The organism is Bradyrhizobium sp. UFLA05-125, from assembly GCF_059803515.1.
Window position 1 is genome coordinate 1 of the sequence record NZ_JBANBJ010000022.1, and the last position, 115,343, is coordinate 115,343.

Here is a 115,343-nt window from a genome sequence, read left to right on the forward strand (position 1 = left end):
GACGCTGAAGTGCTCAAGGGAACGTTGCGTTTGCGCTCCCCACAGTTTGTGTGCCGGTACTTCGACCTTGCCCAGACTGTCCGATTCTACCCTGATTGCGGTCATGTTAGATCTGTCCGGTTTTGATGTGCGGTTAGTTTCGACGTGGTGAAAGATGCGGGACTAGGCTCAACGCCACGGCGAGGAGTGCGAGGCTGGCAGGCAGCACGACCGCTTTCAGTCCGAGAACTGCCTCGCACACCCCGCCAAGGATGCAGCCGACGAGAAATCCAAGGATTGCCGGCCATGTATGGCTGGCGCGACGGCGCGCGGTTGCAATGCTGACCGCATTTCGCCCGAGAAAGATTTCAGCCACGTCGATCGCATAGAGGGTGACGTTGGTGGTCATGATCGCCGTGCCCGGCGCTTCCCTCAAGGAAAGTCGTACCAGGGCATTCTGAACGGCCATCGCCAAGACACCCAGCATGCCGGCCAGCGTCATGATTGCGGCGTCGTGACCGACATGGGGACCGGCGTCGAGGCAGACAGCGAGAAACGCCAGGAGCAAGACGAATTGCAGCAGGAGCAGGGGCGCCAGCGAAGCGATCCCAATTCGCTCCAAAGCGGCCGCGAGCACCTTGGCAAGAGCAAGACCGACTATGAAGACAGGAACTGCGATCAAATATGACATCGGCGCCTGCTCGCCAGCGACAAGCCTCGCGGCGAGAACCACGAGATTGCCAGTGACATGCGCGGTGAACAGTCCGTTCAGCCCGAGAAAGCCGATAGTGTCCGTGCTCCCGGCGATGATGCTCAGTAAAAAATCGGCAGCGCCCATCGCAAGAGAATCATCAACCGACGGCATTCGCCCGCCCGCATCCCGATCGTGCGGAGGGGCAATCCCCGCACGGACACTTCCCGACCCAACAAGTTTCTGATGTGGCGGCATGCGAGACGACTTGATGTCCGTAAAACATCCGGAAATGTCCAAGGGCACCCCTTCATCAGGGGGCTTCAATTCCCGTTCATGAAGTCGAAGATAGCGACGCGACTGGTCGCAGGCTTTTCATCGCTTGCTGTGGCCTTGTCATCAGTTGATGACGAGATCGAAGCATGAGCGGACGACCTGCAGGTTCGTGCCAGATGTCGAAGAGGATCGCCGACATCCACTGACGAAACATCAAATCGTCTGTTGCCGCCAAGCAATTCAGGCGATCGGGCGACTAGAAAAATGCCGAACGCTAAGAAATGACAATGCCTCATCAAGCTACGCAAAGCCAAGACTGTCGAATCCTGAATTAATGGAATCATCCGGGCCGATTCAATCAGGATGCACATCAAGTTTGTCTTGATCGCTTTCGTTTTTCGGACCGCGCGGTCGAGGACACCAGCAACGGTGAGATCTCGTAGCTACGCCCCCCTTGAAGGAGATGAACATGACCCAGGTATACTTCCACTGCTCCAATACGAGGAAGGTGTTCCTCGATCACCGCGGCGCCGTGGTAAGTGACCTCGCTGAGGCGCGCGATTATGCGACGCGCGTCGTGCAATCCTTCACCAACGAGCGCAGCCTTGAGGATTGGCGTGACTGGGTGCTGCATGTCAGCGACGATGAGGGCGATGAGCGCTTTGTCGTGCCCTTCAGTTTCGTGCTCGGCATGCCACACTGAGCGGCGCCGCCCTCCGAGCGTTCGCCGTGGCCCCGGCAAAGTCCTCTCCCTCCCGAGGATCGACTGCGCCCTGCTCGAGGGCTCGCATGTACGTAGACTTAGAAAGCAAGGTTGAACAATTTCGGTGTACTTCATGACTTATGATCATTTCTTTTCCGCTGCACTTGCCGGCTGCACGCCGAGCGGCGCCACCGCGTGTTTGCCGATCTCGAGCGAATCGCTGGGCGATTTCCGCACGCAATATGGCATTCCCCGGACGGCCGACGCCCGGTAGTGATCTGGTGCTCGAATGATCACCTTGGCATGGGCCAGCACCCGAAGGTGATCAGCGCGATGGTCGAGGCAACCATTGAGATGGGCGCTGGCGCGGGCGGCACCCGCTACATTTCAGGCACCCACCATCCGCTCATCGAATTAGAGCGTGAGGTCGCCGACTTGCACGGCGAGGAAGCGGCGCTGGTCTTCACCTCGGGATACGTGTCCAACGAGACTGGCATCGCGACGATCGCCAAGCTGCTCCCAGCGGGAAGCTGATCCCGGAGCCCACGGAGCCAGACCCGTATATCGAGGAAGCCTATCGGTTGTGGGACCTCAAGCAGCGGGGCAAGTGAGAGCGCGCGGGGGTGCGATCTGCCCCCGCACCTCAGCATATCTTCGCGTTGTCGGCCTCGTCGCAAATGTGGCCGGGCCAGCCCCGGACCGATGGACCGAACCATATTGGAATGCCGTCCCAGATAATCCAGCGGCCATCCGGTTCAACCGGAAGCCTCATGGGCACGCGGATTTTGACGCGTGGCTCGCGCGCCACGGCGGACGTTGTGAGCATGGCGATCGCGATCAATCCAATCGACAAGAGTTTGATTGTAGTCATTGAACTTGCCTTTTGGCCCTTGATGGGGCTGCAACCTTAACCCGTTTCTTCAACCTCGTTGCAGGCGAACCTGTGCCGCCGCTTGGTACTCAGCTTCGGCACGGGTACTTTCCCAACCTTGCAAGACGGCGTCGCCTAAGGAGTCACATACCCGCCATTCCCACTTACGAGGACGAGCAGTCTGTCTGTTGATCGCCCCATATATAGTAGTCTGACTTATTGCGAGGTTCACCATGAGGAAGACGTTATTGGCTCTCGCTGCCGCCGCGACTTTCGCCGTTTTAGCAGCCTCGCCAGCGTATCCGCGCGATGATTACGGACCCGGTGGCAATCCGTATCCGCGCACTTATCCCGGACCACCACGCGGCACTCCGTACTGGTCGGGCTATGTCGATGCCCCGGTTGGCGAGGCGATGCCTCCTTGCCACTGGAATACCCAGCGCTTCTGGGACGGGCAGGGCTGGCGCGAGCGCCGCGTGCGAACCTGCGGCAGCGATCCAGCTTGGACTTCCAGGCCTTAGAAGCTGAAGACGGCTCGCGCAGCGACACGCAAATGCCGCCGCCCTAGCATCGCCAACGTGGTCAGTGCGATGAATAGACGATCGTGCAGCCCCCGCAATGGTAGCAAAGCCGTTTCGCTGATCAATGCGGCGTCGCAGCTCGCCCTGCCGGGTGCGGCAGCCACGGCCATTTCTTCATCGGCCCGTGCCGTGTAAGGCTACTCCCCCGTCCGCCATCTGGCGTCGGGAGGTGAGAAGAGCCAGGCTAGGTGCGGATGCCGGGTCCTTTCACTGCCAACTGCCGGGCGCCCATGCTTGGTCCTTTGGCAAGGGACACTATACAGACACCATTTTCAATTTCAATCGCATTATCAATATGTTACATAGGAGTACATATTCCCACAAGGGGAGAAGTCAGGGCAGGGCTAGGCCACAGAGACCGTAAACTCAGCAGAAAACTGTCGGGGGGAACGTAGGTAGCGCTCCAGCGACTCGAACCCCCGACAGATGACCGCACAGTGGGATATAGCGTTCAAATGCCGCCCTACTGTAGTTGAGGCTAGCCACCCTAGTAGTCCGAGCTCGCCCCACCGGATCGATGAGCCGTGCGAGCTTCGATCGCAATACAAACCAATGGAGATGATCAGGCCTTCCCCACACCTGATCCCAGGCGTTCGTCGCCTGCTCGTTGCAATACCGAACCGCTAAATCATTCTGAACGCAGGAAATTCCCTAGTACCGTCAATGGGTGAACGGAGAAGGAAATTCAGAAGGGTCATTGATTTTGCTCGTGTATTCAGCGGATTTTGATTCCGCCATTCGGAGGTTCGATCCCTCCCGCCCCAGCCACATCGCCCGCCCAGGCTGAAAACACTGACGAAACTGGCTGGCTGGGGAGCTGATGCACAGCTCTGCGACACACCGCTGCTTCACAGGTGTCGCGCCCGCCGGAAAGCATCCTTCCTTGATTGGGATCGCTGTCGGGGTGATCTGCGATCCAACATTCCCGGCTCCCGTTCGGTCAGTTTAGGGGCGTCGGCCACGCCAAAAGATATGGTTGGATCGCCCCCAGCGTTTTCCAACTGATCGGTTCAGACGGCTAAACCGAAAAGCGTCGTTTTTCGCGTTCGCTTGATTGTTGCCCCCTCCTTTTACTTTTTTTTACATTATCGACAAGGCGACAGGGCCGAAGTTCAGTCTGCGTCAGGCGCTCAGGTCAACTCGTTTTCACTCAATCGACGGAGACCATCGTGACTAAACCAAGCATCGTTTTCGCTCATGGCCTCTGGGCTGATATCGAAGTGGCGGAAGCGCGTGTCTGGCTCAAGAAGAGCGGGGTAAGGCATTTTGCGGGAGGTCTGTCCGAGGCAGAGCAGAAGCTGGTGTATGCAACGCAGGCCGCACCCATCGCAGATCTTTTCAACCAGAAGGTCGAGGGCACGTCGTGGAAGTCCAAGCCTAGCTGGTATGTACTGGCCACGCAGGACCAGACGGTTCATCCTGATCTGCAACGTTTTGTGTCCCATCGCATGAAAGCCGCAACCACTGAAGTTGCTACCTCCCACGTCCCGATGCTCTCGAAGCCAGATGTGGTGCTCGATGTCATTCGTAAGGCGGCGAGCGCTGTCTTAGCGTCCTAACGCCAAACTGGCGCCATCAACGGGAGACCGTCGGCGCGTGACCGATGTCGTGAAGCTACTGCCTGTATCCGCCGGCATGTCAGCGCCGTCTTGCGATGATTTCTGATCCGCTGGAAAGTGGGCATGCCTTGCCCCGTACAGATGCAGACTATCGACGACGCTTCGATCGAAGTCGCCAACGAAAAATCTGAAGTCAGCAAGTATAGCGGCTCCTTTGAGTGACGCAGGCGTTTTAAGGCAGGCGAAGTGCGTGCGGCATATTACGGCCGTAGTCGTTTCGCGCGCTCACAACATCCGTTCGTAATCTCACCTTCGCAAGGTGAGCACCTCAAGACTCACGTCGGCGGCGTCACAACTGGCGACGCGCAGATTTCAGGAGAGGTGAACATGCGAAACCTGATCAGGACACTAGCAGTGCTGGCCCTACTCGGCAGTCGCGGGGCCATCGCGCAAACGGTGGGAGTTGCGAGATCATCCGCCGAATACTCTACCGCTGCAACCGCGCCGTTCTCACTGACGCAAGACACCCGATTGATCGGCCGGGCGCCGGTCGGGCACCGCCAACCGCAAGCGCGCGATGTGCCGTCGCAGAGTCACGGTGAGCTCGAGCGCCTCACTGACGAGGACGCAGCCATCGATCGCAAGCTCATCATCTGCCACGGTTGCTGAGGTAATGACGGCAGGCGACGAAACGGTCGCGGGCAGCAACCTGGTTGGATTGGTGGCGGCGGAGAGACGAGAATCCGCTCCAATCCGCCCGCTCGGCTGCGGCGAGAGATTCTTCCATCTCTACTCGCTTGCCTTTCCCGTGCATTTTCGTAGAGCACCTCGGGACGATGCGCTCACCCGCGGCCGTGGCCGGAATGATGCAATGGATCGCAGCCGAGATACCGCCGACCGCAGGCAAGGAGAGCGTGGCCGCGTTGTTTGCTTCCCTGCTACAGAGCTCCGCAGTCATTTCGAATCTCGGTGTTCTGCCGCTTGCGGTTGAATACGGCTCTCTAAAGCTCAAGGCGGTCTGGGGGCCGGCGCTGTTGACCAATCTTCCGTCCGACCGACAAACGATCGGCGTCGGCACGTTTGCCGGCAGGCTCCGTACAGTTCATCAGAGTTACGAGCCGATCTCAGGCCTTCTGGAAGCGATCCGTGAGACTCTTCTCGCTGCCTGTGACTAGCATCGTGGCAATAATCGGCGGCCGCCGGCTTCTCGAATTTCAAAGTCATGCTTTGTCGCTGGCCCTCTTGTCGAGCAAGCGGTTGCGCGCCTTCCCAAAGCTATCCCGCATTGCGGCCGTAACCATTTCGGACGCTCTTGAAGTCGCGGCGTAATTGCGAGACGCCATCCTGTGCCTTGCATGAGCCGCCCCTTCGGGCATCCGAACAGCGGCTGGTTTCACCAACGAGAGTGACAGGTCACATGAAAATCCTCCTTGCTTCGACTCCCGCCACCGGCCATCTCAATCCGCTGCTTGCGATCGGACGTTTCCTGATCGCCGAAGGCCATGAGGTGGCCTTTCTGTCGGGGAGTGCTCTGCGCAGTCCCATCGAACGCATCGGCGCAAGATTTTACGCGTTTCCGGCCGGCGCGGATTTCGACCTGCGCGACTTCGCGACGGTGGCTCCCGAATTGAAAACCATTCCGCCGGGGTTGGATTGGTTCCGCGTCGCCATGGAGCGGGTATTCGTCGACGCCATTCCCGGCCAGCACAAGGGCATACAGCAGGTGCTGCAGGATTTCCCCGCCGAAATCATCATCGGCGACGACATGCTGTTCGGGGTCTTGCCCATGCTGCTCGGACCGCGAGCGAAGCGGCCGCCGATTGCGCTGTGCGGCACATCGTTCCTGCATTGGCGCCGCGAGGATGGCGCGCCGAATTTTGCCGGTTTGCATCCTGCCACCACGCAGGCGCAGCGTGACGACTATGCAGCGGTTTATCGTGAACATGACGAGCACCTCTATCACCCGGTGGGCGATAGGCTGAACAGATTTCTGCAGACCATGGGTGTCGGGCCGTTGTCGATGCCCATGTTCGATTCGGTCGTCGAACTCGCCGATGCTTATCTACAGCTCACCGTTCCGAGCTTCGAGTTTCCGCGCACTTTTCCGGCCTCGGTACGTTTCGTTGGGCGGCCTCCGCTCATTCCGGATCAGGCGCCGCTGCCACCCTGGGCCCACGAGCTCGACGGCTCGCGCAAGGTGGTGCTGGCAACGCAGGGAACACTGGCCAACCACAATTTCGGCCTGCTGATTGCGCCGACGTTGGCCGCGCTCGCCGATGAGCCTGACCTGCTCGTCGTCGCCACTGCAGGCGGCCGCCCCGTCGACGCCATTCCGGGTCCAATTCCGGCCAACGCGCGCCTTGCCCAATATCTGCCGTTCGAATGGATACTACCCAAGGTCGACGCATTCGTTACCAATGGCGGCTACGGCAGCGTCAACCAGGCGATGAGCTTCGGCATTCCGCTGGTCACCGCTGGGCTAACGGAAGACAAGGCAGACGTGAACGCGCGCGTCGCATGGTCCGGTGTAGGGATCGATCTGGCGACCAACGAGCCGACGCCTGACGCATTGCGCCACGCCGTTCGAACCGTGCTCGATAGCCCGACCTATCGGAGGCAGGCGTCGTCGATGGCCGACGAGTTCGATGAGATCGATACGCGCGCCGAGATTCTTCGGATCATTGGCGAGCTCGCGCATGCGCCGAAACAGGCGGCCGCGCGGCGGGCCGCAGCGACCGTGATCACGCGCCGCCGTGTCGGCATCCGTTAGGCTTCCAATATCCGACAGCGGTGACGTTACGGTTGTAACGCAACATCCGCCAGTTGTAGCCGCTTCGCACTATGCCGGTTCTGGGTCATCCGCGGGCGCGCCCGCGGATGACCGCGGCCTTTGGATCTATGAATAGCCGACCACTTGCCCGATGCCTCACGAGGCGTTCCTCTAGGGACGCGCAAGGTATGCAGCCCATGGCAAACTGATCACATTTCATCACATCCCCGAGACTTTACGCGGTTCATCGCAGCAAGATGTTGCCGGAACCCATAGATACCGCCCTCAACTCGGACGGAGGCAATGATGCTTCAGAGTGACGATCTCGACGGCGCCCCTGTTTTGGATTTCGACGCGTGGCGAGCATTGCTTCGATCAAATTGCGGGCGCGACGTCGAGGTCACGACGCCGAATGCCTTTGCCGGCTTGATCCGTCCCTTCAATGCATGCGGGCTTGAGGCAACCTCGGTTAAGATCAGGTGGGGATCGGCGGACCCAAGCTACCCTGATCACCAAGTAGAGCGGAGTTACCGCGATGTTCGCTGCGATGGCGCGGATCATTACCTCTTGATGTTCCAAGTCGCCGGGCAGACGGAAATGAGCCAGATCGATCAGGCGGCACAACTCGCGGTAGGCGATGTTGCGCTCGTCGATGCGGCGCGGCCAGTGACTTATCTCTCCCGCTTCAGCAGCCCGGAGTGGCTGACGCTTAGGCTGCCGCGCAGAGCGCTGCGCTCTCACTTGGGATTCGAGCCGCAAGGGGTGGTTAGCAGGCAGGTAACGCGCACCAGTCGTCTGCTCTTCGACCTCATTCGTGATGCGGATATGGAAGCCGCGTTATCGTCCGCCGATCTCTACATGCAGTTCGCCGTCTACGACCTGGTCGGCGCGCTATTTGCGCCGTCCGATCTGCGACCCTTCTCACGCTCAGCGGACAAGCTGTTCGCGCGCATCACCGGCGCGGTGAAGGATGGTCTTGCGGATCCGGATTTCGGCCCCGCCGAGTTGGCCAGCGAAGTTGGAATTTCGCTGCGCTACCTCCAGAAGCTTTTCACCGAGCGCATGACGACATGCAGCGAATTCATCTATTCGCATCGCCTGGACCATGCTGCTTATCTTCTCCACCGCCGGGCGCTAAAGGGCGCCGATCAACCTTTGAGCGAGGTCGCCTACGCCTGCGGCTTTCGCGATTATGCGCATTTTGCGCGGAGATTCCGCAAGCGGTTTGGCTATTCGCCCGGCGCCCATCCGGGAGAGGGCGCCGTGCGCGCTGGTACCGCAGAAAGTGCGTTCTGGGCACGCGACGTCCATTTTGGGACGTCCTAGATACGACGGCTTGATCGCTGTCCGATTGGGCGGCGGGCATGAGGGCAGGGATTTGCCGGAAGTTCGAATTGCGGGGGTCATAGTCCAATAAGAAAAGGTGAGAGACCAGATTTATGCTTGCCGATGCTGGCCATATCCTTGTTGTTGATGACGATCCTTCGTTGCGGCAATTGGTGATCAGATACCTTGAAGATCACAATATCCCGACGAAGCCGGCCTCAAATCGAACCGAGCTTACTCGCCATCTGAACGGGGCCGAACCGAGTCTGATTATTCTCGACCTGCGGCTAGGCCAGGAGGACGGGCTCGACATGTTGCGGGAGATCCGATCTCATTCGGACGTTCCGGTCATCATCACGACCGGCCATCGCCCCGACGAGATCGACCGCATCGTCGGCCTCGAACTCGGTGCAGACGACTACATCATCAAGCCGTTCAGCCTCAGGGAATTGCTGGCCCGCGTCCGTGCGGTCCTGAGGCGGCAGGAGATGGGACGCCTCGCACGCGCTCACAATCCGGAGCGGGGCGGATACAGGTTCGACGGTTGGCAGCTCGAGCGGCGCGGCCGCAGACTTCTTGATTCCAAGGGAACGCCAGTTGCGCTGAGCAAGGGCGAGTATGCGTTGCTGTTGGCGTTTCTCGAGGCGCCGCAGCGCCCGTTGTCGCGCGAGCAGCTATTGCAGTCCACACGGATGCACGAGGATATCTTTGATCGAAGCATCGATGTCCAGGTGTTGCGGCTACGGCGCAAGCTCGAGGTTGATCCGAGTGCGCCGCGCGTGATTCAGACCGAGCGCGGGATAGGTTATGTCTTCGCATTGCCGGTAGAACCCTTCTGAGCAGAATCGAAATGTGGCAGCGCGGTTACGGTCGTAGCCGAATACTCCGTGCAGCTGATGATCGCGTAACGGGCGGCCATCAGAATCTCCGTATTGGTTGACGGAGATCCAAAGATGAAACACAAGGTCCTTCCATTGGCGCCCACGCTTGATCGTCGGCGACCCTCTTTGCCGGCGGCATCGGGCCATTTGCCAACGCCGAGCATTGGCGCGCGCAACGGGCGCGGCTTCCTGCCCGAAGGGTCGAGGCAAATTCTGGAACTTTCCGAAGCGAGATCGCTTCCGGCGAGGAGGCCCACAATGGGCCGGGCCGACGCGGTCTGGCAGTCGGTGCTTTGGTTTTTTGTCGAAGGGTTTGCGCTCTATGGTGCGTCGGTACATTGGGTTGCAACGACGGCGGTGACGACGATCGCCAACGAGGTTGATGCTCGACAGCGCCAGAAGCATGCTCGGAGCAAACGACGAGAATTTGTTTCGCTGGCCTCGCTCCACGCCCGTGCCGAAATAACGATGGTTGAGCGTGATGGCGCAGCCGATCGAACCGCAATTGAAACCTGGACGCCAGCTACGCGAGACGCCTTCGCATCTTCTGCGCGCGAGGTCGACCGATACAGATTGGTCCATCCTAATTGGTCGGCCGTGATATGGCGCGCCGTCGCTGGCGGGTGGGCAAAGTGGCGTCGCGAGCGGGAGATAAAAGAGGCGGTGGCTACCCTGGCGGAATACGACGACCGGATGCTGCGGGATATGGGAATTCTCCATCGATCCCAGACAGAACAGATAATCCGATATGGCCGGGACGACTGACCCGGTCAGTGGACGGTGGTGGACGCGGCCTATGTGTTGCAAGGGCCGCGCCCGCGCGAACTACTTCAACGTCCCCGCGCGCCCGGCGCGAATGGGCCCAAACGAGAGTGGAGCATGGTTGCGCTGACCAGATATCGCCTGGCTTGTCACGTCAAAGCGCTTCGTCTCACTTGACCATGCGCGGCAAGACGAGAAGTGCCGCCCATCGATCGCGCTGGATCGCGATGACCTGCGTCGTGATCCTGGGCGGCCTGTTGGTTTCGTCGGCGGCGCAACAACCGCTCGTGCCGCCGCCTGAAATGAACAGCATTTTCTCCGAAGAGCCGATCACTCCCGTTCCCAAGCCTCCACGGATCGATCCCTTGAAGGTCAGGCTTGGTGAGCGTCTGTTCGGCGATCCTCGGCTGTCTCGCGATAATTCGCGCAGTTGCTCGTCGTGCCACGATCTTGGTACCAACGGCGCGGGCAGGTCGAGCTACGATGCTGGCCTCGACGGCTCGAGCCTTCCGCTCAACACACCGACCGTGTTCAACGCCGCGCTCAGCTTCCGCTTCGGTTGGGAAGGAAAGATCCGCAACATCGAGTCGGACATCAAAGCCTCGTTGGAAAATCCGCAGGTCATGGGCGCCAATATCTCCGATATCGCAGAAAGGCTGGGCATGGATCCTGGCCTGCGCCGGGAGTTCACGACCGCCTACGGTAGTGGCCCCGATGCCGAGAATGTCGTCGATGCCCTCGCAAGCTTCCAGCGAACCTTGATCACGCCGAATAGCCGGTTCGATCGTTGGCTGACGGGAGACGCCGGGGCTCTGTCGGCCCAGGAGCAGGACGGCTATCACTTGTTCAAATCACTGGGCTGCGTTTCCTGTCACCAGGGCGTGAACATCGGCGGCAATCTCTTTCAGCGACATGGAATTTTCCACCCGCTCGGATCGCCGAAGCCGGAAGTTCTGCGCGTGCCCAGCCTGCGCAACGTCGCGACCACAGCGCCATATTTTCATGACGGCAGCGCCCCAACACTCGATGACGCCGTTCGCAAAATGGGCGTCGCGCAGCTGAACTCGACGCTGACCGACGAGCAAGTCAAGGCGGTCGTTGCCTATCTGGGAACCTTGACCGGAAAATATCGCGGCGCTCAGGTCGGAGCTGCACCATGAGAATGACGCCTCTAGTAGTATTCGTGTCATTCCTGCTTCTGTTGCTGACTTGGCTGTTGCTAGGCGGGCTGAACTTCAACTCGACGCGCCTTGACCAGCAGCTCGAGGCACTCGACCATTTTTCCAGACTCGAGCGCGCCCTAAATCGGGAAGTATTGACGGCACGCGCGGGCTTGTCTCGAAACTACGATGAGCTGGCGCGCCTGACCGACGCTTACGATGACTCTGTACATCAGTTGCGCGATGCAACCAGTTCCGACGCAGAAGAGGAGGCCGCAATCGCCGTTCTGGCCGCTAGCGCGCATCGGCAGCAGGACCTGATCGAACAGTTCAAGAGCAGAAATGCACTGCTGCGAAACTCCTTCCTCTATTTTGGTATGTTCAGCGCCCGTCTCGCCGCCTCGGACCGCACGCCGGTCGTTGCCGCCGCCACCACGCTGTCGGCGGCCATGCTGCGCCTCACGCTGGACACATCGCCGGCCGCGGCACGCGACGTCAAGGATCGATTGGAACAACTGGCGCGCTTGCCAGACCCGGGCGACGACGCCGCATCAATACAGGCGGCGATTGCGCATGGCGGCCTGCTGCATGACCTGCTGCCGGCGACCGATGCTGCGCTGAAGGCGTTAATTGCTGCGGCGACTACCCGCGAGCAGGATGCGGTTCGCGCACTGATCATGAAGCGCCAGCTCGCCGCCCGTGCATCGGCGCGTCGGTACCGTGTACTCCTCTACGGCACGTCCTTGGCGTTACTCGGTGCCCTGATTTATCTCGGACTGCAGTTGCGGGCGCGCGCGATTGCCCTGCGCCGGCGTGCCGCATTTGAGCACGTGATCGCGGGCATATCGATGCGCTTCATCAATGCGCAGCCGCACAGTATCGACGCGGGGATCACACGCGCTCTTGCCGACATGGCGGAGTGCATCGGTTGTGACCGCGCCTATTTTGTGTCGAGCGGTGCCGCGCCGCGGGAGCACGTCTGGTGCAGGCCGGGCATAAGTTCTCCTCCGGACTGGCCGCGACGCGCGATGGCGCTGACGGCCAGGTTTGAGCAGTCCGCCGATGGAATCATCCATGTTCCGCGCGTCGACCGCATGCCGATCGGCGAGAACAAAGAATCCTGTGTGGCCCTGGGCCTGGGTGGATGGGCGTGCGCGACGCGCGTCACCAAGGACGGTGTCGCCGTCGCCCTGGGGTTCGGCGCAATTGATCGAGCCTGTCGTATCACCTCTGCTGGCGAACTCAGCTTGCTCCGGATGGCGCTTGATACGATCGTGTATACGCTGGAGCGGCATTGCATGGAAAACGAACGCTCGCGGCTGGAGACGCGCCTGCAGGAGGCCCGTCGCATGGAGACAGTGGGCACCTTCAGCAGTGGTATCGCCCACAACTTCAACAATATTCTGGGCGGCATTCTCGGCCATGCCGAGATGGCGGACGAACATCTCGACCCAGACGCCAGATCGCGCCGCAATTTGGATGCCATCCGGCGAGGCGCGGAGCGGGCGCGGGATCTGGTCGACCAGATCCTTACATTCGGACGTCGTCGCGAGGGGAGACGGGAACCCGTCTGCGTCAAGACATTGGTCGCGGAAGCGAAGTCGCTACTCGCGCCATCGTTGCCTGCCCACATCGAAATCGCGGTGAGCGAAACGTCCGAGACGGCGGTCGTTTTGGCGGAGCCCGCGCAATTGCAGCAGGTCATCCTGAACATCTGCAACAATGCCGCCCAGGCGATGGACAAGCCTGGCGTCATCGAGATTCAAATCGCCACAAGGGAGATGACCGATGCCGCAATGATTGGCCGGATCGCGATCAATCCGGGTCGCTTCGTCGTGGTCTCGATTTCCGACCCCGGGCGCGGTATGGATGAGGCGACACTGCCGCGGATCTTCGAGCCATTCTTCACGACACGCCTGAACGGCAATGGCTTTGGACTTGCCACTGCCCGCGACATTGTCCTGGAGCACAATGGCACGCTGGAAGTGCAGAGTACCCCAGGGGCCGGAACACGATTCGACATCTGGCTTCCATCCGTCCCGTCCCTTGCACCGATATCTCTTCAGCGTGCGTCCGGCTCGGCTGGTCGCGGCATCGGTGAAGCCGTGCTGGTGCTTGAGACCGACCGCGAGCGCTTGCTGCGGCACGAGGAAATTCTGGCGGCGCTCGGTTACGAAGGAGTCGGCTTCACCGGGCCGCAGGAGGCCGCGCAGGCTTGTGCGGTGCCCGGGCGCTTCGACGCAGCCCTCGTGTGTCACCAGCCCGGCTCGAGTTTCGCCATCGATTTCGCCACGAAATTGCGTCAGCTTGCTCCCAACCTGCCGATCATCCTGGCGACGAGTTCAACGCGGGATCTGGAAGCACCGCTGCTGGCTGCTTCCGGTGTTTCCGAAGTGATTCATGATCCGCTCACCTCTGCGGACCTGGCCGGCGCCTTGTCACGCTGCCTGACAGACTCGGCGCGGGCGCGGCTGCAGTCGTCGACCGTGCGCGATAACGTTCGATCTTTCAGGCAATGACAAAAATGAGGACCAAGATTACAGCTGTAGTCTTATTTCCCGCGCCAGAGACAATGCCGTAGCGGATCTCCTGCAAAATCTTCGCATCAGCCTGCGGAGAATTTTGAATTGCCAACGCATTCCTTATCACGCCGGCCGTCGCTCACGGTGCATCGACGCTCCATCCAGTTCGACCGGGCGCCGACAAGCAAGCGAGTCATCGCCGCGGCGGGCATCGCCATACGCCGTACGGCTATTCATTTGCTCGCCAGACTGGCAATCGCCGCGACGTGCACGAATTCGGCGGCGGCTTTTGATGCCATGCACATCTCCCGTGTGGCCGTTGCGACTGTCGCCGGTACACATTCGTTTGAGCCTGGACGTGTTTCCGTCCCCAGACCGGCCGCACGCCGGACACGGTGGTTCACCAGCGGCCGCCGCCCTTCCACCGGCTCATTCAACAGAAAGGGAGACGCCGGATCATGACGCCGAAGACTGAAGAAGTTGGGAGTCGCCCCCGAACAGGAGGCGCAAGGATGATCTGCGGCCTCGGGCTGATCAGCCGCAACTCACGCGCGCCCGAGAGTGCCGTGCTGCTGGTCGCTTGCGCGGGCATCAGAAGCAAACTGCGTTTCGGCGAGAAAAATAACCACGGAGAAATTGCAATGGAAATGCATTCACGACGATCGCTCTACGAGAGTCACGGCATCACAACTCTGTCGCGGCGCAGGTCGCGATGGGGCACGATCGCGCGCTGCGCCATCACCCGGCTCCGTGCGCTCATGAAAGGGGTCAGGGCGGCTATCGAAGCCGAACTTGCGGCTCATCACGACATCGCAGAAATCGCCCGCATGAGCGATTACATGCTACGCGATATCGGGATTACCCGAAGCGAAATTGAAAGCAGGGTGCGCCGGCCGCGAGCAAATGTTGGAATCGATGACGAGCCGGTCCGCTCGAACGATGCCGGCCAGAACCCATCGGCTTTGCCGACGATCAACTCGCCCGATCTTGTATCGCAAGGTCGGTCGGAACGGGAGTTAGGCGTGCCCACGCATCCAGCGCAAGTGGGATAGGGAAGGCGCGACCATGAAGGCGATCATCGTGGGTGCGGGCATCGGCGGATTGACCACCGCGCTTTTCCTGAACAAGCACGGCATCGACTGCGAGGTGTTCGAGCAGGCGCCGGCGATCCAGGAACTGGGCGTCGGCATCAACCTGATGCCCCAGGCCATCGCATCCTATGATGAGATCGGCATGCTTCCGGCTCTCGAACGGTCGGGCATTGCACCAGACCATCTCTTCTATTGCACGGATCAAGGACTTACCGTGTGGGACGAGCCGCGCGGACGTCGTGCGGGCCTGTCCTATCCGCAGATCTCGATCCATCGCGGCCGGCTTCAGCGCCTGCTGCACGACGCGTTCCGAGCGCGAGCCCCCGGTAGAGTTCATGTCGATCGCACCTTTGTATCCTGCCACGACACAGGGAGACAGATCGAAGCCAGCTTCGTTTCGGGAGCGGGTCAACGGTTCGCGGCAAGTAGCGATGTCTTGATAGGTGCGGACGGCATCCATTCCCGGCTCCGCCGAATCTTGTTCCCCGATGATGGAGAGCCGCGTTGGAGCGGACGGCTGATGTGGCGCGGTACAGCGAACTGGCCAAAATTCGGCGGCGGCAAGCATTTTGTGGTAGCGGGCTCGAATGATGCGCGCCTAGTCGTCTATCCGATAGCCGCCGGTGAGACGGATGATACGTTGTTGACGAACTGGGTGTTCGTTCATCGAGCGGCGAAAGACGGCAGCCCGTTGGATGGGCGTGAGGAATGGCAAGGCAGGGCTGACCGCACGCGCTGCCTGAAAATGCTCGAGAAGTTTATCATTCCCGATCTCGACATCCGTGCCCTCGCCGCGGCCTCGGAGAACATCTGGGAATATGCCATGTGCGACCGCAATCCGTTGCCCCGATGGAGCGTCGGACGCATGACGCTGATGGGTGACGCCGCGCATCCGATGTATCCCTTCGGCGGCAACGGTGCGGCCCAAGCGGTTCTCGATGCGAAATCGCTTGCCCTACAGCTCGCGGAAGCCAATGGCGACGTGGCCGGTGCACTCAATGCCTACGGGCGGGAGCGGCGCGAGAAGGTCTATGCCATCGTCATGAGCAACCGTCAGGGTGGGCCAGAACGTGTGATCGACTTCGTTCTGTCGCGGCTTTCGGAATGCGATGCCAATCTCGAAGACGCTGCGCCCTTTGAGCAGCGCAAGGCGATCGTCCACGAATATTCGCAGATAGCGGGCTATTCGGCTGATCAGTTGCACGGGCCTGCTTGTCGCTGCACGAGCACATAGTCGCAGCTTCAATCAGATTACCTAAACTAACATGGTGAGAAGCAAGCATGACGACGAGATTAAAAGCTCCTGCGGCATCCCTTGAAAATTACGAAGATGGCAAGACGAGGTTCGGTTCGGATTATGGCGCCGCCGCTATCGAAGCAAGGCGATGTCGCGTTGCAGACTTCTTGGCGAGAGCCAATTTCGAAGCGACCTTCATTACCCCAATACGCCACAAGTCACGCGCCCTTGCGAGCGAAAGAGGCGCGGGAAAAGAGCCTGATCCGGTGAAGCTCCTTCGACCGCTCGTGGCGCAGGCGCATGGCATCTTGCGCGAGCGCTTTGAAGCAGGCGGCTCCGTCGAAGACTATCTACGCGACCGGGCGAAACTTGCCGATAGCACAGTTATCGGTCTGCTCCACGTTGCATCGATATCCAATGGGCTGCGTAATCACAGCATGGTCGCTCCTCTTGCGGCAGTTGCGGTGGGCGGTTACGGACGAACGGAGCTGGCACCAGGCTCTGATCTCGACTTGCTGTTTCTTCTTCCTGAAACAAACCGAGCTTGCGCTGACGGCTGCGCGCCGGAGATGAAGGCCTGCATCAGTACAGTCGTCGGCAGCCTTTGGGATCTCGGATTCAAGCTGGATCACGCGGTGCGATCGGCCAGCGAGTGTCTTGAACTTGCACGGAATGATGCCACTGTTCTTTCTGGATTGCTTGACCGGCGCCTTCTGTGGGGCGGTTTCGGTTTGTTCACCGCCCTCGATAGCGCTGTCATGGCCCTCCTGTCCGGGCCTGACGCGGGACATTGGAGAGACACGGTCGGGAGTGCCCTATCGAGCAGGGATCGCTTAGCAATGTGCGAAATGCAAGGTTTTGAGGAGGAGCCCGATCTTAAACGTAGCCCCGGTGGCCTGCGAGACTTGCAACGCGCAATCCTGTTGAATGGGCCTGGATCGCTCCATTCAAAGTCATTCACGCACCCGTCGCTTGTCGATGCGCACCGCTTCTTGTGGTCGGTGCGGTGTCATCTGCATTTACTCGCCGGTCGGGCCGAAGATCGTCTAAGCTTATCTTTTCAACCCAGCATCACGCGCCGGCTCGGATTGAATGCCCCACAGAAATCTGCTGGGCCGCTTCTGATGGACCTCGTTCGTTGTCACAGGAGGAGTGTTCTTGCGGCTATGAGCGGACCAGCCGGCACTGGCGGCGAGGCTGCTTTGATCGCAAATGCGTGATAGGGCGCCGGCGAAAATTGCGGTCCGCCGCGAGGCCAGCCACATTGATCCATTGAGCTGGCGGCTACTGAGTGCCATTCAACAATGGGAACGTCCCCGTGAATCCATCAAGTGGAAACGAAGAGTCAGCATCTCGCCCAGGCGTTTCAGGCGACCGCAGCTTGAATAAATACGGCGATGCCGGGCTGCTGGCCTCATCCGCTACGCGGGGTTGGTCGAATCTCACGGCAGAGCTTCGCAGCCACAGCGGTACGGTTACCTGGAACAACCCGCAGCCTGATGCCGAGATCTGCGTTGATGTCCGCGGCAGTCGGTCCATCGTCACGCGAAGGCTGGACGGGGTCACCGACTCGACCGTCTCCGAACGCGGAACAATCTGGCTCCGGCCGGCGGGCGTGCAGGAAGGCCTGATCGACATGTCCGAGCCGCAGCCGGCGATCCTGCATCTTTACCTTTCGCCCCGTCGATTCTCGTATGATAATCTGGGTCAAGATTTCGACATGACGGCGATCAGGTCGCTCCGCCACGAGGGCGGATTCCATGATCCGCTGCTGGCCGAGATCGGCTATGCCATCATGTCCGAACTGGAGCACGAGACTTCCGCGGGCGCGCTGCTCGCCGAAACCCTTGCACTGAGCTTGATGGCAAGACTCGTCCAGAACCATGTTGACGCGCCGTCGTCCGGCGTCGCCACCCCAGCTGCACGGGAAGGGCTTGAGCCGCGCAGATTGGCGCGAGTGCTTGACTTTATCGAAGCCAATTTGGAGGGTGATCTGACGGTGTCGCGGCTGGCGTCGATTGCCTGCCTGAGCCAGTTCCATTTCGCGCGTGCCTTTAAGGCCGCCGTCGGCCAATCGCCGCATCGGCATGTCAGCGCAAGGCGTCTCGAGCACGCCAAGGAACTGCTCTCCGATGCGGATCGGGCCTTGGCCGATATCTCCCTCGCGCTCCGGTTTTCGTGTCAGGCCAATTTCACCCGTGCATTCCGGCAAGCCACGGGTCGGACACCTGCGCAATATCGGCGCAGCCTGATACCCTGACGTCGACAATCTGCGTCCGGTTCACCGCAAGAAATGACAGCAACTGAGCAGGCGATGCGAAGCCGCATTGCGTCGACAGTGATAATTATTCGTTCGTCGTACACTGATCGCGCGAAGGGAGCGAATATGAAATCCGAACGGAAGGTCGCCGTCATCACCGGCGCGTCGCGAGGCATTGGCGCGGCGTTGGTCCGGGCCTATCGTGATATCGGCTATCACGTCGTTGCGAGCTCTCGTTCGATCGACAAGAGCCACGATCCGTCGATAGCTGCGGTCGATGGCGATATCGCGAGCGCAAGGACCGCCGATCGCATCGTGGGACTTGCCATCGAGCGCTACGGACGGATCGATACGCTCGTCAACAATGCTGGCGTGTTCATTGCAAGACCCTTTACGGAATATTCCGAGGCCGACTTCGCCACGATGGTCGGGGTCAATCTCGCGGGTTTCTTCAATCTGACGCAGCGGGCGGCGGCGAGAATGCTGCTCGCGGGCTCGGGTCACATCGTCAATATAACGGCTACGATCGCCGTGCAGCCGATGGCCTCGCTGGCGGCGGCGCTCGCGGCCCTCACCAAGGGCGGGCTCAACGCGATCACCCGCTCGCTCGCGATCGAATACGCAACCCGGAACGTCCGCGTGAACGCCGTCTCGCCGGGTGCGATCGCAACGCCGATGCACGCGGCGGAGGCGCATGGCTTCCTCGCAAGCCTGCAGCCGATGGGCCGCATGGGCGAGACACAGGAGGTCGTCGATGCCGTGATGTACCTGGAGCGGGCGGCTTTTGTCACCGGCGAGATCATGCATGTCGACGGCGGCGCGTCCGCTGGTCGCTGGTAGGAGGTATGTCATGTGGTCGGACCGACGGATTGTTGAACTGTTTGGGATCGAGCATCCCATCGTGCTGGCGCCGATGGCGGGATTGGGCACGGTCGACCTTGCGGCTGCGGTCTCAAATGCCGGCGGTCTCGGCTCGATCGGTTGCGCTATCATGACGCCGGAGCTCGTTGCGAGGAGCGTCGCGGAGCTCCGACGATCAACACCGAAACCGATCAACCTCAATTTCTTCTGCCACGATCCGGCAAAGGCGGACGCCGCTCGCGAGCGTGCCTGGCATGAGAAGCTCTCCTCCTATTATCGCGAACTGGGTATCGATGCCGCAACGCTGACGCGCTTAGATCTCGCTCCGTTCGGCGACGCCGCGTGCGCCGTGATCGAGGAGGTCAGGCCGGAGGTGGTGAGCTTTCATTTCGGCTTGCCCGAGTCCGGGCTGGTCGATCGGGTCAAGGCATCAGGCTGCAAGGTGATCTCATCGGCGACGACGGTCGACGAAGCATGCTGGCTCGAAAAGCATGGCGCCGATGCGATCATCGCTCAGGGGTACGATGCCGGAGGACATCGAGGCATATTCCTCGATTCCGACCACAAGCGCGCGGTCGCCTCGCAGGCCGGTACATTCGCCCTGGTGCCACAAGTCGCCGACGCCGTCAGCGTGCCCGTGATCGCTGCCGGCGGGATCGGGGATGGGCGAGGGATCGCGGCGGCGTCCGCGCTCGGAGCCGCCGGCGTGCAGATGGGGACTGCCTTTCTGCTTTGTGCCGAATCGGCAACGCCCCCGCTCTATCGCGAGGCCCTGCGAAATGCGCGGGTGAACCGGACTGTCCTGACAAACGTGTTCTCCGGGCGGCCGGCCAGGGTTCTCGTCAATCGCCTCGCCGTCGAGATCGGTCCCTGGTCGGACGCGGCGCCGGACTTTCCGCTGCCCATGGGCGAACTGCCGCCGCTGCGTGCTGCGGCTGAGCAGGGTGGGAGCACCGACTTCACGCCGCTCTGGTCAGGCCAGGCAGCCGCGCTTGCCCGGGAGATGCCCGCCAAAATGTTGATCGACATCCTCGTGCGGGAAGCCGCCAAGTTTGGAGGGATCTGTGGCGGCACGGCGAGCTCACTGATCCGCGGGTGCGGCGACGCGAGCGATAAGGCAGAGGGCAGCTAAGATCGGCGGAATTACGAAGCACCATACGCCAAATTGCATGAAGAGAAGAGCGGCCGCGCCGCAGCCCAAGGCGAACACCAGGACGTTCATGCCCATAGTTTTCAGCCGATCATTGGGTTGGTTTTTCTCATTTCTCCCGAGAGCCAGGTCGGCCAGATCGATCATGATTTGCGTCGTCGTGCCGGTCATCAGCGTCGAGGGCGGGACACCGGCCAGATAGATACGATGAGTGGCATTCTGGATTGCCATAGCAGCGACCAGCACCATACCTGTAACGATGGCCTGCCAGCTATCGCCATCGCGAAATGGACCGAATCGCACCGCAAGGGTGGCTCCCGCGACCAGAAGGGCGATCTCGAGACCGAGCATCGTTTCGAAGACGGCGCGCAGCTGATGCGATAGCAGCGAGCTTAATAGCCTTGTTGCGATCACCACAGTGCAAAACACCGGCAGTGCCAGAAGTTTAGCTATGGCACCGGATGTCCCAAGAACAAGCGATGCGCCGAGGGTGACGAAGTTGCCGGTCACGTGGGCCGTGAAGAGCCCCTGAAGTGCAAGGAAGCCCGCCGTGTCGACGTAGCCAGCCGTGCAGCTCAGGAGCAGTGGCAGCAGAAGCCGGTTTTGCGCGCCAGCCGCCATCACAGCGAATACTTCAGCTCGAGCCCGAGATAATCGCTGTCGTGGCCGCCGGCCTGCCGGATCGTATCTCCGATCTTGTAGTGGACGGCCTCCAAGGCGCCGGTCAGATGGGCGTCAAACCGATAATCCACTCGAAGCTGCGCATACGCGCCCGACCAGGTATTGCCCTTTCCGGCCGTGCCCGCGACCGGGATGTTGGGCTGCACGTAGATCGCATCGGCGGTGGTCTCGCGCCACTGAAAGCCCAGAGCGCCCATGATAGACAGGTTGGTGATCGGCTTGACCGTCAAGGACGGCTTGAGGTGGATCAAGTTCACGTAGCCCGTAAAGCCGGCGAGCGTGAAGTAGTAGCCGTTCGGAAATAGCGGATTGAAGGTGCCCAGCACCTTGTCGCCGTGATGATGATCGCCGGACGCTCCATCAAGTTGCAGCCCGATTCGCGGCTGCCAGGGAACTCCGGCAAAGGTATAGCCTGTACGGGCGCCGGCGCCCCACGCGCTGATATCCTTGCCACCGATGACGCCGGTCTGGCCCATCGCCTCGAGATCCCAATCGACCTGGTTGAGTTTTCCAGCGAACCGAACGTCGAAGACGTTTCGCTTTTCATCGCCGCTGGCGTCGAGATATCGAACGTTATCCTTCTGATAGAACGAGTAGTACCCGGATAGTTCGTTGGTCCCCAGCACCTGTCGCTCGACACGTAGCGTGTGAAAGCGAAAGTGACTATTCGACGTATCATCGAAGGGAGATATGAGGTCGTACTGGACCGGCTGGCTCAGAAAGCCGATGAAGCGCCAGGGACCGCTTTCCCAGTCGCCCCACACGGCGTCGAACGACTGGCGTACATTTGGTCCGTCCCGCGAAGAGACAAAGCGTTGCAGGTCGAAGTCGAAGTCCTGCCGTCCGACCCGCGCCTTGAAGGTCCCTGCCTCGGTTGCATTTACGTACGCGAGGAACCCAAGCCGCAGGTCCAGCGGATCCTGGTCGACCGGAGTGATGATGTTCTTGCCGAAGGCGCGGTCGTCCTCGAGTTGAACGAACAGTTGCCAGTGCTCGTCGAAATGGAAATCGGCGTGAAATTGGAGCCGCTGGATAAGATAGTTATCGGGCCTGGTGCCGCCGACGCCGAAGCTCTGCGCATTGACGCTTTCGAAGCGTTCGCGAAGCGTCGTCCCGAAAGAGACGTAGCTGTGCTGATCGCCCGGCTGGATAGGGATGTACTTGATCGGATCATACCAGTCGGTCCGAAGCGCGGGATTCGCAAGAACCGACCAGTCTTCCTGCCAGCGATTTGTTTTGATGTCCGGGCGCGTGGCCGCATCTTCGGCAAACGCTGCCGAGTAAGACGCAAGCAGGCAAAGAAACCACGCCGCGCTTGGAGCGCGCGCCAGGATGCCAGTGCTGTTCAGTCCAGATCTTCCCATGGGCAGCAACACCGGGCAGAGGCTGCATTCAGCGATCTTTATAGATGAATGTTATTTTGTCAGCGAGTGAATTTCAGCCACGTAGCCGCCGGGGAATTGTACGATCGCGGAATCCCTCTGGTCGGACGCGAACGGCGCGACGAGGATCGCGGCGCCGGATCCTGTCGCCTTGGCCAGCGTATCCTTTAAGTTGGCGACCTCGTATCCGGTGAGTTCGCGGCCGTAAGGGTATGGCAGATGTCCCTCCGTGACAAACACGGTCATCTTGCCGAACACGGATTCGATGCGGATGCGTCTATAGATGTCCTTGGGACGGCCGATCTCAATGCCGGCCGCCTTGGCGTCGTCGGAAACGACCTTCCCGTGGGAGAAGTTGAGGAAGCTGCGCGTGAACCCGTCGGCCCGCTCCGGAGATACATAGACTCTGTTTTCGGGTATGGTCTCGAACGGCGGGTACGACGGTTTCGTCGTGTGCCAGTACAGTTGCATATTCACGCCGCCCGGCCACTGGATCACCGCGTCGCGGCCGATCGGATCTGGAAACGTGGCGACCAGAACGTCGGCGCCCGCAGCCTTGGCAGCCTCAATCGCTTCATCGATGTCGCTGACCAGATATCCGGTCCGCTCCGCGCCGAATGGATAGGGTATCGGCGTCTTGAAGCCGAACAGGGAGACGGTGCCGACCGGTGTCTGCAGGAGCTGCGATGTCGTGCTGCTGGGCGTCGGTGTCACCGTGGCGACGACCTGCTTCGTGCTCTGCCCGCCAAAGGTGGCGAGGAAGCTGGAAACGAATTTCTCGACATCCTCGGACGCCACATAGACGTGGGTCGTGTCGTATTGCGCACCGACGCCGACTTGGGAAGCCGACTGGTGCTCTAAGTCCTCTGCAACGGCTGCAGATGCGCCACCGAGCAGCGACGCGACGAGCAGGAACTTGATCAGATGACGGTCGCCAATCATGGGAAGCCTCGCTTCTGGAGTGCGCTGTGTTCGCGCAGGGAAAGCACGGAGATGAGCACCAGGCCTGCGATCAGGCCGAGATGCTCGAAGAAAGAGTTCAAGGCCATGAAGCGGTCGTGGCCGTCCATGGCCCAGAAATTGTTTGCAGCCAGCATGGCAACTGCAGTCAGGATGCCCAGGCCGCCGGCACCAAGCCAGACGAAGCATCCGAAAATCACTAGCGCAGAGCCGCCGAGTTCCACAACGATCGCCGCGATGGCCCAGAGCCACGCCGGCTCGAGGCCAAAATGTGCCTGCTCCGCGGCTGCGCCGTTGAAATCAACGAGCTTCTGGATCCCGCCTATCAGGAAGGCCGAGACCAGCGCGGTTCTCGAGATCGGCAGCAGCCACGGCCAGGAAAGAATGGCCGCGGTCCAGCACGGAGTGTCGGTCCTCGGCTTCATCTCACACCGCCCAACAGGCGCAGCCGAGAGCACCCCAAAAGTCCTTGAGGTCCGAAACCGGGAGCCTGCTTGACCAGGCACGGGCATGATCATGGCCGTGCATCGCGCAAGCATTGGCGCAGCCGCAAGCCTGCATGGCGAATGCTCTCACCGCCCGAGCCTTGCCGTCCGAGCCGACCCAATTGCCGTACCCGCCGAAGCTGCGCACCGGCGACCAGTCCGGCATCGCCGGCGGCGGGCCGACGTCACCAAGTAATTTGAAGTCTCCAGCGCAGTAGACGATGCGGCCGCCGACGACGGTGAGGTCGCTCGTGATGTCCGCGATGTCGGCTTCGGCACAGGCGAAAAAGTCTCTGTCCGGGACGAGCATATCCGCGAATTGACCCACCTGGATGCGGCCCTTCTTGCCTTCCTCGTTCGAAAACCAGGTCACGTTCTCGGTCCACATCCGAAGCGCGGTCTCACGGTCGAGGCAGTTGCGCTGCGGATAAAGGCGCAGTCCGCCCACCGTCATGCCGGTGACGAGCCAAGCGAGCGAGACCCAGGGATTGTAGGAGGCGACGCGAGTGGCATCGGTGCCGGCAGATATCTTGACGCCCTTGTCCAGGATCTTCTTCACCGGCGGCGTTGCCTCGGCCGCGCCAAATCCATAGCGCTCGACGAAATATTCACCCTGATAAGCCATCCGGTGCTGCACGGCGACACCGCCGCCGAGCGCGGCAATGCGGTCGATGGACTGGTCGGAGATGGTTTCGGCGTGATCGAAGAACCAGTGCAGACCCTCCAAGGGCGTGTCCTGGTTGACCTTCTCGAACACATCGAGCGCGCGCGAGATCGTTTCGTCATAGGTCGCGTGCAGTCGCCAAGGCCACTTGTTCTGGACGAGGATGCGTACGACGTCTTCCAGTTCGCCTTCCATCTCTGGCGGCATGTCGGGGCGCGGAACGCGAAAGTCCTCGAAATCGGCGGCGGAGAACACCAGCATTTCACCAGCGCCATTGTGGCGGAAGTAGTCGGTGCCTTGCTTGTACTTGGAAGTCCTGGTCCAGTTCAGGAAGTCGGCCTTCTCGCTCTTCGGCTTCTGGGTGAAGAGGTTGTAGGCCAGACGGATCGTGAGCTGTCCGTCGTCGGAGAGTTTCTGGATGACGGCATAGTCCTCGGGATAGTTCTGGAAGCCGCCGCCGGCATCGATCGCGCCCGTGACCCCGAGACGATTGAGTTCGCGCATGAAGTGGCGAGTCGAATTGACCTGGTAGTCGAACGGCAGTCTTGGTCCCTTTGCAAGCGTCGCGTAGAGGATACTGGCGTTGGGGCTTGCGAGCAGCAGCCCGGTCGGATCGCCCTTTGCATCGCGCACGATTTCGCCGCCCGGCGGCGCGGGGGTCTCCCTGGTGTAGCCCACGACGCGCAGCGCGGCGGCATTCAGGATAGCGCGGTCATAGAGGTGCAGGATGAAAACGGGCGTATCGGGCGCGACGGCATTGAGCTCGTCGATGGTCGGCAGCCGCTTCTCCGCGAACTGGTGTTCGGTGAATCCGCCAACGACGCGCACCCATTGCGGCGGCGGCGTGATCGCCACCTGCTTCTTCAGCATGGCCATCGCGTCGGCGAGCGACCAGACGCCGTCCCAGCGCAGCTCCATGTTGAAGTTGAGCCCGCCGCGGATGATGTGGAGGTGATTGTCGATCAATCCCGGTAGAACGCTGCGTCCCTTCAAGTCAATGATTCTGGTCGAAGGCCCAGCCAGCTTCAGCACGTCCTTGTCATGGCCGACGGCCGTGAACACACCGTCCTTGATGGCGACCGCGCTGGCGACTGGATTGGTGCGGTCAAGCGTGGTGAAGAGCCCGCGGTGGAAGATGATATCGGGAACGCTCATGATGCCTTCTCCGCCGCGCTGACGCTTGACGTTTCACCGCCGGCCTGCCGCCCGGGCAGCATTCCGAACATATGCGGCGCGCATTTCGCCTGCCGCCAGGCGGTAGATAGCCCCGAGCCCGCCATCACTTGCTTGGCGACGGGGATCGCCTGCTCGCCAATGAGGATGCCGAGCAGGCCTACCAGCGCCACCAGCGGCGGAGCCGGCGAGCGAACGTTGAGGAGGCTGTAGATCACGCCGACGAGGACGCCGGCACCAAGGGACAGGACATAGATTTTCATGACGCTTCCTCTTCAGGGTTACCGCCGACGGTTCTCCGTCGGCGGCAGATGCGACGCGTCAACCTTGCATCAGGCTGCCTGCTTGCCCGACGAACCGACGCGCTTTGCGTTGTCGTAGCTCTCCATGACCGCGCGGTAGTTCGGAGTGGCCACGGTGTAGATATCGGCGATTTCTGCGCCTTCCGGACGTCGCCAGGTGCGGTGGAGCTCGCTGATGGTCGCGTTGGTCGAGGTCGGCACAATGGCGCTCTGGATGAAACGCGCGAGCGTCGTGCGTGAGACGAATTCCGTGGGATCGCCGGAGGCGTCCATCACCGCATAAACGTTGAACCCTGCGGCCTTGGCGTCGAGCGCCGGGAACATGACACAGACGCTGGTCCAGACGCCGGCCATGATGAGGGTCTTCTTGCCGGTCTCTCGGACCGCCTTCACATAGGCCTCGTTGTCCCAGGCATTCACCTCGCCCTGCCTCGGCACGTAGATGGCCTGCGGCGCCAGCTTGGCAATCTCCGGCATGATCGGACCGTTGGGTCCGTCTGGCACGGAAGCCGTGGTAATGATCGGGATATTCAGCAGGGTGGCGATCCGGGTGAGCGCCATCACATTGGCGCGCAGCTCGGCGACGGTAATGTCCTTGACCGTCTGGAAGAGGCCGGTTTGGTGATCGAGTAACAACAAGGCCGTATCGTCGACATTGATCAGGGCCTTGCCACCGCCGCTGGGAAGAATATGAGTCATTTGGTGCTCCTGTGCTCTTCAGATTTGATTGCCGTCGTGCAGTCGGAAATTGTGTGGCTCTGATATGAAGGAAGGGGCTGCTGCGAACAATGATCCGGGAGAGCCAAACGACTGGCTCGGGAACGCCATAGGAAATGTTGAACAAGCGAACGACCTCGTCGGCCTGGATGCGCGGTGTCGCCAACACGCTTTCCGCGCAGGGGCTCGACGTGGTCGCGTTGTTCGCACAAGCCGGACTTCGCATCGAAAATCTGGAGCATGGCGATTTTCGCTGGCCGACCGAGGGGATCAACAGGCTTTGGACGATCGCCGCCGAACTCTCGGGCAATCCGGACGTCGGCCTGTTCACCCCGGACACGCCACGGACCGACCACTACGGGCTCGTCGGCTATGCCATGATGTCGAGTCCAGACCTCGAGACCGGCCTTGCACGGCTGATCCGCTACAACGGTGTTGTCAGCAGTGCCTCCACGATCAGTTTCGAGCCGGCAAAGGGCGGCAAGTGGACGCGCGTGGAGCTTTTTGGCAACGAAACTCCGATTCCCCGTCAACGCTATGACTACATGGCGCTGATCATGCTGACCTTCTGCCGTTGGATGCTCGGTCGCCCCATCAAGCCCCTCTCTGTCGCCTTCATGCATAAGGCGCCGACCTCGCTTGCGGCCTATGACGAGGCCTTCGGTGCGCCACTGCGGTTCAACGCGGCATTCAACGGCTTGCTCATCTCCCGCGAAGATCTGGCCTGCAAGCTTGCGACTGCCGCCCCCGAACTTGCAGACGTACACGACCGCATCGCCTTGGAGGCGTTGCGCAGGCTGGAAAAGGCCGAGATCAGCCGTCGCGCGCGCGAGGCGGTCGTGCGTCATTTGCCGGACGGCGCGCCGTCGCGCTCGACCATCGCCGCGGCGCTCAATATGAGCGATCATACCTTCCAGCGCCGTCTCACCAGCGAAGGCACGTCGTTCAGCAAGCTTGTCGACGAAACGCGGCGCGAGCTTGTGCAGCATCATCTGACCGATACGCGGCTGAGCTCTTCCGAGATCGCTTATTTGGTGGGTTATGCCGACCAGAGCACGTTCTTCCGCGCCACCCATCGTTGGTTCGGCGAGTCGCCGGGCGAATACCGCGCGCGCGTGACGGCGGGCCATGAGCGGGAAATGGGCGGGCCGCTCCACAAGTAGGATCAGCGTAGTTGCGGATTGCTTTGCCACCTTCACTGTCCTTGAACAGAGGTACCTGATCCCTCGGCAAGGTCCCCCGCACCGAGTGATCGAAAAAGATCTTCATGCCCCGGCGTCACTCGGCTTTGGTGCGCGCCTCGGACGCATGCTCGCCGAGCGCCCATTTCGAGAAGCGGACTTGGATCCCGTAGGGCGAGTGGGCGCGCAGGATGTCCATCACGCCCTCATAGGTTTCGGAGCGCGCCCAGTCCTGTTGCAGCTCGAAGACGTATTGCAGAGACGTGATCGGAACCGCGCCCGCCTGGACCGCACGGTCCATGGCGCGGTTATGCGCCTCGACTGAAAGATCTCCGCAGGCATCGGCGGGAATATAGATTTCAAAGCCCTCCTGCATCATGTCGAGCGTCGGAAACATCACGCAAGCTTCGGTCCACAAACCCGCGATGACGAACTTCTTCCGTCCGGTGGACGCGACGGCCTCGCGGAAATTCGGATCAAGCCACGAATTCATCGAGGTACGATCGATGATGTCATGCTTCGGAAACAGTTCGGTCACTTCAGGCATGAAGGGGCCGGAGAACGAGTCTTTGGCGACCGTCGTCAGCACAGTCGGAATCTTGAAAAGCCTGGCCGCTTTGGCGAGAACCTGGATGTTGTTGAAGACGACCAGTCGATCGTGCGACTGCACGCCCTGGTACATCGCAGGCTGATAATCTATCAGGGCGATGGCGCTGTTCTGCGGCGTAAGCATCTCTAGCTTCGACATTGCGGGTCTCCGATGTTTCCTGGACGAGTCGTTGTTTGCGTCGGCGGTTTTGGCGAGCGGGTAGGTACGCTTAACCTCGTAGCTCGTGCGGACCGGCGACTGACGATCCCAGTTCGGCTCAGCTGGAGCTATGCGGAATATTATCGGCTATGGCTTTTCGGGCGGCCGCGCTGGCTGACATACACAGGCGACAACTGATGCTGCTCGACCGGCAGTACAGCTTCAGAATCGACTCTTAGCCAGTGCTGATGCTTCGCGCGCCATTTCGGGCCGGGGCCTCGCATGTAGTGCAGCTCGGGCCGGTAGCAGTCGCGTACGTCCATAACCAGGCTGTGCACGACGCTGGCAAAGTCGGAGACTGTCTCAACCGTCTTGCAGGCAAGACCTGACATTGCGGACCAGCGCGCAGAAGCCGGTGCGATCCCACGGTGACTGACGATGCTCTTCCAGATCATCTTCTTTCTCCGTCCGATTGGATGCGGGCACCCTGATGATCTAGCGGATCGGAGCTGCGACTGCGCCAGAGCGATTGCCGTACCTGTAGAGCGATTGCTGCTAACGCATGCGCCTCGCGCCAATCGCTGCGGGCTTTCGCGGCCCGCGACGCCGTCCATGTCGGCTATTCCTCAGGGAGAAGTGAGATAAAATGTATGCAAAGTAGTCCCGCGATCTTGCCGAACAGAACGCGGCCGACTGCGAGCAGGGGACTAGGCTGCGCCGCCACAAATAGTGACACAAAGCTCAAGACTTTGTTCGAAAGCGTCAGCCCTCTGCTTCAGTGAATGGAAGGGCAACGCACCCTTCTATGAACGCGCGCCTCTTCTAGAGCGTGATGATCAGACAAAGCACCGCCGCTTCGGAACGAGACCATTGAGGCACCGCGGCATCACTTGTGACGGAGTCGATAGCTCTCCCAAAAGAGTGTCAGTGTTGTTGTCCATCCGCGAAGCGTCGCTCGGTGTAGCATCCGCAACTCAGTTCGACAGCAGCAAGCCGCGACCGTTCGCCGCACTCGATTGCAATTCGGTTGCAGAGGGGCGTGTGATGGCGGCTTGCAGCATGATCAGGCAAAGCACCGTCGCTTTGGGAAAGACGTCGAACCCGTTGAGCGCCTAGAACGCATGCCGAACGCTCAACGAAATGCCCCTCAACGGCGAGGACAGATCCATGAGCAGCAAGCCAGTCTTGCGCGATCATTCGCAGAACAATCAGCGAGACACTTCGCAGGCGCAGCAGCACGATTTGCCTATCGGCGAGTGTCCTCACGCCGATGCGGAGATGACGCGCGTGCTCAAGATGGCGCCATTGCGCATGGCTTCAGACCCAACCAGCGGCGTGATCACCTTCTGGAGGCATGATCCCCTGCACGACGTCGTCCGGCCCATGGCCGACCACGTCATCATGACATTCCCTGCCGAGCCAGTGAAGTTCGAGCGCCGTGACGGTAAAGCGTTTGTACATGGAATGACACGTCCCGGGACTGTGACGGTCATTCCGGCCGGTTCATCCTCACGATGGGACATCTACCAGCCTTTGAGTGTCCTTCAGCTCTATCTACCGCAGGCAACGCTCAATCGCGTTGCCCACGAAGCCGGCACAACCGCTCCAGGCGACCTTGTGGAGCGCACTGCGCATCCTGACCCCATTACATCCCGCTTGCTCCTGAGCGCGGCCGACACCCTGGAAGGCTGTGCAGCGCTGGATGCGCTGTTCAGACACCAACTGACGGATCTTCTGGCGACGCGCCTGCTCACGGCGTACGGCGGCTCACCCGCAACGATCCAGCCGGTCATGGGCGGACTGTCGCCCAAGGCGCTGGGGCGTGCCATCGAACGCCTGCGTTCGGACAGCGACGCGGACCTATCGCTTGCCGCGCTGGCTGCGGATGCGGGCCTGTCGCGCTTCCACTTCTGCCGCGCTTTCAAGGAAAGCACCGGATTGTCGCCGCATGCCTGGCTGCGCCAGCACCGGCTCGAGCAGGCCATGAACATGCTGCGTGACACCGATGTGTCGGTCGTCTCGGTCGCAGCGGCGCTCGGTTATTCCTCCCAGACCGCCTTCGCCGCAGCGTTCAGAAAGCTGACCGGTGAAACGCCGAGTGACTGGCGAAGACGCATGCGGTGAACACCTCCTGCGCCGACGCTGGCCTGGCGAATGCCAAATGCGAGGTGCTTACCAAACATGTGAATGTTGAAAGGCACCAGGCGGCTGTGACGGACTGTGTGGTCCGCCCGTAGCGTGGATAAGTTCGGCAACGATGGCATCACCGATATCGAGTGCAGCGTCGAAAGGAATCAGGAGATGAAGACATTTCTCAGCATCGGAGCGGGCCCGGGAATGGGCTTGGCGACCGCCGAACGCTTTGCCAAAGAGGGTTTCCAAGTGGTTTTGGCCGCTCGGAACGTCGCCAAGGCGCAAGAGCTGGCCGAAAGGCTCGTAAAGAAAGGCTACAGGGCCAACGCGCGCAAAGTGGACGCGGGTGATCCGAGGAGCGTCGCGGAACTGGTCGCAGAGGTTGAGAAGCAGCACGGTTCAATCGACGTCTTGCACTACAACGCCGCATCCGCGCGCAAGGCGACCCTCTCTGAACAGCCGCGCGAAAGCTTCCACAGCGATCTTGCCGTGAACATCGGAGGGGCGCTTGTCGCCGCTCAGGCGGTCGCCCCGAAGATGGAGGAGCAGAGGTCCGGCGCGATCCTGTTGACGGGAGGTGGCTTCGCACTCGCTCCCAGCCCGGACTATCTCTCGATCAGCATCGGCAAGGCCGGGATTCGCGCTTTGGCTCATGGACTTTTCGAGCCGTTCCGAGAAAAGGGAATTCACGTCGCGACGGTGACTGTTTGCACCTTTGTTTCCCCCGACTCACAGGAGGCCTCGTCGGTGGCCGAACACTTCTGGCGGCTGTACAGCCAGCCGAAGGACTCCTGGACCGTCGAAGCGAGCTACCCTCCTGCGATCGCATGACCAGGGAATTGGCTACCCGGGTTGCTCCTCGCAGGCGTTAACAGCAATCGCTCTACAGGTACGGCAATCGCTCTGGCGCAGCCCCAGCTCCGATCCGCTAGACCATCACGGTGCCCCATGCACGACGGACGGAGACAACGATGACCTGGAACACTCATGTCGCCCTCCTTGCTATCGCACCGCGGCGGAGGGCCATAGCCACCGCACTCGTGTACGGACTTTCGCTGGCCGTTCGCTTCACCTCAGCAACCGGCGAGCAGGTCGAAATTCCTGCGCAATCCGTGCAAATGACCAATCCGCTGATGTCCATCATGACCGGAGGTGGCGCTCGGCTTCCTTACGCCGACCGGGACCCGAACACTGCCCAGCCGATCTCCTTTCGCCACGGCTGGTCGCTGCCGTTGTCGTCGATGCCGGGCTGCCAGGCCCGTTGAGAACTAGCAATTTCGCTTCACGTCTTCGCGTCGTTGTCGAATGCAAGAAGCTCTCCCGGACGGAGAGCGGCCGTGATGACGCGCGTGAGCCCGGGAGGTTCAAACAGAGGAGTTGATCACGTGCGATTAGTTATCATTGGCGCCGGCTTCGCCGGAATGTACGCTGCACTTTCGTCCGCTCGTCTGCGCGACATCCACGGCGTTTTGCCAGAGGAACTCGAAATCGCCCTGGTTGCTCCGGAGCCGACGCTGGTGGTTCGCCCGCGACTCTACGAGCCGAAGCCCGAGACACTGACGGCGCCGCTGCTTGACGTCCTCAAGGCCATTGACGTCGTCTACGTGCAAGGCAGCGCCGAAACGGTCGACACCAAGTCCCGCATGGTGCAGATCGCTACCGCCAAGGGCACCCGGAAGACACTCTCCTACGACCGCCTCGTCGTGGCCACCGGCAGCCGGCTGTTCCGTCCGAATATCCCCGGCCTTGCCGAGCACGGCTTTTCCGTGGACTCGCTGAATGATGCGGTTGCCCTCGACAAGCATCTGCACAGCCTCCCCGGCCGGCCGGCCGTGAACGGGCGTGACACGGTCGTCGTCACCGGCGGTGGCTTCACCGGCATCGAGACGGCAACCGAAATGCCGAAGCGGCTTCGCGAGATTTTCGGCAAGAATGCCAAGCCCCGCGTCATCATTGTCGAACGGAACACCGTGATCGCACCCGATATGGGCGAAGCCCCGCGCCCCATCATCGAGGATGCGCTGCGCAAGCTCGGCGTGGAGACGAGGCTGGGTGCCTGCGTCGCCTCGCTCGACGAATCCGGCGTCACGCTGGTCAGCGGCGAGCACATCGAAACCGAGACCGTGATCTGGGCGGCGGGCATTCGCGCCGCGCCGTTAACGCAGCAGATTGCTGCCGAACGCGACAAATTTGGCCGGTTGCTGGTCGACCGCGACCTGCGTGTGCCAGGAGTGACTGGCGTGTTCGCAACCGGTGACGCCGCCCGCGCCGCATGTGACGATGTTGGCAACTACGCGCTGATGTCATGCCAGCACGCCACGCGAATGGGCGCCTTTGCCGGCAATAACGCTGCGGCGGAACTGTTGGGTGTTCCGACCAGGCCCTACCATCAGAAGGGTTACGTCACCTGCCTCGACCTCGGCGAAGCCGGCGCGCTGTTCACGCGTGGCTGGGGGCGCGAGGTGGCGATGGTCGGCGACGTCGCCAAGAAGACCAAGCAGGAGATCAACACCGTCTGGATCTACCCGCCGCGCGCCCAGCGTGCCGCCGCTCTGGCCTCGGCAGATCCGGAGCATGTGACTGATGTGACTGGCTTCTTCTGAGCCCTTCGCGCGAACCGGGCCACGGAAGCGCGGCCCGTTCAGATAGGCATCGGCGGTCATAATCGGAGGACGTCATGACGCATCTCAGCACGAAAAGAATGATCGGACTGTGGCTCTGCCTCGGCTCCGTCGCGGTCGTGGCCGGCGGATGGGCCTATGCCAATTCAAGCGAGACTTCGACCGACAACGCCTACATCCGAGGCGACGTTACCTCGCTCGCTCCAAAGGTTTTGGGCTACGTCACCGCCGTGGAAGTGCAGGACAACCAGAGCGTCCGCGCGGGTGACGTTCTGTTCCGGATCGACGATCGGGACTACCGCGCGCGGCTCGCGCAGGCGGTAGCCAATGTCGACGCCGCGGAAGCCCGTCTCACCAATGTGGATGCTGAGATCCAGCTTCAGCATGCCCTTATCCGGCAGGCTGAAGCGCAAAAGCGTTCGAGCGCGGCCGAGATGAATCTGGCCACCAAGGCCTCCGATCGTCGCCGCGAACTCATCCGCACCAATGCCGTCAGCCAGGCCCAGGTCGATGAAAGCGACGCGGCGCTGTCGAAAGCAGAGGCGGCCGTCGCCGCGGCGGTGGCAACAATTGAGGCCCAGAAGCAGCGCATCGCCGTCCTCGCCAGCCAGCGCGAAGCCGCCGTGGCTGCGGTGGCGCAGGCAGAGGCCGCTCGCGATCTTGCGCAAATCGATCTCGACAACACCATCGTGCATGCACCGGTCGACGGCGTCATCGGCAACCGGCAGGTCCGCATCGGCCGCCTTGTCGCTCCGGGCGCCTCGTTGCTCGATATCGTTCCGGTCAGGGATGTGTGGGTCGTGGCGAATTTCAAGGAGACCCAGGTCGAGCATATCCGGCCCGGCCAGCGCGTCCGCATCATCGTCGACGGCTACAGCCACACGACGCTTGACGGCGTGGTGGACAGCTTTGCGCCCGGCAGCGGCTCCGCCTTCAGCATGCTCCCTGCCGACAATGCAACGGGAAACTTCGTTCGCGTCGTTCAGCGCGTGCCAGTGAAGATCCGCTTCACCAACAATCCTTTGCCCGGCCGGCTTGTACCGGGCCTGTCGGCGCGCGTCGACATCGATCGGGAGAGTGGCTCATGAGCGCGGTCATCGCCTTTGCGCCGCGCGCCGAGCGATCTGCGGCAGGAGCCCTGTTCGTCGCAGGCATCGTGCTGGCCACGCTGACGGAGGCGATCGCAGGCACCGTCCTGTCGCTCGGGCGCGGCTACATCATCGGCGACACCCATGTAACGCCCGATGAGTTTGCCTGGCTCGACGTCGGATACACCGCGCTGAAACTGATCGCCTTCATGACCGCTCCCTCGCTGATGAACCGTGTCGATCCGCGCCGCCTGATCATCGGCTCAACGCTGATCATGGGCGCCACTTGCGGCATTACCATCGTCACACCCCGGCTCGACCTGCTGATCGCGCTCCGCATCGTGCAGGGCTTCTCCGGCGGCATCCTGCTGGTCGCAGGCCAGGCGATGATCTTTCACGCCTATCCGCGATCCCACCAACCACTCCTGCAAGCCTTGTTTGCGATGGGATCCGTCGTCGCTCCCGCGACGATCGCTCCTGCCTTGCAAGGATGGTTGATCGATGCCCGGTCCTGGACGTGGATTTTCTTCAGCGTTGTCCCGGTGGCGCTGGCGGCTGCCGGCCTGCTGTTGATCGCTGACAACCCGAAGCCCGTTGCGCAGGTGCGCCGCCCGTTTGACTGGATCGGGCTGACACTGATCTCAGTCGCACTCTTCTGCTTCACTTATGTCCTCAACCAGGGCAGCCGATGGGACTGGTTCGCCGAACCCGGCATCCTCTGGCTGACCGTGATCGGCGCAGCCGCTCTGTTGGCATTTCTTGGCCAGCAAGTGCTGATCAGGGGCCGCGGCTTGCTCGACTTCACCCTGTTCGGTTGCGAAGATTTTTGCTTCGCCTTCGTCGTCAGTCTTGTCGCTGGCGCCGCATTGTTCGGCAGCGCATTCCTGATCCCGTCTTTTGCCGTATCCGTTCTCGCCTTCAGGCCGACCGACGCCGGGCTTCTCTTGCTGCCAAGCGGCGCGTTCTTCGTTGTCACCCTCCTGGCCGCCGCACTTCTGATGCAGGTTCGTCGCGTTCCTCCGATCGCCACGGTTCCCTTCGGCATCCTGATGATCATGGTGGCGATGTGGATGTTGTCCGGCTCGACCAGTGAAAGCGGCGCGCACGACATGATGGCCGCCATCCTGTTGCGGGGCCTCGGCCTTGGCTGCCTATTCCTGTCGATCACCCTGATCGCATTCGGTGACCTCAACGAACGCAACCGCGCGGCCGGCATCGGTCTCTTCAATACGGGGAGATTGCTTGGCGGTCTCGTTGGCGTCGCTGGCCTAGAGACGTTGATCGAGCACAACGTCGCCGCCAATTTGACCGTGCTCGGCGCCAACGTCATATCAGGCGTTCCTGCCGTCGGCGAGCGGCTGACCGCGACGGCGGCGATGCTCGCCACAAGAGGAATGGACGCGATGGCCGGCCGGGCCGCCATCAGTCTCCTGGACCGGACGGTGATCGATCAGTCCACCGTGATCGCCTTTGACACGGCGTTCAATGCGGTCGCTCTGCTCTTTGTATTCGCCGCACCCGTGCTGGTTACGATCAAGATCGGCCTGCACCGGTATATGCACCCTGCGCAGTCACCTCGGGCCGAGGAGCCGCAGATCACCGGCATCGCGATCTCAGTCGACGGCGGCCGGACCGCGCTGCGCCCCGAAGCCAATCAGCCATCCGTCACAAAAACGGAGACGTCTTCTGAAGTTCAGCGGATACGTGGCAGATCTGGCGCGGTGCACCCGGTTGCAAAGGCCGGGGTCATGCGGGCAACCCCGCGTTCCGAAGCCCTTCCAACATAAGCGTCGCGTTTGTTTGGCCACCCCGGGCGATCCAAGCCGATATCGTGAAGTCGGGATCGACCTCAAGCAAATGCGCTGCCGCCTCGCGAGCTTCAGCGTCACGTCCGAGATGGGCTAAAGCGGACGCGAGGCAGCAGTAAGCCCCCGAAAAGGAGGGCAACTGACGAAGGGCTTTTTTCCCCGCGGCGATAGCCTCGTCAAAGCGACGAAGCTCAATCAGGGCCTGCCCCATACCAGCAAGCATCAGGTGCAGCCGCGGGTCTACCGGGCTCATGCGAATGGCCCGTTCAAAGCTGGGAATCGCTTCCTCGGGCAACCCTGCAATTCTATAGACCTGGCCTCTGCAGCTCCATGCCACAAATGAATTTGGGTTGAGCTCGACCGCCCGGTCAGCCATTTCAATTTCACTTTCACGATCGCCGACCATGTAAGCCGATGTCACCGCAGCCACTGCTATCGCATCCGGATCATCATCGTTGATGCTCAATGCCAAGCGAAGAAGCCGAATTGCCTCCTCCCTGTCGAATTGAGGATCGACCGCATAGCCCAAAAGGACGTTTTGCATGTGACCGGCACCTGCGAGGGCAGCGGCCAGGCCGAACCCTGGGTCCAACGCCAAAGCGCGATGAGCCAGCCTTATCGCCTCTGCCAACCCTTCGCGGGTCGTCAGGTAAAACTGCGACATCGCGCGCAGAAAAAAATCGTAGGCGGTGAGGTTCTCCGGTCGCCGCCGGGTGGCCATAGCAATTTCTGTCTGCAGCAATCTTGGTTGAATGGCCGAGACAACCGCGACGGTGACTTCGTCCTGCAGAGCGAAAATATCGGTCAGGTCACGCTCGAACCTGTCCGCCCATAGGTGCGCGCCCGTCACAGCATCAATCAACTGGCCTGTGATACGAACCCTTTCTGCCGCCTTGCGTACCGACCCCTCAAGGGTGTAGCGCACGCCGAGCCTGCGTCCGACCTCCTTTATATCGACGGCTTGGCCCTTGAAGGTGAAGCTCGAATTGCGGGCGATTACGAACAACCATTTGAAACGCGACAGCGCGGTGATGATTTCCTCGACCATCCCATCGGCAAAATACTCCTGCTCGGGATCGCCGCTCATGTTCTCGAACGGCAGCACGGCGATGGAGGGCTTATCTGGTATCGGAGGCGGGGTCTCGGCCTCGACATTCGGCGCACCCACCTCATAGGCCCTGATCGGCTCTTGGATGTTCTTCACCTGCTGAACACCAAGGTCCACAAAGGTCATCGGCAGGACCTTGCGCACCTGTTCATATGTCGCACCGGAGATGCACGCGCCTCCGGGCTTGGCAATGGACTGCATGCGAGCGGCGATGTTCACGCCGTCCCCAAATAAGTCGCCAGCCCGGACCATCACGTCGCCAATATGAACCCCCATGCGGAAGGCGATGCGGCTACCAGGCGAGAGGCTGGCGTTAGCCTCGGCTAAGGCGACCTGCGCATCCACGGCACACTGGACGGCGTCCACCGCACTGCGAAACTCGGCGAGCACACTGTCACCCGCCGTGTTGGCTATGCGGCCCCTGTGCTCCCCAATGAGCCTATCGAGGATCGCGCGGCGCTCAGTGAGACCCTTGAGCGTCCCGACCTCATCGACACCCATGAGCCGGCTGTAGCCCTCCACGTCTGCCGCGAAGACAGCCACAAGCCTCCTGGTGACGTCCGAAAGGTCTGACATACGGGGCCCCAATGCCACCTGTAGAGGCCAGTCTGTGGTGGCGAACGCACGTCCGTCAAGCGGCCGTAGTCATCCAAGCGTGCGACATATGCTTGCCCTCGGTGGGTGCGGCGCGCCTCACAGACAGTCGTTTCGGTCACAATCGGACGGCATATCCGCTTGCCCGCTTGGCGGAGGTGCATGCGATAGCAGCAATCGCTCTATAGTGACGGCAATCGCTCTGGCGCAGTCGCAGGTCAAGTTCGATAGACCATCACAGTGACAGACCAGCAATGAGCGTGTCACCGGTCTCTGAACACCTCACCAGCATTGACCACGCTTCCCACGCGGGAAGCGCGGCCCGCGATCAAGCGCGAAGGTCGAACGCAGGAGTTTTCAAGATGAATGAGATGATCCGCAACACTCAGGAGGAGACAAACATGAGCCTGGACTACACCTCGAACTCCGTTAGACCGAGGCCCGACGAGTTGGTTCCGTCGCGGTATGCGCTGCAGATCGGCGACATCGACGTGCTGGTGGTCAGCGATGGCGTATTAACGTTGCCAGGCGCGATGTTGGCGCACAACGCCGACCCGGCCACCCGGGCGGCTTGGCTAAAGGACAATTTCCTCCCGCCGGACGCGTTCGATTGGGCGCTGAACGTGGTCGTGGTGCGCAGCGGCGGCCGGACCATCCTCGTCGACGCCGGGATGGGGGTGGAGTTCCCATTGCCGAAGGCCGGACAGTTGGTCCACCGATTGGAGGCCGCCGGCATCGATCTTTCGTCCGTGACCGACGTGGTGCTGACCCACATGCATATGGACCATGTCGGCGGGCTGCTCGTCGAAGGCGTGAAGGAGAGGCTGCGTCCGGACCTGCGGATCCACGTGGCGGCCGCCGAGGTCAAGTTCTGGGAGGCGCCCGATTTCTCCCGCGTCTCCATGCCGGAAGGTTTCCCGGATGCGCTTCGGCAATCGGCCAAGCGGTTCTTGAAGGAGTACCGCAGTAAGTTTCGGACGTTCGAGGACGAGTGCGAGGTGGCGCCGGGGGTCAAAGTCTGTCGCACCGGCGGCCACACCCCCGGGCACAGCGTGGTCCGCGTGGCGTCCGGCGGCGACCGGCTGACATTCGCCGGCGACCTCGTGTTCACGGTCGGGTTCGAACACCCCGACTGGCACAACGGCTTCGAACACGACCCCGAGGAGGCGGCCCGCGCCCGAGTCCGTCTTTTGCGGGAGCTGGCTGCGAACCGCGAACTGCTGGTGGCCACTCATATGCCGTTCCCGTCCGTCGGCCATGTGGCGGTCGCCGGTGACGCCTTTCGTTGGGTCCCGGCCATCTGGGACTACTGACCGCTCGCTGGGTCAGGGCAGCAACACAGAAATCAAGCGTCTCGTGACAACGGAGAATCAAACATGAAGATCGTCGTGATCGGCGGCACTGGCCTGATCGGCTCGAAGACCGTCGCCATTCTGCGCCGGGGCGGCCACGAGGTTGTGGCCGCCTCGCCTCAAAGCGGTGTCAACACCATCACCGGCGAGGGGCTCAAGCAGGCCATGGCGGGCACACAGGTGGTGATCGACCTCGCCAATTCGCCTTCATTCGAAGACAAGGCGGTGCTGGAGTTCTTCGAGACCTCGGGCCGCAACCTGCTCGCGGCGGAGGTCGCAGCGAATGTCCGGCACCATGTTGCACTATCGATCGTCGCCACCGACCGGACAGACAATGGCTATTTCCGCGCCAAGGTCGCCCAGGAGAAACTGATCAAGTCATCCGGCGTCCCATACACGATCGTCCGCGCGACCCAGTTCCTGGAATTTCTCCGCGGCATCGCCGATTCAAGTTCGGATGGAAACAAAGTCAGGCTCCCGCCGATCTTGTTCCAGCCGATCGCGGCGGATGACGTTGCTGCCAATGTTGCCGACGTGGCACTCGCGCCGCCGCGAAGCGGCATCGTGGAGATCGCCGGCCCGGAGCGCGCACCGTTCAACAAAATCATTGCCCGCTACCTGAAGGCGGTTGGCGACCCGCGCGAGGTCGTGAGCGATCCCGAGGCCCGATACTGGGGCGGCCGGGTCGACGAGCACTCGCTGGTGCCATTGGGCGAGGCACGCCTCGGCCGCATCGGTTTGGACGAATGGATCCGCCGCTCACAGGCAGCGGCCTGATCCCGCATCGCAAGTAGGCCCGCTCTGTTACGAGCGGGCCTCGAACAACGAAAGAAAGAGGCGACTATGACAAACAAACTCGCTGCGTTGGCTCTGCTGTGCTTCATGACCGGCACGGCGGTGGCTGAGGAGCCTAAGGTCACGCCACTCATGTCCAAGGATCTTCCGGAAAGCCCCGGCAGGGAAGCACTGATGATCACGGTCGAGCATGCGCCCGGCGGATCGAGCGCCATTCACCGGCACAATGCCCATGCGTTTGTCTACGTGCTGGAGGGCTCCGTCGTGATGCAAGTGAAGGGCGGACAACCGGTGACATTGACACCAGGACAGAGCTTCTACGAAGGTCCAAACGACGTTCATGTCGTCGACCGGAACGCAAGCGATACAAAGCCAGCGAAATTCCTGGTGGTCTTGATCAAGAACAAGGGCGCGCCGGCGCTCGTGCCCGCACAGTAGTTGTTACAACCAAAGCACATGAAGCCAGCGGCAAATTGATAGATGTTTGCTGCGATGCATGAGCGCGCGGCGGTCGGGAGCCCGCCCAGCTCATTGACCTTCATCACGGCAGGCCGCCGAGCTCCGGCGACTGCCAGAACCATGTGCTCTGCTTCGGAGACTTGTCATGATATTGGGTATGAGCTTGGCGATGTTCACGATGGTCCATGTGATCATCAGCCTGATTGCCATCGTGGCGGGCCTGATCGTGATGTTCGGGATGCTCGGCTCGAAGCGGATGCCGGGTCTCACCGCGATCTTCCTTGCATTCACCATCCTGACGAGCGCTTCGGGGTTTCTGATTCCACCGTTGCTGTTCGAAAAGCTGTTGCCGTCCCATATGATCGGCATTCTCTCGCTGGTTCTGCTGGCGATCGCCTGCTTTGCGCTTTACGGCATGAAGCTCGCCGGCTCCTGGCGCTGGATTTACGCGCTGACCGCGCTGGTCTCGCTTTATCTCAACGTATTCGTGCTGGTGATCCAGTCCTTCCTGAAAGTGCCGGCGCTGCATGCGCTGTCGCCAAGCGTGCCCCCAGCCGAGTTGCCGTTCACCGTCGTCCAGGGCGTCGTGTTGGCATTCTTCGTCGTCGCGATCGTCAGCGTGATCCGACGATACTGGCTGATGTCGGCACACGCTTGACTTAGGGTTGATGCATCCCTCTCCGTCGGAGAGACTCGAAGTGACGCAAGCCCATCAATTCGCAATACTATATCCATTGATCGCCGGTGCAGGCGCGGTCGGATGTACGATTTTCATCCATGCGCTGACTTTGGTCGCGTCGATAAACCTCTTTCGTCACGAGAGGAAGCTCGGACGCACGGGCTCAGGCGCTTTGGTCGACCTCTCGATCGTTGCGCTAGTGATCTCATTTGCGTTTGTAGCACATCTGATCGCGATAGCTTTATGGGCTGCCCTGCTTCTCTTCTGTGGAGAATTTCAGGAGGTTGGAGCCGCGTATTACCACTCGGCGGTCAACTACACGACATTGGGTTATGGGGATCTGCTGCTTACTCCGACATGGCGATTGCTGGGTCCGCTCGAGGCAACGAACGGAGTGCTCATGTTCGGGGTTTCGGCCGCAATGGTGTTTGCTGTCATACAGCGTCTGGTTTTGGCCCGGTTTGAGGACCTCAGGTAGGTGCGGTTGTCCGCGCGCTTTGAGGCTTCATCATCAATTTTCCTCGTTCGGCGCGCTCGGTGATACTTGCGCCATCAACACGGCACGGCTCTATGGCCGTGCCAAATGGCCGAGGCCGAATTGCGATGGATGGCCGATCTGTCCGGCTTACGGCTTGACGTAGGTCCAGCCCTTCTCCTGCAACTCCATCACGCGCACCACGCCTGACTTCACGACCTCGGCCTGCCGAACGATCGGTATGTTCTTGTTTTCGACCTTCTGCATTTTCTCCTGGGTGTTGCCGCAGGCCTTGAACGAAACCTCGGGGGTGCTCAGGGCCATCTCCTCGATGCGCGCCTTTACCGGCGAGGTGTCTTCACGCAACATGTTCAGGCCGGGCCCAAACGTGACCACCTCGATCTTCACTTTCTCGCCAGAGTCCTTGTAATACTGAGCCACGTTCGTTGCGTTGTTGAGCGCGAGATTCATCGCGGCGGCGTCGTTGGTATTCACCTGCAGGATCAGGTGATGTTCTTTCTTCGTTGCGGAGGGATCGTCCATACGCGCAAGCGCGGATCGCGTCCGCGTCGACGTCGTTCGCTTGGCTATGTGGTGCCTCGCGTGGCTCGCCTTATGCACGACGGGTTGCCCGTCTGTCGGCGTCCAGTAGTTTCCGCCCTGCTCGGCGGCCGCAAACGACGCGGACACCAGAATGGCGATCGCTCCCATCGCGACCGCTTTTGCAACGTGATGAAACTCGATCATTTTGCGTCTCCATCGAACAAAATCAATCTGCATACCATCAACGGTTCGGTGTCGCGATGGCGAGCGGCCATTTGCACGCCGCGGCCATCTTCGCGCGCACCGCGTCTATCCCGGCGAGGGAGAACGTTCCGTCATGGGCGGTCCCGCCCCGAGGGGAGAGGAGAACAATGAGGTCGCCGCCATCCGGAAGCGACTGCAGCAGGCGAACAACGTCCCCGGCGAAGGCAACGCCAGGACCGAATGCCGGCACGGCGGCAGCCACCTGCACCGCCGGGCGATCGTTCACGCGATAGGAAATTGTATCATCACCGCCCTCGCGGGAGATGCCGGAGCCCGCGAGCGCCAGCTCCGTCCGGCCGGCGCGACAGCGTATCGATAACTGCATCGCCAATTCGTCGGTCGCGCTGCGTGACGATGTGGTAGCGGTTGCGATCGGTGAGTAATCTACGGGTGAGGTGGTCTGGCTGACGATCCAGTCGTCTTCGCGTGTCTGGCGTTGCTGTGGTTGGGCGGTTCGCGTCAATTTATCCAGACATCCCAGACGATCCGCGTGTTCCTTCTGAAGGCAGGAACGGAGCTGCGCGGTCTGATCCTGGGCTAACGCAACACCGCCTGTAGCCCCGAGTGCGATAAGCAGAATCGCGGCGCGTTTCATTGTGATGCACGTGTTGTGCGGAGTTGACGATCCAGCCACGCCTGCGCAGCAGGGACGCGCGTGAGACCCGGAACCGTCGCAGCGAGGTTGATGGATTTCCACTTTGGATCAAAACCCGGACCCTGCAATCTGTCGATCCGGGAGAATAAATGGTCGATGAAGCGCGCGACGCGCTCGGAACGGTTCGAGTTGGCCGGCCAGTTGAAGGCGACCAGAGCGGTCGGCACGGCGATCGTCGAAACCCGTTCGCCCTGCTTGATCAAATTAGGATAGTCGGTGCTATCGAGGGTGGCGGGAAGATAGTAATCCTCGAACTTGCTCTCGTATGGGACGGGCAGGAACTTGAAGCCTGGCTCCCAACGGCCCTTCACGAAAGCATCCACCGGCTTCGATGTAATGAAGACGACGGCTGACATCTCGCCTTTGCGCATCTGCTCGAGCGCGATCTGGTGTGGAATGAACGTCTTTTCCACGTCGATGTTGAGGCGGCTGAAGATCAGCGGCCCCGAATAGGCCGCTGCGGTGCCCTGCGTATTGAAATTGACCTTCTTGCCGGCGAGATCGTTCAAGCTCCGAATCTCCGGTCGAACGAGGATCTGCAGCTCGGACGGAAACAGATTCAGGACATAGGCAATTCGTCGCTGGATGTCCGGAACCTGGCTCTTGTATTCCTCGAGCGCGTCGGAATTGATGATCGCCGCATCGATGCCGCGCAAATAGAGCAGGGAATTCACGTTTTCCGTGGCCCCGCGGGTGACGACCGGAAGAACGTGCAGGTTATCCCCATCATCGACCACACGGGCGATCTCTGCCGCCAGACGGATCGGCGCGCCCTCGAGCAGACCTCCGGCCAGGCCTACCGTCCAGGCGTTCATGGAGATCACCTCAGGCTTTGCCTGCGGAGGCTCGGGCCGTGACAGGCGAACCTTGTGAGGCTTGTTTTGCGGCTGCGCATCAGCCCCAGGCTGAATGGCCAGGAGGAACGGTGTGAGTGCCGCGAGCAAGAGCAGCAGCCGACGCAATCCTAAAAACCTTTTCATCAACCAGCTCCTCTAAAAATGCTTGTATCAGTATCGGCACTTTCAATGCTCAATCGCGCATGGTCGGCTTGGAGAAGCGCCGAACAAGACGGTGCTACCGACGCAACGCCTCGAGTCGCGCCTTGGCTTCCTTGATGCCTCCAGCTTCGGCCTGCGCATAAAGACTTTGCGCTTTAGTGGGATCGCCTTTCGTTCCATATGTTCCGAAATTTGGAAGGACCAGCGGATCGTAGGTTTCCGCGAGCGCGAAGCTTGCTTGCGCACTGCCCATCTCAGCGGCGCGCTCGAGCACGATCCGTGCCGCGCCGATGTTTCCCTGTCCGAGCAATGCGCTCGCGCGCGCGACCAGTTTCGCCGCTTGCACCGTTGCGTTAGGATTGACCTGGGCATCGCCCTGGCTGCGCGCCGCTATGGCCTTATCTTGGACTGGCTTGTCTCTGACCGGTTTGTCTTGGACCGACTTATCTTGGACCGACTTGTCTTGGACGGGGCGGCTCTGGATTGGCCGTGCCGGCTCTGACGGCGGCTCCTCGCGCACGGCCTTGGCGGCGGCAGCCAGCGGCGGAGACGCAGCCGAGGAAATTTTCGACACAAGTGCGTCGTTGCCTTGACGCGCCGACGCGAGTTCCTTTTCCAGTCCCGTGGCGCGCTCGTGCTCACGCTGCAACAGGCTGCGTAGCTCGGCCGAGTCTCGCTCTCCGGCCTGCTTCATCCGTGCGACTTCCTCGCTCGCTTTGGATGCGCGCTTGGTCTCCGCGTCGAGATCGCGGTTTGCCTTCGCGAGATCCCGGGCCAGCTGCTCAGTTCGCTCGCGCTCTCGTTGCTGCGATTGCCCCAAGTCGGCGGTCTTGCTCGCCTCCGCTTGTTTGAGCTGCGTCGCTTCCTCGCTGGCTTTGGCCGCTTGAGCCTCGTACGCGTAGATCTTGCTGCGTGCCATCGAGAGATCCTGCGCCAACGCATCGGCTCTCTCGTGCTCCTTCTGAACCGATTGTCTCTTCTCCTCGGCGCCAGCTTTTGCGGCCTGCGTCAGCCTGCCGACTTCGTCGCCCGCCTTTGCCGCTAGCGCCGTCTGCGCATCGATATCTCGTCGCGCGACCGCAAGCGCCTGCTCGAGCTGACCGGCCCGATCCCGCTCCTTTTGCAGGGATTTCTGCAACTCTACGGAGTGATCCTCCGCGGCCCGCTTCAGCTGGGTGACCTCGGCGCCCGCCTTTGCCGCAAGCGCTGTTTGCGCGTCGACGTCGCGTGTCGCCACCGCCAGCGCCTGCTCGAGTTGACCGACCCGATCCCGCTCTTGCTTCAGGGATTTCTGCAACTCCGCGGCGTTGCCTTCGGCGGCTTGCTTCAGTTTGGCGGTCTCATCGCTCGCCTTTGTCGCGCGTGCCGTCTGAGTCTCGACATCGCGTCGCGCGGCCGCAAGCGCCTGTTCAAGCTGGCCGGTCCGGTCCCGCTCCTGTTGCAGGGATTTCTGCATCTCCGTGGAGCCACCCTTCGCCGCCTGCTTCAGTTCGGTGACCTCATCGCTCGCCTTTGTCGCGCGTGCCGTCTGAGTCTCGACATCGCGTCGCGCGGCAGCAAGCGCCTGTTCAAGCTGGCCGGTCCGGTCCCGCTCCTGTTGCAGGGATTTCTGCATTTCCGTGGAGCCACCCTTCGCCGCCTGCTTCAGTTCAGTGACCTCATTGCTCGCCTTTGCCGCGAGCGCCGTCTGAGTCTCGACATCGCGTCGCGCGGCAGCAAGCGCCTGCTCCAGCTGGCCGGTCCGGTCCCGCTCCTGTTGCAGGGATTTCTGCATGTCCGTGGAGCCACCCTTCGCCGCCTGCTTCAGTTCGGTGACCTCATCGCTCGCCTTTGTCGCGAGCGCCGTCTGAGTCTCGACATCGCGTCGCGCGGCGGCAAGCGCCTGCTCCAGCTGGCCGGTCCGGTCCCGCTCCTGTTGCAGGGATTTCTGCAACTCCATGGAGCCACCCTTCGCCGCCTGCTTCAGCTCGGTGACGTCATCGCTCGCCTTAGTCGCGAGCGCCGTCTGAGTCTCGACATCGCGTCGCGCGGCCGCGAGCGCCTGCTCCAGCTGGTTGGTCCGGTCCCGCTCCTGTTGCAGGGATTTCTGCAACTCAATGGAGCCGCCCGTCGCCGCCTGCTTCAGCTCGGTGACCTCGTTGCTCGCCTTTGCTGCGAGCGCTGTCTGAGTCTCGAGATCGCGTTGCGCGGCCGCAAGCGCCTGCTCCAGCTGTTCGGCGCGGTCGTGCTCCTGTTCGAAGTGCTGCAGCAGCTCGATATCGCGTCGCGCGAGGGTGAGGTCACGGAGCAGCGACTCCGGTCCGCGAAGTTCCAATTCGGGAGGCTGCTCGAGTCCTCCTTTATCGATCGTCGTTGCTTGCGCGACCTGCATGGATTTGTCAGTGTCGTCGCGGTGCAGCGGCGACGCCACAAACTCAATACGACCCGCCATTCTGCGAAAATCGAGATTGTCGGAAGCCGTTCCGTATCTTGCGTCCGCCTGGTGCCGCGCTCGATCGGGGGACGCATGCGTGTCCAACGTGCCCCCAATCAAGAGCACAGCGGCCGTCATCCACGGGAGCGTGGATCGTCCCAGCGTAGGCAGGTAACCCTGCGGCCCATTTGCAATGATCCGTCGCATGGTAATGTGCTTGTTACAGATGTGTCATTATGCGCACGGCCTGTGAGCGAATCCTATAACTCGCATGGAGGACCTGCTTACCCCTTTCTGGTTAGAGTGGTGGACAATCAACGGAGACGTGAGGCGCTCAAGGTTTGCGACGAGTGGTTTCGTGATTTGAGCTCGGGGTCTTCGCAGGCCTCGCGCCGAGATCCGCCATCGAATGGCTCCTTGCGATCGACGTCGCCGAGCTTTGCCGGGAAGGCTTGTGGCCGTTCGCTTCCTTTCTCCCGTGCAGCTATTAGTCGATACGCTGCTTGCGGCGGGGCAAACTGACGAAAAAGAGGTAATGCGCCCGCTTTGGTGTGACGGTGCCCTCATATGTTATCGTATGCTGAATTTGCTCCGATCCGTTGGATTGGCCCGGCTCGGCGGGAGCGGGCGAGGAGCACCAGAATTGTTCACTGCGAGCAAGGCCGAAATGCCACCAAAACGCCTCCTCAGGACTGCCGCTTGGGCTTCCTTGTTTTTTATTGCCTACGCCACCCTGTCTCCTCTTCGAGATAGGCCAACTTTGCTGATCTCCGCGAATGTTGAACATGTCGCGGCGTTCATGGTTTTCGGCGCGCTCTTCTGCCTGGCTTATCCACGACGCATCCCTGCCGTCCTGATCTTTGTACTCGCCACCGCTGTCTCGCTTGAAGTTCTGCAGTTGCTTACGCCGGATCGCCACGCGCGAGTCCTTGATGGAGTCCAAAAGATTGCAGGTGGCGTCTTAGGCGTCTTTGCCGGTCGCGCTATTCTGTATCTCGAGCGAGCCCGTTCTTGGCCCGATCCGTAACGCGTGTCCTTATTGCGTCATTTGGCGTGTACTATTCGCCTTTGTGCGATTGAGCAGCGGCGCGTTCGATGTCAATTTTGAGCAATTGAGAACGGCGGGACTTTCTACGCCCCTGGCCTTAGATGGGCAGGAGCACGAATTCCGAATACAGCCTGTCGAGGTCGCCGGCCGGGAGCAGCGGGGAACGGTAGCAGGTTTGCATCGGGAGCAGCAGGCCCCGTGGGCGGACCGGAAAGAGCCGCGCCTCGGCAACGAGCGCCGCGGTCCGTTGCCGGCGCAGGATCGCCAGCTTGACACGTTCGAGATGCCGCGCCAGCAGCTCGGGGGCACTGCAATACAGAATGTCTGAATACGGGATCCGCGCTGGCAGAGCCCGTCGCCGTCGCTTCGAAGCGAGACGGCGCTTCACCACCAAATAGGCATGGTCGGGCCCGTCGCTGACGGTGAGCTGGAGGCAATCATATCGCGCATGATCGTCAAAGATCTGTCGTTGCTCGCGGGTCAGCCGCTCGCGGACCGCGGCCTGATCGAAGCTGATGACCGGCCGGGTCGACCCGAACAGCGTCTCGGGCTGTAGTAATGGCGGCATGACGATCCTGTGCGCGCCCAACGGCATGAAATCTTGCGCCGCGAGGACAGCCCAGGAGGTCGGCGAGGGGGTGAAGGCCGTGTAGGTGATGCTCTCGTCCTCTAGCACCGCAGCCAGCAGTGCCATGCCCCAGCCGCGGTACTTCGGGTGCACGGACCAGGAGGAGACGTTGCAGACCAGGGCTGCCTCGCCGTTTACCTGTCGCGGGGCGGCTATGGTGGCGATGAAGCCGACGATTGCGTTTCCGTCGAGGAGCACGAAACCGGGCCCATGATCGGACCAGTTGTGGTCGAACAGCTGACGCCAGGTGGCTGCCTTGAGTCCCGACTCGCAAAAGGTTTCCTCGAGGAAGCGGCAGACCGGATCGCGGTCCGCCGGATCCATGGCACGGAGATGCGGGCCCGGCTGACCAGCCTGCTGCGCAGACATGGCCTCCACGCCCATGGACAGAGCCGTGGCCAGGCCTTCGATCGATGGCGCCGACAGCAAGACCGAGAGGGGCAGGGGGTGTCCAGCATAGTCCTCGATCTCGAGCAGAAGGTTCACCAGTGCGAGTGAATCGGCGCCGAAGCCAATGAGACTATCGGACCAGCCGATGTGCGAGACGCCAAGCACGCGCTCGCAAATCGCCTGCAACTCGCGCCGTAGTCGGTCGCCGGCCGGGATTGCCGCACGGCCCAGTGCCGACCTCGGCGGTGCCTTGATGGCTGCGTGAGGCGACCGGAGAACCGGATGCTTGGCGATGACATCGAGGCACTCCGGGTTCTGTAGTGCACTACGGTTTTGTGCAGGCCGGCCATTTACCGCATCGCGCGCCGCAGCCTCGGACCGCTTGCCATTGAAGGTGACGGGCACCGCCGCGACCTGTGCGATGCGCGCCGGCACGAACGCCGGGCTGCCGCAGCGTGCCAGCTCCGAGCGGATGTGCTTCGCCAGCGCGTCGTCGAGAATCAGGCCTCCGCGTAGCACGACAAGGAGAACCATGCGCGAGCCGCCGGGCTCCTCCTTAGCCTGCTGCTCGACCGCCATCGCCTCGAGGATTTCCTCGATGTCACCGAGGATGCGGTAGATCTCCGCGGTGCCGATGCGGATGCCGCGCACATTGAGCACCCCGTCGGAGCGGCCATGCAGCCGCCAACCGCAATGCGGCGTAGTCTCGATCAGGTCGCCGTGCGTCCAGAAGCCGGGGTTCTGGGCAAAATAGGCGGCATGGAAGCGAGTGCCGTCGGCATCGCCATGAAAGCCAAGGGGTCGTGAGGGAAAAGGGTTGGCACAGACCAGCTCACCAATCGGCGCCCTGGGATCGTCAGATGGCGGCAGTGAGCGGACATCGAGGCCGAGGCTGCGGCACTGTGCTTCGCCGCGTTGGACGGGCAAGTTCGGATTCCCAAGTACAAAGCAGCCGATGATGTCGGTGCCGCCCGAGATCGACTGCAGCGGCATCGCCGCCTTCACCTGGTCACGGACCCAGTCGTACTGGCGGGCATACAGGATGGATCCGGTGGAGAGCACCGCTCGCAGGGCGGAAAAGTCGTACACACGGCCCGGGGCGAAGCCAGCGTTCTCGCAAAAATGCAGATAGGCAGGATTGGTGCCGAACACGGTCACGGATTCCTCGGCAACGATCCGCCAGAAGGTGTCCGGCCCTTCGAGCGGCCCATCGTAGAGCACGAGCTCCACGCCGGAGGCGAGTGCCGAGAGCTGCCAGTTCCACATCATCCAGCCGCAGGAGGTCTGGAAGAACAGCTTGTCGCCCCGCCCGAGATCGCAATGCAGCCGGTGCTCCTTCACATGCTCCAGCAGGGTGCCGCCGGCGCCGTGCTGGATGCACTTCGGCGCGCCCGTGGTGCCGGAGGAGAACATCGTGAACAGCGGCTGGTTGAACGGATGACGCAGCCATTCGAAGCTGTCCTCGCTGCCAGCGGCGTCGCGGAGCAGGTCGTCAAGCCGGTGCAGAGGCACAGTCTGCTCGCCGGCGGGAAGTGAGCCGCTATCCAGCGCGATGATTGCGGCGAGGCTCTGCAGGCCGGCTGCAGCACCAGCAACGCGCTCTGCGACGGGGACGCCCTGATCCCAAAGTTCCGCCCGGAGGCAGCCGAACAGCACCACGGGCTCGAGAGGGGCGAACCGCGCGAGGATGGCGGGCACGCCCATGTCGGGTGCGCAGCTGGCGAAGGTCGCGCCAATGGCAGCGGTAGCCAGGGCGGCAATGACTGCTTCGGCGTTGTTGCGTGCGATCGCCGCAACATGGTCACCTGCACGCACACCCAGTCGCTGTAGCGACGTGGCCAGGCGGGCGACGGCGACGCGCAGTTCGCCCCGGGTGAACCGGTCGCGGCTGCCGCCAGCGTGATAGGCCATAAGGGCCGGCTGATCGGGACTGCCGGCGAGGAGGCACTCGGCATAGTTGAGGCGGAGATCCGGGAAGAAGCGGGCGGTCTCGCAGGCATCGCCGACACAGACCGGGTCGAGCGTACCGTCGCGAGGCAGATCGGACCACTCCAGGAAGAGGCGCCAGAAGCTTCGGAACTCTGCCACCGAGAATCGGTCCATCGCAGCATGATCGGGCAGGGATCGCCCGGTCCGGACCTCACACCATCGCCTGAAGGCGGTCAGTTGCGAATGCGCGACAGTCTGGTCATCCGGCCAGAACACCACGTCCTCCGACAGCGACTTGGTCGGCATCCGCAGAGCGGTCAAGACGATTCTCCTTTGCCGTCAAGAGATCTTGTCTGTCGTCAAGAGATCCTGACTCTTCAGACTGCGGCAGTGGTGCCCGGGAATGTCCTCGCTGACAGTATGCGCGGAGCACTCGGTCTTGTTGTATCGGGAGGAATCTCTTATCGCGAGCGGGCGATGTGAAGACGCTATTCCTGACTACTCACGGTAGCAACGGAGCGCCTGGTGGCCTGGCACCATGCGAGTTCAGAACTCCGGACCATCGGCTGGGTGGTTCTGCTTCTCCCGCATTTTCTCCAGACTCGATGCGATTCCTGCAGAAAACGAACGAACGGAAGCCCTCGGGCGGCTAGAGCTTGCTAATCAACTAGGCCTTGGTCTGGTTGTTATCGCAATTGCCTGATGGCGAGCGCCAGTCGATCGCACGTGCATAGACTACGCTTCGCGTCGACTGGACCCGATCGTGCTCGTGCTCGAGGCGTAGCCATTCGATATCACCCCTTGCATGGGCCAGTTCGCTGGAGACTCTCCCCAACGGTGTTGCTGTTCTGGGGGCGCGGCTGCGGCGCTCCTGCGCCGCTGGTCGTCGCTTGGGCAACCTGCATCGAGTTGTCGCTGCCACGCAAGCCAAACGGCAACGTCTCGAACTGGTCAGACCCGAGATTGCGCGCAGTCGTCCATTTCGCGGCGCGTCAACCTTTCACACTATGAACACGAACTGCAAGTGGCGCTTCCATTTGCGCGGACAAGGGATCGTGGGCCCGTTGAGTGGATCGCAGTCGATCCGCACGACAAATTGTCGGCGGAGCTCACCGCGAGATGAACGCGCAAATGCTAAATCGGCCCTAATGTATTGGTGCGCGCGAGCCCCGCCGCCGCTTGGGTCGCTGTCGCGGATCACCAAATTTGAGCTCAGCGACCAGACGCCAGAGCTGAACCTCGTGACCGTCCGCCAACCGCCCGGCCCGCTCGGTTGCGGACGCATCATCAGGGCAGTGAAGGTTGACCACGCCCCCCAGTTGGCCATGTTCGTCCAAAACGAATGCACGATAGTGTGGCATCGCAAATCCCCACGCGCGACGGCATCTTAGCTGGAGCCTCGCTCCGCGCTGTGGTCATTACGAGCTACCTCTGATGGGCGGTATGCTTGCCGCAGTGGCTCGCCCCGAACCGCTCATGCGGTCAGACTCTTCGGCGCCCGTTCGAATACATCGGGCGCACACACTCCGCGGTGACGGCTAAAATGCTTAGGCCCGCTCTCGAACTTTAGGAAGCTCGCTACCAACATAGCCGTCGGGGTTCTGCAATTGCCAACGCCAATGGTCCGCGCACATGTGCTGCAACGATCGGGTCGACTTCCAGCCCAACGCCTCCATCGCAAAGGTAGGGTCAGCATAGCAGATTGCGACATCACCGGCCCGGCGCTCTTTGATTTCATAGGGGATTGATCGCCCGCTCACTGCTTCGAATGTGCGAACGACATCCAGAACGCTGCTGCCGTTGCCCGTTCCTAGATTGACCGTCAGTACACCGGGCTGGCTAAGATGGCGCAGGGCACTCAAATGCCCGGATGCGAGATCGACCACATGGATGAAGTCGCGGATTCCGGTGCCATCAGGCGTGTCATAGTCATTTCCCCAAATCTGCAGCTTCTCCCGCCGTCCAATCGCTACCTGCGCCACAAATGGCAACAAGTTGCTGGGAACGCCCAGCGGGTCTTCGCCGACGAGGCCGCTTTCGTGCGCACCAACCGGATTAAAGTAGCGCAGATTGCCGATCTGCCAACCGCTATCCGACCTGGAAAGATCCGTCAGCATCTCTTCGATGACGAACTTTGTGCGGCCGTACGGATTGGTCGGGCCGAGAGGATGCGTTTCGTTGAGCGGGAGGTAGCGGGGTATCCCGTAGACGGTAGCGGACGAGCTGAAAACGAGCGTCTTTACATTCACCCTCTTCATGGCCGACACGAGCCGCATCGTGCCCAGAACGTTGTTCTCGTAATACGTCATGGGCCGTACGTTGGAATCGCCGACCGCCTTCAGCCCTGCAAGGTGAACGACCGCAGTCACTCCGCAGGTACGGAGTGTGTCATAGATCACCTCTTCATCACGGATATCCGCATGCCGAAAGACGAGCGAGCGCCCGCAGATGGATTGCACTCGCTCGAGCGAGATCTTGTTGCTATTGGAGAGATTGTCGACGACGACGACGTCGAGCCCTGCATCCAGCAATGCAATACAGACGTGGGATCCGATGTAGCCAGCACCTCCGGTCACCAAGATCATTTCGGACACTTTCCGTATACACCCAACTGACTATGCTATTTGGACTCTACCGTAAGAGATGCTGTCGTAAGATCACGGGGCGGCGATCACGACTACCGGAATTGACGGCACCGCGTGCAGCCGCGGCGGGTCAACGACCATCTAAGTGATACTCGCCAGAGCCCAACTGCAACAGCGCCAAAGTATTACCCCGTGTGGCGCCTCGCGCTCGTGGCGCGGATCAGCGCTGAGAGGACAATTGTCTTACCGAAAGCGATGAGCCGATATAGCTGATCGCGAAGTTGAATTACACAAACCCCAGCAAGCCCAGCAGCCAGAGGACGGACAGCTTGCCAATTTCTGAACGATGCGCCAAGCGACTAGGCAACATCTTAACTGCTCATCACATCGGACCTAACTACGCACGCGATAAATTCGAGCAAGCTCCTAGGCCGGCTTGCAGTTCATTGAAATAGCATGCCCAGCGGTGTCAGCATGCGCCGTGCTGCCCGCCACTACCTGTGCGAGATACCTCGAATTCTCAAGCGCTCTCGCCACAACGGAGATTGCAACACGATATCCCGCTGGGTTGCCAGATTGCAGCCCGCTCGGGTGCTCGCTTTCAATACCGAGAATGGGGCCGAATGCTTCAAAGACTCTTCCTTAGGATCGCCGCTTGAGCTTCCCTGGGTGCTATTGTCTATGCGACCCTGTCTCCTCTTCGAGATAGGCGTGGGGCTCGTGAGCAATATTGGTCGACGAGGTAATCCAGAAGGGTTCGCATCTGGAGCGAATTTTACAGTAGGACGCGTGCGTGTGACCACGCAAGCCCGGACGTGCCACACCGCTGCTGTGGCTTTTGGTGCTAAAGGCGCATGTTGAGCCGGATGTTGTGATTGGGATACGAGAATGGCGGGTCTGTCGGATTTGCCGGTAGTTCATAACGACGCTTCCAATCGCGGATGTGTCGTCGATGAAGCGTCGTGGCATAGCAATTTGAGGTATCGCGTGCACAAGATTTCGTCTGCCAAGTTGGCGGCCGCAGGCGTGATCATTTGCGTACTAATTGCATGTGTGTCCGAGGCCGTTTTCCTGTTTTCAAGCATTTTCATGATGGGGCGCATCCCTATGCACGATGAATTTGCGACCCGGGATTTTTCACAATGGAACGGCTTGGCAAAACAAGTTTGCTGTAATGGTTCAGCAGTAGTTGTTGACGCGCCGAACTGGAAATCCAAGAGCGCCGTGAGATTCGAGATAAACTTCAATGAGCCCCTTGTTAAGGGCAGTCATCGATCCGAATTCCGATTGAAGGCAACAGAATTTCACCGACTTTATGAGTACGGATTCAAGATTTTCGTGCCCCTGCATTGGCAGCCCGATAGCAATCACGTTGTGGTGATGCAGATGCACAACGTTCCAGACAATTGGAAAGGTGAGTGGGGGCTCCCTCCACCGCTGGAATTGGGCTTGGTCAACGATACCTGGGTTCTCCGGACGGCTTCGGGGCGGACTCCAACATGGCTCGATCGAAAGGGCGACATCCGTCATGACGCTCCATGGTCGCAGCCGTTTGAACGCGGAGAATGGAGCACTTGGATTTTTCGCACGAGGTGGTCGCTTGATGGGGATGGGATGATCGAGGTTGAAAAGGACGGTAAGGTAATTTTCCAGCGGCACGGCGCGAACTGCTACGACAATCTATTGGCTCCTTATCTTAAATTTGGTGCCTATGCTCCTGCTTGGCTAAACCTGACCGTCCCCCCGGAATCTAAAACCAGAGAAGTGTTTTTTACGGACGTTTTTGCACGCGAGCTTTGAGGGGCTGACTGAAAAGTTTGGCGATTGATTTCAGCAGGCTGTTCTCTGAGATCACGATTGCCGGGCCGCCGAGGAGTACTCCGAAAGCGTCCGCACCGAGGACGAATTTTACGATAGGTGATTTGCAAAGGGTACGGCGGCCTTCGTCACTGAGGGCCATGTTGTGCCGCAGGTCATGATTGGGAATGGCGATGGCTGGTCTGTCGGATTTACCAGTAGCGATCGTGGGGGCGGGGCCGTTCGGCCTCTCGGTTGCAGCACATTTGCGATCCCGCGGCGTGCCGTTTCGGATTTTTGGTGCGCCCATGCATCGGTGGCGGGCGCAGATGCCGCTGGGTATGTTTCTGAAGTCGGAATGGGACGCCTCCAGCATTTCGGATCCGGCCGGGCGCTACACTCTGCGGCAATTCTGCGCAGAGTCGCGACTGCCCTACGGGAATGCTCCGCTTCCGCTCGGCACGTTCACCAGATACGCAATGGCATTTCAGCGGTATCTGGTTCCCATGGTTGAAGACGTGTTGGTGACAGCGGTCGACAGGAGGCAGGACGGCTTTGATCTGCGGCTTGCGACCGGGGAGGGCGTCCGGGCGAAGAGTGTTGTGATCGCGACGGGCTTGTCACATGCTGAGTACATTCCGCAGGAATTGACGCAACTGCCCGCGCAGTTGCGATCGCACAGCAGCGCGCACCGCGACCTGAGTCCATTCAAAGGCCGTGACGTCGTCGTTGTCGGCGCAGGACAGTCGGCTCTTGAGACCGCCGCTCTGTTGAACGAGACGCAGGCAAGAGTCCGCCTTTTCGTACGTGGGTCGTCGATCAGTTGGAATCAGCCTCCCTTGCCCGATCGGCGAACACTCTGGCAGCGGTTGCGCCGACCAGCGTCACCACTGGGATCCGGGCTCAAAACGTGGTTCTGCGCAAATGCCCCGATGCTGTTCTACCACCTGCCTCAACGTACCCGTCTCACTATCGTGCGGGGTGATAAGACGCACGAAATGTTACTGGGGCCCGCCGGCGCATGGTGGCTTCGGGAGCGGGTGCTGGGTCGCATTCCGATTTTGCTCGGCCAATCTCTGCTAGGAGTGACGACGAGCGGAGGGAAGGCAGTTCTCCACGTCATTGGACCAGATGGAAGGTCACTCGATCTTGCCGCCGACCACATCATTGCTGCGACAGGCTTTCGATTTGCCGCCCGCTCACTACCGTTTCTCAGCGAACCATTGCTGCGCGATCTGCGCTGCGTCGAGCAGGTGCCCATACTGTCTCCCCAGTTCGAGTCCACAATTCCAGGCCTCTATTTCACTGGGATCGCGAGCGCTTATAATTTTGGGTCGGTGATGCGCTTCCTGTGCGGATGCCAATACGCGGCCGAACGTATCAGCTACCATATTGGCAGAAAACAAGTTTCCTCTCGTTCACCCTACGTGGTAACCTCCGAGCGCAATCCGAAAGTCTCATGACGGGGGGCGAACATGACTGCGCCGGTCCCTGTGCTCATTTTGAAAACGGGGTGCTATCCCGTTCACTACGGCGGGCTTGGCATTATTCGAAGCCTAGGGCGGTTGGGGATACCCGTATACACGGTTGCCGAAGATCACTTGGCCCCGGCGGCTATCTCCAGATATCTGACAGGAAGCTTTTTTTGGAACGCGGGTCACCTGCCAAAGCATGAGATGCTTGATAGGTTGGCGAGGATCGGCAAAAAGCTCAACAAGCCCACAATTCTTATTCCCACTGATGATCTGGGTGCGATCCTAGTCGCCGAAGAGTCCGCCACGCTGCGACAGTGGTTCGTATTTCCTGACATATCCACCGGCATGCCGCGGAATCTCGCGAACAAAGAGATGTTGTATGCGCTTTGCCGCCAGATAGGCGTGCCGTGTCCGACTACGCGATGCCCCACGTCGATCTCAGATGTATACCAATTTGCTGAATTCGCGAGCTTCCCGATCGTCGTTAAAGCCGCGGCGGCGTGGCTCGGTCCAGAGGTGCGAGTATCCATTGTTCACACAGTACGGGAGCTTGTCGACATCTGGCATCGCATAGGCAACTCGAATAATCCGAACCTCCTTCTCCAAGAATACATTCCCGGTGGAGAGGACTGGTTCTTCCACGGCTACTGCAATAGCTCATCGGATTGCCTGGCGAGTTTCACAGGAATCAAGCTGCGGTCATATCCTCCACACGCTGGTGTCACGACGCTAGGCAGATCCGTAACCAACAACGTTTTGCTCGGTCAGGCCGAGGAGTTGCTCAAACTGATATCCTATGCGGGCATAATGGATATGGATTACCGCTTGGACGAGCGAGACGGGCAATACAAGCTTCTGGACTTCAATCCACGCATTGGGGCGCAGTTTCGTCTGTTCGTGGACGGCAATGGCCTCGATGTCGTGCGAGCGCTCTACCGTGATCTCACCGGACAGAACGTGCGCCGCTCGAGCCAGGTCGAGGGACGCGTCTTTGTCGTGGAGCCGTACGATCTCTGCGCCAGCGTGAACTATTGTTGGCGAGGCGAACTGTCGGCCGCCTCTTGGTTAGGTACACTGAACGGTCGCAAGGAGTTCGCCTGGTTCAGCTGGGATGATCCGCTGCCCTTCCTGGTTGCTTGGGCTCGCCTTGCCGTCCGGGGTGTTGCCAAAGCAACCCGCACTGGATGGTTCAAGTGCAAGGTCGCCTTCCGATCAGTTGGCGTAGCTCGAGAGCGCAAGCTTGACCGGTTAACTTCAATCCGACGGCACGGGTTGTGGGTTCGCTTCGTCTCGATCGGAGGTGGACTATGGCAGTATCTGGCACGGCCGTGGTGGGACTAGCGAATGCCTGTGATTTAATGCTTCCGGTGCTTCGAGGTACCCGAGTCTATTCTTAATGCCGAGACTCACGCAGCGCGAGCCGCTATTCGGCGGCGATCGGATGCGGCTTCTCCTCGTGCAATCGGCGCGCCTCGTCGCGGCGGAAAAATGCAACAGTTGGTCTCAGTCCGTCTTGCAGCCGGATGGTCGGTTGCCAGCCCAATTCCCTCTTGGCGAGGGAAAGATCCGGTCGACGTTGCCTTGGATCGTCGCGGGGCAGCGGTAAATGGACGAGTTTTGACGAGGAGCCGGTTTCCGCAAGCACCAGTTCTGCAAGTTCTCGAATCGTAAATTCTCTGTCATTTCCAAGATTGACCGGTCCGGTGAACGAAGCTCGACCGTCCATCAGGCGCACTAGACCATCAATCAAGTCATCCACGTAGCAGAACGAGCGAGTTTGGTTGCCCTCACCGTAAAGCGTAATTGGCTCGCCGCTGAGTGCCTGAATAATGAAATTGGAAACGACCCGACCGTCAGCCCGATGCATCCGTGGCCCGTATGTGTTGAAAATGCGAGCGATCTTGATGTCAACACCGCACTGCCGGTGATAATCGAAGAATAGCGTTTCAGCGCAACGCTTTCCCTCATCATAGCAGGACCGAGGGCCAATGGGGTTCACATGGCCCCAATAATCCTCAGTTTGAGGATGAACGGCGGGATCGCCATAGACCTCGCTTGTCGAAGCCTGCAAAATTCGACATTTTAGCCGCTTGGCGAGGCCTAACATATTTATCGCGCCGTGTACCGACGTCTTTGTGGTCTGCACAGGATCGTGCTGGTATTGGATCGGCGATGCGGGGCAAGCCAAATTGTAGATTTCGTCGACCTCGACGTGCAAAGGAAAGGTGATATCGTGACGCAGAAATTCAAAGCGTGGGTTTGAGTGCAAATGTTCGATGTTGTGCTTGGTTCCCGTGAAGAGATTGTCCACGCATACAACCTCGTGACCGTCTGAGAGCAGCCGATCGATTAAATGGGAGCCCAAAAAGCCGGCTCCTCCGGTGACGAGAACGCGTTTGCAGCTGTCATAATTGCGTCGCATTACAATCGCCTTTCGAAATGAATATGCCGATGCTGCACTGTGCCAGCGTTCCAGTTGCCGAGAATTGGATTCCGGAGTCGCGGTAGCCCGCGCTACCTCTTCCCAACGCGTAGCGAACCGTCCCCGGCCACATCGCTCCGGGCTATTCCTGATGGGACGCTCGAATTGGTCAGTTTACGGGGAGGCAGGTCAGGACCGTCCTGGTATCGGAGGGTGATCTCGACGGCGTCGCCCGGCTGCAACTCGGTATCTTCGGTCGCGACAATACGTTCCTGCCCATTCTCGCCCTTCCTGACAATGAGGATCTCCGCTTGATTGACGGCTCCTCTGACAAGTTGTGATCTCACCATCGAAGTGTACTGAAGTTTTTCGCCGACGCTCTGCAGCTTCTCGCGAAGCTGGTTGAGCTTCACGCTGGTGTCTTGCAACTCGCGGAGCAGGTCCAGCCTGCGCTGGTCGTCGAGCTTTTCCAGCTTCCTGGCGAGGTCTTCCTGTTGTTTCTTGACCTGCAGCAGTTGCGCAGAGGTCTGTAGTTTCCGCGTTGACGACAACAGAACCGCGCGACGCGCATCCGTAACGCGAGGGCTCGTTAACGATCCCTTGCCGAACAGATCGGATGTTTTCTGCAGTTCTTCGAGGTCGGTCTGAAATCCCTCCTCCTCCTTCTTCTGCTGCTCTGACAGCACGCGGACCTCCTCGTCTCCCTGTCGCACGCCGCGCTGAAGGAACGCCTTTTCCTGCTGATAGTCACTCTGCTTGGTCTTCAGATATTCCGATTCCGCATGGACGATTTCCGAAATCGCCGATCGCGCTATGGGTACGTCGGTCAAAGTGCCCGTATTGATCTGCGCACCCTCTCCAAGTTCGCTCTTGATGCGCCACAGGCGCGCCTGTTCCTTGGCGAACTCCGTCCAAAGCGATCCATACTCGCTTCTCAAGTCCGCTGACTCAAGATACGGGTTGTTCATTCGGAAATGCATGACGTCGTAGCCGCCTGCCAAGGCGACGAGTTGGCGCGCTGTGATGGATGGACGGTAGGGATACTCACCCGGTTTTGACACGTCCCCGTTGGCGTAGACCGGCCTATATTCCACCACGGTCGCCGTGACCTCATCTGCGCCTATCACGATGACGACCTCACGGCCGTCCGAAGTCCTCTGGCGAAATACCTTGCTGGCCAGTGCGGTCCCGATTTTGGCTCGGAGCTGCGGCAATGACAGGCCGGCTACCGGAAGCGCTCCGACCAGCGGCAACGAAATATTTCCGTCCATTTGTACGGCCGCACGGTTCCGCAATTCCGGTATGCCTGCGACCGCAACCTCAAGTACATCTCCAGCGCTTACGGAATATTCAGCATTTGCCTGAGCGACGGAAATTGTCAGGCCAGCGGCTACCAAGCCCCACTTGATGCAACAATCGAGGTTACTGCCGAAGACATCGATACGGAACGTGCTCACCGGGCGAAATCCTTCAATCTGTTTTGGGGCTGAGCTCCTGCCAACGATCCAGACGGCCGATCCGCAAAGCTCACTTTTGTTATCCGTTCCGCACTGGGTTGTTCAGCCCCTTCCTCGCTGCGAATCCATCCCCCCATTGGGGAGGCGCTCGACCGGATTGCTGCGCGAACTTTATTCCTGCAACGCCGCAGCTCAATGGACCATCGTAGTTACCCATTTATAGGCAATTCCCATCCAGTGACTCGGACGGTACGGATTTAGAGGAGGGGACGGCGCGAGAGGGTGATTGATTGCTATGAATTATGCGTCCTTTACCAATTTGCCGGCTTCCACCGAGCTTCCGGAGCATTCGGTCGATCGCAGCACGGCGGCGCCGCGCGCCGGTAGGCGCCGATTGGCTGCTCTGTTGGTGCTGGCAGCAGCTACCGAATTCACGGTCGTAGCCGTCGCGGCCTACTTGGCAAGCGCTGTCTATCTATCCTCGCCAGACCCCGCCAAATACATTTCGGAAGCCCTTCTCATTTCCACATTGAACTTGCTTGTTTCCATAGGGCTCCGACAATATTCCAGGATTCAGACGCAGCCCCGTCACGTGTTCCTGTGGAACGGCGCCTGCGGGGTCCTGCTCGCATTCTCCTTCTTCCTCTCGACGATGTTCCTTCTGAAAATCGCCGAAGATTACTCGCGCGCGACTGCCACGGCGCAGGCTGTGAGTGTCGTCCTCGCGGTACTCTGCGTAAGAACATTATGGTTCTCGTTGCTCAAGACTGCCGTCGCGGCAGGACTGATCGACGCCAGGCGCATCATTGTCATAGGCGACGCGGGTCACCGTTTGCCCTTTTCCGCTCGAGCGACGGCCTACGGAATCCGGACCATCGGCTCGTTCGAGTCTCCGATGATGAGCGCCCACTCGTCAGTACAAGCCTGCCATGGCGCCGTCCAAGTTCTGCCCGACGCGCGCCAGTTGGTCGCGGATTGCCGTCGACTCCGAGCCGACGACATTGTCATCTTTATTTCGCAGCAAGACGTTTCAACGGGGCTCACGCTTGCGAGCGCGCTATCAGACCTTCCAGTTGATGTTCACGTCCTCCCCGTAGGATGGATCGATTTGATGCCTATGTCGCGGATTACTCAGTTCGGCAACATGGTGACGATGCGGATCTTCCAGTCCCCCCTTACTCCGTTCAGCAGAGCAATCAAACGAGCATTTGACATCGTTGCCGCAATCATTGGGTTTCTTTTGGCGAGCCCGTTCTTCGTTATCGTGCCGCTCGCGATCAAGCTCGATTCGCATGGGCCGGTATTCTTTCGCCAGACGCGGCACGGATACAACAATGAACGCATTCGCGTAGTGAAATTCAGAACGATGGCCGTGATGGAGGAGGGGGACAACTTCAGGTCCGTCACCAGACACGATCCTCGTGTGACCCGCCTAGGGCGCTTCTTGCGCCGCACGAATATCGATGAGCTTCCGCAGTTGTTCAATGTCCTGGTCGGCGACATGTCGATCGTCGGGCCCCGTCCACATCCAACCGCGCAAAACGAGCTATTCGCAGAGCTGATCTCGTCATTTTTCCGTCGCCACAACGTCAAGCCTGGCATTACCGGCTGGGCACAGGTCAACGGGTATCGCGGCGACACCGATACCCTCGAGAAGATGCAGCGTCGTGTCGAGCATGATCTCTACTATATCGACAACTGGTCGCTTCTTTTCGATCTGCGAATCGTCCTCCTCACGCTCTTCTCCAGGAAGGTCTACATGAACGCCTATTAAGAATTTGCAGGAAGACAATGCGCCGCCGATACGGCTGCAATGTGAGGCGATATCATTCGCAAGCGCAGTTGTCGTCATCCGGCTAGGTCCACCCGAGCTGTTGCCTTGGTTTCCCGATATGCTGCACGTTGGAACAGATAGTCGTGTAACAAACCGCCGAAGCGCTCCCGAGCGCGTGCTTTCTCCGGCCGAATTTGTCGCGGCATGTAACGCGTTCGTCCGCCGCCGGATGTCAATTCTGATAACCGTGCCGCTCCTAAGCGTCGCCATTGCACTGCTGTACCTCGCCGTCGCGACCCCCAAGTTCACTGCCGAGGCGGTGCTTCTTGTTGAATCCAAGCGAACTGACCAGCAGACCCCAGATGCGGGACCCCCGGTGCCGCTCATGGACAGCCAGGTCGAAATTCTGAAATCCGAAAAGATTGCGCTTTCGATTATCCACAATCTTCAGCTGACGACGGATCCAGAATTCGTCGGCCACGGTAGCGGCTTAGTCGGAACAGTTATGGAACTACTCTCGCGGATTTTCACATCGGGATCAGATACGGAATTTGCGCTTACGCGACGCGCCCTGGAACGATTTGATCGCAGGCTCACGGTTAAACGTGTCGGTCTCACCTACGCCATCAGCATTCAGTTTGAGTCACCCCGTCCCGAACGGGCGGCCGAGATCGCCAATGCCGTTGCACGGGCATACACGGCTGATCAGATGGAGGCGAATTATGAATCAGCTCGCGTGGCAACCGAATGGCTTCAAGGGCGCGTAGATGCGCTGCACGACAAGGCAGCTAGCGCCCAGAAGGCAGTGACAGACCGAAAGGCGGCGCAACCGTCGACGAACCAAGACCAGCTGGAGCTCCGTGACCTGGAGATTTCCGCGCAAGCCTATCGACGGCTCTACGATACTTTTCTTCAGCGCTACCTAGAGTCGACCGAGCAGCAATCTTTCCCCGTTTCCCAGGGGCGCCTGATGACCGTCGCCTCTCCTCCGGTGAGGCCCAGCTCACCCAAAACGTTCCTCATACTTGCAGCCTCGATCGCCGGTGGGATTTTTGCCGGAATTGGCCTTGGCTTGTTGCGTGATGTGTCTGACCAGACCTTTCGTACGCGCGACAAGGTGGCGGCAGAACTTCAAGCAGACTGCATCGGAGTCATCCCGGCGGCTATCGCGGAGAGCCCGGTGAGGGGCCCGCTACATTCGAAAACGATTCCAGCTCGTGCAAAATCAAGGACGATCGTTTGCGCCGATAGTCTTATGCGGAACATTGCTGACGCACCGCGCTCACACTTCAGTGAGTCGTTCAGGGCCGTGAAGCTCGCGGTCGACATCATGACTCGCGGCGGAAAGCGTCTCCAAGTCATTGGCGTCACATCGGCGCTTCCCAACGAAGGGAAGTCGACGGTTGCTGCGTCTTTGGCGCAACTCATGGCGCAGGGGGGAGGCCGGACCATTCTACTTGATTGCGATCTACGAAATCCGTCGTTGTCATCGACGCTCGCTCCCAGCGCCGCCCTGGGCATCCTCGACGTTACGTCTGGACGGGCGAGGCTGGATGACGCGACGTGGATCGATCCTGCTACAAACCTGCACTTTCTCCCGGCGACTAACAGCTCACAGCTGGCTTATACGAGCGAGGTGCTCGCGTCTGAAGAGATGACAGCGCTATTCAAGACGCTGCGCGAGAGTTACGAATACGTGATAGTCGACCTCTCGCCGGTGGCACCATTTGTGGATGTCCGCACCGCTGTGCATTTGATGGATTCGTTCATTTTCGTTGTCGAATGGGGCCGCACAAACATCGATGTGGTGAAAAAGAGTCTCGACGTTGCCGGTGACGTCTATGGCAACCTGATAGGCGTGACTCTCAACAAGGCTGATATGAATGCACTTAAACGGTACGGGGAAGTCTTTGAGTCCTATCCCGAGCGCTATTCTCAAGAACAAGGTTCGTGTAAATGACCGTGATGCCGCCGCTGCCGGCGAGTACGACGTCAGAGAAACTGACTCGAAGCGCCGAAGCACGCCGCGGGGCAGCAGTTCAGCTCGCGGCGCGGGATTCGCATCCGAGTGAATCCGTGACAGTCGCTGCAAGGCCAATCCATGTGTTTGTGGCCACACCCTTCGGCGAGCGCGGCGAGGGAGGCATTGACCGGCTTGCGGACGCAATTACCTCCGCGATCGCTTTACGTAACGATCTCAATGTCCAGATTACACGTTTGACTACGAGAGGGCGCGGCAGCCTGCTCTTCTCTCCCATCGTACTTTCATGGGCCATGGCACGGTTATGCGTGGCATCATGGCTCGGCAGGGTGAGTGTGCTCCACATCAACGCGGCCTCATATGGGAGCTTGTATCGAAAAGCGCTGCTTGCAGCGGTTGCGCGCCTGCTGGGTATTCCGTACGTGGTTCATCTTCATTCGGGAGCTTTCGACGAGTTTTGGCAATCGGCTGGACCGTGGCTGGACCGGGTCATCGTAGAGTTTCTGCGAAACAGCGCTACTATCATCGTGCTCGGGCGGTATTGGAGCGAACTCATAGGCAGCCGTCTTCCAGGGATGGAAGGCGAAGTCGTGATCCTTCCGAATGCGACCGCGTCCGTCGCAACAGCGGCGGAGCCGGCGAAGGATGGACGGGTACGGATCTCCTTCTTTGGAAAATTGGGAGAGATGAAGGGCACTCCACAGCTGATTGGAGCGCTCGCCTCCTTGCGTAATCGATCCGACTGGACGGCCACGCTAGCGGGGCACGGAGATGTGGCTGGCACGCGTGCCAAGCTGCTGGAGCTGCAGATTGCGGACCGCGTCTCGGTGCCTGGATGGCTTGCTCCTGCAGCGATTGCGGATCTCCTGCGCCGGACGGACATTCTGGTGCAGCCGTCATTCATCGACAATCTGCCAATGGCCATCCTCGAGGCGTTTGCTCAAGGGATTCCAGTCGTGGCAACGCCGGTTGGTGTGGTGCCGGATGTCATTGAGCAGAATGTCAATGGGCTTCTTGTCCAGCCCGGCGACGTGCGGGCACTGGCGGATGCATTGGCTGAATTGATCGCCAATCCGGCGCTACGGCAGCGCCTTGGCGCTTCGGCGCGGTGCGATCACGCAGCTCGGTACGAAATGAATGGCTATCTTTCGCGTCTCGCGGAAATTTGGCGAGGCGCCGCGTAATTGGTCTTCACGCGTTTCCTCGCTCTCGTGGAGACCATTGGGGCAGCGCGTTGATCACGTTCGGGCGGCCTGCCGGTTACTAGGATGCACGTTATGTATCACGTCATCGGACGCCTGGTCGAGCAAGCGCCGGAAGAGCAAATCCATCAGCGAACAGCTGTCGGGTTGCTGTGTTGTCTAATTTTGGTGTTCATCTATCCCTTCATGTTGTTCATTTCCGACGTCGATCCGTCCGTTCCCATGGCATTTCAGACTGAAAACAAGACGATCTACTGGCTCCGGTATGTCGTTCCGTTGGTATGTATCGGCTTTGCTCTGGCATGTGGCAAATCGAACTTCCTTCGCCACCTATCCCCCGCGCTGTTGCTGTACAGCGTACTGTGCCTCTTGTCGGTCACGTGGTCTGAAGATCCTTACCCATCGTTCAAATATGGCTTGCGGTTGTTGTTGTACGTCAATGCAGTTGCCGCACTTTGTGAGGTGTTGAGACTGGAGATAGTGTGCCGCGTGCTCGTGAAGATAATTGCGTTCATTATTCTCTCAAGCGTCGCCATGGCGATCTTAGCTCCCGGCTACGGAACGCATCAGGTTAGCGACGTGACTCAGAGCGTGCATGCCGGACTATGGCGGGGCGTAACAGTTCACAAGAACGAGTTGGGCGCGATAGCCGGTTGTGCAACGATCGCGTTTCTCTTTTTCGGTCATCTCGGCTCGCCACTACTTTTGTTTCGTCTCATCTGCATCGCCGCTTCGCTTGCTTGCCTGATATTCGCCGGCTCGGCCGGAGGACTGGTGTCCGCAATCGTTGTGCTGGCCATATACTTTGCAATCTTTCTCACGTGGCCCTGGCCTGCGGCATTTACCTGGCTGTTTGTGTTTATTGTGGGGGGCGCTTTGGCCATGGTGTTCTTGGCTGCGGATGTCGATATGCTTTCCTTGCTTGGTAGAGACAGCACACTGACCGGTCGTACGTCGATATGGGAAACCGTACTTCCGATGATTGCTGATAGCCCGCTGATTGGACATGGTTACTATACGGGACCAACTGCTGTCGCCGGTCCGCGCTTGATCGAGTTGTTCGGTCCGGCCATCTCAGATCCACACAACGGATATCTGAGTCTATTGCTCGATACCGGAATAGTCGGCCTTTCTTTGTATTTGTATTCGGTTCTGTGGGTTGTTTTTATGGGGACGGCCCAAGCCAAACATGAAGGGCGCGTACGGCGCAACTGCTTCCTGTTTCTCGTGATAACTCCCATTCTGGGGCTAGTGTTGACGTTCTTCGAGGGGCATCCTGTTGGAGACGAGGCCAGCATCGGAACTCTGAACTTCTTCAGCCTGGTCGCAATTTACTCGTACGTGAAGCAGTCTGAGGCCAGACCTGAGGTCGCGCATGAGCGGGAGCCGGGCCGGGATATCGGGGTGCTGATCTAACGGGCTGCGCGGCGCATGCGATCTGCTCTTACCTAGGAGGTCAAGTGATCGAGACCATCGACAAGAAAAGCGCGGATCAAAGCTCTCCGCTCTCGCCGAGAATCGATGCGACGACCATTCGTCGTTATCGGGACACGTATGGGTTGGGTGACGAGATCGGGGAATATGAAGTCAGGCGACACTGGGAGGTGGAATCCGCGCTATCGCGGCGGCTGCTCGCGTCGGACAAAAGCACGCGCTGGTCCGTTTTTCAGGAGTGCTATACAGAACTCTATTCGACGCTTCCATGGTTGAATGAAAGCGAAAACGTGCCAGCGGAGTCGCTGCGCCCATGGCTGAAACTAATCCCGGAGCGGGCTAAAGTATTTGAAGTTGGTAGCGGCAAAGCGCACCTACTAAAATACCTGGTGTCGCAGGGTTATGATTGTGTCGCCACGGAAATTACCCAAGAGAGGGGTGAGAAGCACGCGATAGGCGGGAGCAATTTGAAGTGGCATATCACAGACGGCGTAAATTTAGCCAAGTTCGAGTCCGCTTCGAGCTATGATGTCGCGATTTCGACGTCAGTCGTAGAGCATCTTCATCCGGACGACATGTTGGATCACCTACGCAATGTCCGAGAAATTCTAAAGCCGGGCGGTCGTTATATTTTTGTTACGCCCCACAGGGGAGCGGGGCCGTCAGACGTTTCGAGAGTTTACGGGTTCGACCGCGCTGTATGTATGCATCTGAAGGAGTATAATTTCGTAGAGCTTGGAGAGCTTCTGAGACACGCAGGGTTTCTATCGCCCAAGGCCGTTCTATTCCGTCAACGACCATTCAAGGTCGGACCGCTCGCGAGCGGATTGTTTTTCAAATATTGCTGTGCATGGGATCGAATAACCCGCATATTGAACCTTTCACCCAGGCATGAATTTTTGTTCCGGAGGGCACTGCGGCTGGCATTTGTACCGACCACCATTTGGCTGGTGGCCGAAAAAATGCCGTTACGCAATTGAGGCCATAGAGCGAGCGAGAAATCGACGTCTGTTCGCCGCGTCGAATGTGCGAACAAATCCCAAGCCGATGATCTGGAGGCCGGAAACAATCATCATCGAGTACACCACGCACGACCGTTCCAATGAGGTGCTGGCTGGAGCAACCTCCCTATTGGCCGTGTGCTCGTAAGCTGGTGCGCATTTGCCGCGTGGGTTGAGGATGTGTCAGCACAAGGCGGCGGCTCGACGGTAGGTCGTCCTGTCGGTGTTCAGCATACCCGTAGCGACTGACATGCCCTCCATTGCATTCCGGAGGCGCGTCGGCGGTGCCTGTTCGGAGCTCGAATGCGCAGGTCGAAAACGGCGAGGCTGCGCAGCGCACTCGGGCGCGCACCGCACCCTGCCTAGGAACGATCCTCGAAACTAGATATGTCGCCAGGGCTTACCTGTCCGTTCCGCTGTTCATACAGCCTGCTTCAGAAGCTCGGCGGAGGAGCAGTGGACCGGCCGACAGCGGCCAACGTCATCCTGTTCGTCGTAGGGCTGAGGGTTTTTCTTTCTGCCTCCCCCTGATCGGGTTTCCGCGCGGCCTCATCGTCCGGTCAGCGCTCGATCCACCTCATCCGCGGACGATTTCTTGGCAAGCATGTTTGAGTAGGCGCGCTCACGTTCGTCCAGCGCCCGGCTATACGCCTGAAGCAATTTCGGCGCTTCGTAATTCCATGCAAACCTCTCCTCGATACTCGTCCGACCGAGGGCGCCCATGCGGGCGCACGCCCCCGGATCGTCCAGAAGAGCCAGGAGCTTTTCGGCAAAATCTATCGGATCGTTGGGCTTCGCATAGAGTGAAGCCTCGCCTGCGCTAAAACGTCCTTCGGTAAGCTCGAACTGTACGATTGGTTTACCAAGCGTCATATACTCGAGGACCTTATTCATCGTCGATTTATCGGTCATCGGATTCACAGGGTCGGGGTCGACACACACATCCGCCGTCGACAGGATCTCAAACAACGTATCGTCGGGAGCGCGGTCGGTGAACGTCACGTACTCGCCAAGGCCCATTTTCTCAGCGAGTGCTTTGAAATCCTGCAAGCCGGGTCCGCCTCCGACCAAGCAGAACTGCACGTCCCGACGGCCCAACTCGTGGATCATGTGAGCTGCGGCCTCGAGCAGCAGGTCTATTCCTTCCTGCGCACCCATGACGCCTACATAGCCGACAAGGAATCGCCGCCCACAGCGCCATGACGGATTGGGCGCACATGCCTTGACCCGGGCTGGATCCGGCCCGCTCCGCACGACGAAGACGTCTTCGGGCCGCTTTCTACCGCGTGCAATGGCGATCTTGCGATAGCTGTCATTTGTGGAGATCACCACGTCGGCGGTCTTAAAGGTTAGCCACTCGACCAATTTCAATGCGCGCCAGAAAAGGCCACGTCTGCCGAATTTGGATTCGTACATCTCCGGGCCGATGTCGTGGTGATCGAATATAAACTTCTTCCCAAGTAGCTTGAATGGGAGAGCCACCAGAAATATCAGGTCCGGCGGATCGCAGCCGTGAATAACGTCAAAGCCATGCCTGAAGTGTATGAGCAGCGCGAGCCGCATTTCATGTATCAGCGCGGCCGAGTATTCCAAAAGGAAGCCTAAAGCCCCCTCTGCCTCCACGGGCAGCGAGTGACGATAGATGTGAATGCCGTCCAGGAGTTCGTAGCGCTTGGTGTGCGCCTTCCCCTCAGGACAGATGACCGAGACGAGGGCTCCTGCATCGCGAAGTGTGCGTGCTTCCTGCCACACGCGTCGATCGAACGGTACTGGTAGATTTTCCACGATTATGAGCACCTTGCGGCCGGCCATCAATCCCTGGGCTATCCCGTTGGTGTTCGACTGCGCCGGTGCGAGCTCCACTGCGTTCGAATGGCTGATCTGGTCCATATGCCGGACCTCCTGGGGGGTCAGAGAGAGCTGATGTCTACGACCTTGGCGGTCTTCAGCGTCAGCTGTTTGGAAAGTCCGTAAGTGTCGATTACCAGGTCGAAGCTCCGTTGCTCCACTTCCCCCTTGGATATGAGCAACTCGCCTATGCTCGGCAATTGTGAGTACGTGTATCCCAGGTTCTGACCCATGAGCTGCTCCGGTTTCACCGAGACGTCATAGATCGAAAGCTCGTAACCATTCTGAAGAATGCGACGAGCGAGATCGATTTGTGCGCTTTCGCGCAAATCGTCAGAATTCGGCTTGAACGCCAGGCCGATCATAAGAATGACGGCCTTCGCCGGCAGGCCGTCAACGCAACGGTGAAACAGAAACCGCTTATGTGCTTCGTTGGAGCGCAGTAACGCGTCGATCACGTGGCTATTTGCGCCCACGTCTTCCGACATGTGATGCAGTGCGCGTACATCCTTCGGCAAGCATGAGCCGCCAAACGCGCCACCAGGCCTCAAATATCGCGGCGAAATATTGAGCTTGTGATCTGCAACAAAGATCTCGTGAACCTTGCTGACCTCGACGTCCATGCCCACGCAGATGCGGGCGATCTCATTGGCAAACGCGACCTTCAAAGCGTGAAACGAATTGTCGACGAATTTGGTGAATTCCGCCTCTCCGTAACGGGTCACGAAGGTGGGAGCTGTCATGTTGGTGTACAGTTCCTGCAATCGCCGGCATGGCTGCCCGTCGGCCGTGCCGATGACGATCTTGGGCGGCTCGAAGTAGTCTCTAATTCCTTCTGACTCGCGCAAAAATTCAGGGTTGTAGACAATCTCTACGATTTGATCGATGGGACAGCCGAGCACGGTCTCGAAGACTGGCCTGATTAGTCCACTGATGGATCCTGGTCGCATGGTGCTGCGATAGACCACAGTGAGCTTGTCCTTGCGCCCGCCAAGCTTTACCGCGTTGGCGATTTGCCGGGTGACTTCCGCAACCATGGTCATGTTGTGAGAGCCATCCGGAGCGCTCGGCGTTCCGACACACACCAGGGCCACCTCGGCGTTAGCCAGTGCCGGCTGTGGCTCAGCGACGATCGAGAGGCGGCCCTCGCGTATACCAGCTGACAGTTGGGCATCGACGCCCGGCTCATGGATCGGAGAGCGTCCCAGGGCGAGGATTCTTCTTTTCTCCTCGTTGATCTCGACGCCAATCACGCTGTGGCCTTGCCTGAGTAGGCACGCGGCCACCGTGATACCGACATAGCCCATGCCGAAAATCGCAATATTCAATCGATCCTCCTGCGCTGTCCCTGGCAGGCAGCCGCCCGCGTACGCGGCGCGATACTGTCAGTCACTGCAACCAGTGCTTGATTTCGGATTTGATATTCCTCGGTCGGCTCTCGCAGCCCATTGAACATTTTCATCTTGAAGGCGATCATGCGGCCTGCGCCCATGCTGTTTCTTGGACATATCCAGTCTCCTCCGCCGACGCCGTCTTCGAGAGGTGAACGTGGAAGGTCCGAGTACAATAGTTGCAAAAGTCCCCACGCGGGCCTGCCAATTGGGATTACCCAACTCGGTTCTGCTTATGGTTTCAGCTCATGAATGGTGCGCCGTGGTCGACTCGGGCTGGAAGTCCCAGGACACGGCGCGGGAGATCTATCGAATTGATGCATGTAGGATTACTGGTGGCTCAAAAGCGCTTGGAAAAACTCCTTGTAGCCTTCGACCATGCGATCGGCTGCGAAGTGCGCTTCAACGAACCGCGAGGCTGCAATCCCAAACGCCGTTCGTTTCGCGGGATCGAACAAGGTCTCAAGAGAACACACCAAGTCCTCAGTATCCCCGACCGGAAACAGGAATCCTGTCTCCCCGTGACGTACAATCTCGGTAGCCCCACCAACATTGCTAATGACGACAGGGATGCCGAGCGCCATCATCTCCAAAGGCGCCAGAGGCAAGGTCTCCCCGAGACTGCAAAGGACCCCAACGTCGAAGGCGCTGACATACGGCCGCACATCTTCCTGCAGCCCAGCGAAGACAACGTGCTCCGCCAGTCCGCATGACCTCGTATATTCCTCAACATTGCGCTGCGTGGCACCGGATCCGACAAGAAGCGCCTTCGCTGGAACCCCGCGGCTGCGAAGCATGCGAATGGCGTCAACCAGCTGCTGATGATTCTTTTCCGGACGAAACCTCGCGCACATGCCAATCACGTAGTCGAGCGGTTCGAACCCCATCGCCGCCCGGGTCTGCTCTCTCCATTGTTGCGTCGAGCGAGGCGAAAACCGCGACAGGTCTATGCCGTTGTGAATAACCGTCGCATGATCGGAGCGGTAGCCGCGCTCTTCCCAAAGCCTCCGTTGATTCTGCGAAACGTAAATCAGCGCGTCTGCCCGAGCAAAAAGCGGCTTATATAGCGTGTTTAGAACGTGATCTTTGAGACTGAAAAGATATGACGAGTGGAATATGGAAACGAGTTTGGCCCCTGATGGTGCCAACCGCTGCGAGATAACACCGAACAGTAGCGGCCGCTGGTTCACTGCTACAACGATATCGGGCCGCTGTGCGCGAATTAGCCGCGACACTTTTCTCATGGTGCCGATGTTGTAGAGCTTGTTGCCATCGCAAGTCGCGACGGATACCACGTCCGACGTGAACGGCTTCCCGGGCTCCTCTTTGAGACTTACGATTGTGCAGAGGTGACCTTGCGACGCCAGAGTATTCGCCAAATGGAACGTATGGTTTTCCGCGCCGCCCCCGGGCTGAGCGACGTTCAGCACGAACATAATTCGCATCGGTTGACACGTTCTGGGGCTGCATGGGCGAGCAAGATCGTTCTGAAATCTGAGCGCCTCAACATTGACCGAGGCCGGCACCACCTTCAGGTCTTCCCGCCCAAAGGAACACGACACCTCGGGGGCTGCAGTGGACGGCATTTGATCATCGCGGTCTGCAATTTCCCTAATCAAGACGATCTCCGTGCGGCGTCTGGCCATGCTGCCACGAGACTACGGCCTCGCTGCACCGAGGCGGGCGCCAGCCTCGTGGACGCCATTCAAGTTGGCCTCAAACGACATTCGTGCCTCCAAGTGGCAGCCGACGCCTATGCGAGGTAAGGCAAAACGATTGAGACTTCCGTCGCCCAAATGGCCTTTCCGCGTCGTCACCGCTGTTGAAAAGCCGGCTTGCTCGGCAAGGTGATATTCACGAGGCCCGCATGCGCGGGCGCCACCATAGGGAAAGGCCAGGTGGCGAACAGGCAGTTCGATGAGGGTCTCCAGGTAGTTGCGATTGTCTTCCAGTTCGGCCCGTGCGGAGGAGGGGTCGAGTGTTGCGAGTGCCGCGTGTGACGCGGTGTGGGCGCCAATTGACGCCAGAGGATGGCGTGCAAGGGCTTGCAGCTCCTGCTCGTCCAGAAAGTATGCGTCGTTCAACGCCGATAGCGAAATCCCGTACCTATGGAAGGTGCCTTCGAGCAGTGAAGCGCGGCGGTAGTCCTCGTGAACCCATTGCGTTGCCGTCTTCAATCCGGCTCTCTTACTGAGAAAGTCCGGACAGTCAAACTCAGCATCCATCGGATCAATCGCGACATGGTCCTCTCGGCGAAAGAGTTCCCGCAGCCCGAGCCACCATGTCTTCATTGCGCGAGTCGGGGCGCCCGTTGGGACGTAGACCGTGAATGGTGTCTTGTTCCGCTCCAGGAGCGGAAGCGCCACAGAACGGACGTCTCGATATCCGTCGTCAAACGTTATCACAGCGTATCTCGACGAGTTCGGCTCGTTTCGCGCCAACGCCTGCAAACACTGATCAAGGCTGACGATGTGCCATCCTTGACGCTGGAGCCACTCAAGCGAATGCTGGAAGAGATCTACCGATGTGCCGGTCATCAGTTCACGGCGGAAATCCCGTTGTATTTCATGGAACATCACTATGACCGCCCGTCCGGCGAATAGTCGGCGGAATACCGGCATGAGCCCTGTCCAATGAATCCCGTATAGGATTCCATCTTTTACGAGTTGCCTCATTTCGCCTCCACAAGACCCGCCACGCAGCTGAGCTCGTGTACGCGGCATCGCTCCACGGCCGTAACAGATACTGCCACAATGGACTTGCGATCGATACCAAGCGGACCGCAAGCGGTGTTGACCCTTTCGGGTTACCCATATCGACCCCGGACTTCCCTTGCGATTGGACGGCGCGCCAATCTATCTTCAGGTCGCAATTCTGATGACCGGAGACGTTGTTTCTTTGGTGTGCGCGATCGGCCATGATCTGAGAGAATACGGTGCAAACCGGATTTCGCCTGATTGTCGACCCTGTCGACCGGCGACGCCGGGACGGCGTCGTGCAGGCATCCATGACGGGTCGGAGATTGCAATCGTTAACGCGCGAAAGCCGGTCGCGGAAGGCGCCGGGCGCTCAGTGATCCCTAATCGGCCGTTTGGTGCCAGCAATTGTTTACAGGCGCGCCATCGACGGAATCGTCCTCCCTGCGGGCCGCTCGGCTCTCGCAGCACTTTCTTGCGCTGCCACGTCGGTCCCGAGCCGCGCCGGGAAATTCAGGGATCTCGCGGTTACGGATTCCCGCCGAGCGGCAAAGGATGTTCTGCATGAAGGGAGCGCCCCTCAACGCCGCCGCAATGATCTACGCGAAAGTCGTAAGCTTCGCCGCGGGTATCGTGATCGCCCGGGTGATCGGGGCAACCCAGTACGGCATGATAAACGTTGCTCGCAGCGTGCTGGAAAGCTGCAGCATTGTGAGCCCCCTCGGACTCGATGTCGCTATGCAGCGCCATTTGGGATCGGCACCGGAACATCTTTCCGCACGACTAGGACAGCTGAGATTCTTCCGGCTCGTCACCTTCGGCCTTGCAATTATCCCTCCTTTGCTAGCAGCGACGGGTCTCAGCAGCTATGTCGAACAGTCGATCTACCGCTATCCGGACTTCGCAAATGTCCTTCTCGTAACGCTGATAGCGCTGCCTTTTGGAACGGACATAGCAGTGTTGGGCGGCGCCTATCGGGGTGTGTTGAATCCCGCGCCTTTCATGCTGGCAAACTTCGTGGTGCAGCCCACCATCCGATTGATAATTATGGGACTGCTGTTCATCCTTGGATATCGGCTATGGGCGGTCGTCGTTGCGACGTGCGCCTCATACATCATTTCCTGGGCAGTCCTGGCCTTGCTGGCCCGCAGGGACATGACCGGCGGGGGCTCCAGTGATCGATTGGATTGGACGGAGATCCGATCGGTTCTTGTATATGCCCCGTACCTGGGTGCTTCGCTCGTTTTCGTCGTTTGGATCCGGAGCGCCGACTCTCTCTTTCTTGGTCATTTCGGGAGCGCTAGGGATGTCGGCCAATATGCGGCCATTCTGATGATTGCTCAGCTGATCGGTCTCGTCGGCGAGGCGTTGGGGCAAACTCTGGGGCCTCGTGTTGCGCTCCGTTATCGGAACAATGACCTCACCGCGATGGAATTTCTTCTCGCCGAGAACATTCGTCGGATCACGCTGCTTTCGGCCCCAATATTCGCCGCCATTCTGTTCTGGGGCGATCGCATCGATCTGGTGCTTGGACCCACCTTCGAAGTCGATCCTCGTGTGGTCGCCCTCGTCAGCGCAAGAATCTTCCTGCAGACCATATTCGGATATAGCGGGTTCGCCCTTTCCATGACCGGATGGCATGCTCGGGAAACCTTGCTTCTGGGCTGCGGATTTCTACTTTCGGTGATTTTGTGTGCGGTGCTGGTCCCGCTGTTTGGACAGCTAGGCGCTGCGCTGGCAAGCTTCGCAACCATGTCGACCATAAATCTGGTCCGCTATGCCGTCGTTCTTAGGATCTTCAGAATTCGAATTATCGGAGCATCCGTGGCGGCTACGACCGCGTTGGCGGTCATGACGGCCGGCGCCGTATGGCTTTTGCTGCAACCGGTTGATAACCGGACCTTGGCGTTCACGGTAGCTGAAGCTGCAGTGTTTCTGGTGCTCTTTGCTGGCGCTTCATGGCGTCTGCTGATTACCGATCACGACCGAGACTACATTTTCGAGCTCTTTGGGCCATTTCGCGGATTGGTCAGGATTGGAAGATGAGAGTTGCACTCGTATCATTGCATTACGCTGAATATTCGTCGCGCCTCGCGATGGCCCTGAGCCGACAGCACGACGTCTTGCTCATTCTGGATTCAACCAATGCGCGATACGAGCTTTCAAGCGCTCTGCGCGACGCAATCATTGAAAGTCGGCTCGTTCGCTGGTTTCCCCGTCAGCGGCGGCTCAATGCACCAATTGAACTGGCCAGGCTCGTGTGGACGCTGCGAAGCTTCCGACCGGATGTGATCCATGTTCAGGAGATATATAAATGCATTCCGACCTGGGCGAATGACGTCCTGCGGTATTCGATACCGCTGGTGCTCACGGCTCACGATCCGCTTCCGCACAGCGGGGTTCTCGATCGAAGGGCCGCGGCCGCGGTTCCATGTCGCGCACGATTGCGCGAACATGCGGACCGACTGATCGTTCATGGAGACAGGTTGCGGAACGAGTGGGGCGAAAGAGAGCCTGGCGTTGCCCCGCGTATTGCTTCGGTCCCGCACGGCGTTCTTGGTAGCACCGTTCCAGAGGCGCTCTCGGAGCCGTCGACGTTTCTCTTTTTTGGGCGCATCGAATCCTACAAGGGACTCGAATTTTTTCTCAAGGCAGGAGCGTTGTTGGTCGAGAGAGGATTTTCGCCTCGCTTGATTGTCGCCGGTACCGGCTCGGATCTCGAACGCCATCGAGCGCAAATCGGTAGTATGCCATGGGTTGAGTTGGTGGACCGGCGGATTGATGCAGATGAGATCCCAAATTTGTTTGCGCGATCCAGTGCCGTCGTTCTCCCGTACACTGATGCCACTCAGAGCGGCGTTGCCGCGATGGCTTTCGGATTCGGGCGACCTGTCATCTCGACGAGTGTCGGCGGCCTGCCAGACGTGATTTGCGATGGACACAATGGTCTGTTGGTTCCCCCGAACAATGCGGAGGCGTTGGCAGAGGCGATGTCGCGGCTGATCGTAAGCGACAAGTTGCGTCAGGGCCTGACTTCGGGAGCAAGCGCCTATGGAAGCGCCGAATTGAGCTGGGACCGGATCGCTCGACAGACCTCCGCGGTGTATGAAAGTGCCATCATTGCTCATCGTCAGTCGATTGCTTGCGCAAAGGGTAATGCATTCTCGTGGAGATGATGTTGCAGAGCTTCGGGTTATGCGCCGTCTGCGGTTTCCTCGTGCTACACCTAGGAAGCCCGAATCCGTTGACGCCGCTAGCTGCGACGGCCGCGCACAGAGCAGTAGATATGGTCATTGAGACGAGCGATCATTCAGCCGAGATCGCACGGCTGTTTCCGGCCAACGGCTCTACGACCAGTATCGACAGCAACGTCTACACGGCGCAAAACGCAGACCGGAGCTGGAGCCTAAGTCTCCTTGATGCCGACACACTCCGGTTCGAGGTGCGCTCAGGAGACCATTGGGTTTCCTCAGATTGGGCCGACCCGACCAGCGCTGAGCGCGCTGAAATAGCCGGACAAAAGCTGTATCCGCCTGGTACGCAGATCGACATCGTTTACGACTTCATGGTTGAACCAGGGCCGAGGAATTCTGCGAGCGGCCCCGGGCGTTTTCTGGTTCTCGGCCAAATGCACGAATACAATGTAAACAAGTCTCCACCATTCGCCGTTGAAATGGTGAATGGCGATCACATGGCGATCGACATTGGAACCGGCAAACCGGTGTACCTTTACATTGACCCGGAGCCGTTTCAGCGCGGCCGCTACTATTCAATGAAAGTTCAGGTGAAATTCGACAACAACCGCACTGGAGTTCTCCAGGTCTGGCGGGACGGCGTTCAAATCGTCGACTATCACGGGTCAATCGGAACGGGTGCTGAAACATATTGGAAGCAAGGCATCTATCGCTCGTCGGTTCCGGAAACCATTGCGGTGCGTTTCCGAGGCTTGAAGATCACGGCAGCGGTGATGCCCGTACCTCACTGATGAACGCCGGCGACCGCGTCGGGATGACAGCAAGCGCGCTTCGCCCGCGTGCCTGTGAGATTTCGCGACGGGACCTGGCCATTTGCGGGTGATTACCTGCCGTTCGCACTTCATCCCATTTGCGAACTCTCCGCAGCCTCGGCGCCGCGAGTGCCGTGCTGAAGCTCGTCGTCGACATTGGCCAAAGCGTACGCCGCTCGCCGAGGTAAAATGCGGACGATCCGAAAGATCGAACGGCGTTGTCCTGATCGACAAATCAGGGGTGCATGGGCGATTATGCTAGCGTTTGGACGCTAGATACGTATGTATAAATCACATTTTGAAAGTTTTTTCGCCATTTTTAATTATTAACCAACCGACCTAGCAGTCGGGGGGCAGCGTTCCAACAATCCCACTGCTTTGAAAATGCGCTCGCGGTCTGAAGCTGCGAGCATGCGGTATGTCGCGCGGCTTCTTGCAGCACGGCAGTGGAATTCCTGTTTCAACTTCAAGAAGGACTATGGAATGGCACTTTCCGCACCTAAGGGGCACCCCTCAAGCCTTTGAGGAAAACGTCGTCGGCACGCCGTTCGGCATCCCACTGGCATAGCTACATCACGAACTAAGTGGCGCAGGATGTCTGCGCTCACGAAGCGATGATGGCTGAGTTGAACCATTTGGACCGAACCGGGCCAATGGGATCGTCGATGCTCGTCTGTCAGAGATGACATGAGCACACGACGATTCAGTACATCTACGGAGACTCGATAACAATGACGATCACGTCTTTCACACGGAGCAACGACGGCACAGTCGCGATCAATGGCGCCAACTATACGGTCCAGAACGCGAACCAGAGCTACAGTCTGAGCGAACCTGATTCCAATACACTGCGGTTTCAATTGCAGTCAGGCGATTATTGGAATGGTTCGCAGCGCAGTGAAATTGCCGGGAGCACTGTCTACGCGCCGGGCACCCAGATCAACCTGGCTTACGACTTCATGGTCGAGCCTGGACCTGTGGACGATGCGAATGGTCCCGGGAAGTTCACCGTCATCGGCCAGATGCATGAAAACAGCCTCACTGGTTCGCCGCCGTTCGCGGTTGAGCTGGTGAACGGTGACCACATGGCGATCGATATCGGGACCAACAATCCGGTGTATCTCTACACCGACCCGAATCCCATTGTGCGTGGCCAATACTATTCCATGCAAGTCCAGGTGAAATTCGCGAATGACGGCAGCGGATTTCTCGAAGTCTGGCGCAACGGCGTTCAAATCGTCGATTATCACGGTCCACTTGGGAATAATCTCGGGACTTACTGGAAGGAGGGTATCTACCGCTCGACATCCAGTCAAACGATGGCAGTCGATTATAAAAACTTGCAGATAACCACGGGATCGACGCCGCCCGTCACGTCACCATCGTCGCCCACCACGACACCATCGTCGCCCACCACAACACCATCGTCGCCCACCACGACGCCGGCGGTGACGCAGGTCTCCGCTTCACCGGCCACAGGAGTCGAGCATGCCGGCGATGCGGTCACGTTGACGCTTCGCTTCAATGAAGCCGTGACGGTCTCTGGTACACCCACCCTGTCGCTCAATGATGGTGCGAAGGCCACCTATGTCGGTGGTTCGGGCACCAGCGCGCTCACTTTCAAAACGACTGTCGCGTCGACCGACACCAACACGTCGGCGCTCGCCATCACAGGCGTCAATCTTCCCAGCGGCTCAAGCATCAAGGATGCCTCCGGTGTTGCGGCCAATCTCTCTGGCGCGGTGAAGACGTTCACGGGGCTGCAGATCGATCCGATCCTGCCGGCGGTGACGCAGGCCACGGCCTCCCCGGGAACCGGCACCGAACTGGTCGGAGACACGATCACCCTGACGCTTGCCTTCAATGAGGCCGTGAATGTGACGGGCACGCCTACGCTGTCGCTCAATGACGGCGGCAAGGCCACCTATGTCGGCGGCTCGGGCACGGGCACGCTCACGTTCAAAACCACTGTCGCGTCGACCGACACCAGCACCTCGGCGCTCGCCATCACGGGGGTCAACCTTCCGAGCGGTGCGAGCATCAAGGATTCGTCCGGTGTTGCGGCCAATCTCTCGGGCGCGGTGAAGACGTTTACGGGTCTCCAGATCGACCCGCCGACATCGACGACGCCGAGCGCGCCGTCGACGCCGAGCGCGCCGTCGGCGCCAACGACGCCGACGACACCATCAGTCACACCGGAGGTGACCAAGGCCACGGCCTCGCCTGGAACGGGCACCGAGAACGTGGGAGATACGATCACCCTGACGCTTGCCTTCAATGAGGCCGTGAAGGTGACGGGCACGCCCACGCTGTCGCTCAATGACGGCGGCAAGGCCACCTATGTCGGCGGCTCGGGCACGGGCACGCTCACGTTCAAAACCACTGTCGCGTCGACCGACACCAGTGTGTCCGCGCTCGCCATCACGGGGGTCAACCTTCCGAGCGGTGCGAGCATCAAGGATTCGTCCGGTGTTGCGGCCAATCTCTCGGGCGCGGTGAAGACGTTTACGGGTCTTCAGATCGACCCGCCGACATCGACCACGCCGACGACGCCGACCACGCCGAGCGCCCCAACGACGCCGACCACCCCTTCGACCCCGTCATCGACCAAGCCGGTCCTGACTATCGCGGATGACTCGCTCTGGGTTGCCGGGCGAGGCGGCAAGGTCGACCTCGGCACCAAGGTGGCGACGAGCGACTCCAACGACGCCGTGACCGTGAACATCGCGGGGTTGCCGAGGTACGAGACGATCACCGACAAGCTCGATGGTAAGACGTTCAGGGGGAGCAACATCACCTTGACGGCCGCGCAGGTCGACAGCGGACTGACGCTACACTCGTATTACAGGGGTGGCGGACATCCGGTCGCGACACTGACACTGACGGCAAGCGCGAAGGATCCGACCACCGGCTCCGTGTCGACGTCCTCGCCGAAGACCATCACCGTGACGGATCCTCGGTCGACGTCGTGGCATACGAGCACGTCGTCGTCGCATACGAGCGCGTCGCATACGAGCGCATCGCATACGAGCACGTCGCATACGAGCACGTCCTCGCATACGAGCACCAGCACGGATCCCGTGTCTTCTCCCACCACGACCGTCACGACCGCGCCCGCCACGACCGCGCCCGCCACGACCACGGCCGCTGCGACCACGACCTCGCCGCAGACGATCAACTCAACGGATCTTCAGCATGCGATCGCCGCGAACGCGGGGGGCTTGGCAAGCCGGGCCTTCGCGCTGCTCCAGCAGCACATGGACCCGGCGACCAGCACCCTGGCAACGACCGGGCGGGAGCCGATCCTCGTGGCGGATCATCCGGTCGCGGCCGCCCCGAGCACGGCGTCCCTGGCGAGCCAGAGCTTTGCGCTGCTGAACCAGTATCTGGCCGGTAACACCGGTCGGTTCGATCCCGGACACATCGTCGCCGCTGCTTCGCAAGCCACCGTTTGGGGACATGAATCGTTGCTGACCAGACCGCAACATTAATGCCCGGCCGCACCCAGGCCCAACGCCTGGGTGCGGCACCGTCAAGTTTGTGAATGCATCAGAAGGAACATCATACGCGGTCTGTAGCCGCGAAGGGTTGAGTAAAAAATATGGCGATCCAGAATGGAAATGCCCATGCCGCAGATCTCGGGCTTCGAGCGCTGGCTCTGTTCCTCCGTCTTCATGGCGTGAACGCCGAGCCCGAGCAGCTCCGCGACCGTTGCGGTAGCAACGATATCGGCATCAGCGCGATGCTTCGCTGTGCCCACGAATTCGGAATCAAAGTCCGCTCGCGCACGACGCGTTGGAAGCGACTTGCAAGCACCACGTTACCCGGAATCGCGTCGCTGCGTGATGGCGGATTCCTGCTTCTCGGCAAGGTCGAGGACGAGGCGGCACTTGTGCTGTATCCGACCGCATCGCGTCCGAGGATAATGACGCGCGCCGAGTTCGAAGAGGTGTGGGATGGCCGTTTGATCCTGGCCGGCTCACAGAATCTCGTGCACAGGTTGCTTCATTCCGTCGCGGGCATGAATACCCCGGGGAGTGATCTGGCGCGGCGTGCCGGCGATGCCGTGATGCATGCCGGCACTATGTTGACGCGCGCCAGGGACGTCATGTTGACGCGCGCTAGCGACGTCTTCATGCGCGCCCGCGATGTCATGCTGCGTACCCGCTCACCCGATCGACCCGATATGGCTGTCGAGGAGGCGGTTCTTGAACCTGCGAGCGACGATGAGTCAGGTCTCATTGCGGCGGCGATCCTGCTGCGTTGCCACGGCATTGCGGCCGATCCGGAGCAAATTCGGCATCGCATGGGCACGGCGCGGATCGGTGTGACCGAAATCCTGCGCTGCGCCAAGGAGTTCGGGCTCAAGGCCCGGTCACAGCGGTCGAGCTGGAACAGGCTTGGCGTCACGCCGCTGCCGGGAATTGCCGTGCTGCGCGACGGCAGCTTCCTGATCCTGGGCAAGGTCATCGAGGACAAGCTTCTCGTTCAGCGCCCATTGTCTCCCCGACCCGAGGCCATGACTCAGGCTGAGCTTGAGGCCATCTGGGACGGCGATATCATCCTGATGGCCCGACGGGCGAGCCTGACGGATCTCTCCCGGCGATTCGACATCAGCTGGTTTCTCGGTGCGGTCCACAAGTATCGTCGTCTTCTCGGCGAGGTGCTGATCGCGTCGTTCTTCCTTCAGGTCTTCGCCCTCGTCGCCCCGCTGTTCTTCCAGGTCATCATCGACAAGGTGCTCGTGCATCGAAGCATTAGCACGCTCGACGTCCTGGTCGCGGGCCTCGTCGCATTGACCCTGTTCGAGACCGTTCTCGGCACGTTGCGCGTCCATCTGTTCGCGCACACGACGAACCGCATCGACGTCGAGCTTGGCGCCCGGTTGTTTCGTCACCTGATGGCGTTGCCGATCGCATATTTCCAGACCCGCCGTGTCGGCGATTCCGTTGCACGCGTTCGCGAGCTCGAGAACATCCGCCAGTTCCTGACGAGCTCGGCGCTCACGCTCGTCGTCGATCTCTTGTTCACGGTCGTCTTTCTTGCGGTGATGTTCTACTATTCGACGCCGTTGACCCTGCTCGTTCTGGCATCGTTCCCGTTCTACATCGGTATTTCCGCCGGCGCGGCGCCGCTGTTTCGCCGGCGCCTCGATGAGAAGTTCAATCGGGGCTCGGAGAACCAGGCCTTCCTGGTCGAGAGCGTCACGGGCGTCGAGACGCTGAAGTCGATGGCGGTCGAGCCGCAGATGCAGCGCCGCTGGGAGGAGCAACTCGCCGGCTATGTGGGTGCGAGCTTCCGCGTGCTCAGCCTGAACAATACCGCGAGCCAAGCGGTCCAGATGATCAACAAGCTGGTCACCGCCGCAACGCTCTACTTCGGCGCCAGGCTCGTGATCGGCGGCGACCTGACCGTCGGCGAGCTGGTCGCGTTCAACATGCTGGCGGCTCGGGTGAGCATGCCGGTGCTCCGGCTCGCGCAGATGTGGCAGGACTTCCATCAGGCCCGTCTGTCGGTCGATCGTCTTGGCGACATTCTCAACACCATTCCCGAGCCAAGCTTCAGCTCGACCCGGGCTGCGCTGCCGCCAATCCGTGGCAAGGTCACATTCGAGCATGCAACCTTCCGCTATCGTACCGATGGCCCGGAAGTGCTGCACGACGTGTCCTTCGGCGTCGAACCCGGCCAGGTCGTCGGTATCGTGGGTTCGTCGGGCTCCGGCAAGAGCACCATCGCCAAGCTGATCCAGCGTCTCTACGTGCCGGAGAGCGGACGCGTGCTGGTCGACGGCGTCGACCTCGCGATGGTCGACCTGACCTGGCTTCGACGCCAGATCGGCGTGGTCTTGCAGGAGAACGTGCTCTTCAATCGCTCGATTCGCGAGAATATTGCGCTCGCCGACCCGACGATGCCAATGGAACGCGTCATCGAGGCCGCGTCGCTCGCCGGCGCTCACGACTTCATCCTGGAGCTGCCCGAGGGCTATGACACCATCGTGGGCGAACGCGGCAGCAGCTTATCCGGTGGCCAGCGCCAGCGTGTCGCGATCGCTCGCGCACTCATTACCAATCCGCGCATTCTTATCTTCGACGAGGCTACCAGCGCGCTCGATTACGAGAGCGAGCGCGCCATCCAGCAAAACATGAAGCGGATTGCCGCGGGCCGGACTGTGTTCGTCATCGCTCATCGGCTTTCGACCGTGCGCAATGCGAACCGGATCATCACTCTCGAGCATGGCCGCATCGTCGAGGACGGTAGCCATGATGAGCTGATCCGTTCGAACGGGCGCTACGCAAACCTCCACTATCTGCAGGCCGGTATCCATGACGTCCGCTAGCCGAAATATCGTTACGTTTCCGAGAGCCGAAGTTCGGCGGCGCGAGCACGAGATTGCATTCCTGCCCGCGGCGCTCGAGATCACCGAAACGCCGCCGTCGCCGATCGGTCGCGCGATCGGGGCGAGCATCATCGCGCTCTTTTGCGTCGCGCTGATGTGGGCATCATTCGGCAGCGTCGATATCGTCGCTACCGCGACGGGCAAGATCGTGCCCGGTGGACGTACCAAGCTGATCCAGCCGTTCGAGACGGGCGTTGTCCGCGCCATCCACGTACGTGACGGACAGAGCGTCAAGGCGGGCGACGTTCTGATCGAGCTCGACCCAACGATGACGGAAGCCGATCAGGAGCGCCAGAGAAGCGATCTCCTCGCGGCCGAACTCGACGTCGCGCGGCTGCGCGCAGCGCTGACCGATGATCCGCTGGCCGCCTTCCGGTCACCGCAGGGCGCAAGTGAGGCGGAGATCGAGATGCATCGCCAGTTTCTGATCAGCCAGCGCGCCGAGCAGAGCGCCAAGCTTGCCGAGATCGAGCGCCAGCAAGGTCAGAAGGAAGCGGAACGGGCGACCACGTCGGCGAGCGTGGCGAAGCTCCAGGCGACCATACCGGTGCTGCAGGAGCGGGTCGACATTCGCAAGGGGCTCGTCGACAAGGCCTTGGCCTCGAAGGTCGTCTATCTCTCCGAGTATCAGGAGCTGGTCGGCCTTCAGCAGGATCTCGTCCTCCAGCAGAGCCGGCTCCATGAAGCCGACGCAGCCATCGCCTTGCTGAAGGAAACGAAAGAAAGGACCGCCGCGGAGTATCGGCGTTCCACCTATGACGCGCTTGCGAAAGCCGAGCAGAAGGCGGCGAGCGCTGCGCAGGAGATGGTCAAGGCGGAGCGGCGCACGAAACTCCAGCATTTGACTGCGCCGGTCGACGGCGTCGTGCAGCAGCTCGCCGTTCACACGGTGGGCGGCGTGGTAACGCCGGCGCAGGCGCTCGCCATCGTGGTTCCAAGCGAGAGTCAGCTCGAGATCGAGGCCATGCTCTCCAACCGAGACATCGGGTTCGTTCATCCGGGACAGAAGGCGGAGATCAAAGTCGATACGTTCAACTTCACGCGTTACGGCCTCCTTCATGGAGACGTGTTGAGCGTGTCGACGGACGCCATAACGCACGACAGGCCACAAGGCGGATCGAACGACCGGGCATCGGGCGCGGCGCAAAGCAGCAGCGAGCCGAGAGGTCAGGAGCTGGAATATGCGGCGCGCATTTCACTCGACCGCACGCACATGCAGGTCGAGGACAAACTCGTCAAGCTCGGCCCTGGCATGGCGGTAACGGTCGAGATCAAGACCGGCTCGCGCAGGATCATCAGCTATCTTCTCTCGCCGCTGGCGAGGTACAGACAGGAATCGCTGCGGGAGCGATGAAGAACCCACAGCGACCCGCGCGCGAGGATAGTGCCCGCGCGCGGGTCCCTGCGCCTACTTGTGGAGCCGTGCCGCCGCGCGAGCTCCTCGGTCCTCACCCTTGCGGAGTAGACCGTCGATGGGAGGTACCGCGACGTGAGTGGACTGCGGGGCCAATGGAGCAGGCTCGTTGATCTGCTCCATCTCGGAGATCTTCGCGATCCCTCTGCCCGGATCGGCTGTGAGCGTGCGACCGCTTGCCGCTCGCACCAGCGACCCATGGTTCATTCCCCAAATCGCCGCCTGTGTCCGGTTCTGAACCCGGATCTTGCGCAGGATCGCCTTGACGTGGACCTTCACGGTAGCTTCGGCGATATCGATCTTTCGGGCGATGCATTTGTTGGAATCGCCCTCGATAAGGCAGGATAGAATTGCCTTTTCGCGTGGCGAGAGCTGCGGCGAGATCGTGTCCTCCGACGTGACGAGGATCGCGTGCTCGTTCTCGTTGAGCGGCGCCGTTTCGCGCTCGTGACTTCCGTCAAGAGCAAACGTCAGAAATGCCGGCGGGAAGACGGTCTCGCCCATCGTGACGAGCTCGACGGACTTGATGAATGCGTCGCACGAAATGACGTTAACGAAGTAGCCGTTGGCGCCTGCACGAAATGCAGAAGCGAGTTCGGCCGGCCGATAGTTGTCCGAGACGATCGCAATGCGTGCGTCCGGATACCGATCTTTCACATATCCGATTTGTTCTCTCGCGAGATCGAAATCATCGCCGGTATGGACGATGAGGAACATCAATTGCTCTGTTTGAAGTGAGCCTGGCAATTCCGCGGGATTCGACGCCGAAGCCGCGATACGAAAATTTGCTGCGTGAAGTATTTTACCAATACCTTCTCTAATCAGAACGTTCTTTCCAATAAGGACCGTTCCGTAAGATTGCCGCCTCCTCATTTTACCCTCCAGCCTACGCAATGACACAACAGCGACGGACGGTTGAATTCAATGTTGTCTTTCGACGGACGAACGAATCGTTGTTGTTAAGTTGGTCGTTCTCCCTTGGCTTGTAGTCCTCAAAAATATCGAGTTACTTCGATCGTGATCCTCCTCCTTTGCCTTTTGCTGAACGTTGTCGGCGATCGCCCCGGATTGCTTAATCTTTTATGAATGTTAGAGGCGAATTTCCAAACGCCCTATATATCGTTGGTTATAGGAACGGTCCGGCATATATCCGTACGATTACGACGCCCGAAAACCGCGTTTAGCACAGTCTCTGCGTGAATTAGGTCGGGATGTTGATTCAACGTTGAAGAACTTGTCGGAGTTTTTGTTCGTCGTTGCTACGTCTGCGCGAACACATTCTGCAAGCGAGTTAACTACGCATCGCCTATCGAACGTTGAGGAAATATCGAAGCTGTACGCCGTCGAAGATTTCGCCGTTGTCCGGGCTCGTCGCATCAGAGGCCGGCACGTCTCTGTCTGATGACCGGGTTCTTACGGGCGTTGGCCTCGCCAAATTGCTGTGCGAGAGTCGGGAAGCGAGCAGACCAGCGCACCTGTTAACCCTTAAGTATTGCTTGTGTTATTGTTAATTTCAGATGATTCTATCGCTAGTAGTGAAATAGTGATGGCGCGCAGATTTTATCTTTTTGGGGGCGACACGCTGAGGAGCGCCCAATGCGACGTACCAGTGTAGTCATTGCAGACCGGCATCCGGTTGTTTTGAAGGGCCTGAGCAGCGTGCTCGGTGCCGTAGCCGATTTCAATATTGTCGCATCTTGTAGCGACGCTGCGAGCTGCATCGAGGCGATCCGGAACCTGGCGCCTGATATCGCGATTGTCGACGCCGCAATGCCTGAGCTCGGCGCGCTGAGAATTCTTTCGACCATCAACTCAGAAAATCGTTCGACCCATTTGGTATTTTTCGCCGCGAGTGAAGATTGCGAACTGGTACTCGCGGCGACGCCGATGACCTGCAGCATCGTCCTGAAGGACACGGAGCCGGAGGCGCTGGTGCAGTCCTTGCGGCACGTCGCCAACAATCACAACCTGCTGCCGGCCACCCCATCCGAGTCGATCGTTTCGCACGAGCAGAGCACGAATTCGGAGAGTGCGCTGACGGCGCTGACGGACCGCGAGCGTCAGATCATGCGTTTGGTCTCCGAAGGATTGTCGAACAAGGAAATCGGGCGACGATTGAACATAGCCGATGGCACCATCAAGGTGCACCTGCACAACATCTTTCAGAAGCTTGAAATCAGCAATCGGACCGTGCTCGCGGCCCTCGCCATCTCGCAACATGATCGCGCGACCGGCCCGCGGGAGAAGGCCCGCATTCCCGATTGAGTGGAGCAGGTGGGGTAGCGCCGGGAAAATCCTCGCGCGCCACCATTCCCGGTCGACGCTCGCAGGGCGATGGGCAGGCGGCCTCTGATGGATACGCCGCCCAGGCTAACACGATCATGGTGGGGCTGCTCTAACCATCTGTGCGACCGGGCTCGACTGGCGCGGAACGAGACGCCAGATGTCGCCGCGCGCCGGAAATGATGGGTACGGGCGCCGCTTGATCGGGGAGGTCAATGTCCCGGCAGCTTGGTGGAGTAGTCCGTCGGGGCAGGCGGCTGATCCAAAATCGCAGCAAAAGTATCAGCAGGGAAGTGTATTTATTGGTTATCTGCAGCTCTGGGTCCATCGCGGTTTGTCCGTTGTCAGGTAAAACTCAGTCGCGGGCGATAGCGAACGGCTCCAGATGCGATCGCAGAGATGTGCCGACTGGACGTGGGCACATCTGGAGCGGCGGCCCTGGCCCTCCCTGCTGCCCCCTATGGTCAGGGCCGTTTCTCCATGGACGGCCCGCCATCGGGACCAAACTCTGTCGTCGAGCCGAAAGCGCGTGGTCGCATTTTGATGTCCCTTCATTTTCACCGTGCCGTCGAGAACATGGAAATCTGGAGCGCGACCGGCGACGGCTTTTCCTTTGTGATCACGTATGAGAGCCCTGCTGGTTCCGGCTTTCATGGAGATGCCGGCTATGTGGCGTCGTGGCGGCCGCTCTATCGGAGTGACGGCGCGATCAAGATCGGCGGCTCGGAGTTTGCGAGTTTCACGGAGGCAGAGGACGCCTGCAACACGATGCTGGAGCATCTGAAGGGGCCTGCGCTGGAATGAAGTGCACGGCCGGCAGTCAGGCATCGTAGACCTTCGATGCCTGAGTTTCAGCGGTCAGGCGGTATTACCGGCGTCGACCGTCACCACCGTGCCGGTGATGTTCCGGCCGCCTTCGCCGAGAAGATATTCGACCATTGAAGCGACGTCGTCGGCTTCGGGCAGGCGACGCAATGCGCTGCGGCCAGTAATGCGTCGACGGCCTGCGTCGTCCAGGGATCTGGTCAATTCCGTGTCGATGAAGCCGGGCGCGATCGCGTTCACGGTGATGCCGACCCTTCCGAGCTCGCGGGCCAGCGAACGGGTGAAGCCGGCAACCGCGGCTTTGGATGCGGCATACACGGACAGGCCGTTGTAGCCGGTTGAGGCGACGATTGAGGAAATGTTGACAATCCGACCCGCACCGTCGGCCATCATATGGCGGGCCACGTATTTGGTCAGGATGATCGGCGACAATACGTTCAGGCGAATCAGGGCCTCGATTTCGGAATTGTGCATGGTGGCCAGCACCCCATCGGTGCCGATCCCGGCATTGTTGACGAGCCCCTAGATCGTGCCGAATTCGTCGCGCACTGATTTTGCGAAGGCCGGAATCGCATCGGTCACCGCAAGGTCGCAGGCGCGGAAATGCAGGCGTCGTTGTGCTTCGCGGACCGCGGCGGCGAGCTCGCCACTCTCGCGGCGCGCTACCGCGACCACATTGTAGTCGCCGGATGCGGCGAGCCTGCGCGCAATGGCAAGACCGATACCGCGGCTACCGCCGGTGACGAGGACGTTACGCATCGGTGCGTGCCAGTTTCCCCGCTGCCGTGACGTCGAGCCGTTCGACGAAACGGATCACGGCAGGCACCTTCCAGGCCGCCAGGCAGTCTTTGCACTGGCTGAGAATCTCCTTGCGGATCGTCTCGTGGCGCTCCCGATCGGTGCCGTCGGCAACGACGACATCCGCGACCACGATGGCGCCGGTGATCGGGCTCCTGCGCGATCGCGCGCGCGACATCTGGACGGAGGCGTGCCGGTTGATCACGGCCTCCACCTCCTCCGGATGGACCTTCAAGCCGCCGATGTTGATGATGCCGCCTCGCCGGCCGACGAAGTGGTAGCGTTCGCCGCGCAGCTCGACAACATCGCCGGTATCGACGAAGCCGTCGGTGTCGGCGAGCGGCGGCGCATCGGCGCCGACATAGGCGCGCGCAGTACGCCTGGAACGGATCCGCAGCGAGCCGTCGACCACCTTAATCTCAACGCCGCCGCGATTCCGTCCGATCAGGCGGGCAGGAAAACCCTCACGCCCGTCGTCCACGCTGAAACCGACGCCAGCCTCGGTCGAGGCATAGGCGTGGCCGATCGACGCATGCGGAAATGCCCGAGCCAGGCCGTCGAGCACTGCCTGGTCAGCGATCTCGCCCGACAGGCGGACATAGTGCGGCGAGAAGTCGGCGGCCGCGCCGCTCATCAGGAGCTTGCGCCAATGCGACGGTGTCCCGGATACGTGGGTGACGCCGCCCACGCGCAGCCGCGCCACATGGTCCACGATGGCTTCCCCGGGCTCCGAAAGCACCATCGATCCGCCGCCGATCAAGGCGCGCAGGAAGATTTGCAGGCCGCCGTAGCGACGGATGTCGTAGAACGTCGCCCAGGTTGCGTTCCGGTAGCGCGCAGCCCCGTCGGCGATGATCGCGCCGGCGAGCCCATCGAGCGTATGCCGGACGATCTTCGGCAGCCCTGACGTCCCCGAGGTCAGCATCAGCCACTCGGTCGCGCGGTCGACCTTCCATCCCACGGTCCTCCGTTCGGGCAGGTCGATACCGACGACGTCGTGCCCCCTAGCACTACATCGGTGTAACGGCCGATCGGTGACGATGGTGTCGATCTCGGCCTGCTTGAGCAGGACCTGCAGGCGATCCCAATCCAGGTCGGGCGGGCACAGAAGTATGCGGCGGGCGACGCCGTCGAGCTCGATCATTGCAAGCGCGGACAGCAGCTGTCCCGACGTCGCAAGCAGCACCGAGCGGCCGGACAGCTCGCAGGATTTGCCGGTCAGGCAGCTGTACTCGATAATGTCGGTCAGCGATACACTGTGCCGGGCATCGGAAATCGTGCGATCCTTCAGCTCCGGGCCGAGATATTGGCGCAGTGCGAAGATGTCAGGCGGGGACATTCTCGTAGGCTCGGACAAACTCACCGAGGGTTGACGGGAAGGCTGCGTCCTCGGCGACCGTGAAGGGATCAATGCCAAGCTCGTCCTCCAGCCGCGCAACCAGGATTGCGAATGCCAGCGAATCGAACCCGGTCTCGTTCAGTGGCAGATCGTCCTCGAGCGGCGGAAGCGTGACCTTCTGTTCCTCGGCGATCTGCTTCATCGCGGAGAAAATCTTCGACTTGACCGACATGGTACACCTCACTGCTCGGCTTTCCGGGCCGATGTTAGAGCCTGATCTCGCCTTCAACGATGCGCGCGTAGACGGCCCGGTCGATCGAACGATAGTCGCCGGTTGCTGAATCGCGCAGGAACAGCGGATCGTCCACGACTGAAGGATCGAATCCCTCGCGGATCAACCGCTGCTTCTTCTGCTTGAAAGTGTCGGTCGCCTCGAGCGCCCGGCACAGCCTGACGAAGGCTGGAACTGCATAGGGCGGAAGCCGATGCGAAAGGTGTTCTCTGAACATCCCGAAATCGAAACTTCGGTCCACCACCAGGGCCGCCATGCCCGCGCGGCCATCGGCCCCGGAAACGGCAACTCCATAGGTCGAGGCGTCGAGAACGCCGGGGCAGTCCCTTATTGCGTCGTTCACTTCGCTGGTCGCAACGTTCTCGCCCTTCCAGCGGAAGGTGTCGCCGACGCGGTCGACGAAATGCAAGTAGCCTTGCTCATCGCGCAGCATCAGATCACCGGTGCGAAACCAGACATCGCCCTCGGTAAAGACGTCGCGCAGGATCTTTTTCTCCGTCTCGACGGAATCTGTGTAGCCCTCGAAAGGTGCGCCGTCGCGATCGGCGCCGCCGATGCGTCCGACAGCCTCGCCCGTCTCGCCGGGGCCGCAGGCGATGCAGAGCCCGGCATCGTTGCGGAGTGGGTTGCCGCTGTCGGCATCGACCTTGACGATCGAAGCGGGAAAGCGGTGCGCAAGCACCGGCGGAACCCGGCCGATCGCGCCGGGTTTTCCTTCGACGTTGAACAGGGAGAAATTGCCTTCCGTTGCGGCATAGAATTCGAGGATCTGCGGAATTGCGAACCGGCTGGCGAACATTTCCCAGATGTCGCCACGCAATCCGTTGCCGACGGCCAGCCGCAGCCCGTGTCGCGCCTCTCGTTCAGACGCTGGCGCTTTCAGCAAATAGCGGCACAGCTCGCCGATATATTGGAAGACGGTGCAGTCGAAACGCAAGATGTCGTCCCAGAAGCTGCTAGCGGAGAATTTCTCCGCAATCACGACCGAGCCGCCCGCGGACAGCATGCTGCAGGGAGCTGCGACGCCTCCCACGGAGTGGTAGAGCGGCAGGCAATCGTAGAGACGATCGTTGCTGGACGCGTCCGTCAATCCAGCAAACCATCCGCCCCAGGTGAGAATGCGGCGATGACTGACGTTCGCCGCCTTCGGTAGCCCCGTGGTGCCCGAGGTGTAGATGAGGAGTGCACGTCGCTCGATCGTGACGTCGCCACGTTCGGCGGGGGATAGCGGGCGCGGCTCGAAGGCGGCGAGCATCGCGTCCAGATCGCCGCTTGGGCCGCCGGTGCCAAGGCTCCAGCTTTGCGGTATGTGGTGCAGGTATGGACGTGCGGTTTCGAACGCTTCCACGCAATCGGCAGCAAGGATGACGTGATCGGCACGCGCGACGTCGATGCAGTGGGCGAGCGACCGGCCGACCAGCCTGGTATTGATCAGCGCTACCGTCCCGCCGACCCTGCTGATGCCAAGCCAGCAGGCGAGGTAGTCCGGCCGGTTCGGCATCAGCAGACAGACGGTGTGGCCGGCATGGAGGCCGAGGCTGCGCGCCCAGCGCGCATACCGGTTGATCCGCGCGGCGAGCTCTCCATAGGTGAACGATTGGCCGTCCGAGAGCAGGGCGGGTCGCCCGGGCTGACGCTGTGCCCATTCTTCCACGATGTCGGCGAACAACCGATGCGGCTGCGCTTCGACCTGCGCGGTTAGCGCGAGGGCTTGCAGCCACGCCTTGGCGGCGGAGCGTCTGCGCTGCGGCGCAGCGCATCTGGTCGCACCGGCTGTCTTCACGACCTGGTCATGCGGTCGGGTTGGATCGACATCCGCGCGTACCTGCTCGCTAGCCGGCAAGGTCGCGGCCAGAACGACCGCGCAATCGTTGTCGATGCGGCCGGCGTGATCGTCGGAGCAGAAACTGTGTTCAACTGGCTTCATCCCGACCCGGGTCCGAGCTGGTTGAGGATCATCCGCTCCATCGTCTTCACCGATTGAAAATTTTCGGGCGTGATCGCGAGTTGGGGAAGGATGAGATCGAACTCGGCCTCAACCTTGAGCATCAGGTCGACCATGCCCATTGAGCTCAGGCCGATATCCACCAACCGCGAATCCGGGTGGACATCGGCGGTGATCGCGTTCTGCTCGAGGACACTCCTGACGACGGATAGAACACGGTTCTGAACGTTGACGGAAAAGTCATGCATTTCAACGGTCCCTCGCCGTGACCGGGTCCGATCACAATCGGGCGACGATACCCAACTGCTCTTGGGGGCAACAGCTCTGCTTCGGAGGTACCTCGCCCGGGAGTGGAAGCTCCCTGACACCCACTTTTGCGCCAACGACGCAGCCGGTGAAGTGGACTAGTTGTGGATTTTCAGCGGAATTCATCTCGCATGTTTCGCGTCGTTCAACCATGAAATCCGGGGCCTTGGCCATGAATGTGCAGGAAGTCCAGTTCCGCGACATCGCCACGGAAATTGGCCAAGTAGCACTCTCTCCTGACGACTCCTCGTTCCGGCAGCGGACGGCAAATGTCGCGCGGGTCGCTGCGACGGAGGCAGGGGCGGTCGATCGCGAAGCGCGCTTCCCGCGGGAGGCGATCGAAGCGGCGCGCAAGGAGAGGCTTCTGGGTGCTCAGATTCCGATCGAGTTCGGCGGCGACGGAGCATCTATCTCCGACGTGACCGATATGTGTTACGCGCTCGGCCGTGCCTGCGCCTCGGTCGGAATGATCTTCGCGATGCATCAGACCAAGATCGCGTGTCTGGTCCGCCACGGCGCGGGCAGCGGCTGGCACGAAAGCCTCATGCGCCGCGTGGCTGCCGAACAGCTGCTGCTGGCATCGTCGACCACGGAGGGCCAGAACGGCGGAAACATCAGATTCAGCTCGGCCGCAGTGGAGCGCGCAGGCGGCGAGATTTCGCTGGTGCGTGACGCAACGGTGATTTCATACGGCGCCGAGGCGGACGGCATCATTACCGTTGCCCGTCGCTCCGACTCTGCGGCCGGATCCGATCAGGTGCTCCTGGCCATCACCCGCGACGACTACACGCTGGAACCCACTCTCGCGTGGGAGACGCTTGGCATGCGTGGGACCTGCAGCGCAGGGTTCAAGCTGAACTTCAGAGGCGCTGCGGACCAGATATTCCCCGTCGCATACGAAAAGATTCATGCGCAGACAATGACACCCGTCGCACACCTCTGCTGGTCTTCGGTGTGGGCGGGGATCGCGGCTGCGGCGGTGGACCGAGCGCAGCTCTTCATCCGCAAGGCGGCCCGCGGGGCGGGCGGCAATATGCCTCCCGGTGCGCCGCATTTCACCACAGCCAAAATGACGCTGACGAAACTGCGTGCCATCATCGCCGCGAATCTGCGCCTCTATGAAGCTCGCGAACGGGACGAACGCGCGCTGTCGTCCGTCGACTTCCAGTCCTCGATCAACCTTCTCAAGGTGGAGGCCTCCGAGCTCGCGGTCTCAGCCGTCATGCACGCGATGCGCGCCTGCGGCCTCTCTGGTTACCGCAACGATACCGACGTAAGTATCGGTCGCCACCTGCGCGACGTGCTTTCCGCTCCAATCATGATCAACAACGATCGCATCCTCGCCAGCATGGGCACCGCGACGCTGATGAGCGCCGTCCCGGAGTCCCTGCGCGATTGATATTTGGTCCTCGAAAGGAAATGGGGCTCGATATGAACGTGGCCATGTTTGCAGCACAGTCGGAATCCGCTTCTCGTCCGTCGGATCCGTTGGACCATCTTACCGATTTGCTGTTCTACGAGATGGGCTCTCCGGGGGTCTATGGTCGCACTGCGCTCTACGAAGACGTCGTAGAGCGGCTTGCAGTGCTGATCTCGCGGCATCGCGAAGCGGACACCGAGGTGATGCGCTTTCCTCCCGTGATGAATCGCGCGCAGCTCGAGAGGTCGGGCTATCTGAAAAGCTTTCCGAACCTCCTGGGTTGCGTTTGCGGCTTGCACGGGACGGATAGCGAGATCCACGCCGCGGTCAACCGCTTCGAGGCCGGCGGCGACTGGACGCAGTCGCTTTCACCGGCCGACCTCGTGCTGTCGCCCGCAGCCTGCTATCCGGCCTATCCGATCGCAGCGAGCCGCGGTCCCGTACCAGCAGGTGGTTGGCGATTCGACGTGGCTGCCGATTGCTTCCGCCGCGAGCCCTCGCACCATCTCGACCGGCTGCAGTCCTTCAGGATGCGCGAATTCGTCTGCATCGGCAGCCCCGATCAGGCCTTCGCGTTCCGGGAGCGCTGGATCGAGCGGGCTCAGGAGATCGCTCGCGATCTCGGGCTGCCCTTCAGGGTCGACTACGCCAGCGATCCGTTCTTCGGCCGGGTCGGCCAGATGATGGCCCTGAGCCAAAAGCAAATGTCGCTGAAATTCGAACTGCTGGTGCCTCTGCGCTCCGAGGAGCAGCCGACTGCCTGCATGAGCTTCAATTATCACCGCGAACATTTCGGTGCCACCTGGGGCATCGTGGATGCGGCGGGCGAGCCGGCCCATACCGCCTGCGTGGCGTTCGGAATGGACCGTCTCGCAGTCGCCATGTTCCACACCCACGGCGGAAACACGACCCGTTGGCCGACCGCGGTGCGGGACCTGCTCGGTTTTCCGAGGAATGACCGGTAGGCGACGTGGAAATTGGAATTGGAGGACGCGCGATGCGCCAGGGACATCCCGAGATCGCCCGGGATCGAAGGGTCGAAGGACCTTCCTCCATGAGGAGAGAGACCATCGCCGTCCACGGCGGCTTCAAAGACGATCCGGCCACGAAGGCCGTCGCCGTCCCGATCTATCAGACCGCCTCATACGCATTCGACAGCGCCGACCATGGAGCCGCGCTCTTCAACCTTGAAGTGGACGGCTTCCGCTACACGCGGATCGGCAATCCGACCAACGCGGTGCTTGAGAGTCGCGTCGCCGCCTTGGAAGGAGGCATCGATGCGCTCAGCGTGGCCTGCGGTCAGGCCGCGGTGAACTATGCGGTAGTCAATATCGCGGAGATGGGCACCAACATCGTCTCGGTCCCGCAGCTCTACGGAACCACGCATACGCTGTTCGCGCACATCCTGCCGAGACAGGGCATTACGGTCCGGTTTTCGGAAGACGACCGGCCGGAGAGCGTAGAAAGATTGATCGACGACGATACGCGGGCGGTGTTCTGCGAGAGCGTCGGAAATCCGGCCGGAAACGTCTGCGACATCGGAGCGATGGCCGACGTCGCGCACCGGCACGGTGTCCCGCTGATCGTCGACAACACGGTGCCGACACCGATCCTGCTGCGGCCGATCGAATATGGCGCAGACATCGTCGTGGAGTCGCTGACGAAATTCATGGGCGGGCATGGCACCACGCTCGGGGGAATTATCGTCGATAGTGGCAGATTCCCGTGGGCACAGCATCGTCGGCGCTTCCCGATGATGAACGAGCCGGAGAAGTCGTACCACGGGCTGGTCTTCACCGAGCGCTACGGGGCGGCCGCCTACATCGCGCGCTGCCGCGCCGTCTCCCAGAGAACCACCGGCGCCGTCCTGGCGCCGATGAACGCTTTCCTGCTGCTCCAGGGCATTGAAACCGTCGCGCTGCGGATCGAACGGCACGTCGACAATGGCGAGAAGGTCGCGCAGTTCCTGCGCAATGACCGCGGCGTCGGGTGGGTGAACTATGCGGGCTTTCACGACAGCCCCTATTACGCGCTGACACAGAAATATCTGGGCGGCCGGGCCTGTTCGCTGCTGACTTTTGGCGTGGCTGGAGGCTTCGAGGCGGGCAAGCGGTTCTACGACGCGCTGAGGCTCTGCAAACGGCTGGTCAATATTGGCGACGCGAAATCGCTCGCCTGCCATCCCGCATCGACCACGCATCGGCAAATGTCGCGCGAAGAGCAGGAGAAAGCCGGCGTCCGCCCCGAGATGATCAGGCTAAGCGTCGGAATCGAGCATATCGACGACATCATCGCAGATCTCGATCAGGCCCTTCGTGCTGCGAATTGATGTTTCGTCAAACATGAAGGCATTCGGATGGCTGTTTTGATCGATGTAGATTCGTACGAACACCACCTCTTATCGAGAGGGTCGCACGGAAGCGATTGTGCAAAGGAGTCACCGGGAAATCGGGTGGAGTGCCTGGACATCGGGCTCATCAACAACATGTCGGACGCTGCCTTGATGTCGACCGAGCGCCAGGTGTTCGACCTGCTCGACGCGGCGGCCGGACGAATTCTCGTCAGGCTGCATTTCTATACGATGGAGACGACTCCCCGTTCGGAATGGGGGCGCGACTATGTGCGTCGACACTACCGTGGCATCGACGATCTGCTGAGCAGGAGGCTGGATGGGGTGATCGTGACCGGCGCCGAACCCAGAGCCGCCAGCCTGGCGGAAGAGCCATATTGGAACACCTTCGTCCAGATCGCTGAGTGGGCCAGGGAGAATACCCTGTCGTCGGTGTTTTCGTGTCTGGCCGTCCATGGGGTCGTCCTCCACATGGACGGCGTCGCGCGCCACAAGCTGCCCACCAAATGCTTCGGTGTCTTCGCTCAAACAAAGAGGAGACATCATGCCTTGATGCAAGACGTGCCGACGACCTTCAGAATACCGCACGCCCGGTGGAACGAGGTGCAGGAGAGGGATCTCGCGAGCTGCGGATATTCGGTTCTGTCCGGGTCGGGGGAGGCGGGGGTCGACTGCTTCGTCAAGCAGCAGAAGACGAGCCTTTTCGTCCATTTCCAGGGGCACCCGGAGTACGAATCCCAGAGCCTGTTGGGCGAATATAGAAGAGACATGGGTCGCTTCCTCCGGGGAGAGAACGAAGTCTGTCCGACGATACCAAAGGGCTATCTGGACGAGGAGGCGGAAGCGTTACTGACCGCTTTCCGACAGAAGGCCCTTGCCGACAGATGCCCGGAGCTTTTCGCCGACTTTCCAGCCGATGAAGTGACGAAGGACCTGAGAAACGTCTGGCATCTGCCAGCCAAGCGAATATACCGCAACTGGTTGCTGTACATGGTATCGCAGCGAGCCGGACGCTCAAAGCCTCTGCGAGAAACGGCTCTCTCCACAGCCGGAATTCCGGCGCGTCGCCATGGACGCAAGCTGGTTGCCGCTCGGTCCGCCCGCCTGGCGCGCTTGCCAAACCAGATGACCAAGACGCGGCTCGGATATCCTGAGTGAGTGCTCGGACCATGATCCGATGCCGCGAGATAGGAACAGCCGATCTTGGTGCCATCGCCGACCTTCTGACACGCGGCTTTCCGGTCCGCTCGCGCAACTACTGGATCGACGGACTCCGGCGCATGTCCGAGCGCGAAGTACCCGAAGGCTTCCCGCGCTTCGGCTACCTGCTTGACCATGAGGGGGCGCCCGTCGGCGCTCTGCTGCTGATCCATACCGCACGGAACGATGACGGCTACACCTCCATCCGATGCAATCTCTCTAGTTGGTATGTGGAGCCTGCCTTTCGCAGCTACGCGCCGATGCTGACCAAGGTCGCGCAGCGCCACAAGGACGTCACCTACGTCAATATCAGTGCGGCGCAAGGGACTTGGCGAGCCATCGAAGCGCAGGGATTCCGCCGCTATTGCGGCGGCCTGTTCTTCTCCCTTCCAGCGGTGTCGCGCCCGGCCGCGGCTATGCGTGTCGAAATCGTCAGGGAAGACGCGCGAGCGGTCGCCGGCTTGTCCGAAGCTGACGTTGCGCTGCTTGCACGCCACGCAGCCTACGGCTGCCTCAGCCTGGTATGCCGCGCCGCCGATGGCCGCGCCTTTCCGTTCGTCCTGCAGTCGATCCGAATCCGCTGGATCGCGCCTCTCACCATGCAGTTGATCTATTGCATCGATGTGGCTGACTACGTCGCCTGCGCCGGCGCCATCGGCCGCTTCCTGCTCTGGCGCGGCCGAATCTCCGTCGCTCTCGACGCCAACGGCCGCATGAAGGGCCTGGTCGGGCTCTACCGGGAACGCCGCAAATACTTCAAGGGTCCGCATCGCCCCCGGCTTGCCGATCTGTCGGATACTGAACTGGTGATCTACGGACCATAACTCAGTCGTCCCAGAATGGAGGTTCGTCATGATCCCCAACACCAAGTCTGTTAGCCATTCGAGGACATGGACATTCTTCCGAGGCGAGTGGCACGAGGGCAACGTGCCGATCATGGGGCCACGCACTCATGGGCTCTGGCTCGCCTCCACGGTATTCGATGGCGGGCGCGCCTTCGAAGGCGTCATGCCCGACCTCGATCGTCATTGCGCCCGCGTCAATCAATCTGCGGTCAACTTCGGGCTCAAGCCGGTCGTCGATCTCGGCACCTGGCTCGAACTGGCGCGTGAAGGCATCGCCCGTTTTCCGGCCAATGCCGAACTCTACATCCGCCCGATGTACTGGCCGCAGAACGGCATCGGCGGCGGCGTGCTGTTCGATCCGGAAACGACGGACTGGTGCCTTTGCATCTACGAATCGCCGATCCCAGCGCCTGTCGGCAGTGCGATTACGCTGTCGCCGTTCCGCAGACCGACCGCCGAATGTGCGCCCGCCGATGTCAAGGCCTCCTGTCTTTACCCGAATAGCTCCCGTGCGCTCAGGGAGGCCGCTTCGCGCGGCTTTCAGAATTGCCTGATGCTGGACATGCTCGGTAACGTCGCGGAGTTCGGCAATTCCAACGTGTTCATGGCGAAAGCGGGTGTAGTCTATACGCCGGCGCCGAATGGCACCTTCCTGAACGGAATCACGCGGCAGCGCGTGATCGAGCTGTTGCGCGGCGATGGCATCACGGTGATAGAGGCAACGCTACGATATGCCGACTTCGTCACCGCGGACGAGATCTTTTCGACCGGCAATTTCGCCAAGGTCGCGCCCGTGATCCGGATCGACGACCGGCAACTCATGCCCGGGCGCTTCTATGCGCGTGCGCGAAAGCTCTATTGGGATTTCGCGCACGGGGCGAAGCTTGCGGCGTGAGAGCTCCCCGCAGGCCATTTGGTGGTGAGATAGGACTTGCGACCCTCTTCGGGACCAATCAGGATGAGCGCGCGACTGCAGGCAGTTCCAAACCGGAAAATGACGATGCGAACACTCTTTCCGCTCTGTGCCGCCCTGGCCTGTTTCTCGGCAGCGATGACTCTCAGCCCGTCTGACGCGAATGCGGTGTTCTGGCGTGGCCTGACCGCACCAACCGACATCGACTATCACGGTTTCACAATCATCAAGGAGCCTCCGCCGAGCCCGTGTCAGTGGATACGGGTGATCGGCGGCTATTACGTCCGACAGTGCGTGTACTAATGCGACCCGCACCGTCCCCGCCCGTTACGTCTTTCAACTGAGGTTTTTGCGGAACAGTGCTTCTGACCTTCGAACGTCAACCTCGAAGCTGGCGATGCGAGGTACGCCAACGCGATTACCCTGGCCGTTGATCAATTCACGTGAGCCCGGCGCCTCAATTTGCTTGACATTGGAGATGACGTCGATGACCTCCGGCGTTCGTCGGTCGATGTCGCGGCCTGAGGGCGGCGCATCGCTCATTTCCGCACGTGCCAGCGCCCCATGGTTCATTGCCCAAATTGCCGCTTGTGTCCGGTTCTGGACCCGGATCTTGCGCAAGATCGCCTTGACGTGGACCTTCACCGTCGCCTCGGCGATATCGATCTTTCGGGCTATGGTTTTGTTGGAATCGCCTTCGATCAGGCAGCGCAGAATTGATTTCTCCCGCGGCGAGAGCTGCGGCGCGACCGTGTCGTCCGTGGTGACGAAGATCGCCCCCTCGTTTTCATCGTGGATCGCTGCTTTGCTTCCGTCAGTTTTGGTATCGAGAGCGAACGATAGAAATGCCGGCGGGAAGACTGTCCCGCCCATCGCCACCAGTTCGATCGATTTGATGAATGCATCGCAGCAGTTGACGTTCACGAAATAGCCGTTGGCGCCCGCCCGAAATGCCAAAGCCAGTTCGGCGGGCCGATCGCGATTGGCCACTATCGCTATGCGTCCACCCGGATGCTGATCCCTCACCAGCCCGATGTGTTCTGCCGCGAGATCGAAATCATCTCCGGCTTGGACAATAAGAAACAGGGGCTCGGGCGATTGAAGCGTGCTCGGCAATTCATCCACGCTTGATACCGAAGCCAGGATCCGGAAACGTTCCGCACGCAGGATTTGGGCAATACCTTCCCTGACTAAAATATTCTTCCCAATAAGAACCGTTGCAAAAGATTGACGCCTCATATCACTCTCCCAACTGACGAAGACTGACACTTCGACGGGCGATTCAAAACAGCGAGTCTGCACGAAAAAAATGGGCTCGGAGGTGAAGTCTTTTCGTTCAATGCTGTCTCGTTCAATGCTGTCGTCTAAGGTAGAACGCCGCCAAGGCTGATGATAATTCCAGCCAGTCACATCTTCGAGGTAGCTGGATTGGATGATGTGTGCCACCGTCTAGCACGCGCTCTCTCTTCGACCTCCCGCACCCGCCTACGAAGATCGTCAAGTTCAGTAACGTTCGGCCATTTCGTGGACGCTTCGCAGCAAAGCCTCAGCAGAAAAACTTTTGGCTACAACTACTCGCAGACAAGCTCCTCGCAAAACAGATTGAGGAAGGCGCCATCGTGCTGGTTGCTCGCGTCATCCTGTTTGCCTTGATGTGAGCAATACTCATGCCGCCCGAGGGATAAAGACGAGATGCCAGCAACTTGAGACGGCCTTATCGCATGAACACTAGAATCAACGCCATCGTGACCAGCGTGAACGTGCTGGTAACAGTGATGCCCAGGTACAACCGTTCCATTCTTTCCCTCCATCCTTGAAGGCAGACCCCGCTCCGGAGTAGCCGGAGCGGGGACCGACACTGAGACCGGTACGCAATACCCCGGGCTGTCTGGTGTACAGTAAAGTTAATACTGCTTAGCCGTCGACGCAAGCGGAATCTGCGGTGCCCTTTCGCCCTCGATCACAAAATCAAAATAGGGGGTAGTCTATATTTCAACTCGAAAACCGGTGCGATCAGGCTCGTACTTTCCGACGCCGCTGTTGGCCGTGGTGCGCAGACTTCGACGCGACAATGGCGAATGAGAAGTGGAAGCCGCGCGACAGCGTTGCGGCTCCTCCGTCTTGCTCACAAATCCGGGTATCGATTCGTTGGGCTAGAAGGTCATCCGCCACCGCCGGCGTGCGATTTACGAACCGCCGTTGCTGCTGCGTTTGCGGGCTGGTCGACGATGTGCTCGAGCAGCTTCGGATGGTCACGGTCCGGGTAGTCGCGGCGCACGATCTCGCATCTTGAGCCGGTGGCCTTCTTGGGACGCCCGGCTTGCGCCTTGGGCCGGGTTTTGCCACCGCCGATCTTGATCGAGGTGCTTGGTGTTTTTCCTTGTATTGAATGTGCGGGGTAGATTTCCGCCCCTCGTCCGTATTTGGTCACGTCCGTATTCTCACGGAGATAAATTCCTGACGGCATGGATATTTACAATTGGTAGCAAAAACACTATACACGATTGCCATTTTTTCACGCCCCGCCGGCCAGTGATTTGGGGCACTGTCATTGGTGGAGTGATGTATTCGAGCCATCAGCAAATTTCATCGCCAGAGGTCGTTGAGTTGCGTAAAGAGGCGGGCCTCTGGCTCAAAGAGCTGAGGGAAAGGCGGGGGTTGTCGCAGCGCCAGATGGCTGAGAAGGTGGGGGGGAATTATTACACCTTCATCTCTCAATTGGAGTCAGGGCGCGGCCGGATACCCCCCGACCGATATTTGGTGTGGGCCGAGGTTTTGGGCGTAGAGCCGAAGGTTTTCGTCAGAAATCTCCTAAGGTGCTACGATCCGGTCACCCATTCGATATTGTTCGGAAAGAGCGACAAGAGGTAGGCCCCAGGGGCATCAACACTTTCGATTGTACTTTCCGGTCCTGGGGGAGCTTGGCCGCATCGACGATGAGCGGTTGTTACGCAGCGAGTTCACCATTGGGCTGAGTACTTTCATGTTGCAGAGTAATCAGGTTCTTACCTTTTTTCGGGCCTACGAGCGAGGCGATTGGAGCCAGCCAGAGCTGGCGGAATTCTACAGGGTGGAAGATGCCCTGACAAAATCCGGAGTTGGGATTTCAACAGATCGTGGGCTCACCGACGAGGGCGAGCCCTGGTTTGTTTTCTTCCGGCAAGACAACGAAGAGGTAATCGTTCACTTTGCCCGCATCGGCGGGGAATACGTTGTCGCTTCGAATTTCACCGAAGCAGTACTTCGCGGCCGAAACTTCGAGAGGCTGGTGCGGGAGTTGCTGGATTCCCATCCGTACGTTTTGCCGAAGCAGCATTCGTCGCGATCGACCGTTTTTCTGCATCCCGCCACACTGTTGGCCGCCCTGGTGGTCACGGGCTACGTCAAGAGCAGTGAACTGAATGCGACTGCCGACGACGGCAGCCGGCCGGAGAAGTCGTTCGGGTGGTTCCTCGATCGTCACGATCTTGCGGCGACATATTCCGCAATCGTAATCGCTTCAGTCTGGGATAGCCTGGCGCTAGGCGGTTCGGTTAGCAAGCCGTCTGATGATCTCGTGTCACTCGATCATGCACAGCCCGCCCACGGCGAGCACTGTCCACATATTGGACAGGCTGTCGCTGACGACAACTTGCTGCAAAATTTTCAGGCGTTTCACGTCACGGATGATCGGTCCGTCTTGGCTGCGGCGGCGCTCCATCTTGACGGGCAGGACGCCGTTCACCACTTCAATGAGCCGGCGATTGCCGGCCTGGTGGCCAAGCCGTCTGGTCCCCCTCCCGAGTCATCTCATCATGATAGTGTGGCGGCCTGTTCGGCGCATGACGTAGTCCGTGCCGAGCATGATCTCGATTTGAAGCTGGCGGATTTTCACCCGCAGCAGGGTGAGGGCTTCCCGATTGCCGCCGGGGAACAGGTTGAACGAACCGTCACCCAGAATCCTGTCAGTTCCTCCGCCCCGTCAAATCTGCCGCCGGACCATCCTGCTCCTGAGCATGTTTCGACGGCGCCGACCACAGCGGTTGCGCATGCGGATACGACCACCACCATTCCTTTGATCCCTAACGTGATAAGTCAGGCTGACGCGACCCAGACGCCGGTGTCGGATCTACAGCCCGAAGTCACGTCGACCGTCGGCCCGTCCGCTCAGGTGAACCAGCCCACAGCGACCGTCGACTCGTCCGCGCAGGTGAACCAGCTCACAGCGACCGTCGACCCAACCGCTCAGGTGAACCAGCTCACGGCCAGCGTCGACCCGACCGCTCAGGTGAACCAGCTCTCGGCCAGCGCCGACCCGACCGCTCAGGTGAACCAGCTCACGGCGAGCGTCGACCCAACCGCTCAGCTGAACCAGCTCGCGGCGAGCGTCGACCCGGCTGCTCAGGTGAGCCAGGTCACGGCGACCGCCGACCCGACCACTCAGGTGAGCCAGGTCGCGGCGACCGCCGACCCGACTGCTCAGGTGAGCCAGGTCGCGGCGACCTGCGACCCGAACGCCCAGGTGAGCCAGGTCGCGGCGACCGGCAGCCCGACCGCTCAGGTAAACTACGCCGCTAATGATGTGAGCGCCAACACACACGATCTCGACGTATCGGATGGCTCGACGGTCAGCATCGTCGGAATTGATGTGCACCACACCTCAACTGCTCTGGCGTGAAATCGACCCAGCCTATCAGTCGTTGTTATGAGTCCCCCATGTCGAAACGTCCATCTTTTTTGGCCGACGCGTCCAAGGCTATTCGCCCTGGCTTCGCAACGGCCATTGTTTTTAGCTTCTTCATAAATCTGCTGGCGTTTGTGGGCCCCCTCTACATGCTCCAAGTGTACGATCGGGTTCTGGGGAGTCGAAACATCGGCACGCTGGTTGCGCTGACCATGATCGCGGGCTTTCTCCTGATCGTGTATGCGGCTCTGGAGAAAATCCGATCGTCCGTCCTCGTCAGGCTTGGGCTTCTGTTCGCCGACAAGGCAAAGCGCCCGTTGTTTGATACGGTCCTGCGCGGCACGATTGTTCAGCCGGGTGCAAACCAGGCGCAGGCTTTACGAGACCTCGATACTATTCGCGAGTTCCTGACTGGCACAGGCCTCATCGCGTTCTGCGACGCGCCCTGGGTTCCTGTGTTTGTCGCTGGATGTTTCATTATGCATCCCTGGTTCGGTTATGTGGCCGGCGTGGGGGCATTGCTCATTTTTGCGTTAGCGTTGGCCAACGAGCTATTGACGCGTAATCAATTGAAGGACGCCTCTCGCAATTCGGTCCAGGCCCATTCGTACGCAGCAGCTACGTTCCGGAATGCAGACGTGCTCTATGCCATGGGCATGCTCAAGGGCTTGCGGGACCGTTGGTCTGATCGACATAGTGAAGGCCTGCAATTGCAGGCGGGCGCCAGTGATCGGGCCGGTTTTCTTGTGGCATTCAGCAAGTTCGTTCGTGCGTTTCTTCAGATTGCGATACTCGGAGTTGGTGCGTATCTGACGGTCAATCAGGAGACTTCGGCAGGCGCAATGGTTGCAGCCTCGATCATCATGGGGCGCGCACTTGCCCCGGTCGAAATAGCCGTCGGACAATGGAAGACATTCCTGGCAGCTCGCTCTGCATACGAGCGGATAAGCAATCTCGTGAAAATGCTCCCCGATGAAGGCGAAAAAATCGCGCTTCGTCCGCCCCAAGGCCTGATCTCAGTCGAGAATATTCTCGTCATCCCCCCCGGCGGAAAGGAGCCCGTTATCCGGGAACTCTCCTTCGCCCTGCAGCCTGGTGAGATCTTGGGAATTATAGGTCCGAGCGCAGCAGGTAAGTCCAGCTTGGCACGAGCGTTGGTTGGGGTGTGGCGACCCGCCGTTGGGAAAGTCAGAATTGACGGATCTGAGTTGGCTCATTGGAATCGCGATCAGCTTGGCCCCTATATCGGATATCTTCCGCAAGACATTGAGTTGTTCTCCGGTACGCTTGCAGAAAACATTTCCCGGTTCGGCGAGCATGACGAGGAGAAGCTGTTTGCTGCGGCCGAAATGGCTGGAGTTCACGAGTTGGTGCAAGGCTTGCCCGATGGTTACAATACCCAGGTAGGCGAAGGCGGACTTGTCCTGTCGGGTGGGCAGCGGCAGCGTATAGGCTTGGCTCGCGCGCTCTATGGAAAGCCACCGATCGTGATACTCGATGAACCAAATGCGAGTCTGGACTCGGAAGGCGAAGCTGCGTTGATGGAGGCGATCGAGGCGCTGAAGCGAGCGCGCTCGACCGTTGTCGTTATATCGCACAAGACCGCGATGCTTGCGGCGGTGGACAAAGTGCTCGTGCTTGCAGCCGGACGGGTGTCGGCGTTCGGCGGTCGCGTTGAGGTGCTTTCTCGATTGATGGGCGGTCCGAAAATCGCGGCGGTCGCCGGTGCTGCAACAGCCGTCCGATAGGTGCGACGATGCAGAAGAACCTCGTTCCGGACTGGAGAGTCCCAGCCATAGCCGGCTACGTCGTCATCGTCGGCACTTTTCTCGTTCTAGGTGGATGGTCTGCCTTTGCTCGGCTGGACAGTGCGATCACCGCCACCGGAGTTGTGTCCGCGCAAACCAACCGCAAGACCGTCCAGCATCTGGAGGGTGGTATCGTTCGCGAAATCCGCATTCGCGAGGGACAACACGTCCAAGCCGGGCAGGTCTTATTCCAACTGGACCTTACGCAGGCAAAGGCTGGATATGAGCTGCAGCGCAACCAGCTGGATTCAGCGATCGCCCAGGAAGCGCGTTTGATCGCCGAACGGGATGGCCAGGACGAAATAGCATTTCCCCAGGAGCTGCTTGATCGCGCCGACGATCCAAACGTCAAGCGGGCAATTGCCGACCAAGTGGCTCAATCTCGCGAGAGGTGCGGCTCTCTCAAGGGTCAGGTCCAAATACTTGACGCCAGGGTCGATCAATATCGATCGGAGATCGAGGGCCTAAGGCAGGAGCGAAGCGGAACGGCCAATCAGCTCAAGTATGTAAATGAAGAATTGGTTGACGTCCGTCACTTGTTTGAAAATCAGCTAACCCAGAAAAGTCGATTGATGGCGCTCGAGCGCGAAAGGAGTCGCCTTGAAGGCTTGCTTGGGCGCTCAACTGCGGATGAATCAAAGGCCCGCAACGGCATCGAAGAAGCGCGTCTGCAGATCCGGCAACTTCGCCAAAAGTTCCAGGAGGATGTTGCTAGCTCGATGCTCGAAACGCGACAGAAGATCAATGATCTTCGTGAGAAAGTCAGAGTCGCGCAGGACGTCCTGTCTCGCGTGGACATCGTGTCTCCCAGCACGGGCGTTGCACAAAATCTGCGGGTCTTTACCTCTGGCGGAGTCGTCAAACCGGGTGAGCCCATGGTTGACGTGGTCCCCGAGCACGACGCGCTCATTGTGCAGGCGCACGTGCAACCACAGGATACGGAAAATCTCCAGCCTGGTATGCCCGCGGAGGTCAGGTTCACATCATTTCAAACCCGTATCCTTCCGATCATTGTGGGGCAGGTCGAGAGTATCTCCCGCGATCGCCTCATCGACGAACAGACCAAGCAACCGTACTTCCTTGCTCAGGTTGTCGTGGATGACATACCCTCGTTCGTAAAGGATCGATTGTCAGCTGGAATGCCCGCGGATGTGATTTTCCCCACCGGCGAGCGAACGGTTCTTGATTACTTGGTCCGCCCGCTCAAAGACCGTCTGCGAGGCGTCATGCGGGAGAAGTGATCGGAGCAAGCGCCATGAACGCGCAGAGGCTTCGCCTGTGGACGCCGTGTGGCAGGACGCCGGTTATCGGGTTAACGCCGGTCTGGCGTTTCCGACTTGCCAAGCTCGCGACCATGGCCGTGACCCTGGTAGAATTCGGTCAGCAGGTCGCGGATCAATAAGTCCAGCCGCTGCGGGCGACGCCGACGATTTGATCAGCCTGATCCCGCAAACCAGTGCCTCGAACACGCCAATCGACGACATTCAATTGAACTCTCGGCGACAGGCTCAGCGAGGGCGAGGGGATGCTGCACAATTGGAGCGGCAATCGTTTCAACCAGGGGTGGCCGAGGGTGCGGTTGGTGTCTCGGTTTCTGGTGTTAGCCGTGGGCGCGTCGAAGTTTGCCGCCGCCGGGGGACTGTGTGACGGCGGTGGCCTATCTGGAGACGGGCGGCAGGGACTGGTGATCCTGTCGCGCGATGGCGATGGCAACATCAGCCCGCTATTGCGGCGGCTTGTTCTTCTCCCTTCCAGCGCTGTCGCGTCGGGTCAAGGACATGTGTATCGAAGTCGTCCGGCAGGATGCGCAGGCGGTCGACGGCTTGTCCGAAGCTGATGTCGCTCTGCTTGCACGTCACGCAGGCTACGGCTGCCTCAGCTTGGTATGCCGCGCCGCCGACAGCCGCGCCATTCCGTTCGTCCTGAAGTCGGTACGCGTCACTCGCATCAGGCTGCCGGCGCTGCAGATGATTTATTGCCCCGATGTAGCCGATTATATCTTGTGCGCCGGCGCCATCGGCCGCTTCGTGCTCCGGCGCGGTTGGATATCGATTGCACTCGACGCTAATGGCCCCCTGCGTGACCTGGCTGGCATCTACTGGGAGCCGATCGGCTGCAAATACTTCAAGGGTCCGCATCGCCCCCGGCTTGCCGATCTGTCGGATACTGAACTGGTGATCTACGGACCATAACTCAGTCGTCCCAGAATGGAGGTTCGTCATGATCCCCAACACCAAGTCCGTTAGCCATTCGAGGACATGGACATTCCTCCGAGGCGAGTGGCACGAGGGCAACGTGCCGATCATGGGGCCACGCACTCATGGGCTCTGGCTCGCCTCCACGGTATTCGATGGCGGGCGCGCCTTCGAAGGCGTCATGCCCGACCTCGATCGTCATTGCGCCCGCGTCAATCAATCTGCGGTCAACTTCGGGCTCAAGCCGGTCGTCGATCTCGGCACGTGGCTCGAACTGGCGCGTGAAGGTATAGCCCGTTTTCCGGCCAATGCCGAACTCTGCATTCGCCCGATGTACTGGCCGCAGAACGGCATCGGCGGCGGCGTGCTGTTCGATCCGGAAACGACGGACTGGTGCCTTTGTATCTACGAATCGCCGATCCCAGCGCCTGTCGGCAGTGCGATTACGCTGTCGCCGTTCCGCAGGCCGACCGCCGAATGTGCGCCCGCCGATGTCAAGGCCTCCTGTCTTTACCCGAATAGTTCTCGTGCGCTCAGGGAGGCCGCCTCGCGCGGCTTTCAGAATTGCCTGATGCTGGACATGCTCGGTAACGTCGCGGAGTTCGGCAATTCCAACGTGTTCATGGCGAAAGCGGGTGTAGTCTATACGCCGGCGCCGAATGGCACCTTCCTGAACGGAATCACGCGGCAGCGCGTGATCGATCTGTTGCGCGGCGATGGCATCACGGTGATAGAGGCAACGCTACGATATGCCGACTTCGTCACCGCGGACGAGATCTTTTCGACCGGCAACTTCGCCAAGGTCGCGCCCGTGATCCGGATCGACGACCGGCAGCTCTTGCCCGGGCGCTTTTTTGCGCGTGCGCGAGAGCTGTATTGGGATTTCGCGCACGCGGCGAAGCTTGCGGCGTGAAGGCTCGCCGCTGGCCCTTTGATGGTGCAGTGCGATGGGGCTTGCGAGCCGCTCGCGGACCGATCAGGATGAGCGCGCGACTGCAGGCAATTCCAAACCGGAAAATGATGATGCGAACGTTAATTCCGCTCTGTGCCGCCCTGATCTGCTTCTCGGCAGCGATGACTCTGAGTTCGTCCAACGCGAATGCGGTGTTCTGGCGCGGCCTGACAGCGCCAACCAACATCGACTATCACGGCTTCACCATCATCAAGGAGCCTCCGCCGAGCCCGTGCCAGTGGATACGGGTGAGCGGCGGCTATTACGTCCGACAGTGCGTGTACTAGATCAGCTCTCGCATCCAACTCTCGTATGTTGCAGCACGATAGGTTTTTGCGCTGGCGCCGGTGTATTTGCGCAGTTGGCTTCAGTCCTCGTGCATGCCTTCCAGATATCGAGCGAGGCGAGAGCTAGTTCGGTTAAATCCGCCTTGTAAAGCGTCGGAAGGGTTGCATAGCAATCTGCGGTCATTTTTCTAGACACGAGTCGGAAACGCTATCGCCTCACGAGGATAGCCAACGCAAGGCCTCCAGCGACTCCAACAATAATGTGGCCATTATCTGCGCAAAACTTCCGGGCAGTTCGAAGTGCTCGCGTGGTCCAATGAATCTCTTGTGACATTCGAAATCCACCAAAACAATTCTGTGGGCTCAAATCGTTGCGCTCGAATGGGCGCGCAGCAAATCAAAGCCGATTCTGCTCCTTTGATGCGATGTCCTCAAGGTCACTGTTGCGGCGAGGGTGGTATGGCACAGCGCCATCCACACGAAATTGTGGCGGTCCTAGCGCATAGCCCAAGCGCCAGGCATCGGATCGAACCTCACTCTGCGCGAGAAGCGCGTTGCGCAGTACGATGTGAACTCCAGGAATCAATCAGGCGTGCGGTCGAATCTAATCGATGAGGCAAACAACGATAAAACATCGGTCAGGATGGTGACGTATAGAATAAATTGCTATCGTTTCATGTGAAGGAAACGTCCGCAAGCCAGGCATCGGCCAATTGGAGTCGGAGCGCTTGTCGGGTTGTCCAACCGAGCACCTGGAATTTCATTCGTGCCTCGGTAGTGCGCAGCTGCAAGCAGGAACTGAGGGAATGCGTGTGGCGGTGACTTATCCTCGGAGACGGGCGGCGGAGACTGGTGATCTGTCGCGGGATGGCGACACAACATCAGCGGGCGCGAAGTCTGCGAGAGCAACGCGCTAAGGGCGCTCGAAACTGCACGGACTGGGACACGCAAGGACGTCAAGCGCGCCGGTGGCGAATGGATCGAGATGCAGGACTGAATCTGTAGAATCCCAAATTATTCAGGTCTCCTAAACGTGCCTCTGAAGCGTGACGTCTGCATTATGAGGCTCAGTTTGGTCTTAACCGAGTTCTCTTAGAAGGAACCCCGTAGATTCCCGGGGAGAGTCTCGTGAAAGCGCAGTCCGCGAATTAATAGTTAAGTCGAAAGGATCGTCTCATGCATCTAGACGCCCGCATAAATTTGCGGCAGGTTGCCTCGCAACTAGGTTAAGGAATCGTTGCTTGGCATACAACAGCGTCTCCGACAAGACGATATGAAGAAGATTAAGCAACAGGGTTTTTCCAAGCGGCGCGGCCTACCAAGGGCGAGCGCCAAGTGGGCAGGGCGAGACTAGAGCGTTCGGGAGTCATTTCACTTTAAATACTGGCCATCGAGCAAATTATCACAAAAGGACCTGCCGGCGGCCCGCGCCCCATTTGATTTTCAGGGTGCGCATTTTCGGTGAAGGCGGACATTCGAGGCGCTTCGCACCTGCTCTGTGTTTTGCAGAGTGAGGGAGTGTTGGGCGCGTGACATTTACAGCTAAACTCGAGACGTCGGTTCAGGCTGCGGCGAGTTAGGATGGATGGCATGGCTCTGAGCCCGACGTGACGCGGCTATCCCTGACCAAAAAACGCGCCGGTCTCGGCCGCACGCGATGGATTGAGGATCAGTGCAGATGAACATACAGACCCCTGAGAAGAACGAGAGTTCGGTCCGCCCCTTTTCTGAGGGCTCTAAAATACATCCCCGGATATCGATAGTTACGCCGATCTATAATGAGGTCGAAAATATAGACTTGCTGATCGAATCCCTCAATAATGCTCTCGAGGGACGCGGGTCCTTCGAAGTTATCTGTGTCGACGACGGCAGCATCGACGGCAGTTTCAAGAAATTGAAAGCCTGCGTAGCGCAGCATTCGTGGCTTAGGGTTATCCGATTCCGCCGCAACTATGGTCAGACCGCCGCGCTGCAGGCCGGCATCAATCACTCTTTGGGCGAAATAATCGTCACGATCGATGCCGATCTGCAGAACGATCCGCGGGATATTCCAATGCTTGTTGATCTGATTGAAAACGGCGCAGACGTCGTGTGTGGATGGCGCAAAAATCGAAAAGATGCAAAAATCCGCCGAAATTTTGTTAGCCGTGTCGCCAATCGAGTGATCTCTAGAATATCCGGTGTTTCCCTACACGATTATGGCTGTACCTTGAAAGCATTTCGCGCTGAGATGATTCATGGCGTGCGCCTTTACGGGGAAATGCACCGTTTCATCCCGATTTACGCTAAATGGATGGGCGCCAACATCGAAGAAGTCGAGGTCCGCCATTACCCGAGAAAGTTTGGTACGTCGAAATACGGACTGGAACGCATTCTTAAAGTTCTACTCGACCTGATGCTTATTACGTTCCTCGATCGCTACCTTGCAAAGCCGATTTACGTGTTTGGAACGTTCAGCGCATTTTGCCTGGTCATTTCTGTGCTGGTTTTGTGTTATTCACTTTTTCTGAAGTTCGCTGAAGGCACTTCACTTATCCAAACACCTTTGCCTGTCCTCTCTGCTACGGCGCTCCTCGTGGCAGCAGTCAGCATGTTGCTGGGACTTCTGGCTGAAATCGTGACGCGCACCTATTTCGAATCGCAGGGCCGCTTCGGTTATGAAATCCGCGAGGAGACCAATTTCGCGAATCTTCAGAAAGCCCACTGATGTGTGGCATCGTGGGATTTGTCGGTCGCGGAAAGAAATCCGATATCGTCTCGATGACGGAACGTCTCCGGCATCGCGGTCCTGATGGCACCGGCTATCACGTCGATGCAAGTCTGCACACATTTCTGGGACATCGCCGGCTCTCGGTGCTCGACATTGAGGGCGGCTCACAACCAATGTGGAACGAGGACGGATCGGTGGGGATCGTCTTCAATGGTGAGATCTACAATGCGCCAGAACTCCGCGAGCATCTTGAGGCGGCCGGGCATATATTCACCACCACCCACTCCGATACGGAAGTCTTGGTCCACGGTTACGAGGAGTGGGGCCATCAACTTCCCCTTCGGCTCAATGGAATGTTTGCGTTCGCGGTACTCGACAAAAAACGACGCAAGCTATTTCTAGCGCGGGATCGATTTGGCGAGAAACCGCTCTATTATACGCAGCAGCGCGGTCTTTTTGCGTTCTGCAGTGAAATCAAAGGCTTTCAGGAACACCACGAACTGGAGCTCAACCTCGAACCGCGGCTCATCGCGAAGTATTTCGCTTACGGCTTTCTACCGGCGCCGCATACTCCATATCGAGAGGTCTTGAAGCTGCCCGCCGGCTGCCAGATAAGCTTCAATCTCGACGATCACCGCTGCGAGGTGCAAAGATACTGGGAGTTCCGCCTCGAGCCGGACGACAACCTCCGCGAGCGTGACGATGAGCGGCTCGCAGACGCGTTTCGGCAGCTTCTGCTGAACGCGGTCAGACGTCGTCTCGTTGCAGATGTTCCGCTTGGATTATTTCTCAGCGGCGGACTTGATTCCAGTTCGATCCTCTGGGCGGTCAGGCAGTTTCGATCTGAGGCAGACGTCAAATGCTTCACCGTTGGCTTCAATGAATCGTCATTTGATGAGACAGAATACGCTCGCAATGTCGCCAACCATTTCGGTTGCGTACATCGGGTCGAACAGTTGGACTTTGATGTCGCAAAAGAGCTGTTCGTTGAAATCTTGCGTCGGATGGATGACCCGATCAGCGATGGCTCGCTAATCCCTACCTTTCTCCTCTCGCGCCTCTGCCGTCGAGAAGTGACTGTAGCTCTGTCCGGCGATGGCGGAGATGAGCTTCTAGCTGGCTACGATCCCTTCCGTGCGATGAAGCCGGCGCAATGGTATTCAGCTTGCGTGCCTCGGCCGTTGCACCAGATGGTGGAGAAGCTCGCCAATCGTGTGCCGAAATCCGATAAGAACATGAGCCTGGATTTTAAGTTGCGGCGGACGCTGCTTGGCCTCAACCACAAAGCTGCGCTTTGGAATCCGATTTGGTTGTCGCCCGCAGACCCACGGCTTTTGGATGAAATCATGCACGAAGCGCCAAGCGCTGAGGAACTCTATTCGGAAGCGATTGAGCTTTGGGAAAGTAGTAATTTAGCAAATCCGCTCGATAAGGCACTGGAGTTTTATACGCGTCTCTACCTGCAGGAAGATATTCTGGTGAAAGTCGATCGAGCCGCGATGATGAACTCGCTAGAAACGCGAGCCGTTTTCCTCGATAACGACCTCGTGGATTTTTGTCGCCGGCTGCCTTCTCATTTCAAGCTACGCAATGGCGTCAGCAAATACATCATGAAACGGGCAATGCGAGACCTCCTGCCTCGACAAATCGTTGACAGGCCCAAGAAGGGTTTCGGCATTCCTCTCGCATCCTGGCTGAAAGAAATCCCGAGAACGCCTGCGATCAGAGAACTGCCCGGCTTTCGCCCGGATCAGATAGAACGGATTTGGCGGGAGCATCGTCAAGGCACGGCGGACCATCGTTTGATCCTGTGGGGATGGTTGGCCCTCCAACATGGATTGCTCAAAGAAGCCAGGGTCACAGAGTGCGTATCCTAGTTCTCTATTCGTCAAGGCTCTGTTGTTGGTGCAGTTCGGTTTTATTATCGCTGCGAGATGTGCTCGTTAAGCTCGGCGTGCTCTCAGGTGACGCCGCGGCCATTGCGCTTGATATCGTCGCCAAGGCGGATTTTGGCAGGCCTAGTCTGCTTCGGCTTCGCATTCTTATTATACTCGCTTGTGCCGCAACGTATTGCTCTTCGTTTGGCATGGACCATCCTAGTGCAGTAAATCTCCAAGTTTGTGCGTGAATGAGCATGGGTGATATTGTCATGGGCATTAGAATCGTTTCGTCTACGCTTTGAGTTTTTAGCGAAATCATTGGCAGACCAGAGACGCCGTAATGACCGAACCTCGCGTGCCAAAAGATCATGATGTGAAGGGCGGCTCGCCTGATCGTTTCGGCTATTCTTGGGAGAAATTCAACGACTTGACTCCCGATCAGGAGGAACAGTTTCGACGCTGGACGGCGCCGCTGGATCTTGAAAGGGATTGGCGTGGC

Annotated in this window: 96 protein-coding genes and 3 pseudogenes (1 of these 99 running past the window's edge); 65 read left to right on the forward strand and 34 right to left on the reverse strand. The window is 59.9% G+C overall.

What is annotated here, in order from left to right:
• Nucleotides 1-133: 133 nt before the first annotated feature.
• Together SO156_RS20305 and SO156_RS20310 are read right to left on the reverse strand one after the other, a co-directional pair.
• Nucleotides 134-997, reverse strand: a complete 864-nt coding sequence (locus tag SO156_RS20305) for a YoaK family protein (protein WP_498536023.1) — start codon at nucleotides 995-997, stop codon at nucleotides 134-136.
• On the reverse strand, nucleotides 994-1,317 hold the full coding sequence (locus SO156_RS20310; RefSeq protein ID WP_498536024.1) for a hypothetical protein: 324 nt from the start codon (nucleotides 1,315-1,317) through the stop codon (nucleotides 994-996). Before SO156_RS20310 ends, SO156_RS20305 begins: the two co-directional genes overlap by 4 nt.
• Before the next feature lie 98 nt (nucleotides 1,318-1,415).
• Between SO156_RS20310 and SO156_RS20315 the strand changes: the two genes are divergently transcribed.
• From SO156_RS20315 to SO156_RS20365, 11 genes and pseudogenes are all read left to right on the forward strand, one after another.
• Entirely contained in the window at nucleotides 1,416-1,649 is a 234-nt protein-coding gene (locus SO156_RS20315; RefSeq protein ID WP_498536025.1) for a DUF6894 family protein, read from the forward strand.
• Between the two features lie 133 nt (nucleotides 1,650-1,782).
• A pseudogene (locus tag SO156_RS20320) lies at nucleotides 1,783-2,171 on the forward strand (aminotransferase class I/II-fold pyridoxal phosphate-dependent enzyme); the annotation flags it as partial.
• Nucleotides 2,172-2,419: 248 nt separating this feature from the next.
• On the forward strand, nucleotides 2,420-2,560 hold the full coding sequence (locus SO156_RS20325; protein ID WP_498536026.1) for a hypothetical protein: 141 nt from the start codon (nucleotides 2,420-2,422) through the stop codon (nucleotides 2,558-2,560).
• A 193-nt stretch (nucleotides 2,561-2,753) separates the two neighbouring features.
• On the forward strand, nucleotides 2,754-3,041 hold the full coding sequence (locus SO156_RS20330) for a hypothetical protein (RefSeq protein WP_458149709.1): 288 nt from the start codon (nucleotides 2,754-2,756) through the stop codon (nucleotides 3,039-3,041).
• A gap of 1,238 nt (nucleotides 3,042-4,279) precedes the next feature.
• A pseudogene (locus SO156_RS20335) lies at nucleotides 4,280-4,660 on the forward strand (alpha/beta fold hydrolase); the annotation flags it as partial.
• A 387-nt stretch (nucleotides 4,661-5,047) separates the two neighbouring features.
• Complete coding sequence (locus tag SO156_RS20340; protein ID WP_498536027.1) at nucleotides 5,048-5,329, forward strand: hypothetical protein; 282 nt, start codon at nucleotides 5,048-5,050, stop codon at nucleotides 5,327-5,329.
• Nucleotides 5,330-5,496: 167 nt separating this feature from the next.
• Nucleotides 5,497-5,835 carry a hypothetical protein gene (locus SO156_RS20345; protein ID WP_458143798.1) on the forward strand — a complete coding sequence of 113 codons (339 nt, stop codon included), beginning with the start codon at nucleotides 5,497-5,499 and terminating at the stop codon, nucleotides 5,833-5,835.
• Nucleotides 5,836-6,077: 242 nt separating this feature from the next.
• Nucleotides 6,078-7,430, forward strand: coding sequence for a glycosyltransferase (locus SO156_RS20350; RefSeq protein ID WP_498536028.1), 1,353 nt, complete (start codon nucleotides 6,078-6,080; stop codon nucleotides 7,428-7,430).
• Nucleotides 7,431-7,772: 342 nt separating this feature from the next.
• Entirely contained in the window at nucleotides 7,773-8,756 is a 984-nt protein-coding gene (locus tag SO156_RS20355) for a helix-turn-helix domain-containing protein (RefSeq protein WP_498536029.1), read from the forward strand.
• 113 nt (nucleotides 8,757-8,869) lie between these two features.
• Nucleotides 8,870-9,595 (forward strand): response regulator, encoded by a 726-nt coding sequence (locus SO156_RS20360; RefSeq protein ID WP_458143792.1) that lies wholly within the window; start codon nucleotides 8,870-8,872, stop codon nucleotides 9,593-9,595.
• Nucleotides 9,596-9,709: 114 nt separating this feature from the next.
• Nucleotides 9,710-10,402, forward strand: a complete 693-nt coding sequence (locus tag SO156_RS20365; RefSeq protein ID WP_498536030.1) for a hypothetical protein — start codon at nucleotides 9,710-9,712, stop codon at nucleotides 10,400-10,402.
• A 166-nt stretch (nucleotides 10,403-10,568) separates the two neighbouring features.
• On the opposite strand, the gene SO156_RS20370 is transcribed toward SO156_RS20365, so the two are convergent.
• Complete coding sequence (locus tag SO156_RS20370; RefSeq protein WP_458143839.1) at nucleotides 10,569-10,712, reverse strand: hypothetical protein; 144 nt, start codon at nucleotides 10,710-10,712, stop codon at nucleotides 10,569-10,571.
• Here SO156_RS20370 and SO156_RS20375 point away from each other — a divergent pair.
• From SO156_RS20375 to SO156_RS20410, 8 genes are all read left to right on the forward strand, one after another.
• The gene (locus tag SO156_RS20375) at nucleotides 10,702-11,559 is read left to right on the forward strand and encodes a cytochrome-c peroxidase (protein WP_458143835.1); all 858 of its coding nucleotides are present in this window, start codon (nucleotides 10,702-10,704) and stop codon (nucleotides 11,557-11,559) included. The two genes, SO156_RS20370 and SO156_RS20375, sit on opposite strands and share 11 nt — an antisense overlap.
• A complete protein-coding gene (locus SO156_RS20380) occupies nucleotides 11,556-14,078 on the forward strand; it encodes a two-component system VirA-like sensor kinase (RefSeq protein ID WP_498536031.1) in 2,523 nt (840 codons plus the stop codon). The genes SO156_RS20375 and SO156_RS20380 overlap by 4 nt, the downstream gene beginning before the upstream one ends.
• Before the next feature lie 515 nt (nucleotides 14,079-14,593).
• Nucleotides 14,594-15,133: a DUF1127 domain-containing protein gene (locus SO156_RS20385; RefSeq protein WP_498536032.1), complete on the forward strand. Its 540-nt coding sequence runs from the start codon at nucleotides 14,594-14,596 to the stop codon at nucleotides 15,131-15,133.
• 13 nt (nucleotides 15,134-15,146) lie between these two features.
• Entirely contained in the window at nucleotides 15,147-16,406 is a 1,260-nt protein-coding gene (locus SO156_RS20390) for an FAD-dependent monooxygenase (protein WP_498536033.1), read from the forward strand.
• Between the two features lie 47 nt (nucleotides 16,407-16,453).
• The gene (locus SO156_RS20395) at nucleotides 16,454-17,629 is read left to right on the forward strand and encodes a [protein-PII] uridylyltransferase family protein (RefSeq protein ID WP_498536034.1); all 1,176 of its coding nucleotides are present in this window, start codon (nucleotides 16,454-16,456) and stop codon (nucleotides 17,627-17,629) included.
• 161 nt (nucleotides 17,630-17,790) lie between these two features.
• Nucleotides 17,791-18,669: a helix-turn-helix domain-containing protein gene (locus tag SO156_RS20400; RefSeq protein WP_498536035.1), complete on the forward strand. Its 879-nt coding sequence runs from the start codon at nucleotides 17,791-17,793 to the stop codon at nucleotides 18,667-18,669.
• Nucleotides 18,670-18,795: 126 nt separating this feature from the next.
• On the forward strand, nucleotides 18,796-19,509 hold the full coding sequence (locus tag SO156_RS20405) for an SDR family NAD(P)-dependent oxidoreductase (protein WP_498536036.1): 714 nt from the start codon (nucleotides 18,796-18,798) through the stop codon (nucleotides 19,507-19,509).
• Nucleotides 19,510-19,519: 10 nt separating this feature from the next.
• Entirely contained in the window at nucleotides 19,520-20,662 is a 1,143-nt protein-coding gene (locus SO156_RS20410; protein ID WP_498536037.1) for an NAD(P)H-dependent flavin oxidoreductase, read from the forward strand.
• Here the strand turns inward: SO156_RS20410 and SO156_RS20415 are convergent.
• The 7 genes from SO156_RS20415 to SO156_RS20445 all read right to left on the reverse strand — a co-directional run bounded on the left by SO156_RS20415 (nucleotide 20,612) and on the right by SO156_RS20445 (nucleotide 27,026).
• A complete protein-coding gene (locus SO156_RS20415) occupies nucleotides 20,612-21,301 on the reverse strand; it encodes a YoaK family protein (RefSeq protein ID WP_498536101.1) in 690 nt (229 codons plus the stop codon). The genes SO156_RS20410 and SO156_RS20415 overlap by 51 nt on opposite strands.
• Nucleotides 21,301-22,725, reverse strand: a complete 1,425-nt coding sequence (locus tag SO156_RS20420; RefSeq protein WP_498536038.1) for an alginate export family protein — start codon at nucleotides 22,723-22,725, stop codon at nucleotides 21,301-21,303. Before SO156_RS20420 ends, SO156_RS20415 begins: the two co-directional genes overlap by 1 nt.
• A gap of 51 nt (nucleotides 22,726-22,776) precedes the next feature.
• Nucleotides 22,777-23,685: a glyoxalase gene (locus SO156_RS20425; protein WP_498536039.1), complete on the reverse strand. Its 909-nt coding sequence runs from the start codon at nucleotides 23,683-23,685 to the stop codon at nucleotides 22,777-22,779.
• Nucleotides 23,682-24,128: a DoxX family protein gene (locus tag SO156_RS20430; RefSeq protein WP_498536040.1), complete on the reverse strand. Its 447-nt coding sequence runs from the start codon at nucleotides 24,126-24,128 to the stop codon at nucleotides 23,682-23,684. Before SO156_RS20430 ends, SO156_RS20425 begins: the two co-directional genes overlap by 4 nt.
• Nucleotide 24,129: 1 nt before the next feature.
• Entirely contained in the window at nucleotides 24,130-26,007 is a 1,878-nt protein-coding gene (locus SO156_RS20435) for an amidohydrolase (RefSeq protein ID WP_498536041.1), read from the reverse strand.
• Nucleotides 26,004-26,288 (reverse strand): XapX domain-containing protein, encoded by a 285-nt coding sequence (locus tag SO156_RS20440; RefSeq protein WP_498536042.1) that lies wholly within the window; start codon nucleotides 26,286-26,288, stop codon nucleotides 26,004-26,006. Before SO156_RS20440 ends, SO156_RS20435 begins: the two co-directional genes overlap by 4 nt.
• Nucleotides 26,289-26,357: 69 nt before the next feature.
• Nucleotides 26,358-27,026 (reverse strand): isochorismatase family protein, encoded by a 669-nt coding sequence (locus tag SO156_RS20445; protein ID WP_498536043.1) that lies wholly within the window; start codon nucleotides 27,024-27,026, stop codon nucleotides 26,358-26,360.
• Nucleotides 27,027-27,160: 134 nt separating this feature from the next.
• Here SO156_RS20445 and SO156_RS20450 point away from each other — a divergent pair, with 134 nt between their 5' ends.
• Nucleotides 27,161-28,207: an AraC family transcriptional regulator gene (locus tag SO156_RS20450; protein ID WP_458143762.1), complete on the forward strand. Its 1,047-nt coding sequence runs from the start codon at nucleotides 27,161-27,163 to the stop codon at nucleotides 28,205-28,207.
• 115 nt (nucleotides 28,208-28,322) lie between these two features.
• Here the strand turns inward: SO156_RS20450 and SO156_RS20455 are convergent, their stop codons facing one another.
• Both SO156_RS20455 and SO156_RS20460 read right to left on the reverse strand, forming a co-directional pair.
• Nucleotides 28,323-28,973 carry a hydrolase gene (locus tag SO156_RS20455; protein WP_458143760.1) on the reverse strand — a complete coding sequence of 217 codons (651 nt, stop codon included), beginning with the start codon at nucleotides 28,971-28,973 and terminating at the stop codon, nucleotides 28,323-28,325.
• Nucleotides 28,974-29,113: 140 nt separating this feature from the next.
• Entirely contained in the window at nucleotides 29,114-29,428 is a 315-nt protein-coding gene (locus SO156_RS20460) for a hypothetical protein (protein WP_498536044.1), read from the reverse strand.
• A 685-nt stretch (nucleotides 29,429-30,113) separates the two neighbouring features.
• Here SO156_RS20460 and SO156_RS20465 point away from each other — a divergent pair.
• From SO156_RS20465 to SO156_RS20490, 6 genes are all read left to right on the forward strand, one after another.
• On the forward strand, nucleotides 30,114-31,097 hold the full coding sequence (locus tag SO156_RS20465; protein WP_498536045.1) for a helix-turn-helix transcriptional regulator: 984 nt from the start codon (nucleotides 30,114-30,116) through the stop codon (nucleotides 31,095-31,097).
• 114 nt (nucleotides 31,098-31,211) lie between these two features.
• A complete protein-coding gene (locus SO156_RS20470; protein ID WP_498536046.1) occupies nucleotides 31,212-31,937 on the forward strand; it encodes an SDR family oxidoreductase in 726 nt (241 codons plus the stop codon).
• A 140-nt stretch (nucleotides 31,938-32,077) separates the two neighbouring features.
• A complete protein-coding gene (locus tag SO156_RS20475; RefSeq protein WP_498536047.1) occupies nucleotides 32,078-32,371 on the forward strand; it encodes a hypothetical protein in 294 nt (97 codons plus the stop codon).
• Nucleotides 32,372-32,491: 120 nt separating this feature from the next.
• Nucleotides 32,492-33,709 carry an NAD(P)/FAD-dependent oxidoreductase gene (locus SO156_RS20480; protein ID WP_498536048.1) on the forward strand — a complete coding sequence of 406 codons (1,218 nt, stop codon included), beginning with the start codon at nucleotides 32,492-32,494 and terminating at the stop codon, nucleotides 33,707-33,709.
• Between the two features lie 74 nt (nucleotides 33,710-33,783).
• Complete coding sequence (locus tag SO156_RS20485; protein ID WP_498536049.1) at nucleotides 33,784-34,815, forward strand: HlyD family secretion protein; 1,032 nt, start codon at nucleotides 33,784-33,786, stop codon at nucleotides 34,813-34,815.
• Complete coding sequence (locus SO156_RS20490; RefSeq protein WP_498536050.1) at nucleotides 34,812-36,602, forward strand: MFS transporter; 1,791 nt, start codon at nucleotides 34,812-34,814, stop codon at nucleotides 36,600-36,602. Before SO156_RS20485 ends, SO156_RS20490 begins: the two co-directional genes overlap by 4 nt.
• On the opposite strand, the gene SO156_RS20495 is transcribed toward SO156_RS20490, so the two are convergent.
• The gene (locus SO156_RS20495; RefSeq protein ID WP_458143747.1) at nucleotides 36,562-38,307 is read right to left on the reverse strand and encodes an adenylate/guanylate cyclase domain-containing protein; all 1,746 of its coding nucleotides are present in this window, start codon (nucleotides 38,305-38,307) and stop codon (nucleotides 36,562-36,564) included. The genes SO156_RS20490 and SO156_RS20495 overlap by 41 nt on opposite strands.
• 380 nt (nucleotides 38,308-38,687) lie before the next feature.
• On the opposite strand from SO156_RS20495, the gene SO156_RS20500 reads away from it, so the two are divergent.
• The 5 genes from SO156_RS20500 to SO156_RS20520 all read left to right on the forward strand — a co-directional run bounded on the left by SO156_RS20500 (nucleotide 38,688) and on the right by SO156_RS20520 (nucleotide 42,088).
• A complete protein-coding gene (locus SO156_RS20500) occupies nucleotides 38,688-39,638 on the forward strand; it encodes an MBL fold metallo-hydrolase (protein WP_498536051.1) in 951 nt (316 codons plus the stop codon).
• Nucleotides 39,639-39,701: 63 nt separating this feature from the next.
• Nucleotides 39,702-40,454, forward strand: coding sequence for an SDR family oxidoreductase (locus tag SO156_RS20505; RefSeq protein ID WP_498536052.1), 753 nt, complete (start codon nucleotides 39,702-39,704; stop codon nucleotides 40,452-40,454).
• 66 nt (nucleotides 40,455-40,520) lie between these two features.
• Nucleotides 40,521-40,910 carry a cupin domain-containing protein gene (locus SO156_RS20510; protein WP_458143742.1) on the forward strand — a complete coding sequence of 130 codons (390 nt, stop codon included), beginning with the start codon at nucleotides 40,521-40,523 and terminating at the stop codon, nucleotides 40,908-40,910.
• A 166-nt stretch (nucleotides 40,911-41,076) separates the two neighbouring features.
• Nucleotides 41,077-41,589 carry a hypothetical protein gene (locus SO156_RS20515; RefSeq protein WP_498536053.1) on the forward strand — a complete coding sequence of 171 codons (513 nt, stop codon included), beginning with the start codon at nucleotides 41,077-41,079 and terminating at the stop codon, nucleotides 41,587-41,589.
• 40 nt (nucleotides 41,590-41,629) lie between these two features.
• Nucleotides 41,630-42,088 (forward strand): ion channel, encoded by a 459-nt coding sequence (locus SO156_RS20520; RefSeq protein WP_458143740.1) that lies wholly within the window; start codon nucleotides 41,630-41,632, stop codon nucleotides 42,086-42,088.
• Between the two features lie 147 nt (nucleotides 42,089-42,235).
• Here SO156_RS20520 and SO156_RS20525 read toward each other — a convergent pair whose 3' ends face one another.
• From SO156_RS20525 to SO156_RS20540, 4 genes are all read right to left on the reverse strand, one after another.
• On the reverse strand, nucleotides 42,236-42,832 hold the full coding sequence (locus tag SO156_RS20525; RefSeq protein ID WP_498536054.1) for a DsrE family protein: 597 nt from the start codon (nucleotides 42,830-42,832) through the stop codon (nucleotides 42,236-42,238).
• Between the two features lie 37 nt (nucleotides 42,833-42,869).
• Nucleotides 42,870-43,487, reverse strand: a complete 618-nt coding sequence (locus SO156_RS20530) for a hypothetical protein (RefSeq protein ID WP_458143738.1) — start codon at nucleotides 43,485-43,487, stop codon at nucleotides 42,870-42,872.
• Nucleotides 43,484-44,527: a TAXI family TRAP transporter solute-binding subunit gene (locus tag SO156_RS20535; RefSeq protein ID WP_498536055.1), complete on the reverse strand. Its 1,044-nt coding sequence runs from the start codon at nucleotides 44,525-44,527 to the stop codon at nucleotides 43,484-43,486. The genes SO156_RS20530 and SO156_RS20535 overlap by 4 nt, the downstream gene beginning before the upstream one ends.
• A gap of 94 nt (nucleotides 44,528-44,621) precedes the next feature.
• Complete coding sequence (locus SO156_RS20540; RefSeq protein WP_498536056.1) at nucleotides 44,622-46,976, reverse strand: coiled-coil domain-containing protein; 2,355 nt, start codon at nucleotides 46,974-46,976, stop codon at nucleotides 44,622-44,624.
• A gap of 781 nt (nucleotides 46,977-47,757) precedes the next feature.
• Here SO156_RS20540 and SO156_RS20545 point away from each other — a divergent pair.
• Nucleotides 47,758-47,985: a VanZ family protein gene (locus tag SO156_RS20545; RefSeq protein WP_498536102.1), complete on the forward strand. Its 228-nt coding sequence runs from the start codon at nucleotides 47,758-47,760 to the stop codon at nucleotides 47,983-47,985.
• Nucleotides 47,986-48,103: 118 nt separating this feature from the next.
• Here SO156_RS20545 and SO156_RS20550 read toward each other — a convergent pair whose 3' ends face one another.
• Both SO156_RS20550 and galE read right to left on the reverse strand, forming a co-directional pair.
• Entirely contained in the window at nucleotides 48,104-51,259 is a 3,156-nt protein-coding gene (locus tag SO156_RS20550; protein ID WP_498536057.1) for an acetoacetate--CoA ligase, read from the reverse strand.
• Nucleotides 51,260-52,500: 1,241 nt separating this feature from the next.
• Entirely contained in the window at nucleotides 52,501-53,538 is a 1,038-nt protein-coding gene (gene galE / locus SO156_RS20555) for a UDP-glucose 4-epimerase GalE (protein ID WP_498536058.1), read from the reverse strand.
• Nucleotides 53,539-54,426: 888 nt separating this feature from the next.
• Between galE and SO156_RS20560 the strand changes: the two genes are divergently transcribed.
• The 3 genes from SO156_RS20560 to SO156_RS20570 all read left to right on the forward strand — a co-directional run bounded on the left by SO156_RS20560 (nucleotide 54,427) and on the right by SO156_RS20570 (nucleotide 58,151).
• Nucleotides 54,427-55,338: a polysaccharide lyase family 20 protein gene (locus SO156_RS20560; RefSeq protein WP_498536059.1), complete on the forward strand. Its 912-nt coding sequence runs from the start codon at nucleotides 54,427-54,429 to the stop codon at nucleotides 55,336-55,338.
• 191 nt (nucleotides 55,339-55,529) lie between these two features.
• Nucleotides 55,530-56,798: an NAD(P)-binding domain-containing protein gene (locus tag SO156_RS20565; RefSeq protein ID WP_498536060.1), complete on the forward strand. Its 1,269-nt coding sequence runs from the start codon at nucleotides 55,530-55,532 to the stop codon at nucleotides 56,796-56,798.
• Nucleotides 56,799-56,810: 12 nt separating this feature from the next.
• Entirely contained in the window at nucleotides 56,811-58,151 is a 1,341-nt protein-coding gene (locus tag SO156_RS20570; protein WP_498536061.1) for a carboxylate--amine ligase, read from the forward strand.
• A gap of 82 nt (nucleotides 58,152-58,233) precedes the next feature.
• Here SO156_RS20570 and SO156_RS20575 read toward each other — a convergent pair whose 3' ends face one another.
• Both SO156_RS20575 and SO156_RS20580 read right to left on the reverse strand, forming a co-directional pair.
• The gene (locus SO156_RS20575) at nucleotides 58,234-59,232 is read right to left on the reverse strand and encodes a UDP-glucuronic acid decarboxylase family protein (RefSeq protein ID WP_498536062.1); all 999 of its coding nucleotides are present in this window, start codon (nucleotides 59,230-59,232) and stop codon (nucleotides 58,234-58,236) included.
• Nucleotides 59,233-59,324: 92 nt separating this feature from the next.
• Nucleotides 59,325-60,689 (reverse strand): polysaccharide biosynthesis/export family protein, encoded by a 1,365-nt coding sequence (locus tag SO156_RS20580; protein WP_498536063.1) that lies wholly within the window; start codon nucleotides 60,687-60,689, stop codon nucleotides 59,325-59,327.
• Nucleotides 60,690-60,984: 295 nt separating this feature from the next.
• On the opposite strand from SO156_RS20580, the gene SO156_RS20585 reads away from it, so the two are divergent.
• The 5 genes from SO156_RS20585 to SO156_RS20605 all read left to right on the forward strand — a co-directional run bounded on the left by SO156_RS20585 (nucleotide 60,985) and on the right by SO156_RS20605 (nucleotide 68,060).
• Nucleotides 60,985-62,463, forward strand: a complete 1,479-nt coding sequence (locus SO156_RS20585) for an undecaprenyl-phosphate glucose phosphotransferase (protein ID WP_498536064.1) — start codon at nucleotides 60,985-60,987, stop codon at nucleotides 62,461-62,463.
• A 4-nt stretch (nucleotides 62,464-62,467) separates the two neighbouring features.
• Nucleotides 62,468-64,423 carry a Wzz/FepE/Etk N-terminal domain-containing protein gene (locus SO156_RS20590; protein ID WP_498536065.1) on the forward strand — a complete coding sequence of 652 codons (1,956 nt, stop codon included), beginning with the start codon at nucleotides 62,468-62,470 and terminating at the stop codon, nucleotides 64,421-64,423.
• On the forward strand, nucleotides 64,420-65,628 hold the full coding sequence (locus SO156_RS20595; RefSeq protein WP_498536066.1) for a glycosyltransferase family 4 protein: 1,209 nt from the start codon (nucleotides 64,420-64,422) through the stop codon (nucleotides 65,626-65,628). Before SO156_RS20590 ends, SO156_RS20595 begins: the two co-directional genes overlap by 4 nt.
• 93 nt (nucleotides 65,629-65,721) lie before the next feature.
• A complete protein-coding gene (locus SO156_RS20600; protein WP_498536067.1) occupies nucleotides 65,722-67,062 on the forward strand; it encodes an O-antigen ligase family protein in 1,341 nt (446 codons plus the stop codon).
• Between the two features lie 44 nt (nucleotides 67,063-67,106).
• Nucleotides 67,107-68,060, forward strand: a complete 954-nt coding sequence (locus tag SO156_RS20605) for a class I SAM-dependent methyltransferase (protein ID WP_498536068.1) — start codon at nucleotides 67,107-67,109, stop codon at nucleotides 68,058-68,060.
• Between the two features lie 570 nt (nucleotides 68,061-68,630).
• Here SO156_RS20605 and SO156_RS20610 read toward each other — a convergent pair.
• The 5 genes from SO156_RS20610 to SO156_RS20630 form a co-directional block, all read right to left on the reverse strand.
• Nucleotides 68,631-69,971 carry a glycosyltransferase family 4 protein gene (locus SO156_RS20610; protein ID WP_498536069.1) on the reverse strand — a complete coding sequence of 447 codons (1,341 nt, stop codon included), beginning with the start codon at nucleotides 69,969-69,971 and terminating at the stop codon, nucleotides 68,631-68,633.
• Nucleotides 69,972-69,991: 20 nt separating this feature from the next.
• Complete coding sequence (locus SO156_RS20615) at nucleotides 69,992-71,257, reverse strand: nucleotide sugar dehydrogenase (protein WP_498536070.1); 1,266 nt, start codon at nucleotides 71,255-71,257, stop codon at nucleotides 69,992-69,994.
• The gene (locus tag SO156_RS20620; protein WP_498536071.1) at nucleotides 71,254-71,406 is read right to left on the reverse strand and encodes a hypothetical protein; all 153 of its coding nucleotides are present in this window, start codon (nucleotides 71,404-71,406) and stop codon (nucleotides 71,254-71,256) included. Before SO156_RS20620 ends, SO156_RS20615 begins: the two co-directional genes overlap by 4 nt.
• A 243-nt stretch (nucleotides 71,407-71,649) precedes the next feature.
• Nucleotides 71,650-72,966 (reverse strand): glycosyltransferase family 4 protein, encoded by a 1,317-nt coding sequence (locus SO156_RS20625; RefSeq protein WP_498536072.1) that lies wholly within the window; start codon nucleotides 72,964-72,966, stop codon nucleotides 71,650-71,652.
• A 12-nt stretch (nucleotides 72,967-72,978) separates the two neighbouring features.
• Entirely contained in the window at nucleotides 72,979-73,995 is a 1,017-nt protein-coding gene (locus tag SO156_RS20630) for a polysaccharide deacetylase family protein (RefSeq protein WP_498536073.1), read from the reverse strand.
• Between the two features lie 585 nt (nucleotides 73,996-74,580).
• Here SO156_RS20630 and SO156_RS20635 point away from each other — a divergent pair.
• From SO156_RS20635 to SO156_RS20660, 6 genes are all read left to right on the forward strand, one after another.
• Entirely contained in the window at nucleotides 74,581-76,062 is a 1,482-nt protein-coding gene (locus SO156_RS20635; RefSeq protein ID WP_498536074.1) for an oligosaccharide flippase family protein, read from the forward strand.
• Nucleotides 76,059-77,192, forward strand: coding sequence for a glycosyltransferase family 4 protein (locus tag SO156_RS20640; protein ID WP_498536075.1), 1,134 nt, complete (start codon nucleotides 76,059-76,061; stop codon nucleotides 77,190-77,192). Before SO156_RS20635 ends, SO156_RS20640 begins: the two co-directional genes overlap by 4 nt.
• Nucleotides 77,193-77,302: 110 nt before the next feature.
• A complete protein-coding gene (locus SO156_RS20645) occupies nucleotides 77,303-78,001 on the forward strand; it encodes a heparin lyase I family protein (protein WP_498536076.1) in 699 nt (232 codons plus the stop codon).
• A gap of 752 nt (nucleotides 78,002-78,753) precedes the next feature.
• Complete coding sequence (locus SO156_RS20650; RefSeq protein WP_498536077.1) at nucleotides 78,754-81,513, forward strand: heparin lyase I family protein; 2,760 nt, start codon at nucleotides 78,754-78,756, stop codon at nucleotides 81,511-81,513.
• Nucleotides 81,514-81,623: 110 nt separating this feature from the next.
• A complete protein-coding gene (locus tag SO156_RS20655; RefSeq protein ID WP_498536078.1) occupies nucleotides 81,624-84,359 on the forward strand; it encodes a type I secretion system permease/ATPase in 2,736 nt (911 codons plus the stop codon).
• Complete coding sequence (locus SO156_RS20660; protein ID WP_498536079.1) at nucleotides 84,346-85,773, forward strand: HlyD family type I secretion periplasmic adaptor subunit; 1,428 nt, start codon at nucleotides 84,346-84,348, stop codon at nucleotides 85,771-85,773. Before SO156_RS20655 ends, SO156_RS20660 begins: the two co-directional genes overlap by 14 nt.
• Before the next feature lie 54 nt (nucleotides 85,774-85,827).
• Here SO156_RS20660 and SO156_RS20665 read toward each other — a convergent pair whose 3' ends face one another.
• Complete coding sequence (locus SO156_RS20665) at nucleotides 85,828-86,550, reverse strand: LuxR C-terminal-related transcriptional regulator (RefSeq protein ID WP_498536080.1); 723 nt, start codon at nucleotides 86,548-86,550, stop codon at nucleotides 85,828-85,830.
• A gap of 879 nt (nucleotides 86,551-87,429) precedes the next feature.
• Here SO156_RS20665 and SO156_RS20670 point away from each other — a divergent pair.
• Together SO156_RS20670 and SO156_RS20675 are read left to right on the forward strand one after the other, a co-directional pair.
• Nucleotides 87,430-88,098: a LuxR C-terminal-related transcriptional regulator gene (locus SO156_RS20670; protein ID WP_498536081.1), complete on the forward strand. Its 669-nt coding sequence runs from the start codon at nucleotides 87,430-87,432 to the stop codon at nucleotides 88,096-88,098.
• A gap of 561 nt (nucleotides 88,099-88,659) precedes the next feature.
• Nucleotides 88,660-88,920 (forward strand): hypothetical protein, encoded by a 261-nt coding sequence (locus tag SO156_RS20675; RefSeq protein WP_498536082.1) that lies wholly within the window; start codon nucleotides 88,660-88,662, stop codon nucleotides 88,918-88,920.
• Between the two features lie 54 nt (nucleotides 88,921-88,974).
• Here the strand turns inward: SO156_RS20675 and SO156_RS20680 are convergent.
• The 5 genes and pseudogenes from SO156_RS20680 to SO156_RS20700 form a co-directional block, all read right to left on the reverse strand.
• Nucleotides 88,975-89,700 (reverse strand): annotated as a pseudogene (locus SO156_RS20680) (SDR family NAD(P)-dependent oxidoreductase).
• Nucleotides 89,693-91,078: an AMP-binding protein gene (locus tag SO156_RS20685; protein WP_498536083.1), complete on the reverse strand. Its 1,386-nt coding sequence runs from the start codon at nucleotides 91,076-91,078 to the stop codon at nucleotides 89,693-89,695. Before SO156_RS20685 ends, SO156_RS20680 begins: the two are co-directional and overlap by 8 nt.
• On the reverse strand, nucleotides 91,065-91,310 hold the full coding sequence (locus SO156_RS20690) for an acyl carrier protein (protein ID WP_027525417.1): 246 nt from the start codon (nucleotides 91,308-91,310) through the stop codon (nucleotides 91,065-91,067). Before SO156_RS20690 ends, SO156_RS20685 begins: the two co-directional genes overlap by 14 nt.
• Nucleotides 91,311-91,344: 34 nt before the next feature.
• Nucleotides 91,345-93,297, reverse strand: a complete 1,953-nt coding sequence (locus SO156_RS20695) for a long-chain-acyl-CoA synthetase (RefSeq protein ID WP_498536084.1) — start codon at nucleotides 93,295-93,297, stop codon at nucleotides 91,345-91,347.
• Nucleotides 93,294-93,563 carry a phosphopantetheine-binding protein gene (locus tag SO156_RS20700; RefSeq protein WP_498536085.1) on the reverse strand — a complete coding sequence of 90 codons (270 nt, stop codon included), beginning with the start codon at nucleotides 93,561-93,563 and terminating at the stop codon, nucleotides 93,294-93,296. The genes SO156_RS20695 and SO156_RS20700 overlap by 4 nt, the downstream gene beginning before the upstream one ends.
• Nucleotides 93,564-93,793: 230 nt before the next feature.
• Here SO156_RS20700 and SO156_RS20705 point away from each other — a divergent pair, with 230 nt between their 5' ends.
• From SO156_RS20705 to SO156_RS20735, 7 genes are all read left to right on the forward strand, one after another.
• The gene (locus SO156_RS20705) at nucleotides 93,794-95,020 is read left to right on the forward strand and encodes an acyl-CoA dehydrogenase family protein (protein WP_498536086.1); all 1,227 of its coding nucleotides are present in this window, start codon (nucleotides 93,794-93,796) and stop codon (nucleotides 95,018-95,020) included.
• Between the two features lie 32 nt (nucleotides 95,021-95,052).
• The gene (locus SO156_RS20710) at nucleotides 95,053-96,006 is read left to right on the forward strand and encodes an amino acid--[acyl-carrier-protein] ligase (protein ID WP_498536087.1); all 954 of its coding nucleotides are present in this window, start codon (nucleotides 95,053-95,055) and stop codon (nucleotides 96,004-96,006) included.
• Nucleotides 96,007-96,095: 89 nt separating this feature from the next.
• The gene (locus tag SO156_RS20715) at nucleotides 96,096-97,370 is read left to right on the forward strand and encodes an O-acetylhomoserine aminocarboxypropyltransferase/cysteine synthase family protein (RefSeq protein ID WP_458143684.1); all 1,275 of its coding nucleotides are present in this window, start codon (nucleotides 96,096-96,098) and stop codon (nucleotides 97,368-97,370) included.
• Between the two features lie 27 nt (nucleotides 97,371-97,397).
• Nucleotides 97,398-98,549: a homoserine O-succinyltransferase MetA gene (metA, locus tag SO156_RS20720; RefSeq protein WP_498536088.1), complete on the forward strand. Its 1,152-nt coding sequence runs from the start codon at nucleotides 97,398-97,400 to the stop codon at nucleotides 98,547-98,549.
• An 11-nt stretch (nucleotides 98,550-98,560) separates the two neighbouring features.
• Entirely contained in the window at nucleotides 98,561-99,415 is an 855-nt protein-coding gene (locus SO156_RS20725; protein WP_498536103.1) for an acyl-CoA acyltransferase, read from the forward strand.
• Between the two features lie 28 nt (nucleotides 99,416-99,443).
• On the forward strand, nucleotides 99,444-100,331 hold the full coding sequence (locus tag SO156_RS20730; protein WP_498536089.1) for a branched-chain amino acid aminotransferase: 888 nt from the start codon (nucleotides 99,444-99,446) through the stop codon (nucleotides 100,329-100,331).
• Nucleotides 100,332-100,436: 105 nt separating this feature from the next.
• Nucleotides 100,437-100,652, forward strand: coding sequence for a hypothetical protein (locus SO156_RS20735; protein WP_498536090.1), 216 nt, complete (start codon nucleotides 100,437-100,439; stop codon nucleotides 100,650-100,652).
• Nucleotides 100,653-100,685: 33 nt separating this feature from the next.
• Here the strand turns inward: SO156_RS20735 and SO156_RS20740 are convergent, their stop codons facing one another.
• Nucleotides 100,686-101,795: a LuxR C-terminal-related transcriptional regulator gene (locus SO156_RS20740; protein WP_498536091.1), complete on the reverse strand. Its 1,110-nt coding sequence runs from the start codon at nucleotides 101,793-101,795 to the stop codon at nucleotides 100,686-100,688.
• Nucleotides 101,796-102,510: 715 nt separating this feature from the next.
• Nucleotides 102,511-102,780, reverse strand: a complete 270-nt coding sequence (locus tag SO156_RS20745; protein ID WP_498536092.1) for a hypothetical protein — start codon at nucleotides 102,778-102,780, stop codon at nucleotides 102,511-102,513.
• 131 nt (nucleotides 102,781-102,911) lie between these two features.
• On the opposite strand from SO156_RS20745, the gene SO156_RS20750 reads away from it, so the two are divergent.
• The 10 genes from SO156_RS20750 to SO156_RS20795 all read left to right on the forward strand — a co-directional run.
• A complete protein-coding gene (locus SO156_RS20750; RefSeq protein ID WP_027525439.1) occupies nucleotides 102,912-103,220 on the forward strand; it encodes a helix-turn-helix domain-containing protein in 309 nt (102 codons plus the stop codon).
• Nucleotides 103,221-103,245: 25 nt separating this feature from the next.
• The gene (locus SO156_RS20755) at nucleotides 103,246-105,006 is read left to right on the forward strand and encodes a hypothetical protein (protein WP_498536093.1); all 1,761 of its coding nucleotides are present in this window, start codon (nucleotides 103,246-103,248) and stop codon (nucleotides 105,004-105,006) included.
• Between the two features lie 38 nt (nucleotides 105,007-105,044).
• The gene (locus tag SO156_RS20760) at nucleotides 105,045-106,760 is read left to right on the forward strand and encodes a type I secretion system permease/ATPase (RefSeq protein ID WP_458196231.1); all 1,716 of its coding nucleotides are present in this window, start codon (nucleotides 105,045-105,047) and stop codon (nucleotides 106,758-106,760) included.
• A gap of 8 nt (nucleotides 106,761-106,768) precedes the next feature.
• Nucleotides 106,769-108,061, forward strand: coding sequence for an HlyD family type I secretion periplasmic adaptor subunit (locus SO156_RS20765; protein WP_498536094.1), 1,293 nt, complete (start codon nucleotides 106,769-106,771; stop codon nucleotides 108,059-108,061).
• Between the two features lie 459 nt (nucleotides 108,062-108,520).
• Nucleotides 108,521-109,012 carry a hypothetical protein gene (locus tag SO156_RS20770; RefSeq protein ID WP_498536095.1) on the forward strand — a complete coding sequence of 164 codons (492 nt, stop codon included), beginning with the start codon at nucleotides 108,521-108,523 and terminating at the stop codon, nucleotides 109,010-109,012.
• Between the two features lie 28 nt (nucleotides 109,013-109,040).
• Nucleotides 109,041-109,928 carry a branched-chain amino acid aminotransferase gene (locus SO156_RS20775; RefSeq protein WP_498536096.1) on the forward strand — a complete coding sequence of 296 codons (888 nt, stop codon included), beginning with the start codon at nucleotides 109,041-109,043 and terminating at the stop codon, nucleotides 109,926-109,928.
• 110 nt (nucleotides 109,929-110,038) lie between these two features.
• A complete protein-coding gene (locus SO156_RS20780) occupies nucleotides 110,039-110,254 on the forward strand; it encodes a hypothetical protein (RefSeq protein WP_498536097.1) in 216 nt (71 codons plus the stop codon).
• A 1,678-nt stretch (nucleotides 110,255-111,932) separates the two neighbouring features.
• Nucleotides 111,933-112,961 (forward strand): glycosyltransferase family 2 protein, encoded by a 1,029-nt coding sequence (locus SO156_RS20785; protein WP_498536098.1) that lies wholly within the window; start codon nucleotides 111,933-111,935, stop codon nucleotides 112,959-112,961.
• Nucleotides 112,961-114,841 carry an asparagine synthase (glutamine-hydrolyzing) gene (gene asnB, locus SO156_RS20790; RefSeq protein WP_498536099.1) on the forward strand — a complete coding sequence of 627 codons (1,881 nt, stop codon included), beginning with the start codon at nucleotides 112,961-112,963 and terminating at the stop codon, nucleotides 114,839-114,841. The genes SO156_RS20785 and asnB overlap by 1 nt, the downstream gene beginning before the upstream one ends.
• 343 nt (nucleotides 114,842-115,184) lie before the next feature.
• Nucleotides 115,185-115,343 carry part of the coding region annotated (locus SO156_RS20795) for a class I SAM-dependent methyltransferase (protein ID WP_498536100.1) on the forward strand (this coding region is incomplete at its 3' end). 398 nt of the annotated region lie beyond the right edge of the window, so 159 of the 557 annotated nt are shown.

Bases quoted from the DNA above. Each gene is read 5' to 3' on its own strand.
- SO156_RS20635 (WP_498536074.1), top strand. From the start codon at position 74,581: ATGAAGGGAGCGCCCCTCAACGCCGCCGCAATGATCTACGCGAAAGTC.
- asnB (WP_498536099.1), top strand. From the start codon at position 112,961: ATGTGTGGCATCGTGGGATTTGTCGGTCGCGGAAAGAAATCCGATATC.
- SO156_RS20655 (WP_498536078.1), top strand. From the start codon at position 81,624: ATGGCGATCCAGAATGGAAATGCCCATGCCGCAGATCTCGGGCTTCGA.
- SO156_RS20665 (WP_498536080.1), bottom strand. From the start codon at position 86,550: ATGTTCCTCATCGTCCATACCGGCGATGATTTCGATCTCGCGAGAGAA.
- SO156_RS20550 (WP_498536057.1), bottom strand. From the start codon at position 51,259: ATGCCGACCAAGTCGCTGTCGGAGGACGTGGTGTTCTGGCCGGATGAC.
- SO156_RS20395 (WP_498536034.1), top strand. From the start codon at position 16,454: ATGACGACGAGATTAAAAGCTCCTGCGGCATCCCTTGAAAATTACGAA.
- SO156_RS20485 (WP_498536049.1), top strand. From the start codon at position 33,784: ATGACGCATCTCAGCACGAAAAGAATGATCGGACTGTGGCTCTGCCTC.
- SO156_RS20370 (WP_458143839.1), bottom strand. From the start codon at position 10,712: ATGCTGTTCATTTCAGGCGGCGGCACGAGCGGTTGTTGCGCCGCCGAC.
- SO156_RS20375 (WP_458143835.1), top strand. From the start codon at position 10,702: ATGAACAGCATTTTCTCCGAAGAGCCGATCACTCCCGTTCCCAAGCCT.
- SO156_RS20385 (WP_498536032.1), top strand. From the start codon at position 14,594: ATGATCTGCGGCCTCGGGCTGATCAGCCGCAACTCACGCGCGCCCGAG.
- SO156_RS20675 (WP_498536082.1), top strand. From the start codon at position 88,660: ATGTCCCTTCATTTTCACCGTGCCGTCGAGAACATGGAAATCTGGAGC.
- SO156_RS20690 (WP_027525417.1), bottom strand. From the start codon at position 91,310: ATGTCGGTCAAGTCGAAGATTTTCTCCGCGATGAAGCAGATCGCCGAG.
- SO156_RS20490 (WP_498536050.1), top strand. From the start codon at position 34,812: ATGAGCGCGGTCATCGCCTTTGCGCCGCGCGCCGAGCGATCTGCGGCA.
- SO156_RS20620 (WP_498536071.1), bottom strand. From the start codon at position 71,406: ATGATCGCCTTCAAGATGAAAATGTTCAATGGGCTGCGAGAGCCGACC.
- SO156_RS20715 (WP_458143684.1), top strand. From the start codon at position 96,096: ATGAGGAGAGAGACCATCGCCGTCCACGGCGGCTTCAAAGACGATCCG.
- SO156_RS20765 (WP_498536094.1), top strand. From the start codon at position 106,769: ATGCAGAAGAACCTCGTTCCGGACTGGAGAGTCCCAGCCATAGCCGGC.
- SO156_RS20730 (WP_498536089.1), top strand. From the start codon at position 99,444: ATGATCCCCAACACCAAGTCTGTTAGCCATTCGAGGACATGGACATTC.
- SO156_RS20510 (WP_458143742.1), top strand. From the start codon at position 40,521: ATGACAAACAAACTCGCTGCGTTGGCTCTGCTGTGCTTCATGACCGGC.
- SO156_RS20350 (WP_498536028.1), top strand. From the start codon at position 6,078: ATGAAAATCCTCCTTGCTTCGACTCCCGCCACCGGCCATCTCAATCCG.
- SO156_RS20775 (WP_498536096.1), top strand. From the start codon at position 109,041: ATGATCCCCAACACCAAGTCCGTTAGCCATTCGAGGACATGGACATTC.
- SO156_RS20450 (WP_458143762.1), top strand. From the start codon at position 27,161: ATGTTGAACAAGCGAACGACCTCGTCGGCCTGGATGCGCGGTGTCGCC.
- SO156_RS20420 (WP_498536038.1), bottom strand. From the start codon at position 22,725: ATGGGAAGATCTGGACTGAACAGCACTGGCATCCTGGCGCGCGCTCCA.
- SO156_RS20315 (WP_498536025.1), top strand. From the start codon at position 1,416: ATGACCCAGGTATACTTCCACTGCTCCAATACGAGGAAGGTGTTCCTC.
- SO156_RS20435 (WP_498536041.1), bottom strand. From the start codon at position 26,007: ATGAGCGTTCCCGATATCATCTTCCACCGCGGGCTCTTCACCACGCTT.
- metA (WP_498536088.1), top strand. From the start codon at position 97,398: ATGGCTGTTTTGATCGATGTAGATTCGTACGAACACCACCTCTTATCG.
- SO156_RS20455 (WP_458143760.1), bottom strand. From the start codon at position 28,973: ATGTCGAAGCTAGAGATGCTTACGCCGCAGAACAGCGCCATCGCCCTG.
- SO156_RS20670 (WP_498536081.1), top strand. From the start codon at position 87,430: ATGCGACGTACCAGTGTAGTCATTGCAGACCGGCATCCGGTTGTTTTG.
- SO156_RS20530 (WP_458143738.1), bottom strand. From the start codon at position 43,487: ATGAAACGCGCCGCGATTCTGCTTATCGCACTCGGGGCTACAGGCGGT.
- SO156_RS20600 (WP_498536067.1), top strand. From the start codon at position 65,722: ATGTATCACGTCATCGGACGCCTGGTCGAGCAAGCGCCGGAAGAGCAA.
- SO156_RS20640 (WP_498536075.1), top strand. From the start codon at position 76,059: ATGAGAGTTGCACTCGTATCATTGCATTACGCTGAATATTCGTCGCGC.
- SO156_RS20645 (WP_498536076.1), top strand. From the start codon at position 77,303: ATGGTCATTGAGACGAGCGATCATTCAGCCGAGATCGCACGGCTGTTT.
- SO156_RS20380 (WP_498536031.1), top strand. From the start codon at position 11,556: ATGAGAATGACGCCTCTAGTAGTATTCGTGTCATTCCTGCTTCTGTTG.
- SO156_RS20780 (WP_498536097.1), top strand. From the start codon at position 110,039: ATGCGAACGTTAATTCCGCTCTGTGCCGCCCTGATCTGCTTCTCGGCA.
- SO156_RS20585 (WP_498536064.1), top strand. From the start codon at position 60,985: ATGAATTATGCGTCCTTTACCAATTTGCCGGCTTCCACCGAGCTTCCG.
- SO156_RS20310 (WP_498536024.1), bottom strand. From the start codon at position 1,317: ATGTGCATCCTGATTGAATCGGCCCGGATGATTCCATTAATTCAGGAT.
- galE (WP_498536058.1), bottom strand. From the start codon at position 53,538: ATGATCTTGGTGACCGGAGGTGCTGGCTACATCGGATCCCACGTCTGT.
- SO156_RS20560 (WP_498536059.1), top strand. From the start codon at position 54,427: ATGGCGGGTCTGTCGGATTTGCCGGTAGTTCATAACGACGCTTCCAAT.
- SO156_RS20535 (WP_498536055.1), bottom strand. From the start codon at position 44,527: ATGAAAAGGTTTTTAGGATTGCGTCGGCTGCTGCTCTTGCTCGCGGCA.
- SO156_RS20465 (WP_498536045.1), top strand. From the start codon at position 30,114: ATGCCCCTCAACGGCGAGGACAGATCCATGAGCAGCAAGCCAGTCTTG.
- SO156_RS20735 (WP_498536090.1), top strand. From the start codon at position 100,437: ATGCGAACACTCTTTCCGCTCTGTGCCGCCCTGGCCTGTTTCTCGGCA.
- SO156_RS20365 (WP_498536030.1), top strand. From the start codon at position 9,710: ATGAAACACAAGGTCCTTCCATTGGCGCCCACGCTTGATCGTCGGCGA.
- SO156_RS20505 (WP_498536052.1), top strand. From the start codon at position 39,702: ATGAAGATCGTCGTGATCGGCGGCACTGGCCTGATCGGCTCGAAGACC.
- SO156_RS20445 (WP_498536043.1), bottom strand. From the start codon at position 27,026: ATGACTCATATTCTTCCCAGCGGCGGTGGCAAGGCCCTGATCAATGTC.
- SO156_RS20500 (WP_498536051.1), top strand. From the start codon at position 38,688: ATGAATGAGATGATCCGCAACACTCAGGAGGAGACAAACATGAGCCTG.
- SO156_RS20410 (WP_498536037.1), top strand. From the start codon at position 19,520: ATGTGGTCGGACCGACGGATTGTTGAACTGTTTGGGATCGAGCATCCC.
- SO156_RS20415 (WP_498536101.1), bottom strand. From the start codon at position 21,301: ATGGCGGCTGGCGCGCAAAACCGGCTTCTGCTGCCACTGCTCCTGAGC.
- SO156_RS20685 (WP_498536083.1), bottom strand. From the start codon at position 91,078: ATGTCCCCGCCTGACATCTTCGCACTGCGCCAATATCTCGGCCCGGAG.
- SO156_RS20475 (WP_498536047.1), top strand. From the start codon at position 32,078: ATGACCTGGAACACTCATGTCGCCCTCCTTGCTATCGCACCGCGGCGG.
- SO156_RS20545 (WP_498536102.1), top strand. From the start codon at position 47,758: ATGGTTTTCGGCGCGCTCTTCTGCCTGGCTTATCCACGACGCATCCCT.
- SO156_RS20570 (WP_498536061.1), top strand. From the start codon at position 56,811: ATGACTGCGCCGGTCCCTGTGCTCATTTTGAAAACGGGGTGCTATCCC.
- SO156_RS20540 (WP_498536056.1), bottom strand. From the start codon at position 46,976: ATGGCGGGTCGTATTGAGTTTGTGGCGTCGCCGCTGCACCGCGACGAC.
- SO156_RS20340 (WP_498536027.1), top strand. From the start codon at position 5,048: ATGCGAAACCTGATCAGGACACTAGCAGTGCTGGCCCTACTCGGCAGT.
- SO156_RS20495 (WP_458143747.1), bottom strand. From the start codon at position 38,307: ATGTCAGACCTTTCGGACGTCACCAGGAGGCTTGTGGCTGTCTTCGCG.
- SO156_RS20460 (WP_498536044.1), bottom strand. From the start codon at position 29,428: ATGATCTGGAAGAGCATCGTCAGTCACCGTGGGATCGCACCGGCTTCT.
- SO156_RS20330 (WP_458149709.1), top strand. From the start codon at position 2,754: ATGAGGAAGACGTTATTGGCTCTCGCTGCCGCCGCGACTTTCGCCGTT.
- SO156_RS20575 (WP_498536062.1), bottom strand. From the start codon at position 59,232: ATGCGACGCAATTATGACAGCTGCAAACGCGTTCTCGTCACCGGAGGA.
- SO156_RS20525 (WP_498536054.1), bottom strand. From the start codon at position 42,832: ATGATCGAGTTTCATCACGTTGCAAAAGCGGTCGCGATGGGAGCGATC.
- SO156_RS20725 (WP_498536103.1), top strand. From the start codon at position 98,561: ATGATCCGATGCCGCGAGATAGGAACAGCCGATCTTGGTGCCATCGCC.
- SO156_RS20360 (WP_458143792.1), top strand. From the start codon at position 8,870: ATGCTTGCCGATGCTGGCCATATCCTTGTTGTTGATGACGATCCTTCG.
- SO156_RS20515 (WP_498536053.1), top strand. From the start codon at position 41,077: ATGATATTGGGTATGAGCTTGGCGATGTTCACGATGGTCCATGTGATC.
- SO156_RS20705 (WP_498536086.1), top strand. From the start codon at position 93,794: ATGAATGTGCAGGAAGTCCAGTTCCGCGACATCGCCACGGAAATTGGC.
- SO156_RS20710 (WP_498536087.1), top strand. From the start codon at position 95,053: ATGAACGTGGCCATGTTTGCAGCACAGTCGGAATCCGCTTCTCGTCCG.
- SO156_RS20565 (WP_498536060.1), top strand. From the start codon at position 55,530: ATGGCTGGTCTGTCGGATTTACCAGTAGCGATCGTGGGGGCGGGGCCG.
- SO156_RS20325 (WP_498536026.1), top strand. From the start codon at position 2,420: ATGGGCACGCGGATTTTGACGCGTGGCTCGCGCGCCACGGCGGACGTT.
- SO156_RS20430 (WP_498536040.1), bottom strand. From the start codon at position 24,128: ATGAAGCCGAGGACCGACACTCCGTGCTGGACCGCGGCCATTCTTTCC.
- SO156_RS20785 (WP_498536098.1), top strand. From the start codon at position 111,933: ATGAACATACAGACCCCTGAGAAGAACGAGAGTTCGGTCCGCCCCTTT.
- SO156_RS20390 (WP_498536033.1), top strand. From the start codon at position 15,147: ATGAAGGCGATCATCGTGGGTGCGGGCATCGGCGGATTGACCACCGCG.
- SO156_RS20610 (WP_498536069.1), bottom strand. From the start codon at position 69,971: ATGGACCAGATCAGCCATTCGAACGCAGTGGAGCTCGCACCGGCGCAG.
- SO156_RS20595 (WP_498536066.1), top strand. From the start codon at position 64,420: ATGACCGTGATGCCGCCGCTGCCGGCGAGTACGACGTCAGAGAAACTG.
- SO156_RS20770 (WP_498536095.1), top strand. From the start codon at position 108,521: ATGGCGATGGCAACATCAGCCCGCTATTGCGGCGGCTTGTTCTTCTCC.
- SO156_RS20760 (WP_458196231.1), top strand. From the start codon at position 105,045: ATGTCGAAACGTCCATCTTTTTTGGCCGACGCGTCCAAGGCTATTCGC.
- SO156_RS20625 (WP_498536072.1), bottom strand. From the start codon at position 72,966: ATGGCCAGACGCCGCACGGAGATCGTCTTGATTAGGGAAATTGCAGAC.
- SO156_RS20425 (WP_498536039.1), bottom strand. From the start codon at position 23,685: ATGATTGGCGACCGTCATCTGATCAAGTTCCTGCTCGTCGCGTCGCTG.
- SO156_RS20345 (WP_458143798.1), top strand. From the start codon at position 5,497: ATGCGCTCACCCGCGGCCGTGGCCGGAATGATGCAATGGATCGCAGCC.
- SO156_RS20440 (WP_498536042.1), bottom strand. From the start codon at position 26,288: ATGAAAATCTATGTCCTGTCCCTTGGTGCCGGCGTCCTCGTCGGCGTG.
- SO156_RS20660 (WP_498536079.1), top strand. From the start codon at position 84,346: ATGACGTCCGCTAGCCGAAATATCGTTACGTTTCCGAGAGCCGAAGTT.
- SO156_RS20405 (WP_498536036.1), top strand. From the start codon at position 18,796: ATGAAATCCGAACGGAAGGTCGCCGTCATCACCGGCGCGTCGCGAGGC.
- SO156_RS20630 (WP_498536073.1), bottom strand. From the start codon at position 73,995: ATGAGGCAACTCGTAAAAGATGGAATCCTATACGGGATTCATTGGACA.
- SO156_RS20650 (WP_498536077.1), top strand. From the start codon at position 78,754: ATGACGATCACGTCTTTCACACGGAGCAACGACGGCACAGTCGCGATC.
- SO156_RS20695 (WP_498536084.1), bottom strand. From the start codon at position 93,297: ATGAAGCCAGTTGAACACAGTTTCTGCTCCGACGATCACGCCGGCCGC.
- SO156_RS20700 (WP_498536085.1), bottom strand. From the start codon at position 93,563: ATGCATGACTTTTCCGTCAACGTTCAGAACCGTGTTCTATCCGTCGTC.
- SO156_RS20750 (WP_027525439.1), top strand. From the start codon at position 102,912: ATGTATTCGAGCCATCAGCAAATTTCATCGCCAGAGGTCGTTGAGTTG.